The organism is Paenibacillus fonticola DSM 21315 (assembly GCF_000381905.1).
In the GTDB taxonomy this organism is placed as follows: Bacteria; Bacillota; Bacilli; order Paenibacillales; family Paenibacillaceae; genus Fontibacillus; species Fontibacillus fonticola.
In genome coordinates this window covers 57,672-158,701 of sequence record NZ_KB907258.1, presented here as the reverse complement: position 1 = coordinate 158,701, position 101,030 = coordinate 57,672, and the positions used below count along the sequence as shown (strand labels likewise).

General features: G+C 48.8%; 91 protein-coding genes, 1 tRNA gene and 1 pseudogene (1 of these 93 only partly in view). 79 read left to right on the top strand and 14 right to left on the bottom strand.

Annotation, left to right across the window (positions count from 1 at the left end):
• Positions 1 to 777 precede the first annotated feature (777 nt).
• Complete coding sequence (locus tag G358_RS0115550; protein ID WP_019638162.1) at positions 778 to 1,950, top strand: DUF4349 domain-containing protein; 1,173 nt, start codon at positions 778 to 780, stop codon at positions 1,948 to 1,950.
• Between the two features lie 113 nt (positions 1,951 to 2,063).
• Positions 2,064 to 4,259, top strand: a complete 2,196-nt coding sequence (locus tag G358_RS0115545; RefSeq protein WP_019638161.1) for an alpha-galactosidase — start codon at positions 2,064 to 2,066, stop codon at positions 4,257 to 4,259.
• Positions 4,260 to 4,358: 99 nt separating this feature from the next.
• Here the strand turns inward: G358_RS0115545 and G358_RS0115540 are convergent, their stop codons facing one another.
• On the bottom strand, positions 4,359 to 5,609 hold the full coding sequence (locus G358_RS0115540) for a methyl-accepting chemotaxis protein (RefSeq protein WP_019638160.1): 1,251 nt from the start codon (positions 5,607 to 5,609) through the stop codon (positions 4,359 to 4,361).
• A gap of 237 nt (positions 5,610 to 5,846) precedes the next feature.
• Between G358_RS0115540 and G358_RS0115535 the strand changes: the two genes are divergently transcribed.
• The 4 genes from G358_RS0115535 (at position 5,847) to G358_RS0115520 (ending at position 9,761) form a co-directional block, all read left to right on the top strand.
• Positions 5,847 to 6,521, top strand: a complete 675-nt coding sequence (locus G358_RS0115535) for a helix-turn-helix transcriptional regulator (RefSeq protein WP_019638159.1) — start codon at positions 5,847 to 5,849, stop codon at positions 6,519 to 6,521.
• Positions 6,522 to 6,592: 71 nt separating this feature from the next.
• On the top strand, positions 6,593 to 7,768 hold the full coding sequence (locus tag G358_RS33690; protein ID WP_019638158.1) for a MalY/PatB family protein: 1,176 nt from the start codon (positions 6,593 to 6,595) through the stop codon (positions 7,766 to 7,768).
• Positions 7,769 to 7,816: 48 nt separating this feature from the next.
• Positions 7,817 to 9,295: a Na+/H+ antiporter NhaC gene (nhaC, locus tag G358_RS33685; protein ID WP_019638157.1), complete on the top strand. Its 1,479-nt coding sequence runs from the start codon at positions 7,817 to 7,819 to the stop codon at positions 9,293 to 9,295.
• Positions 9,296 to 9,371: 76 nt separating this feature from the next.
• Complete coding sequence (locus G358_RS0115520) at positions 9,372 to 9,761, top strand: RidA family protein (protein ID WP_019638156.1); 390 nt, start codon at positions 9,372 to 9,374, stop codon at positions 9,759 to 9,761.
• A gap of 301 nt (positions 9,762 to 10,062) precedes the next feature.
• Here G358_RS0115520 and G358_RS0115515 read toward each other — a convergent pair whose 3' ends face one another.
• The 3 genes from G358_RS0115515 to G358_RS0115505 form a co-directional block, all read right to left on the bottom strand.
• Positions 10,063 to 12,498, bottom strand: coding sequence for a glycoside hydrolase family 94 protein (locus G358_RS0115515; protein WP_019638155.1), 2,436 nt, complete (start codon positions 12,496 to 12,498; stop codon positions 10,063 to 10,065).
• 94 nt (positions 12,499 to 12,592) lie between these two features.
• Positions 12,593 to 13,651 (bottom strand): LacI family DNA-binding transcriptional regulator, encoded by a 1,059-nt coding sequence (locus G358_RS0115510; RefSeq protein WP_019638154.1) that lies wholly within the window; start codon positions 13,649 to 13,651, stop codon positions 12,593 to 12,595.
• Positions 13,652 to 13,811: 160 nt separating this feature from the next.
• Complete coding sequence (locus G358_RS0115505) at positions 13,812 to 14,702, bottom strand: YfgM family protein (protein WP_019638153.1); 891 nt, start codon at positions 14,700 to 14,702, stop codon at positions 13,812 to 13,814.
• A gap of 219 nt (positions 14,703 to 14,921) precedes the next feature.
• On the opposite strand from G358_RS0115505, the gene G358_RS0115500 reads away from it, so the two are divergent.
• Both G358_RS0115500 and G358_RS0115495 read left to right on the top strand, forming a co-directional pair.
• On the top strand, positions 14,922 to 16,184 hold the full coding sequence (locus tag G358_RS0115500; protein ID WP_019638152.1) for an MFS transporter: 1,263 nt from the start codon (positions 14,922 to 14,924) through the stop codon (positions 16,182 to 16,184).
• 60 nt (positions 16,185 to 16,244) lie between these two features.
• Entirely contained in the window at positions 16,245 to 17,237 is a 993-nt protein-coding gene (locus tag G358_RS0115495; RefSeq protein ID WP_019638151.1) for an aldose 1-epimerase, read from the top strand.
• A gap of 121 nt (positions 17,238 to 17,358) precedes the next feature.
• Here the strand turns inward: G358_RS0115495 and G358_RS0115490 are convergent, their stop codons facing one another.
• Positions 17,359 to 17,712, bottom strand: a complete 354-nt coding sequence (locus G358_RS0115490; protein ID WP_019638150.1) for a LytTR family transcriptional regulator DNA-binding domain-containing protein — start codon at positions 17,710 to 17,712, stop codon at positions 17,359 to 17,361.
• Between the two features lie 168 nt (positions 17,713 to 17,880).
• Between G358_RS0115490 and G358_RS0115485 the strand changes: the two genes are divergently transcribed.
• Both G358_RS0115485 and G358_RS0115480 read left to right on the top strand, forming a co-directional pair.
• Positions 17,881 to 18,975, top strand: a complete 1,095-nt coding sequence (locus G358_RS0115485; protein WP_019638149.1) for a lactonase family protein — start codon at positions 17,881 to 17,883, stop codon at positions 18,973 to 18,975.
• Positions 18,976 to 19,183: 208 nt separating this feature from the next.
• A complete protein-coding gene (locus G358_RS0115480) occupies positions 19,184 to 20,281 on the top strand; it encodes an AI-2E family transporter (RefSeq protein WP_019638148.1) in 1,098 nt (365 codons plus the stop codon).
• Positions 20,282 to 20,424: 143 nt separating this feature from the next.
• Here the strand turns inward: G358_RS0115480 and G358_RS30265 are convergent, their stop codons facing one another.
• Positions 20,425 to 20,946 carry a hypothetical protein gene (locus tag G358_RS30265; RefSeq protein WP_033404100.1) on the bottom strand — a complete coding sequence of 174 codons (522 nt, stop codon included), beginning with the start codon at positions 20,944 to 20,946 and terminating at the stop codon, positions 20,425 to 20,427.
• A gap of 220 nt (positions 20,947 to 21,166) precedes the next feature.
• Between G358_RS30265 and G358_RS0115470 the strand changes: the two genes are divergently transcribed.
• The 6 genes from G358_RS0115470 (at position 21,167) to G358_RS0115445 (ending at position 28,165) form a co-directional block, all read left to right on the top strand.
• On the top strand, positions 21,167 to 22,216 hold the full coding sequence (locus tag G358_RS0115470; RefSeq protein WP_019638147.1) for an FUSC family protein: 1,050 nt from the start codon (positions 21,167 to 21,169) through the stop codon (positions 22,214 to 22,216).
• Between the two features lie 222 nt (positions 22,217 to 22,438).
• Entirely contained in the window at positions 22,439 to 24,781 is a 2,343-nt protein-coding gene (gene helD / locus G358_RS0115465) for an RNA polymerase recycling motor HelD (RefSeq protein ID WP_019638146.1), read from the top strand.
• Between the two features lie 69 nt (positions 24,782 to 24,850).
• Entirely contained in the window at positions 24,851 to 26,101 is a 1,251-nt protein-coding gene (locus tag G358_RS0115460) for a bacillibactin exporter BcbE (protein WP_019638145.1), read from the top strand.
• A gap of 128 nt (positions 26,102 to 26,229) precedes the next feature.
• On the top strand, positions 26,230 to 26,910 hold the full coding sequence (locus G358_RS30260; protein WP_019638144.1) for a thioredoxin domain-containing protein: 681 nt from the start codon (positions 26,230 to 26,232) through the stop codon (positions 26,908 to 26,910).
• Positions 26,911 to 27,045: 135 nt separating this feature from the next.
• Complete coding sequence (gene rpiA, locus G358_RS0115450; RefSeq protein WP_019638143.1) at positions 27,046 to 27,717, top strand: ribose-5-phosphate isomerase RpiA; 672 nt, start codon at positions 27,046 to 27,048, stop codon at positions 27,715 to 27,717.
• A gap of 16 nt (positions 27,718 to 27,733) precedes the next feature.
• Complete coding sequence (locus G358_RS0115445) at positions 27,734 to 28,165, top strand: GNAT family N-acetyltransferase (protein ID WP_019638142.1); 432 nt, start codon at positions 27,734 to 27,736, stop codon at positions 28,163 to 28,165.
• A 1,012-nt stretch (positions 28,166 to 29,177) separates the two neighbouring features.
• Here the strand turns inward: G358_RS0115445 and G358_RS0115440 are convergent.
• A complete protein-coding gene (locus G358_RS0115440; RefSeq protein WP_019638141.1) occupies positions 29,178 to 29,849 on the bottom strand; it encodes a tetratricopeptide repeat protein in 672 nt (223 codons plus the stop codon).
• A gap of 140 nt (positions 29,850 to 29,989) precedes the next feature.
• A complete protein-coding gene (locus G358_RS34005; RefSeq protein WP_019638140.1) occupies positions 29,990 to 30,496 on the bottom strand; it encodes a hypothetical protein in 507 nt (168 codons plus the stop codon).
• A 167-nt stretch (positions 30,497 to 30,663) separates the two neighbouring features.
• Between G358_RS34005 and G358_RS30250 the strand changes: the two are divergent.
• The 5 genes and pseudogenes from G358_RS30250 to coaD all read left to right on the top strand — a co-directional run.
• Positions 30,664 to 31,122 (top strand): annotated as a pseudogene (locus G358_RS30250) (2,3-bisphosphoglycerate-dependent phosphoglycerate mutase); the annotation flags it as partial.
• A 296-nt stretch (positions 31,123 to 31,418) separates the two neighbouring features.
• Complete coding sequence (locus tag G358_RS0115420) at positions 31,419 to 31,682, top strand: hypothetical protein (RefSeq protein WP_019638137.1); 264 nt, start codon at positions 31,419 to 31,421, stop codon at positions 31,680 to 31,682.
• Between the two features lie 18 nt (positions 31,683 to 31,700).
• Positions 31,701 to 33,365, top strand: a complete 1,665-nt coding sequence (locus tag G358_RS0115415; protein WP_019638136.1) for a hypothetical protein — start codon at positions 31,701 to 31,703, stop codon at positions 33,363 to 33,365.
• 454 nt (positions 33,366 to 33,819) lie between these two features.
• Complete coding sequence (rsmD, locus tag G358_RS0115410; protein WP_019638135.1) at positions 33,820 to 34,443, top strand: 16S rRNA (guanine(966)-N(2))-methyltransferase RsmD; 624 nt, start codon at positions 33,820 to 33,822, stop codon at positions 34,441 to 34,443.
• On the top strand, positions 34,418 to 34,924 hold the full coding sequence (coaD, locus tag G358_RS0115405; protein ID WP_019638134.1) for a pantetheine-phosphate adenylyltransferase: 507 nt from the start codon (positions 34,418 to 34,420) through the stop codon (positions 34,922 to 34,924). The genes rsmD and coaD overlap by 26 nt, the downstream gene beginning before the upstream one ends.
• Before the next feature lie 154 nt (positions 34,925 to 35,078).
• On the opposite strand, the gene G358_RS30245 is transcribed toward coaD, so the two are convergent.
• Complete coding sequence (locus tag G358_RS30245; RefSeq protein WP_240480037.1) at positions 35,079 to 36,332, bottom strand: nucleoside recognition domain-containing protein; 1,254 nt, start codon at positions 36,330 to 36,332, stop codon at positions 35,079 to 35,081.
• A 113-nt stretch (positions 36,333 to 36,445) separates the two neighbouring features.
• On the opposite strand from G358_RS30245, the gene G358_RS0115395 reads away from it, so the two are divergent.
• Positions 36,446 to 37,534: a SepM family pheromone-processing serine protease gene (locus tag G358_RS0115395; RefSeq protein ID WP_019638132.1), complete on the top strand. Its 1,089-nt coding sequence runs from the start codon at positions 36,446 to 36,448 to the stop codon at positions 37,532 to 37,534.
• A 256-nt stretch (positions 37,535 to 37,790) separates the two neighbouring features.
• On the opposite strand, the gene G358_RS0115390 is transcribed toward G358_RS0115395, so the two are convergent.
• On the bottom strand, positions 37,791 to 39,044 hold the full coding sequence (locus tag G358_RS0115390) for a nucleotidyltransferase (protein WP_019638131.1): 1,254 nt from the start codon (positions 39,042 to 39,044) through the stop codon (positions 37,791 to 37,793).
• 246 nt (positions 39,045 to 39,290) lie between these two features.
• On the opposite strand from G358_RS0115390, the gene G358_RS0115385 reads away from it, so the two are divergent.
• From G358_RS0115385 to trhA, 13 genes are all read left to right on the top strand, one after another.
• Positions 39,291 to 39,809 carry a YceD family protein gene (locus tag G358_RS0115385; protein ID WP_019638130.1) on the top strand — a complete coding sequence of 173 codons (519 nt, stop codon included), beginning with the start codon at positions 39,291 to 39,293 and terminating at the stop codon, positions 39,807 to 39,809.
• A 52-nt stretch (positions 39,810 to 39,861) separates the two neighbouring features.
• The gene (rpmF, locus tag G358_RS0115380) at positions 39,862 to 40,035 is read left to right on the top strand and encodes a 50S ribosomal protein L32 (protein ID WP_019638129.1); all 174 of its coding nucleotides are present in this window, start codon (positions 39,862 to 39,864) and stop codon (positions 40,033 to 40,035) included.
• 209 nt (positions 40,036 to 40,244) lie between these two features.
• Positions 40,245 to 40,841, top strand: coding sequence for a transcription factor FapR (gene fapR, locus G358_RS0115375; RefSeq protein WP_019638128.1), 597 nt, complete (start codon positions 40,245 to 40,247; stop codon positions 40,839 to 40,841).
• A complete protein-coding gene (plsX, locus tag G358_RS0115370; RefSeq protein WP_019638127.1) occupies positions 40,825 to 41,829 on the top strand; it encodes a phosphate acyltransferase PlsX in 1,005 nt (334 codons plus the stop codon). The genes fapR and plsX overlap by 17 nt, the downstream gene beginning before the upstream one ends.
• The gene (locus G358_RS0115365; protein ID WP_019638126.1) at positions 41,829 to 42,815 is read left to right on the top strand and encodes a beta-ketoacyl-ACP synthase III; all 987 of its coding nucleotides are present in this window, start codon (positions 41,829 to 41,831) and stop codon (positions 42,813 to 42,815) included. The genes plsX and G358_RS0115365 overlap by 1 nt, the downstream gene beginning before the upstream one ends.
• 100 nt (positions 42,816 to 42,915) lie before the next feature.
• Entirely contained in the window at positions 42,916 to 43,851 is a 936-nt protein-coding gene (fabD, locus tag G358_RS0115360) for an ACP S-malonyltransferase (RefSeq protein WP_019638125.1), read from the top strand.
• A gap of 223 nt (positions 43,852 to 44,074) precedes the next feature.
• A complete protein-coding gene (gene fabG / locus G358_RS0115355) occupies positions 44,075 to 44,824 on the top strand; it encodes a 3-oxoacyl-[acyl-carrier-protein] reductase (protein ID WP_019638124.1) in 750 nt (249 codons plus the stop codon).
• Positions 44,825 to 44,893: 69 nt separating this feature from the next.
• Positions 44,894 to 45,127 carry an acyl carrier protein gene (gene acpP, locus G358_RS0115350; RefSeq protein WP_019638123.1) on the top strand — a complete coding sequence of 78 codons (234 nt, stop codon included), beginning with the start codon at positions 44,894 to 44,896 and terminating at the stop codon, positions 45,125 to 45,127.
• Between the two features lie 120 nt (positions 45,128 to 45,247).
• A complete protein-coding gene (fabF, locus tag G358_RS0115345; protein ID WP_019638122.1) occupies positions 45,248 to 46,486 on the top strand; it encodes a beta-ketoacyl-ACP synthase II in 1,239 nt (412 codons plus the stop codon).
• A gap of 12 nt (positions 46,487 to 46,498) precedes the next feature.
• A complete protein-coding gene (gene rnc, locus G358_RS0115340; RefSeq protein ID WP_019638121.1) occupies positions 46,499 to 47,194 on the top strand; it encodes a ribonuclease III in 696 nt (231 codons plus the stop codon).
• Positions 47,195 to 47,309: 115 nt separating this feature from the next.
• The gene (gene smc, locus G358_RS0115335; protein ID WP_019638120.1) at positions 47,310 to 50,882 is read left to right on the top strand and encodes a chromosome segregation protein SMC; all 3,573 of its coding nucleotides are present in this window, start codon (positions 47,310 to 47,312) and stop codon (positions 50,880 to 50,882) included.
• An 81-nt stretch (positions 50,883 to 50,963) separates the two neighbouring features.
• Positions 50,964 to 51,968, top strand: a complete 1,005-nt coding sequence (gene ftsY / locus G358_RS0115330; protein WP_019638119.1) for a signal recognition particle-docking protein FtsY — start codon at positions 50,964 to 50,966, stop codon at positions 51,966 to 51,968.
• Positions 51,969 to 52,014: 46 nt separating this feature from the next.
• A complete protein-coding gene (gene trhA / locus G358_RS0115325; protein WP_019638118.1) occupies positions 52,015 to 52,653 on the top strand; it encodes a PAQR family membrane homeostasis protein TrhA in 639 nt (212 codons plus the stop codon).
• 215 nt (positions 52,654 to 52,868) lie between these two features.
• On the opposite strand, the gene G358_RS0115320 is transcribed toward trhA, so the two are convergent.
• Positions 52,869 to 53,921, bottom strand: a complete 1,053-nt coding sequence (locus G358_RS0115320; protein WP_019638117.1) for a GntR family transcriptional regulator — start codon at positions 53,919 to 53,921, stop codon at positions 52,869 to 52,871.
• Between the two features lie 341 nt (positions 53,922 to 54,262).
• Between G358_RS0115320 and G358_RS0115315 the strand changes: the two genes are divergently transcribed.
• The 11 genes from G358_RS0115315 to trmD all read left to right on the top strand — a co-directional run bounded on the left by G358_RS0115315 (position 54,263) and on the right by trmD (position 65,189).
• Entirely contained in the window at positions 54,263 to 55,165 is a 903-nt protein-coding gene (locus G358_RS0115315) for a carbohydrate ABC transporter permease (protein WP_019638116.1), read from the top strand.
• Between the two features lie 14 nt (positions 55,166 to 55,179).
• Positions 55,180 to 56,013, top strand: a complete 834-nt coding sequence (locus G358_RS0115310) for a carbohydrate ABC transporter permease (RefSeq protein WP_019638115.1) — start codon at positions 55,180 to 55,182, stop codon at positions 56,011 to 56,013.
• A 56-nt stretch (positions 56,014 to 56,069) separates the two neighbouring features.
• A complete protein-coding gene (locus tag G358_RS0115305; RefSeq protein WP_019638114.1) occupies positions 56,070 to 57,500 on the top strand; it encodes an ABC transporter substrate-binding protein in 1,431 nt (476 codons plus the stop codon).
• A gap of 26 nt (positions 57,501 to 57,526) precedes the next feature.
• Positions 57,527 to 59,302, top strand: a complete 1,776-nt coding sequence (locus G358_RS0115300; RefSeq protein ID WP_019638113.1) for a glycoside hydrolase family 2 protein — start codon at positions 57,527 to 57,529, stop codon at positions 59,300 to 59,302.
• Positions 59,299 to 61,080 carry a glycoside hydrolase family 2 protein gene (locus G358_RS0115295; protein ID WP_019638112.1) on the top strand — a complete coding sequence of 594 codons (1,782 nt, stop codon included), beginning with the start codon at positions 59,299 to 59,301 and terminating at the stop codon, positions 61,078 to 61,080. Before G358_RS0115300 ends, G358_RS0115295 begins: the two co-directional genes overlap by 4 nt.
• Positions 61,081 to 61,405: 325 nt before the next feature.
• Positions 61,406 to 61,759 (top strand): putative DNA-binding protein, encoded by a 354-nt coding sequence (locus G358_RS0115290; RefSeq protein WP_019638111.1) that lies wholly within the window; start codon positions 61,406 to 61,408, stop codon positions 61,757 to 61,759.
• A gap of 80 nt (positions 61,760 to 61,839) precedes the next feature.
• On the top strand, positions 61,840 to 63,219 hold the full coding sequence (ffh, locus tag G358_RS0115285; protein WP_019638110.1) for a signal recognition particle protein: 1,380 nt from the start codon (positions 61,840 to 61,842) through the stop codon (positions 63,217 to 63,219).
• 44 nt (positions 63,220 to 63,263) lie between these two features.
• Positions 63,264 to 63,536: a 30S ribosomal protein S16 gene (gene rpsP, locus G358_RS0115280; protein ID WP_019638109.1), complete on the top strand. Its 273-nt coding sequence runs from the start codon at positions 63,264 to 63,266 to the stop codon at positions 63,534 to 63,536.
• A gap of 22 nt (positions 63,537 to 63,558) precedes the next feature.
• Positions 63,559 to 63,789, top strand: coding sequence for a KH domain-containing protein (locus tag G358_RS0115275; RefSeq protein ID WP_019638108.1), 231 nt, complete (start codon positions 63,559 to 63,561; stop codon positions 63,787 to 63,789).
• 129 nt (positions 63,790 to 63,918) lie between these two features.
• On the top strand, positions 63,919 to 64,437 hold the full coding sequence (gene rimM, locus G358_RS0115270) for a ribosome maturation factor RimM (protein WP_026342282.1): 519 nt from the start codon (positions 63,919 to 63,921) through the stop codon (positions 64,435 to 64,437).
• 2 nt (positions 64,438 to 64,439) lie between these two features.
• On the top strand, positions 64,440 to 65,189 hold the full coding sequence (gene trmD / locus G358_RS0115265) for a tRNA (guanosine(37)-N1)-methyltransferase TrmD (protein ID WP_019638106.1): 750 nt from the start codon (positions 64,440 to 64,442) through the stop codon (positions 65,187 to 65,189).
• A 117-nt stretch (positions 65,190 to 65,306) separates the two neighbouring features.
• Here trmD and G358_RS0115255 read toward each other — a convergent pair whose 3' ends face one another.
• Positions 65,307 to 66,221: a polysaccharide deacetylase family protein gene (locus G358_RS0115255; protein ID WP_019638104.1), complete on the bottom strand. Its 915-nt coding sequence runs from the start codon at positions 66,219 to 66,221 to the stop codon at positions 65,307 to 65,309.
• Positions 66,222 to 66,892: 671 nt separating this feature from the next.
• On the opposite strand from G358_RS0115255, the gene G358_RS0115245 reads away from it, so the two are divergent.
• From G358_RS0115245 to G358_RS0115200, 9 genes are all read left to right on the top strand, one after another.
• A tRNA-Pro gene (locus tag G358_RS0115245) sits at positions 66,893 to 66,971 on the top strand.
• A gap of 877 nt (positions 66,972 to 67,848) precedes the next feature.
• Positions 67,849 to 68,193, top strand: coding sequence for a 50S ribosomal protein L19 (gene rplS / locus G358_RS0115235; protein WP_019638102.1), 345 nt, complete (start codon positions 67,849 to 67,851; stop codon positions 68,191 to 68,193).
• A gap of 109 nt (positions 68,194 to 68,302) precedes the next feature.
• Positions 68,303 to 68,938 (top strand): signal peptidase I, encoded by a 636-nt coding sequence (lepB, locus tag G358_RS0115230; RefSeq protein WP_019638101.1) that lies wholly within the window; start codon positions 68,303 to 68,305, stop codon positions 68,936 to 68,938.
• Between the two features lie 61 nt (positions 68,939 to 68,999).
• Positions 69,000 to 69,863: a ribosome biogenesis GTPase YlqF gene (ylqF, locus tag G358_RS0115225; RefSeq protein WP_026342281.1), complete on the top strand. Its 864-nt coding sequence runs from the start codon at positions 69,000 to 69,002 to the stop codon at positions 69,861 to 69,863.
• Between the two features lie 159 nt (positions 69,864 to 70,022).
• Entirely contained in the window at positions 70,023 to 70,997 is a 975-nt protein-coding gene (locus tag G358_RS0115220; protein ID WP_205621544.1) for a glycosyltransferase family 4 protein, read from the top strand.
• A gap of 177 nt (positions 70,998 to 71,174) precedes the next feature.
• Positions 71,175 to 71,795: a ribonuclease HII gene (locus G358_RS0115215; RefSeq protein WP_019638098.1), complete on the top strand. Its 621-nt coding sequence runs from the start codon at positions 71,175 to 71,177 to the stop codon at positions 71,793 to 71,795.
• A 179-nt stretch (positions 71,796 to 71,974) separates the two neighbouring features.
• Positions 71,975 to 73,990, top strand: a complete 2,016-nt coding sequence (locus tag G358_RS0115210) for a flagellar hook-length control protein FliK (protein WP_019638097.1) — start codon at positions 71,975 to 71,977, stop codon at positions 73,988 to 73,990.
• On the top strand, positions 73,987 to 74,295 hold the full coding sequence (locus G358_RS0115205; RefSeq protein WP_019638096.1) for an EscU/YscU/HrcU family type III secretion system export apparatus switch protein: 309 nt from the start codon (positions 73,987 to 73,989) through the stop codon (positions 74,293 to 74,295). Before G358_RS0115210 ends, G358_RS0115205 begins: the two co-directional genes overlap by 4 nt.
• 296 nt (positions 74,296 to 74,591) lie before the next feature.
• Positions 74,592 to 74,990: a YraN family protein gene (locus G358_RS0115200; RefSeq protein WP_019638095.1), complete on the top strand. Its 399-nt coding sequence runs from the start codon at positions 74,592 to 74,594 to the stop codon at positions 74,988 to 74,990.
• Between the two features lie 324 nt (positions 74,991 to 75,314).
• On the opposite strand, the gene G358_RS0115195 is transcribed toward G358_RS0115200, so the two are convergent.
• Complete coding sequence (locus tag G358_RS0115195) at positions 75,315 to 76,967, bottom strand: YifB family Mg chelatase-like AAA ATPase (protein ID WP_019638094.1); 1,653 nt, start codon at positions 76,965 to 76,967, stop codon at positions 75,315 to 75,317.
• 725 nt (positions 76,968 to 77,692) lie between these two features.
• Entirely contained in the window at positions 77,693 to 77,836 is a 144-nt protein-coding gene (locus tag G358_RS33120) for a hypothetical protein (protein ID WP_019638093.1), read from the bottom strand.
• 436 nt (positions 77,837 to 78,272) lie between these two features.
• Between G358_RS33120 and sucC the strand changes: the two genes are divergently transcribed.
• The 24 genes from sucC to fliY form a co-directional block, all read left to right on the top strand.
• Complete coding sequence (gene sucC, locus G358_RS0115185) at positions 78,273 to 79,433, top strand: ADP-forming succinate--CoA ligase subunit beta (RefSeq protein ID WP_019638092.1); 1,161 nt, start codon at positions 78,273 to 78,275, stop codon at positions 79,431 to 79,433.
• A gap of 37 nt (positions 79,434 to 79,470) precedes the next feature.
• Entirely contained in the window at positions 79,471 to 80,400 is a 930-nt protein-coding gene (gene sucD / locus G358_RS0115180) for a succinate--CoA ligase subunit alpha (RefSeq protein WP_019638091.1), read from the top strand.
• A 114-nt stretch (positions 80,401 to 80,514) separates the two neighbouring features.
• Complete coding sequence (gene dprA, locus G358_RS0115175) at positions 80,515 to 81,603, top strand: DNA-processing protein DprA (protein WP_019638090.1); 1,089 nt, start codon at positions 80,515 to 80,517, stop codon at positions 81,601 to 81,603.
• Positions 81,604 to 81,696: 93 nt separating this feature from the next.
• On the top strand, positions 81,697 to 83,796 hold the full coding sequence (topA, locus tag G358_RS0115170) for a type I DNA topoisomerase (protein ID WP_019638089.1): 2,100 nt from the start codon (positions 81,697 to 81,699) through the stop codon (positions 83,794 to 83,796).
• A gap of 48 nt (positions 83,797 to 83,844) precedes the next feature.
• Positions 83,845 to 85,167, top strand: a complete 1,323-nt coding sequence (trmFO, locus tag G358_RS0115165) for an FADH(2)-oxidizing methylenetetrahydrofolate--tRNA-(uracil(54)-C(5))-methyltransferase TrmFO (protein ID WP_019638088.1) — start codon at positions 83,845 to 83,847, stop codon at positions 85,165 to 85,167.
• Between the two features lie 125 nt (positions 85,168 to 85,292).
• Complete coding sequence (gene hslV, locus G358_RS0115160) at positions 85,293 to 85,835, top strand: ATP-dependent protease subunit HslV (protein ID WP_019638087.1); 543 nt, start codon at positions 85,293 to 85,295, stop codon at positions 85,833 to 85,835.
• Between the two features lie 124 nt (positions 85,836 to 85,959).
• Positions 85,960 to 87,366: an ATP-dependent protease ATPase subunit HslU gene (hslU, locus tag G358_RS0115155; RefSeq protein ID WP_019638086.1), complete on the top strand. Its 1,407-nt coding sequence runs from the start codon at positions 85,960 to 85,962 to the stop codon at positions 87,364 to 87,366.
• 406 nt (positions 87,367 to 87,772) lie between these two features.
• Positions 87,773 to 88,180: a flagellar basal body rod protein FlgB gene (gene flgB, locus G358_RS0115150; protein WP_019638085.1), complete on the top strand. Its 408-nt coding sequence runs from the start codon at positions 87,773 to 87,775 to the stop codon at positions 88,178 to 88,180.
• Between the two features lie 6 nt (positions 88,181 to 88,186).
• Positions 88,187 to 88,636 (top strand): flagellar basal body rod protein FlgC, encoded by a 450-nt coding sequence (gene flgC, locus G358_RS0115145; protein WP_026342278.1) that lies wholly within the window; start codon positions 88,187 to 88,189, stop codon positions 88,634 to 88,636.
• Positions 88,637 to 88,673: 37 nt separating this feature from the next.
• A complete protein-coding gene (gene fliE / locus G358_RS0115140; RefSeq protein ID WP_019638083.1) occupies positions 88,674 to 88,982 on the top strand; it encodes a flagellar hook-basal body complex protein FliE in 309 nt (102 codons plus the stop codon).
• A gap of 33 nt (positions 88,983 to 89,015) precedes the next feature.
• Positions 89,016 to 90,602, top strand: a complete 1,587-nt coding sequence (gene fliF / locus G358_RS0115135) for a flagellar basal-body MS-ring/collar protein FliF (RefSeq protein ID WP_019638082.1) — start codon at positions 89,016 to 89,018, stop codon at positions 90,600 to 90,602.
• Between the two features lie 11 nt (positions 90,603 to 90,613).
• Complete coding sequence (fliG, locus tag G358_RS0115130; protein ID WP_019638081.1) at positions 90,614 to 91,630, top strand: flagellar motor switch protein FliG; 1,017 nt, start codon at positions 90,614 to 90,616, stop codon at positions 91,628 to 91,630.
• Complete coding sequence (locus G358_RS0115125; RefSeq protein WP_019638080.1) at positions 91,623 to 92,483, top strand: FliH/SctL family protein; 861 nt, start codon at positions 91,623 to 91,625, stop codon at positions 92,481 to 92,483. The genes fliG and G358_RS0115125 overlap by 8 nt, the downstream gene beginning before the upstream one ends.
• Entirely contained in the window at positions 92,470 to 93,789 is a 1,320-nt protein-coding gene (fliI, locus tag G358_RS0115120) for a flagellar protein export ATPase FliI (protein WP_019638079.1), read from the top strand. The genes G358_RS0115125 and fliI overlap by 14 nt, the downstream gene beginning before the upstream one ends.
• Positions 93,790 to 93,799: 10 nt before the next feature.
• Positions 93,800 to 94,243 (top strand): flagellar export protein FliJ, encoded by a 444-nt coding sequence (fliJ, locus tag G358_RS0115115; RefSeq protein ID WP_019638078.1) that lies wholly within the window; start codon positions 93,800 to 93,802, stop codon positions 94,241 to 94,243.
• Between the two features lie 46 nt (positions 94,244 to 94,289).
• The gene (locus tag G358_RS0115110) at positions 94,290 to 95,225 is read left to right on the top strand and encodes a MotE family protein (RefSeq protein WP_019638077.1); all 936 of its coding nucleotides are present in this window, start codon (positions 94,290 to 94,292) and stop codon (positions 95,223 to 95,225) included.
• A gap of 27 nt (positions 95,226 to 95,252) precedes the next feature.
• Positions 95,253 to 96,656 (top strand): flagellar hook-length control protein FliK, encoded by a 1,404-nt coding sequence (locus tag G358_RS0115105; protein ID WP_019638076.1) that lies wholly within the window; start codon positions 95,253 to 95,255, stop codon positions 96,654 to 96,656.
• Between the two features lie 17 nt (positions 96,657 to 96,673).
• Complete coding sequence (locus G358_RS30240; protein ID WP_019638075.1) at positions 96,674 to 97,357, top strand: flagellar hook capping FlgD N-terminal domain-containing protein; 684 nt, start codon at positions 96,674 to 96,676, stop codon at positions 97,355 to 97,357.
• A complete protein-coding gene (locus G358_RS0115095; RefSeq protein WP_019638074.1) occupies positions 97,354 to 97,737 on the top strand; it encodes a TIGR02530 family flagellar biosynthesis protein in 384 nt (127 codons plus the stop codon). Before G358_RS30240 ends, G358_RS0115095 begins: the two co-directional genes overlap by 4 nt.
• Before the next feature lie 90 nt (positions 97,738 to 97,827).
• Positions 97,828 to 98,646, top strand: a complete 819-nt coding sequence (gene flgG, locus G358_RS0115090; protein ID WP_019638073.1) for a flagellar basal body rod protein FlgG — start codon at positions 97,828 to 97,830, stop codon at positions 98,644 to 98,646.
• Positions 98,647 to 98,772: 126 nt separating this feature from the next.
• The gene (locus tag G358_RS0115085; protein WP_019638072.1) at positions 98,773 to 98,991 is read left to right on the top strand and encodes a flagellar FlbD family protein; all 219 of its coding nucleotides are present in this window, start codon (positions 98,773 to 98,775) and stop codon (positions 98,989 to 98,991) included.
• A 2-nt stretch (positions 98,992 to 98,993) separates the two neighbouring features.
• Positions 98,994 to 99,467, top strand: a complete 474-nt coding sequence (locus tag G358_RS0115080; RefSeq protein WP_019638071.1) for a flagellar basal body-associated FliL family protein — start codon at positions 98,994 to 98,996, stop codon at positions 99,465 to 99,467.
• Positions 99,468 to 99,505: 38 nt separating this feature from the next.
• Positions 99,506 to 100,504 carry a flagellar motor switch protein FliM gene (fliM, locus tag G358_RS0115075; RefSeq protein WP_019638070.1) on the top strand — a complete coding sequence of 333 codons (999 nt, stop codon included), beginning with the start codon at positions 99,506 to 99,508 and terminating at the stop codon, positions 100,502 to 100,504.
• A protein-coding gene (fliY, locus tag G358_RS0115070) for a flagellar motor switch phosphatase FliY (RefSeq protein ID WP_019638069.1) crosses the window boundary here: on the top strand, positions 100,494 to 101,030 show its 5' end (the start). Its footprint extends 705 nt past the window's final position; 537 of the gene's 1,242 nt are visible here — the first part of the coding sequence; it begins with the start codon at positions 100,494 to 100,496; the stop codon falls past the right edge of the window. The genes fliM and fliY overlap by 11 nt, the downstream gene beginning before the upstream one ends.

Sequence of the window (101,030 nt, the reverse complement as noted above, 5' to 3'; positions counted from 1 at the left end):
AAGGCACTTGACAAGCTCACGCCGGAGCACGAGGCCCGGGAGCAAACGAAGGTTCGGGAGAGAATATGCGTGATTCGTTTGCACTAGGTTTGCCAAGAACTGAACGTGCGTTTCTAGCTTGCAAAAGCTCTCCTTGACGAAGGCATAACATGTGGTACCCAACCCACGGATAGCAGCGTGCCGACCGTCGCTCGCATTTTTGCTCTCGCGCCACGTGCTCAGGCAGAAAAAATAGAGGGTTTGACAAAAACGTTCATAGCAACGAATCTCAGACACTCTATTTGCGGTTTTTCCTCTGTTTGAAGCAGTAAAGACTGAAATAACGTTGCCCAGCTTCGTTACATTTTGAGAAGGGTTATTTTTACACAGATAGCGATCATCAGCTTCGTTATAAAATATCAGGGCTTAAATGAAGCCACTGTAGCGAATTACATTCGTGAACAAGAAGCACGTGATAAAGCCACAGATAAGCTGTGTGTAGAAGAGTATGAGAATCCGTTCAGCAGCAACAAGAGCAACAAGAGCAAGAAAGAAATAAAACAGTTTAACTGGTAAGTGAAAGTGACAAATAACACTGAGCTTGAACAGATTTGTGGTCAGGCTAGCGTCTTTAGGCGCAGTTTGGCAACAGGGGGGGGGGGTACCCCAAATACAAACCACCCGTTGGACGGGTGGTCATGATTATGGGGCGTTTTTAAAAATTTTCCCTTCCCGCGCCCGCTCTTTTTGCAACCTTCCAGACAATGGAAGCGTCCGACATAAAAAGGGGGAGTTACAATGCAAATAAAATGGAAAACAATGCTGCTTGTAGGGGGCATCGCAGGGGCGATTTTACTGGGAGGATGTGGAGCGGCAAGTGATGCCGGCGTATCCAGCAACAAAGCGGATTCCGGCACGGCGGCAGGGGATACCGGTTCGGCCGATTCAAGTTCAAACCTGTCGTTTAGCACCAGTGCTTCGTCAGAACAAAGCCTCGCCGCTGAGTCAGAGGCAGTCGTTGCGCAAAGTGAGAAATTTTCGGCAACTGATGGCCAAAACACATTAGCAGCCGAAGGAGGCGCAGCAGCAGCCGGGATGGGCACAGCCGTAGGGGGAACTGGAGCGGGAAGTACTGGCGCACAAGCTGCAGATGCTCCGGCGGGACTGAATAAAAAATTGATTTACCGGGCCAATGTTGTGCTGGAGGTGAAGGATTACAGCCGTGCACAATCCGAAGTACGTAATTTGGTCACTGTATCGGGCGGATATATCGTGGAATTTACAGAGAACCAGTCCCAGTATGAGCAGGGCGGGACGATCATACTTAAGGTGCCTTCGTCCGGTTTTTCCTCATTTTTAGATCAGCTGGAAAAGCTGGAGCATCAATCTTTGCAGCGCAGTATTCAGGGCCAGGATGTTTCGGAGGAATACGTCGATTTGGAATCCCGGCTTAAAGTGAAGCAGACGATGGAGGCTAGGTACCTGCAATTTTTGAATGAAGCGACGAAGAGCAGTCAAATGGTAGAGTTTGCGAATGAATTGGAACGAATACAGACGGAAGTGGAGCAAATCAGAGGCCGCATGCGGTATATTGATCAAAATGTTGCGTATTCTACCGTAGAAATCCGGCTCTATCAGCCAGAGGTGAACGAGATCAACCTTTCAGCCAAAAACACGGAACCGTTGGGCCAACGGGCTTGGAATGCTCTGGATGGCAGCCTTAAAGCGATATCTGTCTTTTTTCAATGGCTTATTGTGTTTTTGTCAGGGGCTCTTCCTGTACTGCTTCTAATTGCCGTCATCGCTGCACCACTCTGGCTCGTATACCGCAAGCGGCTGGTTCAAACAAGGGGTTATCATCATCATCGCAAAAATGCAGTCCATCCGCCCGCTGAGCCCCATCAGGAGAAAAAGGCTGATGAGCTGATAGATCAGGCTAAAACTCGTAATCCAGAGGGTGATGAATCGTAGTCAATCGTTAAATAGGACACAAAATTCCATATAGAATATCACTTTACTTACGTTACGTAACTTGCTGATCATAGTAGAATACATGGTATCAGTTATTGATTGGAGGATATGGAATGCCTATTTATTTTGAGAAATCTTCAGGTGTTTTTCATTTGCAATCAGCTCAAACGAGCTATATCATTCAACTGGTAAGAGGGTTTCCTGCCCATGTATATTATGGGCCGAAGCTGCGTCAGGGCAGCAATTTGGACGATTTGCTGTATCGGGTAGAACGTTCCTCATTCAGCCCTAACCCTCTTCCCGACGATAAAACGATCTCGCTGGACACTTTGCCGCAGGAGTACCCGCAATATGGTACGAGCGATTTCCGGAATCCGGCCTATCAAGTTAAGCTGGCCGATGGAACCCGCATTACCGAGCTGGTATATAAGTCACATCAAATTTTAGACGGTAAACCTGCATTGGAAGGGCTGCCGGCAACTTATACCGAACTGGATAGCGAGGCGCAGACGTTAGAGCTGGTGCTCCATGATGCTAAGGCAGGGCTCAGCGTAACGCTGTATTATACCGTTTTCGAGCAATTCAGTGCCATTGCAAGATCAGCCAGACTATCGAACGAAGCGGGAGAACCGCTGCAAATAATGAAGGCATTAAGCGCTTCGCTCGATTTGCCGGATGCTAATTATGACGCGCTGTATTTATCCGGCGCATGGGCTAGGGAACGCCATATTCAGCGAAGGTCACTTGCGCCGGGCGTAACCGGAATCAACAGCCGCAGAGGAGCAAGCTCGCATCAGTTCAACCCATTTCTAGCGCTGCTCCGTCCAGAAGCGAACGAGCGCCAGGGCGAGGTATACGGATTTAGCTTGATTTATAGCGGTAATTTTGTGGCGGAAGCCGAGGTCGATCAGTTCGGAACAACGCGCGTCTCGCTAGGCATCAATCCTTTTGATTTCTCCTGGCGGCTGGAGCCGGGGCAATCTTTCCAGACACCAGAGGCGGTGCTCGTTTACTCTTCCGAAGGTCTCGGGGGCATGTCCCGCACATTCCATAAGCTGTATCGTACAAGACTGTGCCGGGGGGAGCACCGGGATCTCGAGCGGCCGATTCTCGTCAACAATTGGGAGGCCACCTACTTTGACTTTAATGCCGACAAAATCGAGGCTATCGCGAAAAAGGGCGGTGAGCTCGGTATCGAGCTATTTGTGCTGGACGACGGCTGGTTCGGCAAAAGGGACTCGGACAACTGCTCGCTTGGCGACTGGATTGAGGACCGCCGCAAGCTGCCGGACGGTTTGAAGGATGTAGCGGAGCGCGTGAAGCAGACCGGGCTGCAGTTCGGCCTGTGGTTCGAGCCGGAGATGATTTCCCCGGACAGCGATTTGTACCGCAGCCATCCGGATTGGTGCTTGCACGTCCCGAATCACCGTAGAACGGAGGCACGCAACCAGCTAATTCTCGATATGTCGCGCGCGGATGTACGGGAATATTTGTACGACCGGCTTAGCGATATTTTTGCCAGCGTGCCGATTTCGTATATTAAATGGGACATGAACCGCAATATGACGGAGATCGGCTCTGCGCTCAGCTCCGCCGAACGGCAGAGCGAGACGGCTCACCGGTATATTCTCGGCTTGTATGAATTGCTGGAGCGATTGACTAGCGGGTTCCCGCATATTTTGTTTGAGAGCTGTTCCGGCGGCGGCGGGCGCTTTGATCCGGGAATGCTCTATTATATGCCGCAAACGTGGACAAGCGATGATACAGACGGCGTGGAGCGTTTGAAAATCCAATACGGTACAAGCATCGTCTACCCCGTTTCCACGATGGGCGCTCACGTATCGGCGGTACCGAACCATCAGGTGGGCCGTAAGACATCCTTGGAATTCCGCGGAGATGTAGCGATGTCCGGAAATTTCGGTTATGAGCTCGATCTGACGACATTTACGCCGGAAGAAGTTGAAATCGCTAAAGATCAAATTGCCCTCTATAAGGAAATTCGCGGGTTGGTGCAGCAGGGCGATCTGTACCGATTGTTAAGTCCATTTGAAGGCAATGAGACGTCCTGGATGTTTGTGAGCGAGGACCGGAGGGAAGCGCTGTTGTTCTACTTCCATGTGCTCGCTGAGCCGAATGCACCGTTGAAGCGCGTAAAGCTGGAAGGCCTCGACCCGATGCTGGATTATCAGCTGGGAGATTCAGATACGATTTACGGCGGCGACCGTTTGATGGCGGCCGGCTTGCCGATCACCTCTATTCAAGGGGATTTCGAAAGTAGAGTCATGCATTTGCGAGCGGTGTCGAAATAATATTTTGCGGCAACAAAGAAGAAGCCATGGTCGGGAGCCATGGCTTCTTTGCATATTCTTTTATTTCTGCTGCACCACGAATTAGAGCTTGAAGAACGACTAGAATTTGAAAATATGTATCGTTTTTTGCAGCTGGAAAACGGCGTTTTTCATTGCTTCCGTTTCTTCCGCCATCTTCTGGATGGACTGGATTTGCTCGTTCATCGATGCCGAAACCTGCTCTGTGCCTGCAGCGGACTGCTGGGTAATGGCCGAAATGTTCTGAATGGATTGAGAAATATGGTGTGCACTTTCCAGCATGTTCTCGCTTTCTTTGGAGAAAGCCTCGATTTGCTCAGAGATGTAGTGCACGCTTTGAACGATTTGTGCAAAAATTTGCTCCGCTTCCCGGATCATCATATTTTGCTGCTGTACGACCTCTTCATTGATTTTGATATTCTGCCCGGCCAGCTTTACATCATTCTCTATGCTGCGTACGAGGTTGAATACCTCTTTCGTGGATGAGGTCGATTCTTCTGCCAGCTTACGAACCTCGTGAGCGACGACCGCAAATCCGGCGCCATGCTCCCCGGCTCTGGCCGCTTCGATTGAGGCGTTGAGCGACAGCAGATTCGTTTGCTCGGCGATTTCGGAAATGGTCGCCGTAATGCGCGTAATGCCCTGAGCATTGATGGAGAGCGCATTGATTGACTCCGCCACCTTCTGTGTAGCTTCAATGTTGCGGCGCATGCCTTCCGCTTGTCTGGAGACGGATTCGCGCCCTCTTTCCACGAGCTCCAGAGTTTCGCTGGAACGGTCATTCATTTCCCTTGTAGAATCCGTGTAGTTGCTAACCTTATCTTCGATTTCTTTGATGGATTCAGTCATTCCGCTGACGTCTTCTGAAATTTCATTCGCTCCGATCGCCAATTCATTGGATGACTGGGCTACCTGCCCCATCACATTAATGAGCTCTTCATTTCTGTCTGAAATCGCCCGGCTGGAATCCATTACTTTACGGGTAATATCGGAAGTCTCCTGCAATATTTTACGCAGTCTATCGATCATGCTGTTGAAGGAGCGGCTTAAACTATCCATACTTCCGGATTCACTGATTTTGCTTGTGAAATCTCCTTTAGCGATTTTGGCAGAAGCATTGGAGATGTCATCAAACGATTCCGTAAGCGCTTTCTGTACATAGCGGGTTAGAGGGATGGTAAGCGCTGTTAGAACAACAACCAAGACGATCCCCGTCAAAAAGTTGCCCTGCAGAATAAAGAGGATCAAGGTTGGAATTCCAAATAGGGCGGCGATAAAATAACAAGCTGCTGAAATTTTACCGCTAAGGGGAAGTCTGTTGAACCATGACATAAGAATGATGCCCTCCTTAAAAAAATAGGATGTTTATCCCATTATATCATCCAAAAGGCCAGGCGGATATATCGACTTTTGAGATAATAGCAAAGAAATGGTGTAAATTGGCACGGTATTGAACCAAAAAAAACCTTGAAACCGCTTAAACCATCTTTTATGATTAAATTAGATAATAAATTATTATCGTGATAAGAATATTATTATTATTTCAAAAAAGCGAGAGTAGGGATACCTATGAAAGCAAATCGGCGGCTGTTAGAATCCTATTTTCCGATAGCCTCATTTATCGCGGCCATTGTCGGGCCGAAATGCGAAGTGGTCGTACACGACATTAGCGATCCGGAGCGATCGATCATTTTCATTGAAAACGGGCATATCAGCGGCCGGAAGATTGGAGACGGCTCTACGGATCTGGTGCTCAAAATATTGAAGGGGGAGGCATACCGGGAGCGGCAATACATCGTTAATTATCAGGCGACAGGCCCTCGGGGACAGAAATACAGATCTTCGACTTATTTCATAAAAGACGCGGAGGGGAAACTGGCCGGCTTGATGTGCCTCAACATCGATATTACACATATGGAGATTGCGGCCGAATGGATTAATCATGTGCTGCAGGGCAGTTCGCTTACCCCGCCGGTGCCTATGGACGCGCTTCCCGAGGATAAACCGCAGGAATCGGAATTTCTACAAGGCAATGTGGATGATTTGCTGCAGCACATTATCGCTAATACGCTAAGCAAAGTGCAACTGCCGATCGATCGCCTGTCCTCAAATGAGAAGATTGAAATCGTGAAAGAGTTGAATGAGCAGGGCGTATTTCTACTCAAGGGAGGCGTCTCCCAGGTCGCCAGCGCACTATCGATCTCTGAACCTACGGTGTATCGTTATTTGCAGAAGCTGAGATAGATGGATAGACACGTACAATTAAAAGGATTTTTAAAGGATATTCAATAGTAGAAAATCAAGGGGAGAGCAGGATGGAATTTCAATTTGACGAAGTCGTTTCACGCATAGGTACGAATAGTGCAAAATGGGATGGTCTTGTCGAATCGATGGGAAAGGACATGATTTCTCTTTCGGTAGCCGATATGGACCTGAAGGCCCCGCCCGCCGTAGTCGAGAAGCTTGAAGCGTTCGCAAAACATGGAATTTACGGCTACACGGACGCGTTTGCTTCCTATTACAAGGCCGTTCAGGCCTGGCTGGATCGTGCCTATCAGTGGCAGGTGCCGCAGGAGTGGATCGTATTTTGCCCGCGGATTATACAAGCGGTATCATTGGTGATTCAGAAATTTACGGCAGAGGGAGACGCCGTTCTTATTCATACGCCTGTTTATCAGCCAGTCGCTAAAGCGGTTACTTTAAACAACCGCATTCTAGTTGAAAGTCCGCTGCAGCTCGTTTCCGGCCGTTATGAAATTGATTTCGAAAATATGGAGCTGCGGATGCAGCAAGGGGTAAAAATCGTTCTGCTCATTTCACCGCACAATCCGGTGGGACGCGTATGGACAAGAGCGGAGCTGGAGCGGATCGCCGCTTTATGCATCAAGTACGACGCGCTTATCGTCTCCGACGACATCCACGCCGATTTTATCCACGAAGGGCATGAACATATCATAATTGCCAAGCTGTCAGAGGAAATTGCCCAGCGCAGCATCGTCTGCACATCCCCGGGAAAGACGTTTAATCTGGCCAGCTTGGAAATAGCGAATATCGTTATTCCTAACGACTCCATCAGAGAGCGATTCAAACAAGCATTGCAGCAATCCGGCATTCATAACCCGACTTTCTTTGCAGTGCCGGCCTTGGAAGCGGCTTATACCGCATGCGATGATTGGCTTGCGTCGCTGCGCGAATATTTGAAAGGCAACATTGTCTATGCCAAGGCATTTATCCAGGAGCATATGCCGGAATTAACGGTGATTGAACCGGAAGGCACTTATTTGCTATGGGTCGATTGCCGGGCCGTGAGCCAGGAGGAGAGCGGCTTGAAGCGCTGGATTGAGCAGACGGCGCGCATGAGCGTAAGCTTCGGCAGCTCCTTCGGGCCAGAAGGCGAAGGCTTTATCCGCATAAATGTAGCTGCGCCGCGCAGTGTACTTCAGGATGCCCTAAAGCGGATTGCGGCAGCGTATCCATTGAAGAAGGCTTAATAAAATTTAATAAAACTTTAGAGACCACTATTAGGAGGAAACTTCATCATGAGCAAGCAGAGCACAAACCCTAATGTGAAACAACCGACTTTATTTCTGGCCCTACTTCCCATTTTGACGATGGTGCTATTTCTCAGCTTGGGCTACGTTATGTTTGAACTGCCGCCAGAGCCGTTAATTATTGCGTCCACGGTCGTGGCCGGCGTGATTGCCGTGAAACTGGGTTACAGGTACGATGATATTTTGGAATCGATCGCGCAGAAAATAGCCAAGACGATGCCGGCGATTCTGATCTTGATTACGGTAGGTTTTATGATCGGGGCATGGATGGTCGGCGGAACGATTCCGATGATGATTTACTATGGCTTGAAAATTATTAACCCGCAATTTCTATTAATTACAGCGTTTCTCGTCACTTCCGTAGTTTCGATTTGTACGGGTACCTCTTGGGGTTCCGCCGGAACGATCGGGGTTGCCTTTATGGGAGTGGGCGCCGGAATGGATGTCAATTTGGCGGCTGTTGCAGGTGCAGTAGTGGCGGGCGCGTATTTCGGCGATAAACTGTCTCCGCTTTCCGATACGACGAATATTGCTGCACTATCCACAGGCGTTAATCTGTACGAACATATCGGCCATTTGCTGTATACGACACTGCCATCGTTTGTTGTTGCGGGGATCGTGTATATCATTACCGGGCTCAATACGAACGCTGCGGGCGCGGTAGTACCTGAAAAGGTTGGTACGATTATGTCGACCCTAGAAACGATTTTCGACTGGAATTTACTGCTTCTCGTTCCTGTACTCATTGTTTTATACGGATCGATCACGAAAAAGCCGACGATTCCTGTTATGCTGTTTTCATCCTTTTTCGCAATGGCCAATGCGATGATCTTCCAAGGATTTACCCTGCATGATGTTGTATCTTCAGTGATCAACGGCTTTGATGTTGCCATGGTGCACGCTGCCGGCTTTAATCCTGATACCGTTATTGCCGATATTCCGCGTCTTCTGAACCGTGGCGGGATGAACTCGATGATGGGAACGCTGCTTATTTGCTTTAGCGCGATTACGTTTGCCGGGACGATCAGCTTGACGAAATCCTTGGAGCTCATCGTCAACAAGCTGCTCAAATTCGTGCATAAGACAGGTTCGCTCATCGTTACGACCATCATCACCGGTTTGACGATGATCGGCGTGACAAGCAACGGTCAAGTATCCATTCTGATGCCGGGCGAAATGCTGCGGGAAGCTTATGTCCGCCGCGGCTTGCACCCGAAAAACTTGGGGCGGACAATTGAGGACTCCGCTACGATCATCGAACCGATTCTGCCGTGGACAGCGGCAGGTGCTTATATGGCAGGAACGCTGGGTGTCGCAACACTAAGCTATTTGCCTTGGGCGGTGCTTTGCTGGACTGGGATTTTTTTCGCTACGATTTTAGGTTTCACTGGCATCGGCATTGCCAAGCTGACGCCTGAACAACAGCAAGAAATGTTGCGGGAGTATGACGAAAAGACAACGAAATAATCAAATAAGTAAATAAACAGATAAACAAATAACAAATAGACAAATAAGTAAATAGAGAAGAGGAGAGAGAATACCGATGGAACAACAAGAAGACAAGCAAGTAGTAGCGGCGACAGAGGCTCCAGGAGCGATCGGGCCGTATTCACAAGCGATTCGTTTCGGTAGCTTACTGTTCACATCAGGACAGCTTGGCATGGATCCGTCCGGCGAATTTCCAGCAACGGTTGAAGAGCAGACGAAACGCTCTTTGCTCAATGTGAAGGCCATTCTGGAAGCGGCGGGATACGGTATGGCGGAAGTCGTGAAGACGACCGTATTTCTAAAGGATATGAATGATTTCGCGGCTGTTAATGCCGTCTATGCCGAATTCTTCACCGAGCCTTATCCGGCACGCAGCGCCGTTGAGGTGGCACGGCTGCCGAAGGACGGTCTGGTTGAGATCGAAGTCGTTGCGGCTAAATCCTAGTCAGCAAGCAGCAAGGTAAACGAGGGAACAAGGTACGGGTAATAGGGAACAAACAAGTAAAAGAGCAATAAGTGAACAAGCAATAAGTGGCTGGATAACAATAAGCAAAAGTAATGCGCAACAGTAACGTGCAACAGTAGCGCACAATAGTAACGCGCAACAGTAGCGTACAATAGTAACAATACAAGTAACAAGTAGCAAACGACAAGCGACAAGCGTGATAACAAGCAACAGCCCTTCGTCCTTTACCAGACGGAGGGCTGTTTACTTTTAACGTATATAAATTGATCAAAGCTGAAGCTTAGCCAAGCACAACCTCGACCTGGTGGGTGCGGCCATCGCCGATTGGAGCAATGACATTGCCATCAATTGCTGTGCCGTCAACCGTGATGCTTTTCACGCCTTTGGAGACGTGGCTTGGGTTTTTAATGGAGATTTCAAACGTATCTCCACGGAAAACGCGCGTCACCTGCAGTCCATTCCAGGAGGAAGGAATGCATGGATCCAGCTTCAGTCCGTCAAAGTCCGGCTGAATGCCCAGGATAGCCTGCGTAATAGCTACATAGTTCCAAGCTGCCGTTCCCGTCAGCCATGAGTTCTTCGCTTCACCGTGACGGACCGCGTCCTTGCCCGCTATCATTTGCGAGTAGACGTAAGGTTCAGTGCGGTGAATGTCGCTGATCTCCTCCAAATACGCCGGAGCGATCTTGGAGTAGACTTCGAAGGCGCGATCCCCATTGCCGAGCACCGTTTCTGCAATCATGATCCAAGGGTTGTTGTGGCAGAAAATACCGGCATTTTCTTTGTAGCCCGGCGGATAAGATGAAATCTCGCCAAGGTTCAAGTAGTACTTCGAATACGGCGGCTGCTGCAGAACGATGCCGTATTTCGTATCCAGGCGTTCCTCTACGGAAGTCAGCGCCTTCTGGGCCTGACCTTCCTCAACGCCGATGCCGGCCATGACGCAAATGCCTTGCGGCTCGATGAAGATTTGGCCTTCCTCATTTTCCTTGCTGCCGATTTTCTCGCCGTAATGGTCGTAGGCCCGCAGGAACCAGTCGCCGTCAAAGCCATGCTCCAGCGTTGTTTTGCGCATCGCTTCCATGTGAGCGGCAGCTTCGCCAGCTTCCTCTTCCAAGCCGCGGAGACGGCACAGCTTCACGAAATCCGGAGCAACGAAGACAAACAGGCCAGCGATAAAGACGGATTCCGCCACGCGTCCTTCAATGTTGGCTGTCGTCTGGAACGATTCGCCCGGCTCCTTGGAGAAGCAGTTCAGGTTGAGGCAGTCGTTCCAGTCAGCGCGGCCGATCAACGGCAGGCCGTGAGGACCAAGGTTGTTGATGACATGGTAGTAGGAGCGTTTCAAATGCTCGAACAAGGTTGCCGTATTGTCCGGATTGCTGTCGAACGGAACCTGCTCATCCAGGATGCTCATGTCCCCGGTTTCTTTAATGTAAGCGGCCGTGCCAAGGATCAGCCACAGCGGATCGTCGTTGAAGCCGCTGCCGACTTCGTTGTTGCCTTTTTTCGTGAGCGGCTGGTACTGGTGATAAGCACTGCCGTCCTCGAATTGGGTAGCTGCGATATCGAGAATCCGCTCGCGGGCTCTTTCCGGAATTTGATGAACGAAGCCGAGCAAATCCTGGTTTGAATCCCGGAAGCCCATGCCGCGTCCGATACCGGATTCGAAATAGGAGGCAGAGCGGGACATGTTGAACGTAACCATGCACTGATACGGATTCCAGATGTTGACCATCCGGTTCAGCTTGTCGTCGTCGCTTTGGATTTGGTACTTGGACAACAAGCCGTCCCAATAGGAAGCAAGCTCCTGCATCGCCCGATCGACGTCTTCGTCGGTTGCGAACTGCTCGATCATCGCCAGCGCACGCTTCTTGTTGATAATGCCTGGTGCTTCCCATTTCTCTTCCTCTTCGTTCTCGACGTAGCCCAGAATGAAGATAAGGCTTTGCTCCTCGCCCGGAGCCAACGTAAGCTTTACTTCGTGGGAGCCGATCGGAGACCAGCCGCTGGCCACAGAGTTCGTCGCTTTGCCGTCCACGACGGCCTGCGGCTCGTGAAGGCCGTTGTACAGGCCGACAAAAGACTCGCGATCCGTATCGAAGCCGTCGATGCGGCGATTGACGGAATAGAAGGCATAATGATTTCTGCGCTCGCGGTATTCGGTTTTATGATAAATGACCGAATCTTTTACTTCCACTTCTCCCGTGCTTAAATTCCGTTGGAAGTTCGTCATATCGTCCTGTGCATTCCATAGACAGAACTCGGCAAAAGAGAAAAGGGAGACCGTTTTGGAATCCTTGCCTGTATTTTTAACGGTTAGACGATGCACCTCGCCTGTATAACCTAGCGGTACGAAGGCGAGCTGTGTAACGGAGATGCCGTTTCGCTCCCCGGTAATCGAAGTATAGCCGAGGCCATGCCGGCATTCATAAAAATCGAGCTCCCGTTTAACCGGCATCCAGCCCGGTGTCCAGAAATCTCCGTTATCGTACAGATAGTAATAGCGTCCCCCTGTATCCAGCGGAATGTTGTTGTAGCGGTAACGGGTAATCCGCCGTAGACGGGCGTCGCGGTAGAACGTATACCCTCCGGCCGTGTTGGAGATCAGGCCGAAAAACTCCTCGTTGCCCAGGTAGTTGATCCAGGGATAAGGGGTCTTGGGGGTGTTGATGACATATTCCTTGCGTTGATCGTCAAATTTTCCGAATTTCATGGATAATGGCTCCTTTCATTTGTGAACGCGCGTTTATTTTGGTGCGAAGGACATCCCTCCCATCAGGAGGGATGAGCTGAGGCATTGATGTCAGCTATTTCGGCAATAACGGTTTACAGGAATCTCTGATCACCAGCCGGGTAGGCAAGCTGAACGTGCTGAAGCCCCTCTGCTCCCCGTTGCACAGCCGGATAATCGTATCTACGGCCGCCTTGGACATCTCTTCCATAGGCAGTCTAACCGAGGTGAGCTTCGGATTCACCCGGGCTGCGAGCTGCACGTCGTCGAAGCCGATGATGGACAGGTCCTCGGGAATCGAGATGCCTCGTTCAGCAAAGGCTTCCATGGCAGAAATCGCCATGTCATCGTTGGAGCAAAATAGGGCGGTAGGCAGCTCCTCCCCGGAATCAAGCAGGCCGAGCACAGATTCATAAGCTTGCTCCTTCAAGAAATCCCCTTGCAGGACGCTGCTCTCGATAATCGGCAAATTATGCTTCCGGAGCGTATCCTCATAGGCCATATAGCGCTCCCGGCCGGAATAGGTGTTCATTCGCCCTTGGATAATTCCGATGTACCGGTGGCCAAGCCCGATAAGATACTCCATCGCTTCGACCGTGCCTTCGTAATCATTTGAATTAATGATCGCCAAATGATTGTTGTCGAGGCGCTCGGCCGTAATTTCCGCGATGTCGTAGTCGATCAGGACGAGCGGAGCGCCTTGCCCGACCATTTCGCGTACGAGCTCGATGTCCTTCTGGGTGCCGACGAGAATTCCGCCATCGATCCGTTTTTGCTGGAACGCTTGCTTCACCTTCTGGAAATCATTGCGGGAATAGACGGTATGAATGAGCACGTAGAACCCTCTGGCGTTTGCCGTATCGACGACGAGATCGACGATGGGAGCGAAGTAGCTGTTTTGATAAATCCGGCTCGCATTCTCCTTCTCATTCATACTGATGGCAAACAGTCCGATCGTGTCCGTTCGTTTGCCGGCGAGCGCTCGGGCAAAGCTGTTCGGCTCATAATGATGCTGTTCAATGACCTTAAGCACCTTGGCCCGGGTCGCCTCCGGGACGTTTGGATAGTTGTTGATGACTCGGGATACGGTGCTGCGTGACACCCCAGCCAGTTTAGCGATATCTTCGCTGCGCATAGTAACCACTCTTTCTGTAAACGCGCGTTTATGACTCTATCATAGTTGAAGCGCATGTATTAATCAATCCTAAATGTAAGTGAAGAAGCTTAAGAAACGAAAATTAAAAAAGCACAAAGCGGCTGCATTATCACTTGCTGCATCGCTTCGTGCCTGGATATCACTGCTGCTGTATTCCTTCCAAGTAACGCCGAATGAACAGGATGGCGTTCTCGCGTCGTTCCTCATTCCATCCTACAGTAGCAATCATCTCCTTCTTGCCAAGGGGGAGCTTGTCCGCCAGCGTACTGTCCGACAGATTAATTCCGTAAACTAGTTCCCTGGGGTCCTCCTCCGACTGAGCCAAAACCTTCGCGCTTTCAGGGAGATAAGGTTTCAACACACCTTCGCTTTCTTCCTGCAGGCTCGGAAAGCCGCCCCCGAGGGAAATCCAGTCAAAAGTCGGCCCGTCGAGGATATACATGTCCGGCTTTTCAGTAGCAATGACAGCCATCGCCTTTTGCCGGTACACCATCTCACCTTGCTCGGGGATATATGTCAAATTAATATCGACTCTATTCCATTCAGGGAACTGCTCCAGCAACGCTTGCTCCAGCGCATTCATTCCATCGCCTTCCGATTCATCAGTCATGAAGTTGCCGATCAGCAATATGGACAGGTCGAGCGGAGGAAGCGCAGCAATTCGCTTCTGTTCTGCACGATAATCGACGAAGGCATTAATTCCGAATATAAGTACAAGCACTGCGATGATTCCGATGATTACCCGTGTTTTATAGATGCGGAAGAAGTCGTCGACCTTCTCCGCTGTTCCGGCAAATTTCCCCCACTTGCCGAATCTTTCCTTGCTCGCTTGTTCAATTTGACGCTGATCCTCGTGTTGCGTAATTCGCTTGTAAGCTTGCAGAGAGAGCTCATATTCGTCGTTGCCCTCGTCAGCAGATTTCCGGGATCGGGACTTGCGCAGCACCATATCAAATGCTTTCTCTACATCTTCTCTGGAAGCGTTCTCGGGAAGTCCGAGCCGTTCGTATGATTTCTTTAAATCGTCCATGCCAAAATCTCCTCTGTTTCTTCTCATTATGTATATAAAGTGTATGGAAAGAAACCCATGTATTTATTATACTGTTAATTTGGAGCGAATGGAAATCCAGCTCTATTAACCTATGAAGGAGTGATTTGCCGGATACTTGACCAGGCGCGAAATACGATTTGACGTATTCAGAATGAAGAGGTCCGCGGGCGAGGATTAGGGAATAGAAGGAGTGTCATCATGAGGGACATCTTTAAATTGAAGTTTTATACGCGGCGCAAAACGTCACTGCAGCGCAGAAACCTGGCCATTGCGACCTGGGAGGGCGTACCGGCAGTCGTCTTTCAAACGCTGCTGGGCGGGCAGTTTTTAACGGGCTATCTGCTGTATCTCGGAGCAACGTCGGGACAAATCGGATTTGTGCTGGCGATTACGACCTTTGTGAATGTTGCCCAAATTGCGGTTGCATTTCTCATTCAACGGCTGACGAGCCGGAAATGGGCGCTCGTATTGTTTATTGCGCTCCACCGGATTTTATGGGCGTTCACCGGGCTTGTGCCTTTTCTATTCCCTCAGCAGTACTGGGTGGCCGCATTTATCGCGTTTTATGTTACGGCATTTCTGTTCAATACGATCGGGGCGATGCTGTGGAACTCGCTGATCAGCGACATTGTTCCCGCTCGGGTTAGAGGCCGGTATTTCGGTATCCGAAATACGTTTCTCAATGCGCTCGGAACGTTGACGATGTTTACCGGCGGAATGATTTTGGATCGTTTTCCAGAAAGCCAGGGCTTTTTGTATTTGTATATCATCGTGTGGGTTTGTGTCATTGCCAACATAGTTATTTTTATGTTCTACCCGGATGTCGCCTTCGAGCGGTCAGCGGAGAGGAAATTCATTCCGATGCTGCGCAAGCCGCTTCGGGACAGCTCGTTTATTAAAGCGACACTGTTTCTGGCCAGCTTTTTGTTCCTGCAAAATCTGGTTGTGCCATTATATTCATATGTAATGCTGGAACTGCTAAAAATCAATTATCAGACCATCTCACTGCTCAATGTCGCCCAGACATTAACAATGATGTCCAGCTTCTACATTTGGGGTAATCTGAATGCGAGGTATAGCAACCGCCGCCTGCTGTTCTGGACACTGCCGATCATTGCCGCCTCGATTTTAACATGGGGCCTGCTATCGGTATCCTCACTTCTGCCGGTTTTGTTAGCGGCTCATATGCTGTTCGGGATTGGCGTTGGGGGATTTAACCAGCTGGCGTTCAATTTTATGATTGGGGACACTCCCAAAAGTGAAAGGCCGATGTACATGGCCATGTATTCGGCTATTACAGGGGTGGCCGCCTTCTTTGGGCCTCTCCTTGGAGGCAAAGTGTATGAATGGATTGCCGGCTGGCCGAAATGGGTTCAGGTTTTTGGCATGCAGCTTGTGGTCGGTTTGGCCATGATCGTCCTGGCGCTTGTGCTTGGCCGGCGTATTTTACGGGACGCTTGATATGGGTTCACATTTGATAGATACTATATTTACTTACGTAAACGAAGGGAGATCAGACGAATGACGCAGAATAAAGCTTATGAAGGCGTTTACCAAGGTGAAAAGGCAATTTGGCTGAAAGCGGGGAAATATGAGGCAGCCCTCGTACCGAACGTCGGCGGCAATATGCTTGCTTTCCGGGATACCGAAAGCGGTTACCGCTTTTTGAGAGAACCGGGAGAGGGCGAAATGGATGCCTTCCGGAGCAACCCGGGCGTGTATGGCATTCCTGTCTTGTTTCCTCCGAACCGGTATGAAGACGGGAAATTTCCTTGGAAGGGGACGACATACCAGTTTCCGGTCAATGAGGAGGCCACAGGCAACCATTTGCACGGCTTCTTACATACGATACCTTGGCAGGTTGAGGACTTCGGTCAAACGGAGCTGGAAAGCTATGTCAACGTTAAGGTAAGCGTGGATGAGCATCATGAAGTATACCGTTACCTGCCATTTAAATTTACGGTAAGGCTCAGATACGCTTTGGGTGATCAGGGCTTAACCCAAAACGTGTTCATCCGGAACGACGGGGAGGGTGAAATGCCCTGCTTGCTCGCATTCCATACTGCGCTTAACGCTCCATTCGCAGCTGGCAGCCAGGCGAGTGACTACCGTATGAAGTGCACGATTGGGCAGCGCTGGGAGCTGAATGAGCGTATGCTGCCGACAGGGGGATACCTGCCGCTGAATGCGAATGAGGAGGCAATGAAGAACGAAGGTGTATACCCGTTTTTTGCTTCACTCGATCATCACTATACAGCCGTCCCGCAAAACGGAAGAAATCGGATGGAGTTGACCGACTCCAAGCTAGGCATTACGCTCGTTTACGATGTGGGTACTTCTTATAAACAGTGGATGATTTGGAACAACGGGGGCGGCGAAGGATTTTTCTGCTCCGAGCCGCAAATCAATTTGGTGAATGCGCCGCACGTTGACTTGCCTGCGGACGAAATCGGCCTGTTCAGTTTGGCGCCGGGCGAAATATGGGAAGAGCGGGCACGGCTTTATTTGAAATAATTGTTGAAATAACGATTTGCTGTCACAAGTGAAACGGAAAAATAACAAAAAGCAGCCGGATTTCACCTCACGGTGACCATCGGGCTGCTTTTTGCATCACATGGATTGCACTTGCAACAACTTAGCCGACTTCAGCAACGCTAGATTCCCTTGCGGGCAGAAGCCGTTTGATCTGTTCCAAATTTCTTCTCGGTACGTGGATCTTCTTGATCCCGTGGATTTGATCTCTGAACAGCAGCACGTTGTCCTGGATCGACGAAACTTTCAGCAGGTTGACGTAACAATTTGTGCTTACGCGGTAAAATGAGGAGTCCGAGATGAGTTTAGAGGTCTGGTCAGCAGATAGTCTCTTTTTTATACTGTAGTTTCTGCCGTGAAAACAAACTAAACCGTGTCCTCCTACTTTGAAGAAATAAGCGTCGTGCGGATTGAGGTCCTCGTAGACGTTCTTCTCCTCGAGTCCGACATGCATCATTCCAAAATCCCCCTTTAGATGATGTTGTGGAAGCGCTTGCAGTATACCATATTTTTGACGCTTTGGGTAGGGTTTAGACTAAAATTTTAATTATTGTCAGGAATGATGGGCTGGACATTTGTTGCAAATTACGGAAGAATAAGAGGAGACAAGACATTATAGAGAGGAATGAGTGGAGTGTCAGAACAGCAACGATTACTGCTATACATAGGCTCTTATGCCGAAGCAGCAGACTCCGGACTATATGTAGTAGAAATGGATCCATCTACGGGTGATTTAACGATATTAAGCGAAGCATCAGGTCTTAAGAACCCGACCTTTCTAAACGTCGATGCGGACAAGCGCAAGCTGTATGCCATTTCAGAAACGAAGACGGCAAGCGGAGACAGAATTGGCGAGGCGGTTTGCTTTGCGATTGACCCGGCCGCTGGCAGCCTATCTGAATTGAACAGGGAATTCACTTTGCAGCCATCGACTTCTCATATTCAAAGAGATGCTAATAGCCGCTTTATTGCGGTATCTGGATACCATGGTGGAAACGTAGGGTTAATAGCGCTCCGCGACGACGGACTGATCGGGGAGAAAGTGGATGAGCAGCAGCATGAAGGCCAAGGAGCCGATCCTGTCCGGCAAGATCGCCCGCATCCACACTCGGCTTTATTCAGCCCGGATGGCCGCTATGTTTTCATTGCGGACTTAGGATTGGATAAAGTAGTTATTTATCGTCTTGACCAAGAAGGCGGCAAGCTGACTTATCATGGCGAGGTGAAGACGGAGCCGGCTTCAGGGCCGAGGCATCTGGCTTTTCATCCGAACGGAAAATGGCTCTATTCGATCAATGAAGTAAATTCCTCGCTGACATCTTTTGCATTCGATGCGGAAGCAGGCGCGCTTAATATTATAGATTCAATTTCCACCTTGCCCGGCAGCTTTTCGGGAGAGAACACGACGGCGGAGGTTGCCATTTCGAAAGACGGCAAATATTTGTACGGTTCCAACCGGGGGCATGACAGCCTCGCCGTATTCGCGATCGATCAGGCGAACGGCAAGCTTTCCTTAATTCAGCACATATCGAGCGAGGGCGGTCATCCGCGTCATTTTGCGCTGACGCCTTCCGGCGATTACTTAGTTGCAGCTAACCGTGACTCCGATAATTTAGCCGTGTTCCGCGTTGATGCGCATACAGGCAAACTTGCATTTACGGGGAAAACAGTACAGATATCGAAACCAGTCTGCGTACAACCTGTTTTGTTTCAACTTTAATTGAAAGGCAGCCCTGTTCACTTAGGTGGGCAGGGCTGTTTGCATATCTTTGAAAAAAACAATTCTCACTTACTTGCTTTTCGCTTGTCCGCTGAATTAAGATTGACACAGAGAGTTGTTGATTTCGTATGCAACGCCTGTTAACCCGGCTGCAGGTTGTCAATGACATCGTTAGATAGTCTAAAATTAAAGGAGCAGGTCGCTTATAATGACTTTTTTTAAAGAACTATTTCAAATCGCGGGCTTCCGCAGATTCCTGGCGTTGTTATTTGTAGTACTGGTTCTCTATTTCTCGCGAAGTATGCTGAACTTAATTCTGATCACATTTATACTGACTTATCTCATTAATCGTCTGCACAACTTTATTACCCGTAATGTAGACAAAGTCATTAAGATTAATCGAAGTATTACCATTTTGTTCATATACGCCATAATAATAAGCTTGCTTGTAACTACGGTGTATTATTATTTACCTGTATTTTTGGAAGAATTCAATGATTTGGTCAATCAGGTCATTTCGTTCTATGACAATCCCCCGACTAATTTACCGGATAACGTCCTGTTGAACTTCCTGGTGGATTCCTTGAAAGAAATCGATTTATCCAAATATGTAGGCAATGGCTTTAATTTCTTGCTGAAGACCGTCTCGGATATCGGCAAATGGAGCCTGAACTTGTTTATTGCCATCATTTTGAGCTTGTTCTTCCTGCTGGAGAAAGAGAAAGTGACGAATTTTACCGCGAAGTTCAAAGAAAGCCGCGCCGCTTTTCTGATCAAAGAACTTGAGTATTTTGGCAAAAAATTCGTTTCCTCTTTCGGAAAAGTGATCGAAGTTCAATTTCTGATTGCTACCGTGAACGCGATATTGTCCACGATCTTTTTATGGATTTTTGGATTTCCGAATTTAATCGCGATCGGCATCATGATCTTCCTGCTCGGATTAATTCCGGTCATGGGGGTAATTATTTCGCTTATACCGCTCTGTGCAATTGCATTTAAAATTGGCGGACTGGTCAAAATCGTTTATGTACTCGTAATGATCGCAGTAGTTCATGCTTTTGAGGCTTATTTCCTCAACCCGAAATTTATGTCGAACAAGACGCACCTGCCTATTTTTTACACGTTTATGATCCTGTTAGTTTCCGAACATTTTTTTGGAGTATGGGGACTGATCGTCGGGGTTCCGATTTTCATCTTCCTATTGGATATTTTGGAGGTGCCCGTCGGCGGGAATACGTCTTCTAAGCGAAAGAAAAAGAAAAAGACAAAGGTGTCGATTAGCAGTACACAGCAGGAGCTTGAATAGCTGCGCCAAAACATAAAGGCCGTCCCAAAGTCATGAAAATGACTTAGGGGCGGCCCTTTTTCTGACTCTGTTTACAATGATCTGCCAGTGAGTTCATTGAATCCTTTGCTAAATTTACTTTGACTTTGCAGGCAACACACTGTTTATTCCGTCATAGGCCACTGAATCGTGTTGTGACGAAATTCGGTAACCGGATTTTCCTTGGCCGGACTATTCCAGGTCCGGTTGACAACTTTTTTGAGCTTGGCAGGCAGTTTCGTTTTTATCTCCCCGGCCTTTTCCTTACTAAGTTTTCCTTCATCGATCGCCTTGTCGATATGCCGGTTTGCCATTACCGTCAGCTTCTGTACATATTCCGCCTCGTTCCAGCCTTTACGGGCTTGAACTACCTGCAGAAGGGATTTGCCCTGCTTCAGCTCCTCCACAAGTGTCTTAGGCTCTATTCCTAACAGTTCAGCTGTATCCGTCACAATGTGCCCGCCGCGAAAATGGCGGTGGCGGTGGTGCGGATGCTTGCCTTCTTCCTTTACTTCCTGCGGCTGCACATTCGCCGCGGCTGCCGGCTCGTTGTCAGCATAAGCGGCATCTGAAGCTATAGCGTAAGTACAGAGCGCAAGTACAACGACAAGTGAACCATTTAGCAGCAGTTTACGAAGTTCACGCATAGACATTTTTCACCTCATCGTTTAGAATAATTGGGTCTTTCTCTACATAGTTTTGACCAAAAGGAGACAGCTTATCTTAAAATTAGCTGAAAATGGGCTAAAAATTGTAAGGAAACGTAATTTGGTTAATGATTTTTATTAAAAATGCCAGCAAGCGGCATGGGTTACGAATTTGGGTAAAAAATAGCAGTGAGGTATGAAGCGGACAGGAGGAATCGTTGTGACGTTCGGTGCCAGGATGCTCAAAACTGGACTTGCAGTAACATTAGCGCTCTATATTGTCTTCTGGTTTAATTTATCTTCACCGGTCATTGCTGCGGTCGCCGCAATCTTCGCGATGCAGCCGTCCATTTACCGTTCGTGGCGATATTTATTGGACCAATTGCAGACGAATACGCTCGGAGCTGTGCTTGCCATGGCTGGGGGGGCGATGTTCTCCAATGAGCCGATTGCAGTGGGCCTCGTATGCATTCTCGTGATCATGATCTGTATCCGGTTAAAAATGGGCGAGACGATCGGAGTTACGCTAGTAACGGTAGTGGCGGTCATGGAGGCATCGGGCCAGTGGGAATTTGCCCTTACCCGCTTTACACTCATTTTAATAGGTATTATGTCTGCTTTCGTGATTAACATTGCTGTGTACCCGCCTAAGCCAAGGGTCCAGTATGAAAATCAGGCGAAGAAGACGTTGGATCAATTGTCCATTTTGCTCCGTACGGCTATTTCCAGTGAAATGAAGGAGAGTGTGTTCCGGACTCAGAAGCGGGAGTTGGAGGAAACGGTCAATTCAATAAGCGACACTTATAAAATGATGGAAGAAGACCAGAAGAAGCGAAAAACAGCTAAATTGAGCAACAGCCGCGAATTAGTCGTGTATAAGCAAATATTGCGGACATTTCGTAAAGGCTATGAGGTGCTGGATACGATCGAGCAGCATTATTTCCAAGCGTCTCGTCAGCCGGAAATGAATGCGGAGTTTGATTTGCATTTAGAAAAGCTTATAAAATTTCACGAACATGTCATGCTTAAATTTGACGGCAAGCTGAAGCCCAACAGCAGGGAGGCCGAGCTGTTCGAGCAAGAGAATGAGATGTTCCAGCGAAGAATGCTGGATCAGCACGCGAAGCAGCGGGAAGGCGCGCTTAGATTATCCATCGTTTCAGCAGAAATTTATGAATACGGTCATCAGTTGCAGCGCTTGAACCGGCTAGCTGATCATGCCGGCATTGCCGCTACGAAACTGCGTCATAAAGCGGGGAGCATAAAATAAACAAAGAAACAGCCCCTTCATCAAATTTGATGAACAGGGGCTGTTGAAATACGATCCGTAAATTGTTACAATAAAAAACAGACTTTAAAAATAAGGAAAACAAAAAATATTCCTCGATTTATTTTATCACATATTAAATTATAAGTCAACACAAAAATCAAGCCATAAGCGTAATTTAGTAAGCGTAAATGCGGAAAAGTAAATGTAGAGGGGCGATCATCATTGAATAGTACGGATAAAGCTTGGCAGGAAGAGCAGCAGCGCGTCGACTATGTGGCTGATCAGATTGAGAAGCGAATCGATACACTGTCCCGGGAAGTTGCTGTCGTTCGGGACGATGTGGTTGGCATGCGCAGGGATTTTTGGGATGAAGTAACCGTCAACTTCAGTGAGGCCGACGATGTAGGGGAAACATCGACCAGCTTGCGGCAGCAGTCTCAGGTGTTATCCGACCGGGAAAGAAGTCACCTGCATGCCTCTAATGCACTCGGCAAGATGAAACGGTTAAAACAATCCCCCTATTTCGGGCGGATTGATTTTGCGGAAACGGGCAGCGCTGCAGAAACGATTTATTTGGGTATTGCCTCTCTGTTGGAAGAAGGCGATGAAAATTTCCTGGTGTACGATTGGCGCGCCCCAATATCCAATCTGTATTATGATGGTGTGCCGGGTCCGGCCTCCTATTTGACGCCTTCGGGAGTAATCGAGGGAACAATGTCGCTTAAGCGCCAGTTTGTTATTCACGGACGCGCCATCAAGCTGATGTTCGATACGGGGGTAACCATCGGGGATGAAATGCTTCAGCAGGTGTTAAGCAGAAGCTCGGATGCTCAGATGAAGAGCATCGTCGCCACGATCCAGAGGGAGCAAAACCGGATCATCCGAAATGATCGAAGCCGGATGCTGATCGTCCAAGGCGCGGCGGGCAGCGGGAAAACATCTGCCGCCCTTCAGCGGGTCGCTTATTTACTATATAAACACCGTGAGCACTTGAACGCCGATCAAATGATATTGTTCTCGCCGAATCCGATGTTCAACAGCTATGTTGCTACCGTGCTGCCAGAGTTAGGTGAGGAAAATATGCAGCAGACGACCTTCCAGGAGTATTTGGAGCATCGTTTAGGGCGTGAGTTCCAGCTTGAAGACCCGTTTGTGCAAATAGAATACGTGTTGTCTGCGGAAGAGGATGAAAATTATGTTCATCGAATTAGCGGCATCCGTTATAAATCATCCCCTGCATATCTCGAAGCGGTGAACCGCTATAAAGTTTGGCTGGAAGGGAAAGGAATGAGATTCCGGCCGGTACGCTTTCAAGGAAAAGTAGTTGTCGATGCAGATGCGATCTCCCGCCAATTTTATGATTATGACTCCGCGATTACGCTGGCAAACCGCTGTGAGCTGTTAAAGGAATGGCTGCTGAAGGAGATCGCTGCCTTCGGCAAAAGCGAGCTGCAAGAGCCATGGGTTGAGGAGCAAATCCAGCTTCTCGACAGTGAGGATTATCAGCGGGCATACCAGCGGATGCGCCGAAACCAGCGCAAGGGCGGAGCTTCCTTCAGTGATTATGAAGAGGAGCGGGAAATTCTGGGCCGCATGGTTGTGAGCGATCGTCTGAAGCCGCTGCGCAGATGGGTAAAGGCGCTGCGGTTTGTCGATATAACGGAGCTCTACATTCAGCTTTTTAACAGACCAGAAGTGATTGCCGGGGTAGGTGTGGAAGAACTGCCAGATGACTGGCATGAGATTAGCCTGCAAACCGTAAACAAAATAAAGGCGGGGGAATTGTTTTATGAAGATGCCACCCCGTTTCTATATTTGAAAGAGCTTGTGTTAGGATTCCATTCCAATACGGATATCCGCCATGTCATCATCGATGAGGCCCAGGATTACTCGCCGTTTCAATTGTTCTTTCTTAAGCGGCTCTTTCCCCGTGCACGCATGACCGCGCTGGGTGATTTGAATCAGGCGATCTACGCTCACGCCTCGGTTTTGCAGCAGTCGGCATCGTTGACCGAATTGTATGGGAACGAGGAGAGCGAGTTAATCGTATTGAAGCAGAGCTATCGTTCGACCCGTGAAATTGTCGAGTTTACAAAAGGAATGATTGCCGGAGGAGAGGAGATCGTTCCGTTTAATCGTAAAGGAGAGAAGCCGCTGGTCAGAGTGTTTTCCGATACCGATACTTTACAACAGGAGATCAGACGGGATTTAGCCTCTCTGCAGTCTGAAGGATATGAGACGATCGCTGTCATTTGCAAGACTGCGGGGCAAAGCGAGCAGGTTTACGCTGCTCTGTCCAGTGATATTCCTGTGAAACTTATTAAGAAAACGACCCTTTCCTTTGAAAAAGGAATTCATATCATCCCAGCGTATTTGGCGAAGGGCGTCGAGTTTGATGCGGTGCTCATTTACGATGGCTCTGACCGTAATTATACCCGGGAGGCCGAACGGAAATTGTTTTATACGGCATGTACGAGAGCTATGCATTTACTGCATATTTATTCAGCTGGAGCACCAAGCCGATTTATTATCGGGACCGATCCATCGACCTATGTCCAAGCCTAGCAGGCGAAGAATATAATTTCACTTTTCAACCACACTAACGATTATGACAGTTGAAAGGTGGACATAAAGATGGACAGCAAAAAAGGCGATTTATTTGCGCTTGCCTCTATCCCGCTAATTATGACCTTAGGGAATTCGATGCTCATTCCTATTCTGCCGCAAATTTCTCGCGTGCTTCATATATCTTCTTTCCAAGTGAGCATGTTAATTACGGTATATGCAGTGGTGGCGATTTTGCTTGTCCCGATTGCGGGCTATTTATCCGACAAATTCGGCAGAAAGAAGATCATAATTCCCAGCTTGATTGTAGCTGGGGCCGGAGGGGCTGTAGCCGGTGTCGCCAGCTGGTTTGCGGAAGGGATGACTGTATACTGGATCATTGTAGCGGGACGTTTACTGCAGGGCATTGGCGCTGCCGGAGCATTTCCGATCGTACTCCCGCTTGTGGGCGACATGTTTGATGACGATGAAGAGGTCAGCCATAGCCTCGGCATTATTGAGACATCCAACACGTTCGGCAAAGTGCTTAGCCCTATACTGGGGGCTCTGCTTGGAGCGTGGATTTGGTATGTGCCTTTTTTGGCGATTCCCGTTTTATGTCTCGTCTCTTTGGTTTTGGTCATCTTTATGGTGAAAGAGCCAGAGCGCAAACAAAAGGCTAAACCGCTTGGTGAATTTTTAGAATCCGTCAAGCAGGTGTTTCAGGAGAAGGGCCGCTGGCTATACGCCATTTTTGCGATTGGCTGCATTTGTATGTTTTTGCTGTTTGGCGTGCTGTTTTACTTGTCTGAACAACTTGAGAGCAGACATGGCCTGGATGGCGTCGTGAAAGGGCTGGTGCTGGCTATTCCCTTGGCAGCCCTTTGCCTGGCCGCTTACTTTACGGGCAAAAAAATCGGGAATAACAAGAACTTGATGAAATGGTGCGGCGTCATTGGATTAGTCATGTCCACCGGAGCGTTATTTGGCATTGGCTTTTTCAATAATATATATTTTGTCATCGCATGTCTTATCGTATGCGGGGCGGGCATCGGAATTGTGCTCCCAAGCTCGGACGCTTTAATTACCGAAGGGATTGAAAAATCACTGCGAGGCACGATCACTTCTATTTACGGGAGTATGCGGTTCATCGGGGTGTCTCTTGGTCCTCCAGTCATTTCTCTGCTTATGAAAGCCGGGCATATGACGCTGTTTTTTGTTATTTCCGGAGTATCTTTGATTGCTGTCGTTTTATTGCTGACGATGGTTAGGCCGGAATCCGGGGAGGACAAGGAAAAAGAAGATGTAAAAAAAGCGCGGAGACCTATTCATCAATTATAAAATGCTTATTTTTCAAAAAATATCCAAAATAAGTTGCTATATCTGTTAAATATGTCCTATTCATACGAAGCTCCTCTACATACAATCGAACAATCAGTGCATAATTCGATTTGTTAGGGGGATTTTTTATGAAACAGAAAAAAATGGGACTGATCACGCTGGCGGCAATAGCCCTGCTTGCCTTGGCCATCGTACTTTTTGTCAGTATAAAGGGGAGCAGGCAGGCGGATGCCGAATTTCCGGATTTCAGCAACGTAACGGTTGAGCATGTACCGGAAGGCTTTAACGAGGCGGAGCAGCCCTCGATCGGGGACAAAGGAGCGCCGGTAACGATTGTTGAATTTTCCGACTATAAATGCCCTGCTTGTAAAAGATGGAACGAAGAAGTGCTTCTGGAGCTGAAGCGGGAATATCTGGATACCGGCAAGGCGGTACTGTACTATGTGGACTATCCTTTTCTCGCACCGGATTCCAACCTGGCCGCATTAGCAGGTGAGACGCTGTACCAGCAAAATGAGGATTTTTTCTGGATTTATCATCATAAAATGTCCGAGCTGCAAGGGAAGAAGGACGAAACCTGGGCGACGAAGAAGTTTATTTTGAATCTGGTGCGCACGCACATTCCGGAAGCGGACATCGTACAGTTTGAGCAGGATTTGGACAGCCGCACTTATATTGAGAACGTAAAAAAAGACCTTATGATCGTCGAGCGGCATGAGGTGATGGGAACCCCTACGGTGTTCGTAAATGGCAAAGAAGTTGAGGACGCTTCTTTTGCGGGGATTCAATTTGCAATTGAAAATCCATAAGGGGGAGGGCAGCAAGTTCATTATGGACTTGCTGTTCTTTTTTGCTGCAGATTTTGATATGATAAATGCGTACTAAATTGTGTAAAAGCGTTATTTTACATAGGGAATCATGCAACAAGACCAGGAGGGGTAAGGATGAATGCAAAACAAGCGGCGGGATACCGTGCGGCACAATTGATTAAAGAAGGAATGACGGTTGGACTCGGAACAGGGTCGACCGCTTTTTATGCGATTGAGAAAATCGGAGAGATGGTGGCAAACGGGCTTTCCATTCGCGCGATTGCAACTTCTAGAGCATCGGAAGAGCTTGCGGAGAAATATAACATTCCGCTTGTCGCTGCGGCTGATGTGGATCGGCTGGATATTGCGATTGACGGGGCGGATGAGTTTGATCCGGAGATGGCCCTCATCAAGGGCGGCGGAGGGGCTTTGCTCCGGGAGAAGCTCGTGGCGGTGCAAAGTGACCGGTTTGTTGTTATAGCGGACAGCGGCAAGAGAGTGGCTCACTTGGGGCAATTCAAGCTGCCGATTGAGATCGTGCCATTTTGCTACGAGTGGACGCTGCGGCTGTTGCGTAGCCGGTATAATGTCGCTATCGAAATGCGCATGAATGGCAATGAACTGTATGTTACGGATAATGGCAACTATATTGCCGACGCCGCTTTTGGCAAGATCGAATCTCCAGGAAAGCTTAGTGATGAGCTGAAAGCAACGACAGGTGTCGTTGAACACGGGCTATTTGTCGATATCGCCCAAATGGTTATTGTCGGATACGACGACGGGCGTACGGAAGTCATCGAAAAGTAGGAAGGAAGTTCATAATATGCTTGTAGATGTGAAGGCAAAAATAGCTGATGAAGAAATTCAGGAGCTCCTTAATTACGCGCTTTGGGATGGGGAGGACAATGATTCGGTCATTGATCTGTATATTGCCGATGAGACCTACAAATTGTACGCCTTTCAGGAGGAAGAACAGTTCGTCGGCCTAATCGGTTACCGGTCTGTGGACCGGCAGGTCATCGAGCTGCTGCATCTCGTTGTACATCCGGAGGCTCGCGGCATGGGCTACGGCCGGGGGATGATTTTGGACGCCTTGGTTCTCGAGCAGCCTTCCGCGATCGTAGCAGAGACCGACGAAGACGGCGCTGATTTTTTTCGCAGCATCGGGTTTCAAGTAACCGGGTTCATTAAATTCGAAGGCGGGCCCGAGTATTTTCGCTGTATCTATGAGAGTGAAGAGCACGGGGAAGGTTAAACGAGAAGTAAAGTGTTTTTAAGGGGCTGTCCAATAAGTCCCAAAATAAAAGTTGGACGGAAAACATCTCGTTGGTAGCTCCCCATAAAATTAGAGTACAAAATCTAACTTTTGGGGTGCAGCACCGTTTTTCCGTCCAACTTTTTTACACAATTTCCATTGCTGGTGTGAGGTAGTTGGTTGTCGCTGGTTGGTTGCCGACTGCGTGGCTTGGGCGGATGGCTGGGAGGAAGGGCGATTGGTTGGGCATATGCGAACCTAGCAGCTATCGGACACAGGGGACGCTATTTGTGAAATAACGAGGAATTTGGAGAGCTAACGGACCTACGTTCCGCTATTGCTCCCAAAAACCTGTTTATTGCAGTCCATTTGGTCGAATAACGGAACCAGTGTCCGCAAGCATAGCGAAAGAGGGCCTATTTCAATAATAGTGAATCTCCTGTCCGTAAGCGGGTGAACAGCCCCTTGTTTAGGTGGCGATTTATTTTTCCTTTAAGAGAAAAAATTATATTGGCCTTAGTGAGGTCGAAAATAATGCTAGCCTGTTTCATTACATCGATAGACGTTTTTGTTAAGATATCAGAAAGAATAAACTTGGGAGTTAAGGCTTCCTGATATCGCAAGAAAAACTACAATTAACCGCGGTCTGTCTTCTGTGAATTTCTATCGATAGACGTTTTTGTTAAGATATCAGAAAGAATAAACTGGGAGTTAAGGCTTCCTGATATCGCAAGAAAAACTACAATTAACCGCGGTCTGTCTTCTGTGTATTTCCATCGATAGATGTTTTTGTTAAGATATCAGAAAGAATAAACTGGGAGTTAAGGCTTCCTGATATCGCAAGAAAAACTACAATTAACCGCGGTCTGTCTTCTGTGTATTTCCATCGATAGATGTTTTTGTTAAGATATCAGAAAGAATAAACTGGGAGTTAAGGCTTCCTGATATCGCAAGAAAAACTACAATTAACCGCGGTCTGTCTTCTGTGTATTTCCATCGATAGATGTTTTTCTTATAGGGTAAATTTCTTAAAATAGCTTCTCCATGCCCAACTCCGTTCTTTGCGCTTCTTGTATCTGGGCAGAGAGCGGTAAATCGCGATCGCTTCTTCCCAAGACCGCTTGGCCTCCTCCGCCCGGTTCAAAGAGTGGTACAGGCTGCCAAGCAGATAATAGGCTTCGCTAGAAGAGGAATAATGCTTGCCGAATTGCTTAGCATAATGCAGCGCTTTTTCCGGGTTCTTCTCACGGAAGGCGAAAGCCAGGTTGAGATAGGGCTGCCCGTACTTGACGCGTTCATTGATGTTAAGCGCCTGAAGAACATGCTGCTCCCCTTCTTCTAGTTGACCCATACCCAATAGGGCTTCGCCCAAATCGCTCCAGAATTCTGCTGAAGATTCGGATGAGGATTTGGCTTCTTGAAGAAGGGTATAAGCTTCTTTGAACTTTCTTTGATCCAGCAGGAGTCGGGCCAACTCCCGTTTTGAGGAGACATCAAAGGAGTTGACGGCCAGTTGCTGCTTCAAGCGGGCAATTTGGCGCGATCTGCGAAAAGGCTTAGTTATACTGGGGAAAATGCCGACGAAACGCCTGTCCAGAAAATACAGGATGCCCAGAAAAATAATCAAAGAAAGGAATACATTTCCTGTCAACCAGGAAAGAATGATGAGAATTAGAAATTTCATGTTCTCCTCCGTTGGTAAGATTATTTTCCAATTATACCACGAAAGAAGTCAACTGTAGTTGATGAGGCAGCAGGCGTAATTGGAAAACTAAAAAAGGCAGATCAAGATTTCTTGATCCGCCTTTTTTAGTTTACTTATTGTTATTGGTAGCTGCGCATTTGAGAGCCTTGCCCTTGTCCCATTTGTCCCATGTGGCCCATTGAAGAAACGGATTGGGGCGTATTGTAGTTTCCTTGACCGAAGCTGCTCTGCTGCCCTTGGCTCTGCTGTCCAAAACTATGCTGTTGCCCAAAGCTAGGCTGGCCGAAGCTCTGTCCGCCCATGGAGCGTTGGCCGATTCCGGATTGCCCAAAGCTGGAAGGACTACTGAAATGGGACACGCCTGAACTTACGATGTTCTCGATTTGCCCTGCCAACTGCGAAATTTGCTGGTATTGATGCATTGCCGTTTGATGACCTTGCAGTGCAGACTGAATCGTTTGTGCAGCCTTACGTTCGCGCTGGGCGATTTCTTCAAGCTGCATCGCGTTTTGCTGCTCCTGCTCGAGAAGCTGTTGATACATGGCCGAGGCTTGGCGGGTTTGCTGCTCCAATTGCTGAATCGTTTGTTCGATTTGGCGAATTTGATGGCTTACGTTTTGATTCATGCTGATAAATCCTCCTCATAGGTTATCGTAATCAGAAACCAGGGTTAGCTTTCCCAGGGCGGGTAAAGATATTCATAGAAAACTTTGGTTTTGGCGAAAGCCGGAATGAAGACGAGCACGAGGACATATATCGGTTCAGGATTGGATCAGGAAAGGAGAATTGAAGCATGTATAAGCTTGTGCTTGTCCGCCATGGCGAAAGCGAGTGGAATAAATCGAATTTATTTACCGGCTGGACGGACGTGGACTTGTCCAGCAAAGGGATTGATGAAGCTAAAGAGGCCGGGAAAATGCTGAAGGAGCATAAATTTGAATTCGATATCGCCTATACTTCTTTTTTGCGAAGGGCGATCAAGACGTTGTATTTTATTCAGGACGAGATGAATTTGCTGTGGATTCCTACTTATAAAACGTGGCAGCTGAATGAACGGCATTATGGAGCGTTACAAGGACTGAGCAAGCTGACGACCGCTCAGGAGTACGGGGAGCAGCAAGTGCAGCTATGGCGCAGAAGCTATGATGTGCTGCCTCCGGGATTAACCAAAGAAGACGAGAGGTATCCACGGAACGACCCGAAATATAACGATGTGCCTGACCAGTCCATTCCGGTAACAGAGAACCTGAAGGCAAAAAGGACTGAGTATGGTACAATATTCCATAAAGGGAGCTTAAAAGGAGTGAAGATATGATCCGAATGGAATTGATGGACATAATCAACAGCCTTTTCAGCCTTATACGGATCCTTACGCCGTTAAAGCTAGGTTCGTTGCGGATCAGCCAAAAGCTTCGTTCCACGATTCCCGGGATGTGGAGGCAAATTAGCAATTAGCTGACAATGGCGGCCATTATTGCGGGCGTCGTTCATTTGGTGAGATTGCTTTTAAGAAGATTAAGAAAATAAAATAACTGAGTGGTGAGAAATTTGTTCAGCAAAAACAATAAGATCGCTGTTGTACTTCTATGGACAGGCCTTTCTATTATTGCAGCTGGAATAATAGGGGGTATTATATTAGGTTACGACGATTATGAACGGCTATGGTTAGTTACGTTTGTTTATTGGGTTTCAGGGTTTCTATCCGGAGTATTTTTCATCGCCTTATCGGAAATTATCGAACAATTGCACAAATTAAATATGAAATCCAATAAAGAACCTGAAGATGATGAGCTTATTTTGTTAAATGATTAATTTGGAGGGTAATCCAATATGTTAGTAAATTTAGATTGTCCAGTTGAGTTAATCGATTATAAATTGTTTGAAAGTAAAGCGAATTCTCAGATTTATTGTTCAATGACGTTTTATAACTTATCTCCAAAAACAGTTAAAGGTTTAAAAGTAATTATTCACTGCTATGATCAGTTCGGTGATCCGGTAGGCGGAGAGACAAATAAATTTGAATGCAAAGTCGAATATAAAGAGGGCCTGCGCCCAAGCCGGAAACGAGCGACGGATAAAAAGATCTTACTATCCGGCTTCCAAAACACCAGAAAAATTGAAGTTGACGTCGTGAAAATTTTATATGATGACGATACATTATGGTCCAAAGGTGCCTCTGAATCCATAAAGATCGAATTGGCAAAAATAGAAAATAATAATTTGTTGGAATTTGTTCAGAGTCGCGAAGGGAAAGATGTAAAGAACTACGCTAAAGAAGTCAACGGTCACTGGCTTTGCATCTGTGGAAGATTAAATTTTTATGCCCAATCCAAATGTAAGAGGTGCGATAGATTAAAACAATACGTACTAACGGAATATAGGGATGAAGAAGCAATTATTAGCCGTCTGAACGCTTTTAACGAAGAGCGGATCGAGGAAGACAGAAGGTCACAAGAGAAGAGAGAACTGGAAGCAGCGTTAAGAAAACAAAAATTAGTGAAAAAAGTAAAACGTTCACTACCATTCATTGCAGGCGGTTTGCTGGTGATAGGAATTCTGGGATGGGGGTATGCAACCAATTTTACTTTCTCAATGAAAGCCCAGCAGGAATTGACGGATGTTGCAAATCTAATTCCTAAACCTGAGGTGGTCAAGGAAGGGATTATTGACACTTCATTTGCCGCATATGACGACAATAATGGGCAAGGTGATTTCGCCATTACTTACGGGAAAGTAGGCAACGTCAATAATATAGTCGTAAGCAATATCACAAAGCCTCAAGCCATAGACATAGATCATAATGGTACGTATGAATTTATCATTACATATATTATGGATTTTCCAGAGAATAGCCATGCGCTAACGTTAGGCTGGGATGATGTATATGAGTTCGACGTGAATAAGGAGGAATTGGTGCTTGCTAGCGCCAAATACCCCGATTATTATAAGTACACTTACATACCTGCCTTAGATCAACGCATATCCGCAAGCAATGATCCCGTTGAACAACAACTACTTTCTGTACCTATGAAGGCTGCAGAGGATTTGTTGAACGGTAATTTTGTTCCGGATGCTTCGCATGCAGAAATTACCAAATTAATTGAAGCAAAGGTGTTAAACAATCCTCTACAGATCGTTAGAAAAGATAATTTATTTTATATTTACGGCATAACGCGTGGCATGAATATAAGCGAGGCTATTTCCGTTTTGGGTGAACCGGACGAAAGTTTTGAGGTCGACTCAAAAGTGTGTATATGGTATCTAGATAACAATTTGGAGTTAGTAGCCGAGTATAGTATCGATACGATTCATTATATTGCTTTGGGGGAATTTAAAAAGGATGTACTGGATCAGAGCATGAGCGTCTTAGGAGATCCTACGGAAGCAGGTTCGAACGAGTATAGTTATTTTTCTGGGGATCAGCGTTTGAGATTTCACGTTATGCCAGGTTCTGGAGATTTTAGAGTGCAGTTATTTGACTCAGAAGCACCTTGACCGGTGTCCGAAAAGAGTCCGAAAAATATTTCGGGCTTTTTTTTGTAGAGTGATTAAGAATCTCGCCGTCCCCGATAAGGTTCCAGCGCAAAAAAAAGGACAAAAGCCCTCGTAGAATTCTACGCTACAAAGGCTTTTGTCCGGGCGCCCCTCGCGGGACGCCCATCATGGGAGAGGAGAAACCGGACGAAGAGCTTATGGGGAAACGTAAGTCTTCTCCGCGGTTGTCTACGACATTTGTGATGTCGATATCTCAAGTTTGTCCCGGTTCGTTCGATTTATACCTGAGGGATGGAAAAATGTTAAGAAAAGCGTTTAACATCATATTTCCAAAAAGCAGGCTGGCATAACGTTAGTTTTTTTGTAAATTTCAATCCGCTAATGATTGTGGTACGATATCGACATACCATGTAAACATGGTCAAACAGGTATCTAAAGTAAGGTGTGAATAACGATGAGGGTAATTTCGGGAAGCGCGCGGGGCAGACCGTTGAAATCCGTTCCCGGCACAGGCACAAGACCGACTACAGATAAGGTGAAGGAAGCTTTATTCAGCATGATCGGCCCCTATTTTGAAGGCGGCAATGTACTTGACCTATTTGCGGGCACAGGAGGCCTCGGGATCGAAGCGTTAAGCCGCGGCATGGATAAGGCGATCTTTGTAGATCTGGATTACAAAAGTGTTGAAACGGTAAAAGCAAATTTAAAAGCAACAGGGTTTCTTGGGCAGGCAGAGGTATATAAAAATGACGCAGAGAGAGCACTTAAGACGCTGGCTAAACGAGGGGCGTCTTTTGATCTTGTTTTTTTAGACCCGCCGTACCGTTATAAAAATAGCAACAAACTGATGGAACGGATGGACGAGCTAAACCTGCTGCAAAATCAAGCTGTTCTTGTATTGGAGTACGACTCTTCCTTCGAATATCAGGATCAGATCGGCCCATTCAAAATGATGCGTAAAACAGAGTATGGAGAGATAGGAATTACGATTTATGTCTACGAGCAACACTACGAAATAGCGTCGGACTCGATGGAGAAGAAGAGGGAGGAGCATGATCGGCATGGAGCAACAACATGAGCTTCGAATCGCGGTGTACCCCGGCAGCTTTGATCCGGTAACAAAAGGGCATATGGATATTATTCAGCGTGCCTCCCGGCAATTTGACCGGCTTATTGTGGCTGTATTGAACAATTCAAGCAAAAACCCCCTATTCACGGTGGAGGAGCGAAAGGAATTGATAAGGGGAGCGACGCAGCATTTGCCGAATGTGGAAATCGACAGCTACCGGGATTTGCTCGTCAATTATATGGATTACAGGCAAGCCCACGTGATCGTTCGGGGAATTCGCACGGTTACGGATTTTGAATATGAGCTCCAGCTCGCTTCTACGAATCATAAGCTGAACAGTGAAGTCGAGACGATTTTCATGATGACCAATCCGAAATATTCCTATTTGAGCTCCAGCATCGTTAAGGAAATTGCCAGCTTCCAAGGCGATGTATCGGATCTCGTCCCACGGATAGTAGAGGCTGCGTTAAAGAACAAATACTCAAAATAGACAGCTAGCTCTTAACAAGGAATAAGAAGTAGGTCTTGTAAAAAATAACAACCAGCTCTTTGCGGGAGTTAACAATCAGCCTTTGTGTAAAAGGCAGCAAGCTCATAGCAGAAAAAAACAACAATGTCCTAACAACAGAAGCCAATTGCTTAAATTAAAGCGCGCTGTTGTATTTCATGTACCGTTTCCAGAGCAAAGCAGCGAATAGGGTCAGCGTCGTAAGCAGGATAAGTATACACAACTGCCAGGATACGACATTCAAGAAAACCTCCCATTGGGGCAATTGAAGTTTTCCTTGCGCCACCCAGATGGCCGCATCGTTCGTATCCCGGTAGGCAGAATTCGCCGGGAGCATTGAGGCAGACAGCGGATTCCAGAGCAGTAAGGTAAATACATAGGCATAGATGCCGTGGACAAGCCGGTTCACAAAGAAGAAAGCTCCGCTGCGCCCGGTTGGCTTTAATAAGGCGCGAACTTGCAAATACCCGCATAGACCGCTCCATCCGAGAGCTGCCCCAGTCAGGGCAAGCGGCAGGGGCGCTGCCACATTGAGTTTAGAGAGCGAATGAGAACCAAGGTGGACTTCCAGCAGGGCGGCGATCGGCGCTGCGGACATGGCTGGCGGTATGATTAGAGTAAGCAGGGAAGAGACCGTGTGAATGATGACGGCAAAGATAAGCATATATCCGCCTGTAGACATCAACACTTGTACTCCTCGGTTCACGGAATCGCCCAGCAGCTTTCCAAAGCTCCGCCCATCCTCACGCCGTGCTTCTTCCATGTTCCGGAATGCGCGCCTCCAGCGGAAGCCATTCTCCATATCGGAGCGCTCAGCGGTTAATTTTCGTTTGCCGGAGCGGGCAGGGGATGGCCGTGCGGATGATAACCAATTCATGGTCAACGCTGCGCTTAAACCGGAAGCCCAATGGACACCTAACAATAGAAGCCCTATTTCTGGCTGTCCCATAAATGCGGTGCCGATTACGATCACAATGAGCACCGGACTGCAATAATGGGCGAAGCTGGCCATTTTTTCTGCTTCCTGGGCAGTAATGCGGCCTTGCATATATAAAGTTGCTGCAGCTTCGGCGGCCGCGGGAAACCCGGCGGTCATTCCCAAGGGAAGAATCCAGCCGAGCGATCCGGGCAGGCCGAGAATCCGGCGGGTAAACGGTTCGATCAGCGTGCCGAGCCCGTGAGCAAAGCCAGTGGCCATTAAAATTTGGGACAGCACGATAAAAGGCAGGAGCGAAGGGAATACAATTCTCCACCATAAAGCCAGTCCTTGACTTGAAGCTTCAAAAGCCTGGCTAGGTGCATAAATAACACAAACCACTAACAGGACGGCGGCAGTACCCATCAGAATGGTTGAAAATACGCCGCTCGTTCCCGGTCGTTCGTAGTTCATCGGCATGTTCACCTCTTTGAGGACATATGGAAGGCTAGTACATGTCTATGCTCATTTAGAAGTTGTCAGACCAAACAGTTAAACCGCTTCGGTGAAAAGAGAGGGAGCAATCTATGCGTCAATCCAGGACAGGAGTCATAAAAACGGGGTTGTATATACTCACGCTCGCTATAATGGTGTACGTGGTAGTTTATATGCCGACTCCATATATGATCAATCAGCCGGGTACGGCGGAAGAGATCAAGCCGATGGTGACGATACCTGCTGGGGACCCGGAGGAAGCAGGCACGTTTATGCTGACAACGGTGTCCGTAAGCTATGCCAACCTGGCCATGCTGGCTACGTCCCGGTTCCAGTCCCATACCGAAGTCGTGCGCAAGGAGCCCGACCGGAACGAGAAGGAATACGCGACCCAGCAGCTTTATTATATGAGCAGTTCCCAGTCGAATGCGGTTTTGGCAGCGTATCGTTTGGCGGGGGTTGAGTACGAGGTCGTTCCTGAGCATGTTTTTGTCGTGGGATTGGCCAAGACGAAAGCCACAAAAGGAGATTTTCAGCCTGGGGATATTTTATCCAAGGTGGATGGTCATCCGGTGAAACGATTTGAGGATCTGCCAGAGCTTCTGCAAGGAAAAAAAGCAGGAGATCGCGTGGATGTGGAGTTAATACGGAATGGCAAGGAAATCAGCCAGCAAGTGGATCTTGTGGAAATCGGACAGGAAGATGTGCACCGCAAGGCAGGCTTAGGCGTTTCGGTTGGCGAGGTGCGGAAGGTGAAGCCTGCCGATGCGGACATGGAAGTCCATTTTGCCGATACACGCATCGGCGGGCCGTCGGCCGGGCTGATGTTTACGCTTGAAATTTATAATCAGTTAACTCCCGGCGACCTGAGCAAAGGCTACCGGATCGCCGGGACTGGAACGATAGCGGAAGATGGAACCATCGGCTCGATCGGCGGCGTACAGTTCAAAATTGTCGCTTCCGACCGGGAGCAGGCCGAAATATTTTTTGTGCCTGAGGCGAACTATAAGGATGCCAAAGCTAAAGCAGATGAAATCGGCACATCGATGAAGCTGGTTCCGGTGAAGCATGTGGAAGAGGCGCTGCACTATTTGCAGGAACTGCCTGCAAAGCCGTCTAAGTCATCTAAGTCATCTAAATCATCTAAATCATCGAAGCCATCAACTGAAGAAGCTGCCTAAACGACTGAAGCTGTCAATCGCAAAAATTTTTTGCTGTACCACGAAAAAAATTGTCAGCCGCAAAGTCGTAGATACAACGAAACTGCTACCAAGAAAAGTCATCAGAAAACGTCAAATCGTCGAAAAGTTAACTGTAAAAGTCGTTTATACCATCGAATTTACCAACTGAAAAATCGCCTAAACATCCGAAGCCGTCCCCTTTGCAAAAGCCCCTAAACATCTCCAAGACCGGTCTTCAAAAGGCTCTCTAGGCGGCTCAAATTGTAATTGGCGGCTGCCGGTATTCTCTAAACACTTCAGAGCTGTTCCGGATAGGCATAGCGTTCGCATAAGCCGCAGCAGCCCGTATATCCAGATCGAGGCGGGGATGGGTCAAGCTTGCTGCTCTAGTGACGATGGGCAGGGGACAGCGGGTTTTCATTTGCCGCAGCATTGCTCTGCCTTTGCTGCTAAATCCGAGCACCCTTATGTAGCCTGGACCTATGGCCAATTCCTGCGGGGACAGAGCGGAGCGCTGGTGCTGCAGTAAAATGTGCAGCAGCATGCGCTGTAATTTCGTGTAGGTGTAGCGTTTGGTTTTCAGCTTCATCAGCAGCTCGTTTACGGTGAGCTGTTGCAGCCCGGGGAGCATTTTTTTGATGCGATGCTCTAAACCTTCGGTAACCTCATGATGCTCGGCAAGCTTGGCCGGAGAGCTTGTCAACAGCTGGTGGAAGAGCGGTGCCGCGAAGCTCTCCCAAGTGACAGGACCTCGCCCGGCCCTAAATTCCCGGGCGAGGATTTCCGCCGTAAAGGGCGGAATGTAGGGGGCGGCGGCCTTCAGACCGCCTTCGCCCGCGATCAGCCCGCGTATGGCGGTGGCGCTGGCGATGTCCGCGTCGCCGGGCTTGGCGTCGTGGTAGCCGGCGCCTTCACGCCGCACGGTGAGCGGCGTGATCCGGCTGCCAAGCCGCTGCAGCGCGATGAGGTAGTGCAGCCCAAGGCTGTTGTTGGGCTGCTCCAGCAGCGCTTTCGCGGCAGCGGCCGCGGCGCCCGGGTCGCCGCCCGCAGGGGCGGCCCCGCATCTCGCGGCAGCGGCGGCGTAGGCCGCGGGATAGCTCGCCCCGGTGGCGAGCTCCTCCGCGATGGCCGCCTTGAGCGCGCCGCTCTCGCCCGCGAGCTGCCGGGCGAGCGGCTGCAGCTCGGCGAGCGTGCCCGCCTCGCTGCCGAAGCAGAGATGCGACACGATGCCCGTCGCATCGAGCAGCGCCGCGGCGCCGTACGCAAACCACTCGGCGGGCTGGGCCGCGTATGCGACCGGCAGCTCCAGCACGAGATCGGCGCCGGCATGCAGCGCCATTTCGGCCCGCGCCCATTTGCTGACGAGCGCAGGTTCGCCGCGCTGCAGGAAATCGCCGCTCATGACGGCGATGACGCCTTCAGCCGCAGCGAGCCGTTTGGCTTCCGCAAGATGGAGGGCATGTCCGTTGTGAAAGGGGTTATATTCAACGATTACTCCGACAACGCTCAACTTATCGTGACCACCTTTTCAGGTATATTATTTATGACTATAACATGACGGTGATTTTTTTCGAAGCTGCCTCCTATTGAAAACATGTGGATAGACGTATTTTATACTGCGTGTAATATTCATGCGGATGGACGTATTTCATAATATGTGTAATATTAGTGAGAAAGAGAAGCAGTTCCCGCTTTGCTGTTGACAAAACTTACTTAAAATCGGTATAATAATTTTTGTTTGTTTGGAGTGATACTCATGAATTTTAGATTTCGCCAGATGGCGGCTCACGACGGGCCGAAGCAGCTGCAGGAAGCTCTCGATATGAATCATGTCGTCAAAGGACGCAATGACATTCACGGCATCAGTCCGCTTGTATGCGACTTGACCGCTGTGTACGTGGAAGGGAATGTAGTCGAGGTGACAGGTATGCTGTCCGCGGAAATGGACATGTCCTGCTCCCGCTGCCTTAAGCCTTTGAAACGTAAAGTCGATATCGAATTTGAGGAAACTTTCAAACGCATTGACACCCCCGAAGAAGAAGGGCAGAATGAAGAAGAGGATGACATTCGGCTGATTGCCGAAGATCAAGTGGACTTGAATCCATATATTGAAGAAGCTTTGCTTCTCAATCTTCCATATGCTGCCGTTTGCAAGGAAGACTGCAAGGGACTTTGTCCCAGCTGCGGGACGGACTTGAACGAACGGGATTGCGACTGCGAGAAGGAACGGATAGATCCACGGCTGGCAGCGCTCGGTGACTTTTTTAAAAAATGAAATTACAATGTGACACCGTAATAAGGTTGACTTCATTAAGGAGGTGGGAACCATGGCAGTACCTCAACGGAGAACGTCCAAAACGCGCCGCGACAAACGCCGCACGCATTTCAAATTGGCTGTGCCGGGCATGGTAAAATGTGAACAATGCGGAGAATTGAAGCTTGCTCACCACGTATGTAAAGTTTGCGGAACATACAAATCGAGAGAAGTTATCAAAGGTTAATCCTGATATTGATCTCAAAATTTAAACAGCACTTCCTTATCTGGAGTGCTGTTTTTATTGTTTCTTTATCGAAAGAGGGGGCTGTTAATTTCTTTCTCTTTATTTTTGCAAAGAGATGTTTTATACTCTATCCTAGTACCTGGTTCTAAATTGATGCGGGAAGTTTTACATATAAATAGAATCATTTGGGGGTGAGTCCCATCGAACGTTTGCCCAAAAGGGCTAGGCAGCAGCGGCTCGTCAAGCTGATCGAGGAAAATCCATTCGTGACAGATCAGGAGTTGACCCGTCAGCTGAAAGTTAGCATCCAGACGATACGGCTGGATCGGATGGAGCTCGGCATTCCCGAGCTTAGGGAGCGGATGAAGCTGATGGCGGAACGCTCCTATGATCAGGTGCGCTCATTGCCGCTTCACGAAGTTATTGGCGAAATCGTCGATTTGCAGCTGGATAAGAGCGGCATTTCTATTTTTGAAATAAGCAAGGAGCATGTCTTTTCCCGGACGGGGATCGCGCGGGGGCATCATGTATTTGCCCAGGCCAATTCACTAGCTGTGGCAGTGATCAATGATGAGATTGCGCTTACCTTCTCAGCGGATATCCGTTTTATCCGATCGGTTCATTTGGGCGAGAAGTGTATTGCCAAAGCTTATGTCCGTCCAGTGTCCGGCAACAAGGGCAAGGCCAAAGTAGAGGTGTTCACCTATGTCGGCGAAGAGATGGTGTTTCAGGGGAATTTCGTCATTTACCGCTCTGCAGTAGATGATAGTCACGAAGGAGGAAGTCAGCATGAGAGTCGCCATTGATGCCATGGGCGGTGACCACGCGCCGCAGAGCAACGTTGAAGGCGCTCTGGCCGCGGCCAAAGAATGGAGCGATACCGAAATTATTCTGGTTGGCGACCGTGAGCAGCTGGACCCACTGTTAAAGGGCTCGGAAGTACCGTCCAATTTGCGGCTGCATCACGCCGCTGAAATCATTGAGGCGGACGATGAACCGGTAAGGGCTGTACGCCGCAAGAAAGATGCTTCTATGGTTGTCGCAGGGAGGCTTGTACGCGAAGGTGAAGCGGAGGCGATGATCTCCGCAGGCAACACCGGCGCGTTAATGACGACGGGACTGCTCGTAGTCGGGCGGATGAGCGGCATTGAGCGTCCGGCGCTGGCGCCGATGATTCCGACGATGGACGGGCAAGGGGTGCTGGCGCTGGATCTTGGCGCCAATATGGATGCGAAGCCGGAGCACCTGGCTCAGTATGCGTTGATGGGCAGCATTTATCGTGAGAAAGTACATGGCATCCGAACACCGCGCGTCGGCCTCCTCAATGTGGGGACGGAAGAAACGAAGGGGAATGAACTGACGAAGGCAGCATACCCGCTGATTCAGCAGCTTCCAATTCATTTTGTGGGCAATGTCGAAGCAAGAGATGTTTTGACTGGTGCTTGTGACGTGCTTGTTTGCGACGGATTTGCCGGCAATATTTTACTGAAGGCGCTGGAAGGAACCGCCGAGGCCATATTTTCGATTCTGAAGCAGGAGTTCACCAAATCATTAAAAAATAAGCTGGCCGCCGGTCTACTGATGCCATCCTTCCGGGGATTGAAGGAGATGCTGGACTACAAGGAGCATGGCGGCGCTCCGCTGCTGGGTCTTAGCGGGCTCGTTGTAAAGGGCCACGGCTCCTCTGACGGCGAGGCGATCAAGAATGCGGTAAGGCAGGCAAGAACAGCGATTCAGAGCAGTTTGACAGAGAGTATTTCACTGGAAATCAGCGGGAAGCGAGTGGTAGAGTGATGAAAGCACGTTCAGTAGGCATCATCGGAACAGGGAAGTACGTTCCTGAGCGAGTATTAACGAATGCTGAATTAGAGACGATGGTAGAAACAAATGATGAATGGATCGTATCGCGTACGGGAATTCGGGAGCGGCATATTGCAGCTCCAGAGCAGGCGACCTCGGATTTGGCTTATGAAGCCGCTGTGCGCGCGCTGAAATCTGCGGGAATTACAGCTGAAAATTTGGAATTGATCATTGTGGCCACAGTGACGCCGGATATGACGTTTCCTTCCACCGCTTGCATACTGCAGGAGAAGCTTGGAGCCAAGAAAGCGGCGGCGTTTGATTTGTCTGCGGCCTGTTCCGGGTTTGTATACAGTCTTGCCGTGGCGAATGGTTTTATTCAAACGGGAATGTACAGTAATGCGCTCGTTATCGGGGCGGATACTTTGTCCCGTATTACGGATTATACGGATCGCAACACCTGCGTCCTGTTCGGTGATGGTGCAGGAGCCGTCGTGCTCGGGGAAGTACCGGAAGGCAGAGGCTTCCTCTCCTTCGATCTTGGGGCAGAAGGCGCTGGAGGCGAGCTGCTGAAGCTGGAGGGAGGCGGTTCGCGCTATCCCGCTTCGGCCGAGACGATCCAAAGCGGCAAGCACTTCATTTACATGAATGGACGTGAAGTATTCAAATTTGCGGTCCGTGTCATGGGAACGGCTACGGAGGAAGTGCTGCGTAAAGCCGGTAAGGATAAGAGCGAAATAGATCTGTTTGTTCCTCACCAGGCGAACATCCGCATTATCCAATCCGCTATGCAGCGGCTGGATTTGCCCGAGGAGAAATGCGTCATCAACGTGGATAAGTACGCAAACACATCGGCGGCTTCGATTCCGCTTGCTTTGGTCGAGGCGGCGGAGGAGGGACGCGTTCAGGCGGGCGATACGGTGCTATTGGTTGGCTTTGGCGGAGGATTGACCTGGGGAGCTTCCGTACTCGTTTGGTAATTTTGAAATGATTATAATTTATACAACTTCATGCGGCTAGACGGCATGTCTGGACTCGAACATATGTGATGGAGTGGCTAAGAAAGGGTGCTGACGATTTATGGGGAAGCTGGCATTTGTATTTCCGGGACAGGGTTCTCAAAGCGTGGGAATGGGCAAAGATATTTATGACGCGATGCCGGATTCCCGGCAGCTGTTCGATCAGGCGGATGAAGTGCTGGGCTTTCCGCTGACCAAGCTAATTTTTGAAGGGCCCGAAAAAGAACTCAAGCAAACGGCCAATACACAGCCTGCGCTGCTGACTACAAGCATGGTGCTTTATGAAGCTTTTGCCGCGAAAGGAATATCCCCAGACTTTGTGGCCGGCCACAGTTTGGGCGAATACAGCGCGTTGACGGCCGCCGGAGCACTTAGCTTTGCGGATGCGGTCGCTACGGTAAGGGCGCGCGGTGAATTTATGGAGCAGGCCGTGCCGAGCGGGCAAGGGGCCATGGCTGCAGTGTTGGGCGGGGAACGAGAAGCGCTGGCTGGATTGTGCGCTGAAATTACGTCTGGCGGGAATCTGGTAGAGCTGGCGAACATCAACTGTCCGGGGCAGATCGTTGTTTCGGGGAGCAGTGAAGGCGTAGCAGCGGTGGTGGCGCGTGTAAAAGAGATTGGCGCCAAACGGGCAATTCCGCTGGAAGTAAGCGGACCGTTCCATTCCTCTTTGATGAAGCCAGCGGCAGAGCGTCTTGGCGGGAAGCTGGCCGAGTTGGAGATCGGGGATGCATCGATCCCGGTTGTTGCTAATGTCACGGCAAGTTCGGTCCGGCAGGCCGAGGACATCGCCAGGCTGCTGGTCGAACAAGTATATTCCCCCGTGCTGTGGGAGGACAGCGTTTCTTGGCTGTTATCGCAAGGCGTCGATACTTTTGTGGAAATTGGCCCTGGCAGTGTGCTGACCGGATTGATTAAGAAAATAAGCCGCGACGTCAAGACATATAACGTAAATAGTTTTGAGAGCTTGGAACAAACGGCTGCGGCACTGCTGTAGCTATTAGTATTCTGCAGCTAATAGTATTCTGCAGCTTCTAGGGTGAAATGGCTGTTAAGGTCTGAAGCTTCTGGGATATTGCAGCTCAGCTCCTAGGTTTCTGTTGCTAGGGTGCAGCTTTAGAATACAGCTCAGTGTTAAAACGGTGTGTCTGCTGTTCGCTTTAGGGCTCGCAACGCAGCAGCCTTACGCTACGTTATACTCTAGGAAAGGAGAGAATGCAATGACAAAACAGCTAAGTGGCCAGGCTGCCCTGGTGACGGGGGCTTCCCGCGGGATCGGGCGTGCCATCGCGCTTGCGCTTGCCGAGGGTGGTGCAAATGTTGCCGTTAATTACGCTGGTAACGAAGAAGCTGCTGCTTCTGTCGTCCGTGAAATTGAAGCGCTTGGCGTAGAGGCATTTGCGGTGAAAGGCCATGTGGGTGACAGCGCGCAATTCGATGCCATTGTCAAACAGACCCTGGATGCGTGGGGGCGGATTGATATTTTGGTGAATAACGCGGGGATTACTAGAGATAATCTAATAATGCGTATGAAAGAAGAAGAGTTCGACGCTGTCATTGAGACGAATCTGAAGGGTGTATTCAACGGGATTAAAGCGGTAACCCGCCCGATGATGAAGCAGCGCTCAGGACGTATTATTAATATTTCATCCGTCGTCGGTGTGCTTGGCAATGCGGGCCAGGCCAACTATGTCGCGGCCAAGGCCGGCGTAATCGGTCTTACCAAATCGTCTGCGCGCGAACTGGCGAGCCGGAACATTACGGTGAACTGTATTGCACCGGGGTTTATCGCGACGGATATGACCGATCAGCTGCCTGAGGAATTGCGGCAAGGACTGCTTGGCGACATTCCGCTTGCCCGTCTGGGACAGCCGGAAGAAATCGCCAAAGTCGCTGTTTTCCTCGCTTCGGATGCCGCATCTTATATGACGGGGCAAACGCTGCATGTAGATGGCGGAATGTATATGTGATTTTGAGTTTCGCTTCTATGGCATTTTGATTTTAATTTTCGTATAATACGAAAGAGGAGGTGAACCGGAATGTCTGATGTATTGGAACGCGTAAAACGCATCGTTGTGGATCGCCTCGGCGCAGATGAAGCTGAAGTGACGCTTGAAGCGTCTTTCAAAGATGACCTTGGTGCTGATTCGCTCGATGTTGTTGAATTGGTTATGGAGCTCGAAGATGAATTTGATCTGGAAATTTCAGATGAAGATGCAGAGAAGATTACGACTGTAGGTGAAGTTGTAAACTACATACAATCTCATACCTAATGTCATTCAAAGTCCCGTACCTCCTTTTGAAGGCGGGACTTCTCCTCATCTTAACGATTATTTTCGGGAGTTTTAGTAAATTACAATATTGCACATGAGATCTATACGAGGTGAGTGTGTTTGAAGCATAGAGTGGTTATAACAGGCATGGGAGTCGTTACGTCTCTTGGACAAGACCTGGATAAATTCTGGAGCAATCTGACCGCAGGGAAATCAGGGGTGTCTGCTATCGAATCATTTGATGTCAGTGACTATCCGACACGGATTGCGGCATCGATAAAGGATTTCAATCCAGAGGATTATGTGGACCGCAAAGAAGCGCGCAAGATGGACCGTTTCGTTCAATTTGCAGCAGCAGCGGCTACGAACGCCATGAAAGACAGCGGCCTGATGATCGGAGAACAGGTTGAACCCGAGCGGGTGGGGGTCATTATCGGTTCAGGCATCGGCGGACTTGGAACGTGGGAAGATCAACACAATGTTTTGCTGCAGAAGGGCCCGAAACGAGTAAGCCCCTTCTTTATTCCGATGATGATCGCCAATATGGCTTCCGGGCACGTCTCGATACTTTTCGGAGCGAAAGGCCCTAACAGTACAGCGGTAACGGCGTGCGCGACCGGAACTCATTCCATTGGCGATTCTTATAAATTGATTCAGCGCGGGGATGCCGATGTCATGATTTGCGGCGGCGCAGAAGCGACAATCAGACCGACGGGTCTCGCCGGATTTTGCTCGATGCGGGCGATGTCGACTAGAAATGAAGAGCCGGAGAAGGCGAGTCGGCCATTTGATACAGGACGTGACGGATTTGTGATGGGGGAAGGGGCAGGGATTCTCGTGCTTGAATCGCTGGAGCATGCCCAGAAGCGCGGTGCGAAAATTTATGCCGAAGTTATCGGCTACGGACTGAGCGCTGATGCCCATCATATGACGGATCCGGATCCGAATGGCGCACGGCGCTGCATGGAAATGGCTATTCGCGACGCGGACATTCAGCCTAATCAAATTGATTATATTAATGCGCACGGTACTTCAACTCCGGTTGGGGACCGCTCTGAAACGAAGGCTATCAAAGAAGCGCTTGGAGAGCACGCGCGCAAGGTGGCCGTCAGCTCGACGAAATCGATGACGGGGCATTTGCTCGGTGCAGCAGGCGGCGTGGAGGCCGTTATTTGCGGCCTGACCATTCAGAATAGCATGATCGCACCGACGATTAACCTTGAAAATCAGGATCCGGAATGCGATTTGGATTATGTCCCAAATCAAGCAAGACAAGCAGACGTTACAGTAGCGATGTCCAATTCCTTCGGATTTGGCGGACACAATGCCACCATTATTCTGAAAAAATTTGAAGCATAAGGGGTCAGTCTGTTGAGTGGAGATCTGAAGCAGTTACAGCACAAACTTCAAATAGTATTCCAAAACCGACAGCTGTTGAAACAGGCCTTTACCCATGCATCCTATGTGAATGAGCATCGGTTCAGTCAGCATCAGGATAACGAGCGTCTGGAGTTTCTGGGCGACGCCGTTCTTGAGCTGACTGTATCCGAGCATTTGTACCGAATGTTTCCGGATCGTCCAGAGGGAGAATTGACCAAGCTTCGCGCTGCGATCGTCTGTGAACCATCCTTGGTCAAATTCGCTGAGAGTCTGGAGTTTGGTAAATATGTTCTGCTTGGTAAGGGTGAGGAATTGACCGGGGGACGCACTCGTCCCGCATTGCTTGCGGATGTCTTCGAATCATTCATTGGTGCGCTTTATCTGGATCAGGGTTTGAAGGAAGTTAATGCATTTTTGCATAAGTTCATATTCTCGCAATTTATGATTGACGGCAAGCTGCAGACGACGGATTTCAAAACGGAGCTGCAGGAGCTGACCCAGCATCATAATTTGGGGGTGCTTGAATACCGGATTATCGAAGAACGGGGACCTGCCCACGAACGTGAATTCGTCTCAGAGGTTTCGATGGATGGACGGGCGCTGGGCAAAGGAACGGGACGCTCCAAGAAGGAAGCGGAACAGCAGGCTGCCGCTGTAGCATTAGAACGATTAAAAGCTTCGTACTGACTACAATTAAATGGTGTGATGGATAGTCCCCGTGCAGCAAGCAGCGGGGACTTCTTGCTTGTCCCATTAAGCTTTTTTGTATGTTACAATAGTTGGTAGAGGTGATCGTGAAGGTATGTTTTTGAAACGGATCGAGTTAGCAGGTTTTAAATCATTTGCCGACAAAACGGAAATGGAATTTGTCCGTGGTATTACGGCCGTTGTTGGCCCCAATGGCAGCGGTAAAAGCAATATTTCCGATGGTATTCGCTGGGTGCTTGGCGAACAGAGTGCCAAGTCGCTGCGCGGCGGCAAAATGGAAGATATTATTTTTGCGGGCAGCGATGCGCGTAAGGCAGTTAATTACGGAGAAGTCTCCTTGACACTCGACAATACGGATCATGCCCTCCCGCTCGATTTTAGTGAAGTGACGGTAACGCGGCGGGTTCATCGCAGCGGGGACAGTGAATACCTGATCAATAAGCAATCCTGCCGGCTTAAAGATATTACCGAGCTGTTTATGGATACAGGGATCGGGAAGGAAGCTTATTCTATAATCGGTCAAGGGCGCATTGAGGAAATTTTAAGTACCCGGTCCGAGGATCGCAGAGGAATTTTTGAGGAAGCCTCAGGGATTGTGAAGTATAAAAGCCGCAAACGGGATGCCCGGCGAAAACTCGATGACACAGAACAAAACTTGCTGCGTATTCACGATCTGGTCAGTGAGCTGGAAGATCAAATTGGGCCGTTGAAAGAGCAATCGGAGAAGGCGCTTCGCTATAAAGTGCTTCGCGAGGAATTGAAGCATAAGGAAATATCGCTTTATGTCCATCAAATCGAGAGCATCCATGAAACATGGAGCGAGGCGAACAGCAAGCTATCGAAGCTGCAGGAGGAACAGCTTGCTTTGTCGACTGTCGTATCGGCTCATGATGCCAAGCTGGAGAGCGACCGGCTGGCTCTCCGCCAATTGGAGGAGCATATCGATATTTTGCAGGGGCAGCTGCTGGAATACAGTGAGAGCTTCGAGAAGAGTGAAGGATTCGGCGAGGTATTGAAGGAGCGGGAGAAGAACCTGCTCCAGAACCGGGAGCAATTGCTTCAATCGCTGACTATAAATGAAGAGCGGTATGCCGCGCGTTCCGCAGAGATGGAAATTTTAGCGGAGAAGTTCGCGGAAGCAGAGAAACAGCTTCATGCGCTAAGGACTGAGCTTTCGGCGGAAGAGATTAAGCTTGTGGGCGTTACCGGCGGGATCAGCCAGGCCCAGGAGGAAGCGCTGAAAGGGCAATTACTGGATACGATGAACCAAATGGCGGAAGCCCGGAACGAAATCCGCTATGCCGACCAGCAGAAGGAAGGCGTCCAGCGCCGGATGGACCGTTCGGAAGAAGAGGGTGCGAAATGGCGGGATGAGCTCGAGCGGCTGAAGGGCAGAAAGACAGAGCTCGAGCAGGTGCTGGAGCGTCTAGCCAAAGAAATTGCCGATCTTCGCAGCCGCTATATTACGGAGAGCGAGCGTCATCAGTCGCAGCAAAAGCTGGCCGAGGAAAGCTCGGCTAACATCCGTAAATGGGAGCAGCGGCGAGAAGCGCTTATCTCCCGTCGTGACACTATGAAGGAGATGGAGGAGGACTTTGACGGCTTTGCTCTTGGCGTAAAGGAAGTGCTGAAAGCTTCCCGCAAATCGCTGCTTGGCGGCGTTCACGGCGCTGTTGCCGAACTGATCCGGGTACCGGAGAAGCTGGAGCTCGCTGTTGAGACCGCACTTGGAGCTGCGATGCAGCATATCGTCATGGAAAATGAAGCCGTCTCCCGCCAGGCGATCGCGTTCTTGAAGCAGCGCCAGCTTGGGCGGGCGACCTTCCTTCCACTCGATGTCATTCGTCCGCGGCAAATGTCCGCGGCGGATAAGCGGACGATGGAGGAAGCAGAGGGCTTCATCGGCATTGGCGCCGAGCTTGTCGGCCACGATCCGCGTTATGCGAATATCGTAGGCAGCCTGCTTGGCAATGTCGTATTCGCTAGCGACCTGGAAAGAGCCAACAAAATGGCGGCACGCTGCCAGTACCGTTTCCGGATCGTCACGCTTGAGGGCGATGTCGTAAATGCCGGCGGTTCGATGACCGGGGGAAGCCAGCATCGCAAAAACAGCAATTTGTTAGGGCGGAAGCGCCAGTTGGATCAGTTGGCCACAGACATTCGCGAAAGCGAGGATATGCTGGGCAAGCTTAGAGGCGGACTCAATGATGTCCGCGCTCAAATGATGCAATGCGAGCAAGAGCTGGAGAAGCTGCGCGAAGCCGGGGATGCCAAACGGACAGAGGAGCAGTCCTACACCGGTGAGCTGAAGCAAGTGGAGCACGAATGGAGACATGTCTCCGAGCAATTCGAGCTGTATGGGCAAGAGAAGGGGCATTATACGCGGGAGATTGAGGAACTGGATAGGAGCAAAGCCTCGGCAGAAGCGAGGCTCAAGGAACTGGAGCAGGAAGAACAGACGATCCGCCAGTCGATTCAAGCCGCAGAATTTGCCCGTAAGGCGAATGAGTCGGTGAAGGAAGAACTGCAAGAGCAGTTGACCGGACTTAAAGTGCGTGAAGGCAAGCTGGATCAGGAATGTCTTTCTTTGCGCGAGCAGCTGCAGCGTTCACAGGAAGAATGCGATATACAGAAAAAAGAGCTGGAACAAAATCGCAGTATTCTGCAATCATTTGAAGTAGATTTGAAGCAAAATGAAATGCAGAGCGTCAATCAGCGGGAGGAACTGAATGACTTCAAATTGAAGAAGGAGCGTACGAGCGAGCAGCTTGACATGGAACGTGCCTCCCGCAGTGTGCTGGTCAAGAAGCTGGAGGAAGGCGAGAACGAGACGAAAGAGCAGAGGATTGGCCTTAAGGCTGTCGAGGAACAGCTGCGACAAACGGAGATACAAGCGAATCGTCTCGATGTGGAGCTGGACAACATTTTACATAAGCTAAGCGATGAATATGAGCTTAGCTTCGAGCTGGCGAAGCAGCGCTACGCTGTTCCAGAGGACGTGCCGCAGACGCAAGCGCAGGTTAAGGAGCTGAAGCGGCAAATTACGCTGCTCGGTGAAGTTAACCTGGGAGCGATCGATGAATATGAGCGCGTATCCGAACGTTATCAGTTCCTTAGTGAGCAGAAGGATGATTTGGTGGAGGCCAAGACGACGCTGTACCAGGTCATTAAGGAAATGGATGAGGAAATGTCCAAGCGCTTTAAAGTTACTTTCGATGCGATCCGCCGTGAGTTTGGAACGGTATTTACCAAGCTGTTCGGTGGGGGCCGCGCAGATCTGGTGCTGATCGACCCGGACAATCTGCTTGAGACGGGGATCGATGTTGTAGCCCAGCCGCCGGGCAAAAAGCTGCAAAACTTACAGCTTCTCTCGGGCGGTGAACGCGCATTGACAGCGATGGCGCTGCTGTTCGCTATCCTTCATGTTAAACCGGTGCCGTTCTGCGTGCTTGATGAGGTCGAAGCGGCGCTGGATGAAGCGAACGTGGCCAGGTTCGCCCAATATTTGCGCGAATTCTCCGAGCAAACCCAGTTCATCGTCGTAACGCACCGCAAAGGGACGATGGAAGAGGCGGACGTTCTCTATGGGGTGACGATGGAGGAAGGCGGGGTATCCAAGCTCGTCTCCGTCAAGCTGGAGGATGAGGAAACGGTGGAAATTGCTTGAGCGACCCAGCCGTGGCATAATGAGAACAATAGAGGTATTTTTGCGATCGATCTCGATAGGATGATCTAAGGGAGGAACCACATGAGTTTCTTTAAGAAATTGAAAGACAGCATCGCCTCCAAAACGGAGACGGTAACAAAGCAATTTAAAGACGGGCTTGAGAAAAGCCGCAAAGGCTTCGTAGAGAAAGTGACTGAGCTGGTCACTCGCCGTAAGAAAATAGATGAAGATTTTTTCGAGGAATTGGAAGAGATATTAATCGGTGCTGATGTCGGTGTGAATACAGTCATGTCATTGATCGACGATCTGCGCAGTGAAGTGAAGAAGCGGCGAATCGAAGAGGCTTCCGAGCTGCAGCCAATCCTGTCGGAGAAGCTGATCGAACTGCTTCGCGGTGACGAAGATAACGAATTGAAACTGAATCCTAATGGCATCAGTGTCTTCCTGTTTGTTGGGGTGAATGGCGTCGGAAAGACGACGACGATCGGCAAGCTGGCGCATCATTATAAGCAGCAGGGCAAGAAAGTGCTTCTTGCGGCCGGAGATACGTTCCGCGCGGGAGCGATTGAGCAGCTTGAAGTATGGGGCGAGCGTGTCGGCGTAGACGTGGTCAAGCAGCAAGCGGGTTCCGATCCGGCTGCGGTTATGTTTGATGCTGTACAAGCTGCGAAGCAGCGCGGAGTTGATATTTTGCTATGTGATACGGCTGGCCGCTTGCAGAACAAGTCAAATTTGATGGAAGAACTGAATAAAATCTATCGGGTCATTCAGCGTGAAATTCCGGATGCCCCCCATGAAGTGCTGATGGTGCTTGATGCAACGACCGGGCAGAATGCGCTCAGCCAGGCAAAACTGTTCGGTGAGAAGAGCGGTGTTACCGGCCTAGTGTTAACAAAGCTTGATGGTACAGCCAAAGGCGGCATCGTAGTCGCGATTCGTCAAGAGCTGAGTCTGCCGGTGAAGTTCGTTGGTCTTGGAGAGAAGATGGAGGATTTACAGCGTTTTGATTCCGAGCAATTCGTGCACGGCCTGTTTGCTGGCCTGATTCAGGAAGAGGAAGAAGCTGGCGGAGCCAGCGGCGAGTAGCGGAGGATTAGAGAGAAGATACCAAAATGATAGGAGGCGATACAGTATGGCCAATACGCATACTTATCCGCGCAGGGAGGAAATCGCCAATGCCATCACTCACGGGATTGGAGCTCTTCTTAGTGTGGCGGCGCTTGTACTGTTGATCGTTTTTTCCAGTATAAAAGGCACTGCTTGGCATATTGTCAGTTTCACCATATATGGTGTCAGCATGCTGCTGCTCTATATGAGCTCAACGTTAGTGCACAGTTTCAAGGAAGGCAAAGTAAAGGACTTGTTCGAGTTTTTCGATCATTCCTCCATCTATATTTACATCGCCGGTACGTACACTCCGTTTTTGCTCGTAGCTATTCGCGGCCCGCTCGGCTGGAGCTTATTCGGGACAATATGGGGGATTGCCCTGCTTGGCGTTGTATTTAAAGCCTTTTTTGTGAAACGGTTCTTGTTCCTGTCCACGTTTTTCTATCTCATTATGGGTTGGCTGATCGTCATTGCTTGGGGACCGTTAACCGCTGCTGTACCGTTTGGGGGAATGGCGCTGCTTGTAGCCGGTGGGATTCTCTATTCATTAGGTACGATATTTTATGTGTGGCGGGCATTTCCTTACCATCACGCCATCTGGCATCTGTTCGTTCTGGCGGGAAGTGTGACGCATTTCTTTGCAATTTTATTGTACCTGCTGTAGTGATAACCGATAATTAGCGTAGATAGTGAAGAGCAATTTGGTTTTAGAGCCTTGCTTTCAAGTTTGGCGACTTCATTCCGTTCGTTAAATTTCAGCAGCTAATCGTTAACGAAGCCATACCCAATCCTTTCTTTAGAATGATGTTTAGTTAGCACATTCTGTAGGTGAAAGGGGGTATGGCTTTTTTGAGCGTTAATAGGTGAGGAGCCTCAGGGTTATGATTCGTTTTTCAGGCGGAGCGTTGCGGGTTCAAGATGCTGTAGCGGCGCTTCCGTTCCCTGGAGCTGGATTTTTAGAAACTCAATGCTTTTTTGACTGATTTCCTCAATGTTTTGTGCTACATAAGAAACGTCCGGCAACTCGGGATCGTCGAAGGTAATAAGCTCAATGCGGTCCAAAAGATCATAATCCCTTAAATAGTTGTAAACAAAATGGGCCAGCTGGACATTTACAGTGAAAATAGCCGTAACATGCTCTCTTTCTTTTAAAAACTCAGCGATTTCATCCTTTGCCCGGCCTTGCTGAATCGTTTGCAAGCTCAGTAAGCACCAAAGCGTCTTGTCGATGGGGAATTGCTGTTCCAAATAGGCATTCTCATAACCGGCAGCCCGGTCTTCGGTGACCGAGTTCGTGATTTCAGGCGAAATGTAGGCGATATGCCGGTGCCCTTTATTCAACAAATAGGTGATGGCGTCAAAGGTTCCCTGGATGTTATCCGTGGTTACACGGGAGACACGAATGTTTTTAAAGAATCGGTCAATCAACACGACGGGAAATTTGTCGAATGACAGCTGAATGATGGTTTCGTTGTAAATCTCCGCTTCGGTCGGGAAAATAATCAGGCCCTTGATCCCCATATCCATGAGTTGCCGAACGGATTGCGTTTCTCCCTCCGCCGATTCCCTAGTTATCCGCAGTAAAATCTGAAATCCTTCCTCATAGGCATATTGTTCGATAAAGTTAAGTAATTGCTGATCCACCCGTGTTTTCATGCTTGGAAAGATAACTCCGATCAAGGTCGGACTGGCGGGTGCGGGACGCATTTGCGCGGATTGAGGCGAGACGAAGGTCCCTTTTCCCTGGATCCGGTTAACCCAACCCTCCTCAGCGAGGCCGATCAGGGCGTTTTTGGTCGTAATTTGACTGACGCGATACAATTGGGACAATTCCTTCTCTGAGCCTACCCGATCTCCCGGCCGAAGAATGCCCAGCCTAACCTGTTCCTTAATTTTCTCCTGAATCTGTTTGTATAGAGGTTGTTCTTTCATATTGAATGATCACACCTAAATTTAATTTATATACTAAGTTGATTATATAGATAGCATACAACAAAGTCTACCTATCCAAAAACTGAGGTGAATATACTGTTTGAATCGTCGAATTATGTTCTAAAACAGGGGAAAATGTCGAAAAAACAAAACTTTATACTATATTTAGTATATATAATTATATTAAAGTATATTAGTATATATTGTGTGAACAGGCAATATAAAATTTTTCAGTTAGGTGGTGAACGGGGAAAATAAAATTCTTAGAAGAAGGAGTTTAGCTGTAAGCTATCTTTTGAAAAGTGAGAGCGTATCCAAAGGGGAATGAAGGTGAACATTTCATGAAGCAAGAAACGGGGGCTGTTAAAAAAATATCCGAGCGAGCACTACCCTATGTCTTTATCGGACCAGCTGTTATACTCATCACTTTATTGGCCATCGTTCCATTGTTTTACTCCATTTACATCAGCTTATTGAACTATAACTTATCTTTGCCTAATACGATGATTCGGATGACTGGGTTAGACAATTACAAATATATGTTGACTAACGGTCCTTTTATGAAGTCCATCGGTTGGACGATGGTTTTTACCTTCTTTACCGTATTGCTGAATGTGACGTTGGGGATGATACTGGCGCTAACTCTAAACAATGAGAAGGTAAGCAGGCAGACAAAAATCTTCAAGAGTCTGTTTATTCTGCCCATGATGCTGGCGCCTGTTGTATCAACCACCATGTGGAAAATTATGTTCGGCGCCATATATGGCCCTATTAATTACCTCATTGAAGCTTTGGGTCTGAAAGCAGTTGCTTGGACGGGGGAGACACTCCCTGCGAAAATCGCAGTCATCATTATTGATGTCTGGGGAGCGACGCCCTTTTGTATGTTGATTCTGATCGCCGCTTTACAAACAGTGCCGCGGGATATTTATGAAAGTGCATTTATAGACGGGGCCAATCGCGTGAAAGTCTTTTTTAAGATAACGCTTCCTCTGATCCGGAATTTCATTGCCCTAGTCGTTTCCTTGCGTGTAATGGATGCTTTGAAAATTTTCGACTCCATCATGATTTTGACTGATGGCGGCCCCGGAGACACGACAGAGACAATGGGAACGATGATATACAAAACCGCTTTCCGGTATATGAATGTGGGGGCGGGTTCTGCAGGAGCCATAATTTTCTTTGTCATTATCATTGTAGTTACGCTTATATTCCTGAAACTAATTCGAAAAGATCGGCAGTAGCAAGGGGGATAACTGTGCGAAAACAAAATGTCGAAAAAGTCATACTCTACCTGCTGCTTGCTCTGTTTGTAATTGTATTTTTATTTCCCATCTATTGGGCTGTTACGACCTCGTTTAAATCGGCCGGACAAATTATGAAGGTACCCCCTGAATTTTTTCCTTCCAGCTGGAGTTTGCAAAATTATGCCGAGGTTTTTACAAAGCATCAAATCGGTACGTATTTTATCAACAGCCTGATCGTATCCGTCACCACCACATTGTGTGCCATTATCGTCGCTACCTTTGCCGGATATGGATTTTCACGCTTTAAGTTCAAGGGACGTGCTTTTTGGCAGTATGCCATTATTGTGATGCGTATGGTTCCTGGACTGGTGTTTATTATTCCGTATTATATTATCTTTCAAAGGCTGGGGATACTCGACACATTGTTCGGGCTCATTATCGTGTATATCACTGCCGCGCTTCCGCTGGCCATTTGGTTGTTTATGGGATTCTTTGACGAACTGCCAACCGAGATGTTTGAAGCGGCCAAGATCGATGGCTGCAGTGAGTTTGGCACCTACTGGAGAATCGCGCTGCCCCTTATCGTTCCAGGGATTGTTGTGGCTGCTATTCTGGTATTTCTGGCCGCGTACAATGAGTTTAGCCTTTCGCTTGTATTGATTTTTACTGATCAGAACAAAACACTTCCGCTCGGAATTAGCGGAATGATTCAATTGCAAAAAGATACGCCATTTGGAACCCTGGCTGCAGCCGGAACGATCGCTTTCATCCCAGCGCTTATTCTCGCACTAACGACGCAAAAATATGTGCAGGCTGGAATTACGGCAGGCGCGGTAAAGGGATAAAAAATCGGTGCCAGTTCGGCCCAGGCTCATTTAACTATTACGGGAGGAATGTTTTCATGAAGAAAAAATTCAATGTCATCCTTTTATGTTTTTTGACATTAACCATTGTACTTAGTGCATGCAGCCCCAAAACTACTGAATCCGGCAAGTCTCCCCAGCCGGAAGGCGAGTTCAAGGAAGTGACGGTGGAGGCTCCAGATGTGCTCGGCATTAAATTAACCGACTTGAACGGAGGCGGAACACTCGGCGGTCAGTATGCAGGCCAGAAGATTGTGGTTGCCACACGTACAGGAGACTTTGCCGATGCACTGAAGAATGCCGCGAAGTATTTTGAAGAGGCCTCCGGGGCTACGGTTGAAATACAGAGTTTTCCTGCCGGAAACGACGTTGAAAAAATTCAATTGGATTTGAATACCGGCCATCATTTCGATGCGGTGCTGATGCCGGTGGCGAATGTTCACGGCTATGCGGAGGGCGGTCTTATTCAGGATCTGCAACCGTACATTAATACTATTGCCAGTCCAAATCTGGATATTGACGATTTCATTCCAAGCTTATGGGAGAGTTACGGCCTCTATAAAGGTAGAATGGTAGCGTTCCCTTACAAACCGGATTCACAGTTGTTTTTCTATCGCAAAGATTTGTTCGAGGACCCGGAAATTCAAAAGCAGTATAAGGAAAAAACGGGCATGGACCTGGCGGTACCGACCACTGTTGAGGATTTCCTGACGGTAGCCGAGTTTTTCACACAGAAGTCCAATCCCGATTCTCCGACCAAATACGGATACAGCTCCATGGCCTCCAAAACCAATAGCCGTTTGATATGGCAGAACCGGTTGGCCGCTTTCGGCGGTAATGATGTTGATGAGAAATTCAAACCTGAGTTCAATAATGAAGCGGGCTTGAAAGCGATGGAAACTATGCTGGAGCTGAAAAAGTACGCACCAGCCGAGTGGCTTCAATTAGGATGGGATGAAGCAAATGCCTTATTCGCTAGCGGCGAGGTCGCCATGATGGAACAGTGGCCGGGACTTTACAGCACGATTGAAAGCGATAACTCGAAGGTCAAAGGCAAGGTGGGCTACGGCGTAACGCCAGGAGGCTCCCCTACGATGGGCGGCTGGGCTATAGCTATGACCAATACGGCGAAGTATCCGGAAGCCACCTACAAATTTCTGGAGTACGTAACATCGAAGGATGGAGAGTTGCTGAAAATCAACAATACAATGGATCCTACCCGGACCTCGAATTACAATCGGTCGGAGGTGCTGGCCTCCAATCCGATGTATCCAGCATTGCTGGACTCCTTGTCGGGAGCCAAAATCCTGGTCGATCCGGACGTGCCGTTTGTCTCCGCTAAGCTGTGTGACATTATGGAGAATGCGATTCAGGCCGTGTTAAGGGAAGAGATGACCCCCCAAGCAGCGCTTGATGAAATGGAGCAAAATTTTATAAAAGAAATCAAAGCCGTTGGTTTGGGCCTTTGAATGAGTGAGTGAGGAGAGATAACATCATGAACAGCATGTATCCGCGGGAGGACTATCCACGCCCGCAATTTGAACGATCCGCATGGATGAGCCTCAATGGAGAATGGCAATTTCAATTTGATGATGAGCAGGTAGGACTTGCTGAACAATGGTATGGGGACAGGATTCTCGAGCAGCGGATTCAGGTTCCGTTCTGTTATCAGAGCGAGCTGAGCGGAATTGGAACTCCGGAATTTCACGACACTGTCTGGTATAAAAGAAAAGTCGAGATTCCACGGGAGATGAACGGTAAGCGCATTATTTTGCATTTTGGAGCCGTTGATTATGAGGCCCGGGTCTGGGTGAACGGGCAACTGGCTGCTGTCCATGGGGGGGGACACACCCCCTTCTCAGCGGATATTACGGACCTGCTGCGCCGGGACGGTTCTGACGATATCACGCTGCAGGCGCGTGATTACAGCAAAGACGTCACTTTGCCTCGCGGCAAACAATTCTGGAAGGAAAAATCCGAACTGATCTTTTACACTTCGACGACGGGCATCTGGCAGTCGGTCTGGATTGAAGCGGTGGATCAAATTCATTTAAGCCGCGTTTTTTATTATCCAGACATTGACCGCAATGAGATCGGCATTCAATTTGTCGTCGCAGGCTGGTCGGACGAAACGGACATCAAGGTCAGAACTCGTATCTCCTTTGAAGGTGAAGTCATAGCGGATGATGAATGCAAAATGATCACCGCCAAGCAAAAACGCCGAATAGAGCTGCATGATTTTAACGATCACGGCATGGGACGATGGTGGAGCCCGGAGCATCCCAATTTGTATGACGTAGAATATCGGATTTATGTCAACGGAACCGAGACCGATGTCGTACACAGCTATTTTGGAATGCGTAAAGTATCGGTCGATAGCGGTAAGCTGTGCCTGAACAACCGGCCGTTCTATATGAAGGCCGTTCTGGACCAGGGATATTTTCCGGGAGGCATTCTCACCGCGCCTTCGGACGATGTATTGAAAAGGGATGTAGAGCTGACCAAGCTGATGGGGTTTAACGGCGTCCGAAAGCATCAGAAAATTGAAGATCCACGTTTCCTATACTGGTGCGACAAATTGGGACTTGTGGTCTGGGGAGAGGCGGCGAACGCGTTTGCCTTCAGTGAGGAGTACGTACAGAAATTTACTTCAGAATGGATTGAAGCAGTGAACCGTGATTTTAACAGCCCGTCCATTATCGTTTGGGTTCCTTTAAATGAAAGCTGGGGTATTCCGAACATCAAGGTGGATGATCAACAGCGCCAGCATGCGATAGCTATGTACCACCTGACGAAATCGCTAGATACAACCCGGCTTGTGATTTCGAATGACGGTTGGGAGCATGTTCAGTCGGATTTATGCACTATTCACGATTATCAATGGGACTACGGCAAGCTGGTGGCAAAGTACAGTCAAATCGATTCAGCGCTGGATGCACCTCAAAATCGGGATGTCTATGTGAAAGGCTATCAATATGAGGGTCAGCCGATCCTGATGACAGAGTTTGGGGGGATTTCCTTTCAGAAAGGCGAAACGAGCGGCTGGGGCTACTCGGGCGCCAGTGATGAGGCGGATTTCAAAAAGCGGGTGTATGCCGTCATCAAAGCCATGCACGATTCGCCGCTGATTCAGGGATATTGCTATACTCAGTTAACCGATGTGGAACAGGAGATTAACGGATTGCTGGACTTTAACCGTGAGCCTAAGATTCCGCTGGAAACGATTCGGAAGATGAACGAAGGCAAATTTGATTTGGAGGAGCGATTATGACAACCGTTAGACCGGAATATCCCCGTCCCCAATTTGTAAGGGATTGTTGGCAGAGCCTGAACGGAGCGTGGTCGTTTGCCTTCGATGACCATAACCTAGGCTTGAGGGAGAAGTGGTATCAAGGAACCGGAACTGGGAAGTTCCCGCTTGAGATTACGGTTCCCTTTAGCTATCAGAGTGAGCTAAGCGGGATTGAAGATAAACAAAACCATGAACGTGTCTGGTATCAAAAGCTGTTCACCATTCCTGATAAATATGCCGGAAAACGCGTGATATTGCATTTTGGTGCGGTCGATTACGAATGCCGGGTTTGGGTGAACGGCCAGCGCGCCGGAAACCATCGCGGCGGATTTTCCTCCTTTTCATTGGATATCACCGAACTGATCGGTCCGGATCAAAATGTGATTACTGTGATGGCGCAGGATTACTTGAAAGATTTGACGATTCCAAGAGGCAAGCAATACTGGAAAGAAAAGGGCGAAGTAATGTGGTTCACGAACATGACGGGCATCTGGCAATCCGTCTGGGTTGAATTTGTAGAAGAAACCCATCTGGAGAAGGTCCGTTTCACTCCGCACCTGGATACCAACGAAATTGAGATACAGTCTTTTGTGGAAGGCTGGAACGAGTGTTCTCAGGTTGAACTGATGACACGGATCGAATTCAAGGGTGAAGTTATCTCGGAAGAGTGCAGAAAAATATTAGCGGGCGTGGAAGCTTGGCGCGTAAATCTGCGGGATTTTAACGATCATGGAATGGGCCGCTGGTGGTCGCCCGAGAAGCCCAATCTGTATGATGTGACCTTTGAACTAAAGGCAGATGGAATTGTCGTCGACCGCATCGAAAGCTATTTCGGAATGCGAAAGATATCCGCCGATAACGGAAAACTTTGTCTTAATAATCGCCCTTATCAGATGAAGCTTGTTCTGGATCAGGGATATTTTCCACAGAGCTTGTTGACCGGGCCGACGGACGAAGCTATTCGCCGGGATGTAGAATTATGCAAAGCGATGGGTTTTAACGGTCTGCGCAAACATATGATGGTCGCTGACCCGCGTTATTTGTACTGGTGCGATAAGCTGGGGGCTTTAGTATGGGGTGAAATGGCAGCGGCTTATGTATATAGCGAACAGTATGCTCATCGGATGATGGATGAATGGAAGGAAGTCATCGAGCGGGATTATAATCATCCCTCCATTGTCGTCTGGGTTCCATTGAACGAGAGCTGGGGCGTTGCCGATATTTATTATAACGAGAAGCAGCAGCACCACGCCCAATCCCTGTACCATTTCACCAAATCGGTGGATTCAACGAGACTGGTGATTTCAAATGACGGCTGGGAGCACTGCAAGTCGGATTTATGCACAGTGCATGACTACGGCAAAGATCCTGAAGTTCTCCATAAGCGCTACTCGAGTATTGAACATGTCCTTGCGGATATGCCGGGACTGGAAGGCAGGAAGTTTATATACAACCCCGGATTTTCTTACCAGGGGGAACCGGTGCTTTGTACCGAATTCGGCGGCGTAAATTATCACTGTGAACCCGATGCCCCCGTCGTGGAGCCGAAGGCGGAGAATGAAGCACAGTTTGTGCAGCAGCTGGTGGATGTCATTCATCCATTCCTCGTATCCAAACTGGTTCAAGGCTACTGCTACACACAGCTGACCGACACAGAAACGGAAATCTGCGGCCTGCTGACCTGGAACCGGGAACCGAAGGTTCCGCTTGATATCATAAAGCGGATTAATGAAGGCTGGACTGATTTTTCGCAATAAGGGAACAGCAAACAGCTAACCATAGCTGTCATAGCTGGAACAATAGTTGGGGGCAACAGTGAACATACTTCAGAATCAACACTGCTGCCGCTATAAAAAACTCAAAACCCCGGCGGGCCGCAAAGCCCGATCGGGGTTTTCCGTCGTATTTATGCTACTACTCTATAAGCAGCAAAAGTGCAGCAAATAGCAGTTATTTCAATGATGTTAAATGAGCTGATCATATGTTAAGGGAAAGTACTTGACATCCTACTTTTGATTATGTATCATAAAGAACGTTGATACGCGCTGTAAAGTGTTTTTCCTTGACGGAGGGAGTGCCCATATGAGTCAGGAGAATAGGCTTGAGAAGACGAATCGGATCAACCTTTTGTTTGATTTCTATGAGAAGCTGCTGACTGAGAAACAGCAGACGTTCCTTAAATATTATTTCCATGATGATTTCTCGCTGGGTGAAATCGCTGCCGAGTTTGGCATTAGCAGGCAGGCCGTTTATGAGCACATTAAGCGGGCTGAAGGCATGCTGGAGGCTTATGAGGAGAAGCTGGGGCTGCTCCATAAGCATGAGGAGCGAAGCGCCGTGCTTGTCCGGTTGGGGGAACTTATCGCAGGTAGCGAGCTGCCCGCCGTACATAAAGAGAAAGCAAGGAACCTGCTCGACCAGGTAAAGCAATTATGATAGGATAAGCAGACTTCCGTCGGTTTGCCGGAAGTATTCGATTTTGAAGTATTCAATCCTTGAAGCGGAGGTGACCGAAGATGGCTTTTGAAGGTTTAACGAACCGATTGCAGAGCGTATTCAGCAAGCTGCGCGGCAAAGGCAAAGTATCGGAAGACGATGTTAATGAAGCGATGAGGGAAGTACGGCTCGCATTGCTCGAAGCGGACGTCAACTTCAAAGTGGTCAAGGAATTTATCTCCAAGGTGAAGGAGAAGGCCGTCGGCAAGGAAGTGATGGACAGCTTCACGCCAGGTATGGTCATTATTGATATTGTTAACAAAGAGCTGACTGACCTCATGGGCGGCAGCCAGGCCAAGCTGGCCAAGAGCAATCGTCCGCCGACCGTCGTCATGATGGCGGGTCTGCAAGGCGCAGGGAAGACGACAACCTCAGCCAAGCTGGCTAAGCTGTTGTTGAAGGGCAACCATCGTCCGCTGCTCGTGGCCGGGGATATTTACCGCCCGGCGGCCATTAAGCAGCTGCAGGTGCTTGGCGAACAGATCAAAGTACCCGTATTTACGCTTCCGGAAGGCAACAGTCCGGTAGAGATTGCCCGTCAGGCGCTGCAGCATGCGAAGGACAACGGCAACGATTACCTGCTTATCGATACAGCGGGGCGCCTGCATGTCGATGAGGAATTGATGGAGGAGCTTCGCCAGATTCACGAAGTGACACAGCCGGATGAAGTGCTGCTTGTTGTTGATGCAATGACCGGTCAGGATGCCGTTAACGTTGCGGATAGCTTCAATCAGCAGCTCGAGCTGACAGGCGTCGTGCTAACCAAGCTGGACGGCGATACCCGCGGCGGTGCGGCATTGTCTGTCAAAGCGGTGACCGGATGCCCGATCAAGTTCGCGGCGCTTGGCGAGAAGATCGACGCGCTTGAGCCGTTTCATCCCGAGCGGATGGCTTCGCGGATTCTCGGCATGGGCGATATGCTCTCGCTGATTGAGAAGGCCCAGTCAAATATCGACGCCGAGAAAGCGAAGGAAATGGAACGCAAAATGCGTAATGCAGAGTTTACGTTCGACGATTTCCTAGAGCAGATGGAACAGGTCAAGAAGCTGGGTCCTCTGGATCAGATCATGGACATGATTCCCGGCATGGGCAAGATGAAGCAGATGAAGGATATTAAGGTCGATGAGAAGCAGATGGGACGCGTTGAGGCGATCGTTCATTCCATGACCAAGGAAGAGAAGCAGAATCCGGACATGATCAACCACAGCAGACGCAAGCGTATCGCCACGGGCAGCGGCACAACGCTCGCGGACGTGAACCGGCTGATCAAGCAGTTCGATGAAATGCGCCGGATGATGAAGCAGTTCTCTGACATGATGGGGCCGAAAGGCAAAGGCAACAAAATGATGAAGCAAATGCAGGCTAAAGCGGGCAAAGGAATGAGATTTCCTTTCCGGTAAGCTGACATTATATTAACGTTGATTCTTTGAAGGAGGTGAATTTCGTGGCAGCTCGTATTCGTTTGAAACGCATGGGTGCTCATAAAGCTCCTTTTTACCGTATCGTGGTTTCGGATTCCCGTTCCCCGCGTGACGGCCGTTTTATCGAGGAAATTGGTTACTACAACCCGGTCGCTGAGCCGGCAGCAGTAAACATTGACGAAGAAAAAGCGCTGAAATGGCTTCAGAACGGTGCGCAAGCATCTGATACCGTTCGTAATCTGCTTAGCAAAGCAGGCGTAATGAAGAAGTTTCATGAGCTTAAGCAGCAGAAATAATTGCTGATTCGGAGGGTCCCCTATGGAACAATTAGTCGGCGTTATTGCGAAGGCTCTTGTTGATCATCCGGACGATGTTCGTGTGGAGGTCGTGGAGAAGGAACACCTGATTGTGTATGAACTGTCTGTGCATCCCGATGATGTGGGGAAAGTGATTGGCAAGCAGGGAAGAATCGCCAAGGCGCTCCGCACGGTTGTAGCATCGGCAGCCGTTAAGATGGATAAACGGGTCACCGTAGATATCATATCTTAAATATATACGAAAGAGGGTTAGGATGACTGTCCTAGCCCTTTTTCGTACATGCTGAAGCTAGAGGCGGGAGACTCAAAATTATAGATGCAATTCATCAATAATACCAAGGAGGATATTATGTCGGAGTCATTGTCGGAATCATTGCTCTCTGTCGGGAAAATCGTAAACACACACGGCATCCGCGGTGAATTAAAAATTGTATCCCATACGGATTTTCCAGATGTGCGCTTCGCGCCCAAGGCTCGTCTGATCCTGGTTCATCCGGAGAGCGGGGAGCAGGTCGAGGTCACCGTCAGCGCCGCGCGTCCCAACAAAGGGATGTTCATCGTTCGTTTTGCAGGCTATGACAACATTAACGATGTGGAGAAATACAAAGGCTTTGAGCTCAAAGTGCCTAAGGATAATGCCGTTGAGTTGCCGGACAATGAATATTATTTCCATGAAATTATCGGCTGCCGGGTCGTTGACGAAGAAGGACAGGAACTGGGGGTCATCAAGGAGATATTGCGTCCGGGCGCCAACGATGTTTGGGTCGTCCAGCTGTCTTCCCGCAAAGAATTGCTTCTTCCGGTGATAGATGATGTCGTGCTTGATGTTGATGTACAGGCCAAGCTTGTTAAAGTTCACCTTATGGAAGGGCTGTTGTAACGATGAGAGTTGATGTGCTGACTCTGTTCCCGGAAATGTTTCCCGGGGTGTTCGGGACGAGTATTCTGGGCAAAGCGCAGGAAAAAGGCATCGTCTCTTTGAGGCCGGTTAATTTCCGGGATTATGCAGGAAATAAACATGGTACGGTGGACGATACACCTTACGGTGGTGGCGGAGGAATGGTGCTGAAGCCAGATCCGATTTTTCGAGCGGTCGAAGATTTGTTATCCGCCAAGCCAGCGGATGCGCCGGCTCCTCGGATTATCCTGATGTGTCCGCAGGGCGAGAGCTTCACGCAGCGTAAAGCGGAGGAATTTGCCGAGGAGGAGCATCTCATTTTTATATGCGGCCATTATGAAGGGTATGACGAGCGGATTAGGGAGCACCTCGTTACGGATGAGTTGTCGGTCGGGGACTATGTACTGACCGGCGGTGAGCTGCCGGCAATGGTTGTCATCGACAGCATCGTTCGTTTGCTGCCCGGTGTGCTTGGAAACGAGACCAGCGCCATCACGGACTCCTTCAGCACCGGATTGCTGGAATATCCGCATTATACCCGGCCGGTAGAGTTCAGGGGCTGGAAGGTGCCGGATATTCTGCTTAGCGGACATCATGCGAATGTAGCGGACTGGCGCCGGAAAGAGGCGCTGCGCAGAACGTGGCTGCGCCGTCCTGATTTGCTGGAGCATGTGGAGCTTACTCCAAAGGATCAAAAATGGCTGGAGGAAATTCGAGCGGAGCATGATGAATAGTATTTTAAAGGAAAAACAGAGAAAACCCTCGCCAGCGGCGAGGGTCATTTTTTGTGTTGGGCTAACGGTTGATTGCGGTTTTGGATTCTTTGAAAGTACGCTGATCAACATAGTTTCTTAATGTCCGCCTTGCAACAGCTCCGCAAAATCGGTTGCCGTGGTTACCGTAAGGCGATTGAGCCTCATGAGAGAGTCTCCGGGTTTAACGAAGCCCTGGAGGACGGTAAAGGCCATCCGGTAATTGTTTTCTTGCAGCGAATAAACCATTTGCGTGCTTTTCTCGCCGAAAGGGTAGGCAAAATACGGACTGTCGATGCCAAGTTCCTTCATTTTGGCGATATCGGCCGTCAGGCTTTTTGTATCGAATCCCGTGGCATAATCCAGCCCGCATTTCTTAAACCCTTTTTGATGCAGATCATACGTGTGGCTGTGGTATTCAAATACGTCAGAAGAGGACTTGATTTCCTCAAAGGAGAGGAAGCTCTTTTTGGCTGGATCAAATGGCGATGTCTCTTGCTGTATTCTGCTGCCAATGACGAAGATGGTCGCCTGCAAGCCGTATTTTTTCAAAATAGGATAAGCATAAATATAGTTGTTCTGATAGCCGTCGTCGAACGTAATTACTACGGTTTTGGCAGGCAGGGGCGCATTGCCGAGCACATACTGCTCCAACTCCTCCATAGTAGCTGTGTAGTACCCTTGCTCGTGTAAGTAATTCATATTCTCCTCGAAGGCTTCCAGGGTGATAATTGAATTATTGTTCGGCTGATCGTTGTTGGCCTGTGGCGTTATGTAATGATACATAAGAACAGGAACCTGCTCGGCGGTACCAGGCTGGATCGAGAAATTGGCGTGAAGCTTCTGGCTGCCGTCCTGACGAGGATGAGTCATTACAAAAGCTTGATCCTTGATCAAGTTCCAAGAGCTGCAGGCTTTGCGCGAGAGGACGGTACCGGGATTGGCTACAGCCACAGAGTAAAGGATGATGATGAAAGCTAGCGAAATCAAAGCATATTTCTTAAACCGATGCATAATGATTCTCCTTTTTCAATAACTTGCCACTCTATTGTATATGAAACCAGGTATGGAAAAGGTTTAGAAAAAGTAAACAATTCATTAATTTTTTATGCAGGACTGACACTTGTTTGCCGAATGCTGAATATGATGAATATGCACGTATATTTCTTGCTGGAAAACAAATCATATGATGGGGCAGTACTGTTTCAGGGTTGAAGCTTCTGGTTAAATAACTAGAGGCACCTAATCACGTTTATTCGTTTGGGAGGCAGAGCTTCATGGAACTGACAGAGCAGAATGACCAACAGCAGTCTCAAGATCATGGAAGAAGAGAAGACGATCGTATGCTGACGGTAGACGATATCCTTGAATTTTACGCCGGCCGCCGGAATTAGCTTTTGCAGCGAAGGAGGTATTCTGAATGTTGAATGAATACTTAATTGACCCGATAGACGCGGAAATTGAATTGCTGAGCGAGATTTTGCCGAATGAGTGAGGACAGGGCGATAAGTCGATAAAAATAAGAGCGTTTACAGTGAGGAGGGCGCTGTAAACGCTCTTTGCCTTTAGGCTGTAGCATACTGGACATTGACCTGTGAAGTATGCTAATATTTCTCATATACAAAGGGATTTTGCTAGGCTTAGGTCTTATTTACTAACCCTGTCATATACATATATTAATCAAATCGGGGTATGGCGCAGTCAGGTAGCGCGCACCCTTGGGGTGGGTGAGGCCGTGGGTTCGAATCCCGCTACTCCGATCCAGTAAAGTTATGCAAAGAGATGCACATTCTCTTGCATAACTTTTTTTATTTAAGGGTTTATTGATTATTATATTGATTTCCTTATCCTAAAATAATGTCTGTAGTTGTGCTAAGTGATAAAGTTTTATTTAAATCTTTATTTTACATTAATTCCCTATCTATGTGGTTGATGGTGTTAGAATGATGGAAATATTAGGGGCTGGGGGAATAGAAATGAAGCCAAAAATTTAAATTATTCACTGCTTTTTTATGTGGGGCCGTACTCATCTGTGGTGTTTCTTAAGAAGCTTCCACTAACTCTTGAACATGATAATGTAATAATTCATTAAACTTAATAGATAAAGTTGACGGGGATTACCACCTTAGCATTACTGTCAATAATGCAAGAAAATGAAGAGTCAAAGTTGAATTAAGGGGTATTCATGCTGATAAAAATATTAAAGATAGGAAACCATACAATACAAGTGCTTCATATTTCTATGTGCCGATCAATGATAACTGGGGATATGATATAAAAAGATTTTTGGATGATCCTATCGAAGTTGATAGTGAAGTTACTGGTACTTTGAAGATAGCAACAGTTTCACCAGGGACCCAAACTATGGTTTTTGGTTTTGCATTGAACGGTAGTCCTTTAACATCGCAGTTTGTTTTTTATGTAGATACCAAAGACTTATTTTAAACTCTGTTATTAGTATTTATTGGCTTGTACCGACAGGTGTACAGGGCTTACACTTCTTTTTATTACTTGCTAACGCTGGTTAAATGTGATAAAATTTTTCTTGTTGTGAATTCGGTGGTCCGCTGCGGATGATGAGGGAGAACAAGGGGTTCTCCGGAAGAGGCAAGAACACCTGAGTGGAAGGAGGGAGTCATAGATGAATATCGTACAAGCGATTACGCAAGAACAACTTCGCAAAGATATTCCGAGCTTTCGCGCTGGTGACACTTTGAAAGTGCACGTTAAGGTTATCGAGGGAACTCGTGAACGTATCCAGTTGTTTGAAGGTGTTGTAATTAAGCGTCGTGGCGGCGGAATTAGTGAGACTTTTACAGTTCGTAAAATTTCTAACGGTGTTGGCGTGGAAAGAACTTTCCCGCTTCATTCCCCGAAACTCGATAGAATCGAAGTGGCTCGCCGTGGTAAAGTGCGTCGTGCGAAGCTGTACTATCTTCGTGAACTGCGCGGTAAAGCAGCTAGAATTAAAGAAGCGCGTCGTTAATTTGTTAACGATCCAGGGGGGCTTGTATTTTCAAGCCCCTTTACTATTTGTTCTAAAGTACTAACAGCCGTTTCGGTACATATTTTATGACAAAGTGAGGTTGCAACTTATGGAACAGCAGTTTCAATCGGATACAGGGCAATCTGGCAGCCAATCCGGCATGCCGCAAGATCCGCCAAGCAAAGAAAAGAACGAGGCTATGGAATGGCTGAAAGCCATAGTAATTGCTGTCGTGTTGGTTCTTCTCATCCGTTGGCTGTTCTTTGCTCCATTCATTGTAGATGGGGAGTCGATGCAGCCGAACTTCCATACAAGTGAAAGAATTATCGTAAACAAGATTCTTTATGATATCCGTGCGCCGAAGCACGGCGAAGTCGTTGTATTCCATGTGCCTTCACAGGGCCGTGACTTCATTAAACGCGTAATCGGCGTCCCTGGCGATACAGTGCAGGTGGAAGGCGACACCGTCATGGTGAACGGGGAAGTCGTGGACGAGACGTACATTAAAGATGTCGTAAATGAGAAGCATAACAACAATGAGCTTTATAACACAGAAGGAAACTTTCCGAATGAATTCGTTCATGAAGGCACGGTTCCGGAAGGGCATATTTTTGTACTTGGGGACAACCGCTCGAACAGTACAGATAGCCGGCGAATCGGTTTTGTTTCGTATAAGGAAATTGTAGGAAGAGCGGATCTTGTGTTCTGGCCATTGAAGGATATTAAATTGATTAAGCATAAATAGAAGCATAAAATAGGCAAAAATAATACACCCGATCGGGATTAACGGGAACTGAGGTGATGACTTGACAATACAGTGGTTTCCCGGACATATGACAAGAGCGCGCCGTCAGATTCAAGAGAAGCTGAAGCTGATTGACGTCACAATAGAACTGTTGGATGCAAGGCTTCCCTTGTCCAGCCGTAATCCAATGGTGGATGAAATTTTGCAAGGAAAACCGCGGCTGATTTTGCTGAACAAAGCGGATTTGGCAGATCCGGCGGTCACGCGGGAGTGGATTGATTATTTCAAGGGAGAGGGCTTTGCCGCTATTGCAGTGGATGCCTCCAGCGGTCAAGGCGTAAGGGAGATTCCGGCGCTAGCTAGGGAGCTGCTGAAGGATAAGATCGAGAAACAGCAGGCTAAGGGCATGAACCCTAGAGCGATCCGTGCGTTGATTGTCGGTATTCCCAATGTAGGCAAGTCGACGTTAATTAACTGGTTAGCTGGGCGGAATATCGCTGCGACTGGGGATCGGCCGGGCATTACGAAGGGACAGCAGTGGATTAAAGTAGGCACGGAAATGGAGCTGTTGGATACGCCGGGCATATTATGGCCTAGATTTGAAGATCAGAATGTCGGATATCGTTTAGCGGTCACAGGCGCCATCCGTGAGGAAATATTGAACGTTGAGGATATCGCTTTTTTCGCGGTCAAATATTTAGCGAAGTATTATTGGGAGCCGCTTGCCGAGCGCTTTGGCCTCGAGGAGGCTCCGCAGGATTTTGAAAACCCGGATGAAATTGTGGCTGTGATGGAAGCTGTCGGCCGTAAACGCGGTTGTCTCGCCAGCGGGGGACGTGTGGATTTGGAAAAAGCATCAAGCGTGCTTCTGCGAGAGCTTCGGGCTGGCAAACTCGGAAAGTACTCTCTAGAAGCCCCCTATTGAAGTACTCCCTGGAAGCCTCTTTATTAAGAATATTGACCGTTCTCTGCCAAGGGAACGGTTCTTTATATTTGGCAGAATATGTAGCGGCGGCGACCGGCTAGCTGCCGACCATATCGACAATTGTTCGAGAAAATTGTATAATCTTGTTGATTATAAATGATGGTGGTGTTGGTCATTATATATTTTATCTCATTCGTAATGTCATTTCTTATAGTATATTTACTCATACCTCCATTTGGCAGACTAGCATTCCGAATTGATTTTGTAGATAAGCCGCGGAAGAACGTAGAGCGCAAGCTGCATCGCGAGCCGATCCCGCTTACTGCGAGCTATGTCATATTTATTGGATTCTTTGTTACATATTTGGTTGTTGGCAGGGAATTTAACATGGAGACAGTAGCTATATTTATCGGCGGAATATTACTGCTGGTCATCGGCACACTGGATGACTGGTATAAGACGAAAGGTAAAGATTTCCCCGCTCTGCCAAAACTGATCGTGCAAGTATCGGCGGCCGTGATCGTTTTTGCCTCAGGCATTGCATTTACCGGTTTTTTTAACCCTATTTCAGGGGAATACGTCGTGTTACCTGGAATATTGCAGTTTATATTAACGATATTGTGGATTTTCGGTGTGACTACGGTTATTAATTTTTCAGATGGTCTGGATGGGCTGGCTGGAGGACTATCCGCAATATCCGCGATTACGTTGTTTATCGTAGCTGTTGCCAAGACGCAATCGAATTCAGCGATCATGGCTATGATTCTCGTTGGTGTAACTTTAGCTTATTTGCGTTACAACAAGCCACCAGCCAAAATTTTTATGGGTGATGCAGGAGCTACGTTTCTCGGTTTTATTCTAGCGGTAATTGCTCTGGATGGTGCTTTCAAACAAGCTACGGTGCTGTCGTTGTTTATTCCTGTTTTGGCACTTGGCGTACCGATATTCGATAATTTGTTTGTAGTTATTAAGCGTTTTTTACAAGGGAAATCCATTTATGAAGCTGATGCGAGTCAAGTGCATTACCGGCTGTTGCGGGCAGGGCTGACTCATCGCCAAACGGTGATGTTTTTGTGGCTGATTAGCACATGTCTTTGCTTGTCATCGATTATTTTGCTCCTTATACAAACTTAAAGTACGTCTGACCGGGAGAACCCGGTCTTTTTTGTTCCAAGGACTATATAAATAGCCCTAACTATCCGATATTACAGTTATAACCGTAGCGCGGGCTTGTGTTTTAGGTCTATTGAACAATAAATGAACGAATATATAAAGCAATCGACAGCGGGCTTGCAGTAATAAGGAGGCACAATGAGTGATTTACTGATTTATGAAAAAGAATATTGGCAGCGTTCGTTCCAGTATATCGCCGGGATTGATGAAGTAGGACGGGGTTGTTTGTTCGGTGATGTTGTGGCTGCAGCGGTCATCCTGCCGCATGGCTTAATATTGGAGGAGGTAAATGATTCCAAGAAGCTGACGGCAAAGAAGCGTGATAAATTATACGATATCATTATGGAACAGGCGATAGCGGTAAGTACTGGGCTTGTCGATGCGGAGACAATTGATCGGCTAAATATTAAACAGGCGACGCGTCTTGCCATGAAGCAGGCTGTAGAACGTCTGCCGGTAAAACCGGATTTTCTGCTGGTGGATGCGGAGAAGGTAGAGACGGATATACCGCAGATGGCCGTCATTAAAGGGGATGCAGTAAGTCAGTCCATCGCCGCGGCTTCGATTATTGCCAAGGTGACCCGGGACCGTTTATGTCAAGGGGAATGGGATCTGCTATATCCCGAATACGGCATAGCTTCACATAAAGGATATGCCACTAAATTACATCGGGAGCGTATTCTCGAACTAGGACCGACACCGATGCATCGCAAAAGTTTTATGCGTAATTTGTTTGTGGAGGAACAGACGCTGTTTTAAAGTATAGAAAATAAAAAAATGAGCGTTTGAATCCCCTTATTTAGCAAGAAAAACTACTGCGAATCGCGGTCTGTCTCTGTAAGAAAGAACGTCGGACGACGTTTTCTATGCTTCGTTAATGACCCGTCTTGCGTAAGGCGGGTTTTCCATATCATAGATGTGAACACAGGAGGATGCTCATGAATATAGGACCGCTGCTGCGCAGTCTAATGGGGGATACCCGGCCAGGAGAACCACGGGCGCTGGAGCTTAAAACAGGGCAAATCGTGAGAGGGACTGTGCTTAGTGTCTCGGAAGATGGTCAAGAAGCGGTCATACAGGTACAAGGCGTGAAGCTTCATGCCGCCCTGGAGACTCCGCTTCGCCAAGGAGAAACGACGCTGCTGCAGGTACAGCAGCCGTCAGCTGAAGGGCTGGCCGTGTTAAAGCCGGTCGGCTCAAACAATGCTGCACCGATGTCCGCTGCTTCGCTGGCAAGCGCTTTGGCAGCTATGGGGCTGGAGGATACGGCTGCAAATCGCGAGCTTGTGCAGATGATGCAGGCTAGCGGGCTTCCATTAACGAAAGAGGGTCTGCAAACTTTACAGCAGTTAGCCTTGCATAAGCCTGCAGTTGTACCGATGTCGGAATGGATACAAGCTGCGGGAATTGCGCTGGGAAGGGGGCTTCCGCTTACGGGAGAGACCGTTGCCGGATTGCATCAGGCCGTATTTGGCCCGCCTCTGCACGAGCTGCTTTCTTCGCTGGGTGAATTGCTGGAGAATATGCTGCGCTCAGCCGAAGGAAACGGGGCAAAAGATGCTGCCGGAAATCGCACCACACCAGCGCAGGCACAAGGCCAGGCGGCGGGCGGCCAGCCGTTATCCCAATCGGGGAGCGCTGGCTCCGTTCCGGCTCCTGCTACCGGCGCCTCGGCCCCAGCGGCAGCTGCGGGTGGTACGGCAGGCGGGCAGGCAGCGGCGCAAACAGCGCAGGGCGGGCAGGCAGCGATGCAAAGCGCAGGGCCAACAGCCGAGGCGCTGATCGGCAAGCTGCAGCAGGTGCTGCACGAGCTGCGCGCGGCGTTGTCGCCGCCAGGCGGGGCGGCGGCCGCGGAGCGCGGCGCGGGAAGCCCGCCGCCGCAGAGCCCGGCCGCCGCGCCAACCGCCGCAGCCGGCGCCGCTGCCGCCACGCCTGCGGCAGCGCCCACTGCGCCCGCTGCGCAGGCGCAGGCGCAAGGCGAAGGCCCTTTGGGCCCTTCGCCCGCGCTGCTGACGCGTCCCGCCCCTGAGGCAGAGCCGTGGGTGGGACGCGTGCTCAAGCTGCTCGGTGCAGAGCACGAGCAGCAGGTGCTGCGCGCTGCGCCAAGCGGCGCGCAGGAGGCGCCGCCAGCCGCAGGAGCGGCGCAGCGGGCTGCCGCCGGTGGCGCGGAGGCGCCGGGCGGCAGCGGGCAGGCCGGCAGCGCGCCTGCGGCCGCGCCGGAGACTGCGCCTGCGGCGGCGCTGCGCGGCGAGGCGGCCAGCGCTGCACAGCCGCCAAGCGCAGGCGCAGCAACGGGCAGCGCCGACAGGGCTGCCACGCCTGCGGCAGCGCCAGGGGCGCAGGCGCATAGCGCAGCAGCTGCGAGCGCTGCGGCACAGCAAGCCAGCACCACGCCGGAGGCGGCGGCCCGCGAGACGCTGAAGGGCGTGCTGCTGCAGCTGCTGGCCGCGGATGACTTGCCGGCAACGCTGCAGGAGGCCGCCCGCCAGCTTGTCCATCAACTGACAGGACAGCAGCTTCTGCTGAATACAGATCGCACCGCCCCCTTTGCGCAGGTGACGCTGTTTCTGCCCTTCGTCGGGGCGGACGGCGAGCAGACGGCGGCCGTTCATATCGAGTCTCGCCGGGGCCGCAAGGGGGAACTGGACCCTGCCAATTGCCGGCTGTGGTTCGATTTGCAAATGAAATCGCTTGGCCTGATTATGCTTGACGTCCAGATATTTGACAAGAAGGTCATGCTCAAAATATATACCGAAGCGGAGATGACGGGCCAGTTCCTTGAAGCAAGGCAGGAGGATATCCAGGAGGCGTTAAATACGGCCGGATACGAGCTAGTTTCCTTGAAAAGCGGCCTATTGCCATCCGTAGAGCCTGAAGCGATGGGAGGAGACGAGCCGGGCTCGCCGTTTTCTTACACGCCGACAACCTATAAAGGGGTGGATTTTAGAGTATGAGTGACAACAACGAACCGCTTCGCCCCTATCAAATTAGAAAAGCCGTTGCCCTCAAATACGATCCCACCCAAGGAGACGCCCCGGTCGTCGCTGCCAAAGGCAGCGGCCTTTTGGCCGACAAAATACTGGAAAAAGCGAAAGAGCACGGTGTTCCTGTACAAGAGGATGCTGCCTTAGTCGAAGTGCTTTCTAAGTTGGATCTGGATCAGCAAATCCCCCCGGAGCTGTATACGCTAGTTGCAGAAATACTTAGCTTTATATACCGCACGGATAAGCTGGCGGAAAAAGGGATGTATTATGAATAGCAGCACAGTATCATATAAAATAACCGGAGCAGCGTTAAAATGTGCTCTGGTTATTTTTTTAACATGCATTCAGCAAGGAATTCCGGTAATTGCTAATTAATGTGAATTGATATACATTTAAAATGATCTAATGGGATCTCATCATAGAGCTGCATTTTCCACCAAACTGCTACTAACTAAAACTGAAGCAACATGAATGTCCGAAGGTAATATAATAAGCTTGCAGCTAAGTACGCTGACAGCCGGGATGCGACTTCATATCACCTGCAGAAAAGCTGTAAAAAAGGAGACCCTTCATGAGTATAAATTCTAAAACCAGACGAACAGGCTCTATGGACATGCGGAAAGCAAGGGGACGGCTGGCGGAGGAAGCGGGAGCTCGTTATTTGCAGGAACAAGGCTACGTCCTGGTCGAACGAAACTGGCGCTGCCGTTCAGGGGAAATAGACATCATTGCGAAGAAAGACGGCGTTGTCGTCATCCTAGAAGTGCGAAGCCGGAGCAAACAACATGAACAGTTTGGGACGCCCGCGGAATCTGTGACGCCCCGCAAAGTCAAGCAAATCAGAGAGACTGCCGCCGTTTATTTACAGCAAACGAATCAATTTAACGAGGCTATTCGCTTCGATGTCCTGGCCGTGAATATGGAAAAAGACAAGATAATTGCCATAGAACATATATTTGCTGCATTTTAAAGGCTTAGAAACGGATTAATATGCCATTGATACCGCTTAATATCATAATGGTCTTGGTGCAATTCAGGGAAAATGGAAGGCTCAAATACTATGCCCACAACAAACTTGCAAAGGCTAATATTGTACTGTCAACTCAGCCGCTTTAATAATATCTGATCATAGCAGCTCCATCTGTTTTGCTGCTGTATCAATGTTTAGCAAACAAATGAACAAAACACAAATGCAGCGCGCGCCGATCGGCGCGCGCTATTATGTATTTCAGCAGTGTTAGGGGCAAGTAGTATAGAGCAGACGAGGAAAGGGGCAAATATAAATCAAAAATAGCTATGGCAAATCCGTAACCCGGCGGTCCAACTGGCGATATTGGATCGCTTCAGCGATATGTCCGGCAGTAATCCAACCCGATCCTTCGAGATCCGCTATAGTTCTGGACAGCTTAATAATCCGGTCATAGGCACGCATGCTGAGTCCTAAAGATTGAAAAGTGGTCTCCAGCAGCTGTTCCGCTTCCCGGCTTATGCCGGCGTATTTGCGCAGCGTTCTGCCTTTCAGTTCGCTGTTGTAACATATTTCCAGCTTCGCATAACGCTGTTGCTGTATATGCCGCGCATGCAGCACCGCATCTCTCATTTCTTTAGAACTAAGCGGTTGTTGGTCTGCTTGCCAGCCAATAGGCAAAGGAACCTCGACATGCATATCAATACGATCGAGCAATGGGCCCGAAATACGTTCCCGGTATTGAGCGACGCGGAACGGGCTGCAGGTGCAGCGCGGCAGCGGCGGCTTAGCGCCAAGGTAACCGCACGGACACGGATTTAAAGCGGCGGCGAGCAAAAAATTCGCCGGAAAAGTAAATGCAGCCCGCGTTCTACTTATCGTCACCACCCGCTCCTCCAGCGGTTGGCGCAGTACTTCCAGCGCACCCCGGGCAAACTCGGGAAGCTCATCGAGAAACAGCAGGCCATGATGAGCCAGGCTGACCTCTCCAGCTTTCGGAATGCTGCCTCCTCCGACTAGTCCAGCAGGAGATATCGTATGATGAGGAGAACGAAAAGGTCTGCTGCGTATTAATTCAGGGTCTGTCTCTTTGAATTTTCCGGCGGAACTGTAAATTTTCGTTACTTCCAGTGCTTCCTCCTCGGTTAAGGCAGGTAAAATAGATGGGAGGCGGCGGATTAGCATCGTTTTACCTGTACCTGGCGGCCCAATTAGCATAATATTGTGCCAGCCTGCGGCGGCAATCGTTAAGGCTCGTTTTACATGTTTTTGTCCAAGCACATCGCTGTAGTCTTCCGTGGAGGGAAGTGCTGGGGAGGACAGGCCGGAGGATTCTCCTCTCGAGGATTGCAGATGGTCAAGGGACGTAATGATGAGAGGCCCGTCTTTTGGGGAAGCTGAGGTCTTTCTTGATTTTGCATGCTTCCGCTGGCGAGTTTGACCGCGAGCAGGCTTTCCATCCTCAATAGGCGGTGTTTCCTCAACGGCTGATAAGTCGTTTAAATGCTTCAAGCCGTATACCGCAATGCCGCTGATAAGCATCGCTTCACGGGCATTATCTGCCGGTAGAAGAACGGAGCTGAAGCCTTGCCGTTTAGCTAGATCGACCATAGAAATGACACCGGGCACCGGGCGGAGCAGGCCGTCGAGGGACAATTCGCCGATGATGAGAATCCGTTCATATTGCGGCAATACAATTTGCTTGCTGGCGGCAAGTATGCCGAGCGCTATCGCCAGATCAAATGCGGCTCCTTCTTTGCGCAAATCCGCCGGAGCTAAATTGATCGTTACCCGCTGCAGCGGAAAGGTAAAGCCGCAGTTTTTGATCGAGGCTCTTACCCGCTCAACGGCTTCGCGGACAGCCGAGTCGGGCAAGCCAACTACGATGGTCTGGGGAATGCCGTTGGATAGATCCACCTCAACCTCGATCAGTACACCATCAATGCCATACAGGCATGCGCTAAACAATTTTCCGTACATAACAAAAAACACCCCTCAATCTGATTTCCGCGGGCCGGTAATCGTACCGAAGCCAGCTAGCAGGGAAAAGGGTGCTTCCTCTATCTCCGATTGTCTTTGAACGTATTTTAGAAGGCTTTTTATAAAAAGTCAAGCAATGGAGCTCAGGCAAAATACTGATTTTATTCATATTTCGAATTTTAACTTTATATTTGTTCTATATAAAGTCGAACTCGTGTAAATTGGATGTGTCTTAGTACGTCAAACATTCAAATGGTCCCTTTGCGCAACAAGCTGTCGTATATTACGATGTTGTACCCTAAGCTGTTGTTCTCTAAAGCTGCGTAGACCAAGTTATCGTACCTTAAGCTGAACTTTAAGCTGCCTAGACCAAGTTATCGTACCTTAAGCTGTTGTACCTTAAGCTGTTGTAACCTAAGCTGCCTAGACCAAACTGTCGCACCTTAAGCTGTTGTAACCTAAGCTGCCTAGACCCAATTGCCACACACTAAATGGAGCTCATGTATCTAATTATGCTCTAAACGAATGTTTCAGGGGATTAATTGGATTCTATGCACCTAAAAGCAATGATCCAGCCGATGATAGGAATTTTCCCACTTCTAACGACATCAGATCCATTTAAATTTACATTCCCCTCTTTGCCGCAGAGATTAATTACTATAAATCCATTTATATAAGTTGAACTAGTGAAAGTGGATGGGGGGCGAATGCGCAACAAAATGTTCCTACGACCGCTGTCGCTCCCGCTTTCCTGCATGATAAAGGTTCATAAGAGATAGAAATTCGGTCATAAAGGCGTCTACAAGCTTAGCTCCTCCGAAGCAGCTTGCTTTCAGAAAGCTCTCCATTTCCTCGGAATCCTTTTTCATCCATACCTGCTTCCTATTCTTTAGTTCATCTTATATATTTTTCAAAGCTAAATACAAATAAATAAGAAACTTGTCATCATTCCTATGGTTAGCTATTAAAAATATTACATTGGCACTCACTGTATTATAACGTGGGAAGTGTTAGAATCCATCTCAATATGATATATTTTATTGGAATAAAGCAGCAGCGGCTAAATGTCTTAAAATGACGAAAACGCACGATTAACGAGGGATACACAAAACAAGTCAATTGTAGGTTATTTCTGAATTTAACGAAGGCCGACGATGAACCTATATCAAAATTAGATCGAATCGATATAAAAAAGTTGTGTATAAAGAATGAATTTTTAAGGAAAGCGTTTTAAAAACATGGTACAATGATCTGGGTTTCATATGTTCACCTTAATAACCGCCTGTTGATAGGAGGATTCAACGAATGAATATCCATGAATATCAAGGAAAAGAAGTCCTGAAGCAATACGGTGTAGCCGTTCCAAAAGGACAAGTTGCCTTTACGGTGGATGAAGCCGTGAAAGCAGCGGAAACGCTGGGCAGCCAGGTAGTTGTAGTAAAAGCCCAAATTCACGCGGGAGGCCGCGGGAAAGCCGGCGGCGTCAAGGTCGCTAAAAACCTGGATGAAGTACGGGCCTACGCTGAAGAAATTCTCGGCAAAGTGCTTGTTACGCACCAGACTGGCCCAGAGGGCAAGGAAGTAAAACGCTTGTTGATCGAACAGGGCTGCGACATTAAGAAAGAATACTATGTCGGTGTCGTCGTTGACCGGGCAACCGGGCGAGTTGTACTGATGGCTTCGGAAGAAGGCGGTACAGAAATTGAGGAAGTGGCAGCGGCTACTCCAGAGAAGATTTTCAAGGAAATTGTGGACCCCGCGATCGGACTGCAGCCGTTTCAGGCCCGCAGACTGGCGTATGCCATCAATATTCCGAACGAGCTGGTAAATAAAACGGCTCAGTTCATGCTGGCGTTGTATGAAGCATTCGTGGACAAGGATTGCTCTATCGCTGAAATTAACCCGCTCGTTGTTACGGGTGATGGCGAAGTGATGGCGCTTGACGCCAAACTGAACTTTGATTCCAACGCATTGTACCGGCAGAAGGATATTTTGGCTCTTCGCGATTTGGAAGAAGAAGATGAGAAGGAAATCGAAGCCTCGAAATACGATCTGAGCTACATTGCTCTTGATGGCAATATCGGCTGCATGGTCAACGGCGCTGGCCTGGCGATGGCGACGATGGATATTATTAAATATTATGGCGGCGATCCTGCAAACTTCCTGGATGTAGGGGGCGGCGCAACAGCGGAGAAAGTAACGGAAGCGTTCAAAATTATTTTGTCCGATGCCAAAGTAAAAGGTATTTTCGTCAATATTTTTGGCGGTATCATGAAGTGTGATGTCATCGCATCGGGTATCGTTGAGGCTGCGAAGCAGGTAGGTTTGGACCGTCCGCTGGTCGTACGCCTGGAAGGAACGAACGTCGAGCTCGGGAAGGAAATTTTGGCGAATTCGGGCCTTGCGATCGTCTCTGCGGATTCCATGGCGGATGGCGCTCAGAAGATCGTCGAACTAGTATCATAATGTAAACTTCCAATCCATATCAGAGGAGGCTCGAACGATGAGTATTTTGGTCGATAAAAATACGAAAGTGATTACACAGGGCATTACCGGAAAAACGGCTCTGTTCCACGCGAAAGGCGCCCTGGATTACGGTACGCAAATGGTAGGCGGCACCTCGCCGGGCAAAGGCGGCACGAAAGTAGAAATTACGCTGGAAAACGGCGAAGCGGTCAGCCTGCCGGTATTCAATACCGTAAAGGAAGCGAAAGAGGCCACCGGGGCAACGGCAAGCGTTATTTATGTCCCGCCAGCATTTGCCGCAGATTCTATTCTCGAAGCGGTAGAAGCCGAAATGGAGCTTGTGATCTGCATTACGGAAGGTATTCCGGTGCTCGATATGGTCAAGGTTTCCCGTTATATGGAAGGGAAGAAGACGGTATTGATCGGACCGAACTGCCCTGGCGTCATTACGCCTGGAGAGTGCAAAATCGGTATTATGCCGGGCTACATCCATATGCCGGGTCATGTCGGCGTAGTATCCAGAAGCGGAACGCTCACTTACGAGGCGGTTCACCAGCTGACTACCCGCGGCATCGGCCAGTCTTCGGCGGTAGGCATCGGAGGCGACCCTGTTAAAGGATCGGAATTTATCGATATTTTGCGCCGCTTCAATGAAGATGATAACACCCATGCCGTCATCATGATCGGAGAGATTGGCGGAACGGCCGAGGAAGAGGCAGCCGAATGGATTCGTGACAATATGACTAAGCCAGTTGTCGGATTTATCGGCGGGGTTACAGCTCCTCCAGGGAAAAGAATGGGCCATGCTGGCGCCATCATTTCCGGCGGCAAAGGTACAGCTAAAGAGAAGATTTCCAAGCTGGAAGAATGCGGCATCAAAGTGGCCCCTACACCTTCAGAAATGGGCTCCACGCTCGTTAGCGTACTCGAAGAGCGCGGTATTTTGAATCTTTGCACGACACATTAATGTGACTCTGTTATAATAGAAGCAAGGTAAGCAACCTTCTTGGCCGAAATGGCAGGAGGGTTGCTTATTTTTCTTTTTTTTGGTTAACACATAAATGACGGGAGGGCGCTGTAATTGGACAAGCGGTCGTTATTAATTGGCTTGCACGCGAGCCAGGGGCTCGGCTGGAAGCGAATCGAACAAATTGTAACTCGGGACGATAATTGGGTGCACGCGCTTGATTTTTCCGCAGCGGATTGGATGGAGCGCGGGCTTGGTGCGGAGCTGGCGCTGAGCCTGTCGAAGACGTTTACGCACAATTGGCTCGAAGCGAGAATGGAGCGGCTGAGGCAACTGGACATTTTCCCCCTGACGATTTTCGATCCCGAGTATCCTCTATTAATGAAGGAAGCCAATCGGCCGCCCTGGGTATTATATGGGAAAGGGCATATGAAGCTGCTTGCAGCTCCTTCCGTCGCGATGGTCGGTACCCGGATTCCTACAGCTTATGGCCGTAAAGTATGCATGATGCTAACGGAAGCGCTTTGTGAACGGGGCTTTGCCATCGTAAGCGGCCTAGCCCGGGGAATCGATGGATTATGTCATGAAGCTGCGCTGCAAAGCGGCGGGATGACCGTGGCTGTGCTGGGAACGGCCATCGATGTCGTATATCCGCCAGAGAATACTTCTCTTTATGAAATGATTGCTGAACAGGGGCTAATATTGTCGGAATATCCTCCAGGCACTCCGGGGCATCCCGGGCTGTTTCCGCAGCGTAATCGAATTATTGCCGGTTTAGCGCATGGTACGGTCGTCGTGGAAGCGGATGCCCGCAGCGGCTCTTTAATTACGGCAGATGCTGCTCTCGAAGCTGGACGGGATGTATTTGCCGTACCTGGGCCAATCACATCCCCAAAAAGCAGAGGTACGCTTAATCTTATTAAGCAGGGTGCCAAATTGGTCACAGAGCCTAAAGATATTTTGGAAGAATATGAACACCTGCTGCCAGCTCGGCCGGGAATGAAGGAAGGAAACAGTTTAAGTATTAAGTTGACAGATGAGGAGCGCCGCATATACCATATGTTGGAGCAGGATAATTGTACATTAGATGAACTGCTCAACAAGACGGATTGGGATTTTGGACATTTACATTCAGTTCTGTTATCTTTAATCATGAAAAAAGAGGTAGTCCAGCTACCCGGTTCCGTGTATAAGGTAATATAGTCCATTCCTAACCGAGAGTGGCTCATAAAATATGACTATATAACTTGTCAAAATGTGATTTAGTTTTGAGATGTTTGAGAGGAGGATGACCCTGTGGCGGATTCACTCGTCATCGTGGAATCGCCTGCCAAGGCGAAAACGATTGGCAAATACTTAGGCAGCAAATACATCGTGAAGGCTTCAATGGGGCACGTTCGCGATTTGCCCAAGAGTCAGTTTGGGGTTGAGGTAGAGAATGACTTCAGTCCGAAGTATATAACAATCCGTGGTAAGGGTTCTGTATTGAAGGAATTGAAGGATGCCAGCAAAAAGGTAAAGAAAATTTACCTCGCGGCTGACCCTGATCGTGAGGGTGAGGCGATTGCCTGGCATTTGGCCCATGCGCTTGATATGGATGAAACGGAAACTTGTCGCGTCGTATTCAACGAGATTACGAAGCAAGCGGTCAAGGATGCGTTCAAGACACCGCGCAAAATCAATATGGATCTGGTTAACGCGCAGCAGGCCCGGCGGATTCTCGACCGGCTTGTTGGTTATAAGATTAGTCCCTTACTATGGAAAAAGGTTAAAAAAGGCTTGTCCGCAGGCAGAGTTCAATCGGTTGCAGTAAAAATCATTATGGACCGCGAGAACGAAATTTCCGCTTTTGTGCCTGAGGAATATTGGAGCATAACAGCGAAGCTGAAAACGGGAAATTCTTTATTTGAAGCGAAGTTTCATCAGCTCAAGGGAGAAAAGCTGGAGCTGACGAATGAAGAGCAGGTCAACGGAATTTTAAAATCGATCGAGGGCGCTCGATTTACCGTGGCCGAAGTGAAGGAGAGAGAACGCCTTCGCCATCCGGCGGCTCCGTTCACGACGAGCTCATTGCAGCAGGAAGCTGCGCGCAAATTGAATTTCCGTGCGGCCAAGACGATGTCGGTCGCCCAGCAGTTGTATGAAGGCGTAGACCTGGGGAAAGAAGGAACCGTAGGTCTGATTACTTATATGCGTACGGACTCGACGCGTATCGCCGAGTCTGCCCAAGAAGAAGCAAAGGAATATATCAAAGACAAATATGGGGAGTCCTTTGTGCCCGAATCACCTCGCCAATATTCCAAGAAGGCGGCGGGCGCCCAGGATGCCCATGAGGCGATTCGCCCTACTTCAGCTCTTCGCGATCCGGAATCTGTGAAATCATTTACGAGCCGGGATCAATATCGTTTGTACAAACTCGTTTGGGAACGCTTTATGGCGAGCCAGATGGCTTCCGCCGTGCTTGATACGCTTTCTGCTGATATTACGGCTGGCGAGACTACGTTCCGTGCGGTCGGCTCCAAAATTCGCTTTCACGGCTTTATGAAAGTATACGTGGAAGGCAATGACGATGGTACGACGGAAGATGATAAATATTTGCCTCCGCTTCAAGCCGGAGATCAACTGGAGACCGAGACAATCGAGCCGAAGCAGCACTTTACCCAGCCGCCGCCAAGATATACGGAAGCGCGACTCGTGAAGACGCTAGAGGAACTGGGGATCGGACGACCGAGTACGTATGCTCCTACACTCGAGACGATTCAGAAACGCGGCTATGTAGCGATTGAAGATAAGAAGTTTATGCCGACCGAACTGGGCGAGCTTGTCATCGAGCAAATGGAGCAGTTTTTTCCAGAAATATTGGATGTGGAATTTACAGCTCATATGGAAGACGACCTCGACAATGTGGAAGAAGGGTCGGAGGATTGGGTTCGAGTGCTCAGCGATTTCTATGAGTCGTTTGAGAAACGGCTTGAAGTAGCGGAAGAGGAAATGAAGGAAATTGAAATTGAAGATGAAGTGTCTGATGAGATTTGCGAAAAATGCGGGAGACCCCTCGTTTATAAATTAGGACGATTCGGGAAGTTTCTCGCTTGCTCCGGGTTCCCGGACTGCCGCAATACGAAACCGATCGTCAAGGATATCGGTGTGACTTGCCCGAAATGTAAAGAGGGACATGTCGTTGAACGGCGCAGTAAAAAAGGCAGAGTGTTTTTTGGATGCGACCGTTATCCGGAATGCGATTTTGTATCATGGGATAAACCGTCTCCGAAGCCTTGTCCAAAATGCGCAGGCCTGCTTGTAGAGAAGCGCAACAGGCAGGGCGGCAGATTGCAGTGTACAGCCTGCGACCATGTAGAGGAAATTGAGGAGAATGAGGATACCTCCGATGAATAAGCGACAGCCAGAGCTGACTTTTTGAACTAGCATTAGGGGGTAAAGAGAATGGAGCAAACGATACAAGTTACAGTCATAGGGGCGGGGCTTGCCGGGAGTGAAGCGGCCTGGCAAATAGCAAAACGCGGCGTCCCTGTAAAATTATATGAAATGCGGCCTGTCGTGCAAACGCCAGCCCACCATACGGATAAATTTGCCGAGCTTGTCTGCAGCAATTCCTTGCGCGCCAATAGTTTAAGTAATGCGGTAGGCGTATTGAAGGAAGAAATGCGCATGCTGGACTCGCTGGTCATTGGCGCAGCTGACCGAAACGCCGTCCCCGCCGGGGGCGCTCTGGCGGTCGACCGTGACGGCTTCTCGGGGGAAATCACTCGCATGCTGCGCGAGCATCCGCTGGTTGAAGTTGTTAATGAAGAAATAAGGGAAATTCCCACGGACGGAATCGTCGTCATCGCTACCGGACCGCTGACCTCCCCAGCTTTGTCAGAGCAAATTCAGCGTTTGACCGGCGAGGATTATTTTTACTTCTATGACGCTGCAGCTCCGATTGTGGAGAAGGACTCCATCGATATGAACAAAGTGTATCTCGCTTCGAGATACGACAAAGGTGAAGCGGCATATCTCAACTGTCCGATGACCGAGGAGGAATTCGAGGCTTTTTACGAGGCTCTTATTCATGCAGAAGTAGCGGAATTGAAGGAGTTCGAGAAAGAAATCTATTTCGATGGCTGCATGCCGATCGAAGTTATGATGCAAAGAGGCAAGCAGACGGCACTGTTCGGCCCGATGAAGCCGGTTGGGCTCGTCAATCCCCACAATGGTAAACTACCCCATGCTGTCGTTCAGCTGCGTCAGGACAATGCGGCGGGCACATTGTATAATCTCGTAGGATTTCAGACTCATCTCAAGTGGGGAGAACAGAAACGGGTATTTTCAATGATTCCCGGTCTGGAAAATGCGGAATTTGTCCGGTACGGTGTAATGCATCGCAATACGTTTATCAACTCGCCTAAATTGCTTGATGCGACATATCAGCTGAAGCAGCGTCCTGCGTTGTTTTTTGCTGGTCAGATGACTGGGGTCGAAGGATATGTGGAATCTGCTGCATCTGGGCTAATTGCCGGGATCAATGCGGCCAGAGCCGTTCACAGCCACGACGGGATTGTATTCCCGGAAGATACTACGCTCGGCAGTATGGCAAGATATATTACTACGGCGGATTTCAAGCACTTTCAGCCGATGAACGCCAATTTTGGACTTTTTCCTAAGCTGGAAACCCGCTACCGGAAGAAGGCCGAGAAAAATGAGGCGCTCGCCCACAGAGCCCTGGACAGCCTGCAGTCGTTTATTGGGAATGCCCATGTAGATTGATCTGCCAGCGATGGCAGGCAGGACGTTCTGGTAATGGATTAGGATGACGCCGTCCAAGTATTGACCGTGCAAGTTCAACATACAATGTAATACAGGTAATCCATATGCAGAGGAGATGGATTGTAATGATGCCTACTTTTCACGCCACAACGATATGTGCCGTTCGCCATAACGGCACGGGAGCGATTGCCGGGGACGGGCAAGTGACATTTGGCGAAAACGTTGTGATGAAACAGACGGCAAAGAAAGTCCGCCGTTTGTACCGGGGGCAGGTTTTGGCTGGGTTTGCCGGCTCCGTAGCCGACGCGATCACCCTTTTTGAGAAGTTCGAGGGTAAGCTGGAAGAGCACCATGGCAACCTGCAGCGCGCTGCTGTCGAGCTCGCCAAAGATTGGCGGCAGGATCGGGTACTGCGCAAGCTTGAGGCGCTTATGATTGTTATGGATAAAACGGGCATGCTGCTAATTTCCGGTGGAGGGGAAATTATCGAACCTGATGATGATGTGCTGGCGATCGGCTCTGGCGGCAATTTTGCGCTATCCGCTGCCCGCGCCCTGAAGCGCCATGCCGTTCATTTGGAGGCGAAGGAAGTCGCTAGAGAAGCCTTGCTGGTCGCCTCCGAAATTTGTGTCTACACGAACAACAACATTATTGTCGAAGAATTATGATGCGACACTGTATCTCATGCTATCTGTATGCTGGGACTGTCTGTCCATCGGATGAAATGTCCGGCGAACCGGACTTTTTTTCGTGGTTGGCGGCCTATATTTAACCATCAGAGGGGGACGTTTCATGACGAATCTTACATTTACGCCAAGACAAATTGTTGCCGAACTGGATAAGTACATTGTCGGACAAAAGCAAGCAAAGAAATCGGTGGCCGTCGCTTTGCGCAATCGTTACCGCCGCAGTCTCCTTAGCGAGGAGGTACAGGATGAAATCGTGCCGAAAAACATCTTGATGATTGGGCCGACAGGGGTCGGGAAGACTGAAATTGCCCGGCGCCTTGCCAAGCTGGTTGGCGCCCCATTTATCAAAGTGGAGGCCACGAAATTTACGGAAGTCGGGTATGTCGGCAGGGATGTTGAATCGATGGTGCGCGATCTGATTGAGACTGCGATTCGTACAGTCAAGCTGGAGCGTACAGAGAAGGTAAAGGACCGGGCCGAGGAACTGGCCAATGAGCGTCTCGTGCAAATTTTGGTACCTTCGGACAACAAAGCGAAGGGGAGCCGCAATCCGTTTGAAATGCTGTTTGGCAATCAACAGGCCAATCAGGATCCTTCTGCCGAAGAGAAGCAGGAAGATAGCGCCCTCCAGGAACGCAGAAGCCAGGTCCGGAGCAAGCTTCTGTCCGGGCAAATGGAAGAGGACACCTTGGAAATTGAGGTGGAGGATACTTCCCCAACGATGCTGGATATGTTTGCAGGGCAAGGGAATGACCAAATGGGGATGAACATGCAGGAAATGTTCGGCAATTTGCTGCCCAAGCGTACAAAGAAGCGGAAGCTGACGGTGAAGGAAGCGCGCAAAGTACTCACTCAAGAAGAGGCGGGCAAACTGATTGATCATGATGATCTTGTGCAGGAAGCAGTAAGTCGTGCCGAGCAGTCGGGCATTATTTTTATCGATGAGATTGATAAGGTAGCCAGCCGGGGCGGGGGCGGATCTGGGCCTGACGTGTCTCGGGAAGGCGTGCAAAGGGACATTTTGCCTATTGTCGAAGGATCTACCGTCATGACGAAGTATGGGCCTGTGAAAACGGACTATATTCTGTTCATAGCTGCTGGCGCCTTCCACGTGGCAAAACCGTCGGACCTCATTCCTGAGCTGCAGGGAAGATTCCCAATTCGCGTCGAGCTGAACAGCCTGTCCGAGGAAGACTTTATTTCCATCCTTACCGAGCCGCAAAATGCTTTGACCAAGCAGTATACGCAATTGCTGCGTACGGAAAATATTGAAGTAGATTTTTCGGAAGAGGCCATTATCGAAATTGCCAAAATAGCCGCTTCGGTGAACGCCAATACCGAGAACATTGGGGCTAGAAGGCTGCATACGATTCTCGAGAAGCTGCTGGAGGATTTATCGTTTGAAGCTCCCGAGCTGACGCTTGAAAAAATGACGATTACCCCGCAATACGTACGCGAAAAACTAGGCGATATAGCTCAAGATCGCGATCTTAGTCAATTCATACTGTAACATTACTTATTCAGATACCGAGAGTCATTACAAAGAACTGCAATTCAAGGCCGTTAGTCCCACGAAAATGGGAGACGGTCTTTTTCCTTTTTCCGACAAGGTTGATCGGTATATAGTCATAACTAAAAATGTCGAATTTTCATAAAAATATTGAAAAATATTCAAAAAGTGGTTAAAAAAACGTTAATATATGTAAAGATAGGGCTTTTTTCTTATTGTAATAATGTCGAGTCTGCTTGAAACTTAGGATATATGACATTAAGCTATATTTTGACTTAATAGGACAATAGAAAGACTATTAAAATTGTTTATTGTCGAAAAAAGAGGAATTTGCCAAGGTATGTTGAATAAGTTGTGTTGTCGAAGTCAAAAGTTATAAATTTTAATCAACTAAGGGGGATAGGAAATGCAGCTACTTAATGGTGTGGGGTTTAATAGACTCGAAAATGCAATCGAAGCTGCCAGTACTAGGCAGCAAGTGATTGTAGATAACATAGCTAACGGAGATACCCCTTATTTTAAGCGTTCGAACGTATCTTTTGAGAGTTTGCTGCAGAATGAGCTGAACGGCGGAATGCCCGCGCTTAAGGGATATCGTACGGATATTAGGCATTTTGTCATAGGTTCCTCAGGGGGCGTGCCGGAGCCCAAAATTACCGTCGATGACAGGACCGCTATGAATAACAACTTGAATAATGTCGATATCGATAGCGAAATGAGCCTGCTTGCCGAAAATAAACTGAGGTACGATGCGTACATAGAACAAATGAATTATCAAATAAAAATGAAACGTGTGGCGACAGAAGGGAGATAATAGACGTTGAAAATCAGCAATAGCTTCAATATTAGTTCTTCAGCACTAACTGCACAGCGCCTTCGTATGGACGTCATCTCATCAAACATAGCCAACGCAAGGACGACGCGAGCTAGCATGGAGGACGGACAGCCAATTCCTTACAGACGTAAGACAGTCATTATGGCCCCCAATAAGGTGGACTTCAAAAATTCACTCAGCTCAGCAATGGGCAAAGAACCCGCCAGCCAAGGAGTGAAAATTACGCAAATCAAAGATGACCCTACACCTTTTAAGCCGGTATACGATCCGACGCATCCCGATGCTAACAGTGAAGGATATGTCTATATGCCAAACGTGGATTTGATGAAGGAGATGGTCGATATGATATCGGCGACACGCTCCTATGAGGCTAACGTAACCGCCCTGAATGCCAGTAAGGCGATGATCTCCAAAGCGTTGCAGATCGGAAAATAAGCAGCTAAATAAAGCAGTTAGGAGTTGGTAAAAGTTGATGCACAACAATATTAGTCTAAATACAGTTCAAAATTTGGGAGCCATAGCAGAACCGATTAAACCTGCTGTTACCTCTCCATCGGAAGCAATCAAAAACTTCAGTTCATATTTGACAGATGCTTTAAATGGAGTAGCAGCGCAAGAGAGCAATGTACAACGACTCAATGAGCAGTTTCTGTTAGGACAAGCGAATGTCGATCAAGTTATGATCGCCTCAGAACAGGCATTGTTAAGTTTGCAGCTCACTACGCAAGTTCGTAATAAAGTGATAGAAGCTTATCAAGAGATTATGCGTACGCAAATTTAATGAAATTAGCAAGCTGTAGGATGAGGTGACATAGTGAATGAGAGAATCGCCCAGTACCGGGACCGATTGACCGGCTACTGGAACAACTATAGCAATAAACAAAAAACGCTTTTAATTTCTACGGTAGCTTTTATACTTCTTGCCATCATATTACTGACGATTCAATTTTCCAAAACAGAGTATGAAGTAGCCTTTACGAACTTGGACACCACGGATGCTGCAGCTATATATAATCATTTGGAATCCAGTGGAATTCCCTATAAGTTAAGCCCGGATGGAAGCAGTATTTCGGTGCCTAGCAAAGATGCAGCGCGTGTAAAAGTGGATGTCGGCTCACAGGGAATTGTCAAGAATGGCTCGATCGGCTGGGAGGCCTTCAACGAGAGCTCCTCATTGATCGGGATGACAGATAATGAATTCGGCGTGAAGTATCGCAGTGCACTCAGCGGAGAAGTCGAACAGCTTCTCAAACGTATGAAAGGCATTGAGAATGCAAAGGTATTGATCAATCTTCCGGAAGAGAACGTGTTTGCCAGTCCTGAAGAGCAGCAGAAGGCCTCGGCTTCCATCGTAGTAACCTTCAATCCGGGATATCGTCCGAATCAGGAAGCGGTGGATGGGTACTTCAATCTAGTCAAAACTTCTATTCCGAATTTGCCTATTGAGAACATTTCTATCTCATCGAGTGATGACACGGTGCTCCTGCCGACAGGGCAAGGCGGAAATATGGGCTCGCTGACGACTGCCGTTCAAGAAAATATGGCTTTGCAGAAAAAGTTCGAAAGTGATGTCAGCCGCAGCGTTAAGCAATTTTTGTCTCGATTTACTGGACCTGACAAAATTGAGGTTATCGTAGCCTCTACACTCAATTTCGATCAAGTGATCGAGAAGAACAATCTCGTTACCCCAGTCGATATGGAAAATATGAGGGGCATTGAGATCAGTGCTCAAAGAATTCAGAAAAGCTACACCGGGGAAGGTGATCCAGACAGCGGAATCCCTGGTACTGGGACCGAAGACGTACCTGGCTATCCTACTGCAGGGAGCAGCTCAGGTGTAAGCTCCGAAGAATCCTCCTCGACGATCAATTATGAAGTAAACAGAATTACTAAAGACATTGTAGCTAGTCCTTATGTCATTAAGGATTTAACCATTAATGTGTTAGTTGAACCACCTGCCGGAGAAGAAAGTTTAGATCAAACGATCCAGGACGCTATAGAGAACATATTGGCGAATGTCGTCGGTTCATATTTGGCTGATTCTGGTACTACCTATACAGACGCAGATTTGCTGCGAAAAGTTTCTGTTTTCTCGCAAACTTTTCATGGCTCGGAACAAAAAGGTTCAAGTTTGACGTTATCAAACCCATGGGTATGGGGTGGCGCTATCGCAGTACTGTTGGTTGGAGCTGGAATCGGAGCACTCGTGTTCCGTCGCCGGAAACAGGTGGAAGAAGAAGAGGAAGAGGAGCTGCCGCTGCCGCTGCCTCCAGAATTTCCATCGATCAACTTGGATACTATTACGAACGAAAGTCAAGTGCGTAAACAACTGGAGACGCTGGCGAAGAAGAAGCCGGATGAATTCGTCAACTTGCTCCGCACCTGGCTGGCAGACGAGTAGAGGTGAACGTATTGTCAAAAACGACGAGTTCTGGTTTAACCGGAAAACAAAAAGCGGCGATTTTACTAATTACGCTTGGACCTGAGGTATCAGCTCAAATATTCAAGCACTTGCGCGACGAGGAAATTGAACAGCTAACACTTGAAATAGCTAACGTCCGCAAAGTGGACAGCAGCGAAAAAGATATGATCATGGCGGAGTTCCATCAAATTTGCCTTGCACAAGAATACATCACGCAAGGGGGAATTAATTACGCTAAGGAAATTTTGGAGAAAGCTCTTGGTTCCACAAAAGCGTTCGAAATTATTAACCGTCTGACGGCAACCCTTCAAGTCAGACCGTTTGATTTCGCCCGCAAGGCTGATCCAAATCAAATTTTGAACTTCATTCAAAATGAAAATGCCCAGACGATTGCCCTAGTCTTATCCTATTTGCAGTTTGAGCAATCCGCGGCTATACTGTCGTCGCTACCGCAGGAGAAGCAAGCGGAAGTGGCGCGCAGAATCGCTATGATGGACAGTACTTCTCCGGAAGTCATCTCACAAGTTGAGCGCGTGCTGGAACAGAAGCTGTCCGCTACGGTAACCCAGGATTATACAAGCGCAGGCGGTATTGAATCGATCGTTCAAATCTTGAACGGGGTTGACCGGGGAACAGAGCGCACGATCTTGGATTCGCTTGAAATTCAAGATCCAGAGCTCGCCGAAGAAATCAAAAAGCGGATGTTCGTGTTTGAGGATATCGTTAATATCGATAACCGTTCCATTCAGCGGATTATCCGCGACATTGAAAATGCGGACCTGCAGCTTGCCCTTAAAGTGGCAAGTGAGGAGGTTCGGGAAGCTGTATTCCGCAATATGTCCAAACGGATGTCGGATACATTTAAAGAAGAAATGGAGTTTATGGGACCTGTGCGGCTTCGTGATGTGGAGGAAGCACAAACTCGCATTGTAGCAACAATCCGCAGATTAGAAGAAGCCGGTGAAATAATAATTGCCCGCGGCGGAGGAGATGACATCATTGTCTAATTTGATTAAGGTGTCCCAATATGTTCCGGTTGACATACTCAAGCAATTGAATCTGGGAAAGACGTATAACCCTCCCCAGGATCAACAATTAGATGATGAGATTATAGAGGTAGAGGCTCCGGAGGAGAAAATTTCCGCCGAGGATATCGCGGCTGAAGAGGCAAGGCGGCAAATGCTTAGCGATGCTAAGGAATTTGCCGAGCGCCAAATCCGGGAGGCTTCCGAGCAGGCGGAAAGTATGCTTGCTGAAGCGAAGCTGCAAATCGAATCCTGGTGGAAAGAGCAAAGAGAGCAGGATGAGCATTTGATTGAAGCTCTCAAATCGGAAGGATATAGCCAGGGTTATGAGGAAGGAAAAGTCCAGGCCGAACAATCACTTCAAGCCAAAATTGAACAAATGATGGGTGAGGCAAGTGCTGTTCTCGAGCAAGCTTATGTCGAGAAGGAACGGATCATCCAGGAAGCGGAGCCGTTCGTTGTAGAACTGAGCTGCTCCATTGCAGAGAAAGTAATTGATAAGCAGTTGGGCATTGAGCCTGATTATGTACTGGATCTGGTCAAGAAAAGCTTGGCAAGGAAGCGGGAGCAGGGGGTTATTACGCTTTGCGTAGCACCTTCTCAGTTTGCCTTCGTTCAGGCTGCAAGAGAAGAGCTGGGCCTGGTCATCGATTCGCAAGCCGAATTGCAAATTTTACCTGATGCGACGGTTCAGGATCGCGGCTGTGTTATCCGCTCGGCATTCGGCAGCGTAGATGCCCGAATTGATACACAGCTCGCGGAAATTAAGAAGGAATTGCAGCGCATCTCACTCGACAACGAGGATGATCGGGGACGAGCTCATGACGAAACTTGATACAGCCAAATATATTGAGCACTTACGGCATATGGATCCGGTGCGAATCAACGGAAAAGTGACGCAAGTCATCGGGCTGATGGTCGAATCAGAGGGGCCTGACGCAAGCATTGGTGATCTTTGCTACATTTACCCGAGCAAATCTTCCGAGCCGTTGCGAGCCGAGGTTGTTGGCTTCCGGGATAACAAGGTACTGCTGATGCCCTTGGGTGAACTGCAATCGATTGGTCCGGGCTGTGATGTCGTAGGCACGGGCAAGCCGTTAACCGTACAGGTCGGCTCGGAGCTGCTTGGCAAAGTTCTGGACGGGCTAGGGGAGCCGCTGGACGGTTCGGTTCTCCCAGCGCGGATGGGGCATTATTCCACTTATAATAAACCGATGAATCCGCTGAACAGGCCGCGCGTCGCCCAGCCGATCGATATCGGGGTGCGGGCAATCGATGGCCTGCTGACGATAGGCAAAGGACAGCGCGTAGGGATATTTGCCGGCTCCGGTGTCGGGAAGAGTACGCTGATGGGAATGATAGCCCGCAATACTGCGGCGGATGTGAATGTGATTGCTCTCATCGGCGAACGCGGCCGGGAGGTGCTCGATTTTATCGAGCGGGATCTTGGACCGGAAGGTCTGGAGCGTTCGGTCGTCATCGTGGCTACTTCAGATCAGCCCGCACTCATTCGGATGAAAGGGGCGCTGATCGCTACGACGATTGCGGAATATTTCCGCGACCGCGGGTTGAACGTCATGCTGATGATGGACTCCGTAACGAGGTATGCGATGGCGCTGCGTGAAGTGGGGCTTGCCATTGGAGAGCCACCGGCGATGAGGGGATATACCCCTTCTGTATTCGCCGCGCTTCCCAAGCTGATGGAACGGGCAGGGACGGGGCCGACAGGCTCAATCACGGCTTTTTATACCGTACTCGTTGATGGTGACGATATGAACGAACCGATCGCGGATGCGGTAAGGGGGATTCTGGACGGCCATATTGTGCTGAACCGGAACATCGCCAATAAAGGCCATTTCCCGGCTATCGACATTTTGGCAAGCATTAGCCGGGTCATGAAGGACATCGTGCCGGAGGAGCAAAGCGAGGCGGCGGAAAATTTAAAAAGGCTGCTAGCTGTATTCAGGGATTCCGAAGACCTCATTAATATCGGCGCTTATCAGAAGGGCTCCAACGATGAAATTGATGAAGCTCTTGACTATATTGAGAGCATTTGGGGCTTTACTCGACAGAAAGTGAATGAAAAAACGACATTGTCAGAAGTCCAGGAACGATTAATTGCCGAATTTGCGAGGAGATGACGGGTAGAAGATGAAATTTCATTACGTCTATCAGAAAGTTGTCGATTTGAAATCCAATCAAAAAACGCAAGCGGAGTGGATGCTGTCTGCTGCCGTCGGCCAGCTTCAGGCGGAGCAGCGCACTCTGGAGTTGCTGCAGGAAGATAAACTCCAGACAATTTCGGCCATCCAGTCTGAAATGGAAAATAAAGCCTCGATGATCAAGCTCCATGAACTTCAGCGGTATATGGATTACTTGGAGGACCGCATCGCGATGAAAATCGGTGATGTGCATCAGGCAGAGGTAAATGTCGATAAGAAAAAAGCGGTCTTGAGCGGCAAAATGCTTGATGAAAAAGTCTGGCTCAAGGCTAAGGAGAAGGCGAAGGACAAGCACCAGCACGAAATGCTTCTTCGGGAACAAAACGAACTGGATGAAATCGCTACGGTCCGGTTTGCCATGAAAGCCCGGTAAGGAGTGACGGGCACGGGTCAACGGGTTTTCGAAGGAGGGAATGAGAATGGCGCAAGCTGATTTAGAAGAGGATTTGGAATCGGGTGGCGGTTTTTCGAGGTTTTTGTTTTTTGTTACCCCAATATTGTTCACTGTGGTGCTGTTAGGCGTTCTTTTGACGCTGTTTAATATAAACTTTCGGACCATGTTAATGGACTTAGGAAAACAAATACCAATTGTCAGAGATTACATCCCGGATTCCGATGGAGCGGCTGCGGAGGATGACAAGTCCGAGGAACAAAAGGCAAAAAAGCAGGCGGAAAGCAATGAGGCAGCCTTGAAGGAATTGAAAGATCAGGTGGCCAAACAGGAAGCTGAGCTGGAAGCGGCCAACCGCGAGGCAATTGAGCAGGATGATAAGGTGAAACAGCTTCAGGCACAATTAGATGCAGCCTTGACAGAGGCAATAGAGATGGAAGAGGCGGCCAAAGATGAGGCGTACCAGAAAGAGGTTAAAAAGCTTTCGCAGTTGTACGCGCAGATGAGTCCGAGTAAAGCGGCCGCCATTTTGGAAAAGCTGACGCTCGAGGAAACATTGCAAATGCTTAGCCTGATGAATAATGAGAGTAAAGTAGCGATTTTGGAGAAGATGGATCCTCAGAAGGCAGCGGACATTTCCATTCTGCTGAAAGATGTCACACCTGCTGACGATATGGCGATCGCCGCTTTGCAGTCCAGGCTGAAGAAAGAGGCAGAAGCTCCAGAGCAAGCCGCCAATGCAGCGGTCGGGCTGGATGATAAGCAGCTGGGCCAGACATTCTCCGGCATGTCTGCAGAATCGGCTGCAAAGCTGGTCATTCAAACTCATAAAATAAGCCCGGACAAGGCGCTCAAAATACTTAACTCCGTTGACGATGGGGCCCGGTCGAAAATACTGGCCGCCATGATGAAAGAAAACGAAGAGCTGACTGCTAAAATTGTGAACAAGCTGGTCAGCAAATAATGATAATGAAAGGAGGTGAACAAACAAATGAACCAATTAATCGCTAATTTGTCAGGCGGGAGCAGTATCAATGGGCTTTGGACTACAGGCAGCGGAAAAGTAGAAGCGATTCAGGGTAATGCACAAACATTCGAACAAACCTTGGTAAGCATGATGTTAGGCGGAACAAGTTTTGCAAATGGAGGAAGTGCTCTGCAGTCGCTGGTTATCGCGGGATTGGCAGATTTAGGTCAGCAGAATACGGGCGAGCCGGAACAGCAGGAACTGGTACCGATGATTGAAAATGTGCTTGGCCAGTTGAACGATCTTGATCAAGCGATCGCAGATAACCCATCCCTTTTGTTGGTCCTTCAAGCATGGCTGCAAGGATTTCAGGAGCTTGCATTGCCCCAGCACAATGAAGCGGCGGCAATGGTTGAAACGGATGAAACTCCCGCACCTGTACTTTCCCAGCATCCGGAGACGATGCGCTTTGCAATACAGGATGCATTAGTCCAGCTTATGCAAGCATCCCAGCAGCAGACCGGGCAATTCCCTTCCGCAATGCAGTCCGGACAACTGGTTGCAGCACTGCAGCAAGTCCTTCATATGGCTCAAGGGAACAATCAGACGGCCGAACACGTTGTGACGGGAAGCACAGGGAACAGCAACTGGATTGCTGCGCTGGAGCAAAATGTACAAGCGATTTTAAATGGCGGTACGAGTCAAGAAACCAGGAATGGCGAACATAGGCAAAATAATCAAGCATCACAAGCTCAAGCTTTGACGATTATTGATTCGACTTCAGCTAAAACCCAGGCGACATTTACCAACCTGAGCAGTCCGGCTGAAGGTGCCGAGCCCGTCGTTGATGTGGAGAGTGGACTTCATACGGGCAGTGTAGTGACCGTAGGCCAGCTCGCGATGCGAGACGGCATTGCCGCCCCTGTGAAACCGGCAGCGCCAAGCGTACCGGTGGAGCATTTTGGCAAGGAAATGGGCGGTTTTTTAGTCAGCAAGCTTGAAATCGTTAAGCTCCAAGGCATGTCGCAGGCCAGAATCTCACTCTATCCTGAGCATCTTGGTCAGGTAGACGTAAAGATTACGATGCAAAATGGACAATTGATTGCCCAGTTCGTCACGGAACATGCATTTGCGAGAGAATCATTGGAAGGGCAAATGGCTCAGTTAAGATCGGCCCTCCAAGCTCAAGGGCTGCAAGTGAACAAGCTGGAAGTTACGCAAAACACTTCGCTATCGTCCCATATGTATCAGGATGGCCGTCAACCGGGCAGTGGCACGCAACAACAGCAGAGTGGCAGTAAACGCCGCGAAGTTCGCGAGGAAGACGTAATGGCTTTGGGAGATTTGAACGAAGAATGGAACGAATGGATCTCTGAAGTGAGAGCCAGGGAAGAGAACTATGGCAGCTCCTTTGTTGCTAGAGTTTAACGGAAGGGAGGAAGCCTATGTCTAATTTCACGAATTCGGTTATGTGGCCAGGTTATGCAAAATCTAATGTCCCAAAGAAAAGCACAGAGGACAATCAAGCGCTGGGCAAAGACCAGTTTTTGAAAATTTTGATTACCCAGCTGCAGAATCAAGATCCGATGCAGCCGCTTCAGGACAAGGAATTTATTGCACAGATGGCTACATTCACATCGGTTGAGCAGCTGATGAATATTTCCAAGCAGCTGGATGTGATGAACCAGTCCCTAGGATCGGTATCGGGCCTAATTGGTAAAAAGGTGTCCTGGATATCGACGGAATATACTGGCGAGTACAACATAAAGACAGGCAAAAGCACGGTCACATCAACCGGAAGCGGAATCGTCGAAGCGATCGTCATTCGGGAAAATGTGCAGTACGCTAAAGTTGGCGATAAAGAAATTAAGCTGACGGACATTTTGCAAATTGATGATGTGCCGAAAAATGGTGAAGTACCGAAAGATGACGATGTACCGAAGGAAGAAATGCCTCCGGAAAATTCAACAGTTCCGGAAGCGGGGGAAACACCTGCTGGTTCGACTGCGGGAGCCGCGTCAGTTCATTCGAATTCATCCGCGGAATCACCTGATGATTCGCCCTCATTAGATGCAGAGCAGCAGTCTGAAACAGATGGCAATGCTGCTGGTGAGGTGGATACGCCATGAATGAGCCTATTCGCATAGGTAGCTTGTATCCCGGGCGAATCCAACCGAACGCCTTGCAGCAGGTCAGAAATTCGGGTCTTCATAAATCGCAGGATGTTACGTTTGAGGAAATGCTGCAAGATCGGCTGGTGCATTTTAGCAGCCATGCTGTAAAGCGCCTCGAACAACGGGGAATTCAACTGCAGCCAGAGCAGCTGCACCAGATTGAATCCGCAATAGACAACGCTGCGGCAAAAGGCGCTAAAGACTCGCTCATATTAATGAAGGATATGGCCTTGATCGTAAATGTCAAAAACCGGACAGTAGTCACGGCGATGGACGGCAGCAGTATGAAGCATAATGTGTTTACACAAATTGATAGTGCCGTCGTTATTTCTTAAATTGGCTGGCCCGGAAACGGAGAGCCAACAAAGTCACGGATCGACTGAAGTGGCTTGGATAATCAGCTATTCCAAGGAGGAATGTAATTAATGCTAAGGTCAATGTATTCGGGTGTATCTGGTATGCGTGGTTTTCAAACGAAACTGGACGTTATCGGCAATAACATCGCTAACGTAAATACAGTTGGGTTCAAAGCAGGCCGAGTAATGTTTAAGGATATTATGAGCCAAACAGTATCCGGGGTTACGGCTCCTTCTGACGAGGGAGCGGGCGGAATTAACGCGAGGCAGATTGGTTTGGGCGTATCTATCGGCTCGATCGATACACTTCATACCCAAGGTAGTGCAATGACCACAAATAACCCGCTCGATTTGCGGATTGATGGAGATGGGTTTTTTATGGTAAGGCTGTCCGAGGATCAGGAAGTGCCTTTCTTGACGAGAGCCGGCGACTTTCATCTGGATGCTGCTCGTCAACTGGTTACTTCTGACGGGCTGCGTGTCTGCGGATCCGATGGAGAAATGCTTCCGCCACTGGATGATACAGTAGTTGCCTTTACGATCTCCGCAGATGGTACGATCTTGACGCAGCTGGATACCGGCGAGATTGAGGAAGGCGGAATTATCGGGGTTGCCAGAGTCGTTAACCCGGAAGGCCTAGAGAAGATCGGCGGCAATTTATACCGGTTGACTCCGAACGCCAACGTGGATGAGCTGGAGCCGACGACAGGGAATGATGCTGCTGCCGGAACGGGAGCAATCATTGCGGGCCAGCTGGAAATGTCCAACGTGGACCTGACAGGCGAATTTACGGAAATGATCGTCGCACAGCGCGGATTCCAAGCCAACTCCCGTATCATAACAACATCCGATGAAGTGTTGCAGGAAGTTGTAAATCTGAAGCGCTAAGCATTTTCTGAAGCATTAAACATTTAAACAGCGGAGGGAGGGTCAGCCCTCCCGCCGCGAAAAGTCTTTCTGCTTTTTTGACAGGACAAACATAATGAAGTAAGACACCCGTATGGGAGGGTTAACATGATTTCTGTAACTCGATTAAATGGTACACAGATGTGGCTCAATGCCATAATGATTGAAACCGTGGAAGAAACCCCTGATACATATGTAACCCTCGTTACGGGTAAACGTATGATCGTGCTGGAAAAGGCAACCGACATTATCGCGAAGGTGAATGATTACTACAGTGAGATCGGTATCCATGCAGCAACCATTAAAGTGCAACAAACGGAGGAATAGTCATGAAAAAAATGGCGCCTTGGCTCATTACGATGTTATTGGCCATTACCCTGATCGTAATGGCAGCCTTTCTGCTGGTACATCAAATAACGAAACCTGCTCCGGGCAACGAAATAAATGCGGCGGTGCAAAATATTGGACAGCCTGCACACTTATCAGCGGATGAACTTGTGAAAGTAACTTCGACAATCGATGGCATCAAAACGAATTTGTCGGATCCGAATTATGTAGTAATCATTAACTTCGCATTCCAGCTCGATCGAGACGTCTCCAAAGAGGCTTTTGACAAAATTAAAGATTTCAAAATTAAGCCGATCATTGTTAAAACGCTGGCAGATACCAAGCCGGAGGATTTGAACGGAGCAAAAGGGAAAGACAACTTAAGCACGAAGCTGTTGAATCTGATCAACAATTCACTGCCGGAAGGAAAAGTGATTCAAATCGATATTACAGATTATATTATTTCTCCAATTTAAAAATATCGATGAATTAATCCTTGAAGGGGGTGAGATGATTGGTAGATGTATTATCGCAGAACGAAATCGATGCTCTGCTTGCCGCGTTGTCTTCCGGTGAGATGGATGCCGAGGAATTAAAAAAGGAAGAAACGCAGAAAAAAATCCGGGCTTATGATTTTAAAAGAGCGGTTAGATTTTCTAAAGATCATATCCGCAGCTTAACTCGAATTCACGAAAACTTTGCCAGGTTTCTTACCACTTATTTCTCGGCACAGCTTCGGACCTTTGTACAAATCAACGTTGTGCAGGTTGAACAACTGCCTTATGACGAATTTATAAGATCTATACCGAAGATGACGATTCTGAATATTTTTGAGGCTGAGCCGCTGGAAGGCAGAATGGTGCTGGAGGTTCACCCGAACGTAGCATTTGCCATGTTGGACAGGCTGCTTGGCGGTATAGGGATCGCTCCATCCAAAATCGGGTCTCTTACTGAAATCGAGACGATTATTATGGAACGCATTTTTAGCCGGGCTTTTGAAAGTTTGCAGGAGGCCTGGAAGACCGTCATGGACATTAGTCCGCGAATGGAAGCATTAGAGACGAATCCTCAGTTTATGCAGATCGTGTCACCCAATGAGACGATCGCGCTCATCTCGCTGAGTACTAAAATCGGTGATACTACGGGGATGATCAACTTGTGTATCCCGCATGTTGTTATCGAGCCCATTATGCCGAAGCTTTCGGTTCATCACTGGTTCGTATCCCAGAAGAAATCACGTGTACCCGAAGAGGTCGATGCGCTTCGAAATCGCGTGAATAAAGCCAAACTGCCGATCGTTGCTGAACTTGGTGAGTCACAAATTACAATTCAGGAGTTTTTAGGATTGTCTGTCGGGGATGTAATTTCCCTGAACAAGCCAGTCCATGATGGGCTCGGCATTAGAATCGGCGATAGATTGAAGTTTATCGGTAGTCCGGGTACGCTCAAAGACCGTGTCGCCGTTCAAATTGACGAAATTGTCAGCGAAGGAGTTGAGGAACTTGACGAGTAAAGATTACTTATCCCAAGAGGAAATTGACGCCCTGCTGAAGCAGGCGAATAGTGATACACCTTCTGAGCCGACGGTAGATGACTTCTTAACGCCGCTGGAGCAGGATGCCTTAGGGGAAATTGGAAATATCACTTTTGGTAGTGCGGCTACCGCGCTGTCGACTCTTTTAAGCAAAAAAGTGGATATTACTACTCCGAAGGTATCGATTATTACAAGATCTCAGTTCGAGACAGAGTTCCCCAAACCGCATGTAGCAATTCATGTTCAATATGTGGATGGGTTTGAAGGGATCAACTCATTAATTATTAAGACAAAAGATGCTCAGGTCATTGCTGATCTTATGCTTGGCGGAGAAGGCAATCCGGCGGAAGAGGAATTAAACGATATCCACATTAGTGCCGTACAAGAAGCGATGAATCAAATGATGGGCTCCTCCGCGACATCGATGTCGACCATTTTTAACCGGTTTGTTAATATTTCGCCTCCGGGGATCGATATTCTGAATATGTCGAATGGAACCGGGGTG

Bases quoted from the DNA above. Each gene is read 5' to 3' on its own strand.
- G358_RS0115550 (WP_019638162.1), top strand. From the start codon at position 778: ATGCAAATAAAATGGAAAACAATGCTGCTTGTAGGGGGCATCGCAGGG.
- G358_RS30260 (WP_019638144.1), top strand. From the start codon at position 26,230: ATGAAACAGAAAAAAATGGGACTGATCACGCTGGCGGCAATAGCCCTG.
- rpiA (WP_019638143.1), top strand. From the start codon at position 27,046: ATGAATGCAAAACAAGCGGCGGGATACCGTGCGGCACAATTGATTAAA.
- coaD (WP_019638134.1), top strand. From the start codon at position 34,418: ATGATCGGCATGGAGCAACAACATGAGCTTCGAATCGCGGTGTACCCC.
- rplS (WP_019638102.1), top strand. From the start codon at position 67,849: ATGAATATCGTACAAGCGATTACGCAAGAACAACTTCGCAAAGATATT.
- G358_RS0115095 (WP_019638074.1), top strand. From the start codon at position 97,354: ATGAATGAGCCTATTCGCATAGGTAGCTTGTATCCCGGGCGAATCCAA.
- plsX (WP_019638127.1), top strand. From the start codon at position 40,825: ATGAGAGTCGCCATTGATGCCATGGGCGGTGACCACGCGCCGCAGAGC.
- sucD (WP_019638091.1), top strand. From the start codon at position 79,471: ATGAGTATTTTGGTCGATAAAAATACGAAAGTGATTACACAGGGCATT.
- G358_RS0115480 (WP_019638148.1), top strand. From the start codon at position 19,184: ATGACTTTTTTTAAAGAACTATTTCAAATCGCGGGCTTCCGCAGATTC.
- G358_RS0115290 (WP_019638111.1), top strand. From the start codon at position 61,406: ATGAGTCAGGAGAATAGGCTTGAGAAGACGAATCGGATCAACCTTTTG.
- nhaC (WP_019638157.1), top strand. From the start codon at position 7,817: ATGAGCAAGCAGAGCACAAACCCTAATGTGAAACAACCGACTTTATTT.
- fabD (WP_019638125.1), top strand. From the start codon at position 42,916: ATGGGGAAGCTGGCATTTGTATTTCCGGGACAGGGTTCTCAAAGCGTG.
- trmFO (WP_019638088.1), top strand. From the start codon at position 83,845: ATGGAGCAAACGATACAAGTTACAGTCATAGGGGCGGGGCTTGCCGGG.
- G358_RS30245 (WP_240480037.1), bottom strand. From the start codon at position 36,332: ATGAACTACGAACGACCGGGAACGAGCGGCGTATTTTCAACCATTCTG.
- fabG (WP_019638124.1), top strand. From the start codon at position 44,075: ATGACAAAACAGCTAAGTGGCCAGGCTGCCCTGGTGACGGGGGCTTCC.
- G358_RS0115255 (WP_019638104.1), bottom strand. From the start codon at position 66,221: ATGCATCGGTTTAAGAAATATGCTTTGATTTCGCTAGCTTTCATCATC.
- G358_RS0115085 (WP_019638072.1), top strand. From the start codon at position 98,773: ATGATTTCTGTAACTCGATTAAATGGTACACAGATGTGGCTCAATGCC.
- G358_RS0115490 (WP_019638150.1), bottom strand. From the start codon at position 17,712: ATGATGCATGTCGGACTCGAGGAGAAGAACGTCTACGAGGACCTCAAT.
- smc (WP_019638120.1), top strand. From the start codon at position 47,310: ATGTTTTTGAAACGGATCGAGTTAGCAGGTTTTAAATCATTTGCCGAC.
- G358_RS0115500 (WP_019638152.1), top strand. From the start codon at position 14,922: ATGAGGGACATCTTTAAATTGAAGTTTTATACGCGGCGCAAAACGTCA.
- G358_RS0115515 (WP_019638155.1), bottom strand. From the start codon at position 12,498: ATGAAATTCGGAAAATTTGACGATCAACGCAAGGAATATGTCATCAAC.
- G358_RS0115545 (WP_019638161.1), top strand. From the start codon at position 2,064: ATGCCTATTTATTTTGAGAAATCTTCAGGTGTTTTTCATTTGCAATCA.
- sucC (WP_019638092.1), top strand. From the start codon at position 78,273: ATGAATATCCATGAATATCAAGGAAAAGAAGTCCTGAAGCAATACGGT.
- G358_RS33120 (WP_019638093.1), bottom strand. From the start codon at position 77,836: ATGAAAAAGGATTCCGAGGAAATGGAGAGCTTTCTGAAAGCAAGCTGC.
- G358_RS0115315 (WP_019638116.1), top strand. From the start codon at position 54,263: ATGAAGCAAGAAACGGGGGCTGTTAAAAAAATATCCGAGCGAGCACTA.
- ftsY (WP_019638119.1), top strand. From the start codon at position 50,964: ATGAGTTTCTTTAAGAAATTGAAAGACAGCATCGCCTCCAAAACGGAG.
- G358_RS0115105 (WP_019638076.1), top strand. From the start codon at position 95,253: ATGAACCAATTAATCGCTAATTTGTCAGGCGGGAGCAGTATCAATGGG.
- acpP (WP_019638123.1), top strand. From the start codon at position 44,894: ATGTCTGATGTATTGGAACGCGTAAAACGCATCGTTGTGGATCGCCTC.
- trhA (WP_019638118.1), top strand. From the start codon at position 52,015: ATGGCCAATACGCATACTTATCCGCGCAGGGAGGAAATCGCCAATGCC.
- fliE (WP_019638083.1), top strand. From the start codon at position 88,674: ATGCACAACAATATTAGTCTAAATACAGTTCAAAATTTGGGAGCCATA.
- fliI (WP_019638079.1), top strand. From the start codon at position 92,470: ATGACGAAACTTGATACAGCCAAATATATTGAGCACTTACGGCATATG.
- hslV (WP_019638087.1), top strand. From the start codon at position 85,293: ATGATGCCTACTTTTCACGCCACAACGATATGTGCCGTTCGCCATAAC.
- G358_RS30265 (WP_033404100.1), bottom strand. From the start codon at position 20,946: ATGCGTGAACTTCGTAAACTGCTGCTAAATGGTTCACTTGTCGTTGTA.
- G358_RS0115300 (WP_019638113.1), top strand. From the start codon at position 57,527: ATGAACAGCATGTATCCGCGGGAGGACTATCCACGCCCGCAATTTGAA.
- G358_RS0115205 (WP_019638096.1), top strand. From the start codon at position 73,987: ATGAGTGACAACAACGAACCGCTTCGCCCCTATCAAATTAGAAAAGCC.
- G358_RS33690 (WP_019638158.1), top strand. From the start codon at position 6,593: ATGGAATTTCAATTTGACGAAGTCGTTTCACGCATAGGTACGAATAGT.
- G358_RS0115215 (WP_019638098.1), top strand. From the start codon at position 71,175: ATGAGTGATTTACTGATTTATGAAAAAGAATATTGGCAGCGTTCGTTC.
- G358_RS0115520 (WP_019638156.1), top strand. From the start codon at position 9,372: ATGGAACAACAAGAAGACAAGCAAGTAGTAGCGGCGACAGAGGCTCCA.
- G358_RS0115445 (WP_019638142.1), top strand. From the start codon at position 27,734: ATGCTTGTAGATGTGAAGGCAAAAATAGCTGATGAAGAAATTCAGGAG.
- fliJ (WP_019638078.1), top strand. From the start codon at position 93,800: ATGAAATTTCATTACGTCTATCAGAAAGTTGTCGATTTGAAATCCAAT.
- G358_RS0115510 (WP_019638154.1), bottom strand. From the start codon at position 13,651: ATGCGCAGCGAAGATATCGCTAAACTGGCTGGGGTGTCACGCAGCACC.
- lepB (WP_019638101.1), top strand. From the start codon at position 68,303: ATGGAACAGCAGTTTCAATCGGATACAGGGCAATCTGGCAGCCAATCC.
- flgB (WP_019638085.1), top strand. From the start codon at position 87,773: ATGCAGCTACTTAATGGTGTGGGGTTTAATAGACTCGAAAATGCAATC.
- G358_RS0115440 (WP_019638141.1), bottom strand. From the start codon at position 29,849: ATGAAATTTCTAATTCTCATCATTCTTTCCTGGTTGACAGGAAATGTA.
- rsmD (WP_019638135.1), top strand. From the start codon at position 33,820: ATGAGGGTAATTTCGGGAAGCGCGCGGGGCAGACCGTTGAAATCCGTT.
- G358_RS0115535 (WP_019638159.1), top strand. From the start codon at position 5,847: ATGAAAGCAAATCGGCGGCTGTTAGAATCCTATTTTCCGATAGCCTCA.
- G358_RS0115200 (WP_019638095.1), top strand. From the start codon at position 74,592: ATGAGTATAAATTCTAAAACCAGACGAACAGGCTCTATGGACATGCGG.
- G358_RS0115195 (WP_019638094.1), bottom strand. From the start codon at position 76,967: ATGTACGGAAAATTGTTTAGCGCATGCCTGTATGGCATTGATGGTGTA.
- G358_RS0115295 (WP_019638112.1), top strand. From the start codon at position 59,299: ATGACAACCGTTAGACCGGAATATCCCCGTCCCCAATTTGTAAGGGAT.
- G358_RS0115110 (WP_019638077.1), top strand. From the start codon at position 94,290: ATGGCGCAAGCTGATTTAGAAGAGGATTTGGAATCGGGTGGCGGTTTT.
- G358_RS0115365 (WP_019638126.1), top strand. From the start codon at position 41,829: ATGAAAGCACGTTCAGTAGGCATCATCGGAACAGGGAAGTACGTTCCT.
- G358_RS0115080 (WP_019638071.1), top strand. From the start codon at position 98,994: ATGAAAAAAATGGCGCCTTGGCTCATTACGATGTTATTGGCCATTACC.
- G358_RS0115415 (WP_019638136.1), top strand. From the start codon at position 31,701: ATGTTAGTAAATTTAGATTGTCCAGTTGAGTTAATCGATTATAAATTG.
- G358_RS0115385 (WP_019638130.1), top strand. From the start codon at position 39,291: ATGAATTTTAGATTTCGCCAGATGGCGGCTCACGACGGGCCGAAGCAG.
- G358_RS0115485 (WP_019638149.1), top strand. From the start codon at position 17,881: ATGAGTGGAGTGTCAGAACAGCAACGATTACTGCTATACATAGGCTCT.
- G358_RS0115210 (WP_019638097.1), top strand. From the start codon at position 71,975: ATGAATATAGGACCGCTGCTGCGCAGTCTAATGGGGGATACCCGGCCA.
- trmD (WP_019638106.1), top strand. From the start codon at position 64,440: ATGAGAGTTGATGTGCTGACTCTGTTCCCGGAAATGTTTCCCGGGGTG.
- G358_RS0115305 (WP_019638114.1), top strand. From the start codon at position 56,070: ATGAAGAAAAAATTCAATGTCATCCTTTTATGTTTTTTGACATTAACC.
- G358_RS0115220 (WP_205621544.1), top strand. From the start codon at position 70,023: ATGGTGGTGTTGGTCATTATATATTTTATCTCATTCGTAATGTCATTT.
- G358_RS0115320 (WP_019638117.1), bottom strand. From the start codon at position 53,921: ATGAAAGAACAACCTCTATACAAACAGATTCAGGAGAAAATTAAGGAA.
- G358_RS0115275 (WP_019638108.1), top strand. From the start codon at position 63,559: ATGGAACAATTAGTCGGCGTTATTGCGAAGGCTCTTGTTGATCATCCG.
- rpmF (WP_019638129.1), top strand. From the start codon at position 39,862: ATGGCAGTACCTCAACGGAGAACGTCCAAAACGCGCCGCGACAAACGC.
- ffh (WP_019638110.1), top strand. From the start codon at position 61,840: ATGGCTTTTGAAGGTTTAACGAACCGATTGCAGAGCGTATTCAGCAAG.
- G358_RS30240 (WP_019638075.1), top strand. From the start codon at position 96,674: ATGTCTAATTTCACGAATTCGGTTATGTGGCCAGGTTATGCAAAATCT.
- G358_RS0115540 (WP_019638160.1), bottom strand. From the start codon at position 5,609: ATGTCATGGTTCAACAGACTTCCCCTTAGCGGTAAAATTTCAGCAGCT.
- flgG (WP_019638073.1), top strand. From the start codon at position 97,828: ATGCTAAGGTCAATGTATTCGGGTGTATCTGGTATGCGTGGTTTTCAA.
- hslU (WP_019638086.1), top strand. From the start codon at position 85,960: ATGACGAATCTTACATTTACGCCAAGACAAATTGTTGCCGAACTGGAT.
- G358_RS0115395 (WP_019638132.1), top strand. From the start codon at position 36,446: ATGCGTCAATCCAGGACAGGAGTCATAAAAACGGGGTTGTATATACTC.
- G358_RS0115460 (WP_019638145.1), top strand. From the start codon at position 24,851: ATGGACAGCAAAAAAGGCGATTTATTTGCGCTTGCCTCTATCCCGCTA.
- G358_RS0115505 (WP_019638153.1), bottom strand. From the start codon at position 14,702: ATGGACGATTTAAAGAAATCATACGAACGGCTCGGACTTCCCGAGAAC.
- G358_RS0115495 (WP_019638151.1), top strand. From the start codon at position 16,245: ATGACGCAGAATAAAGCTTATGAAGGCGTTTACCAAGGTGAAAAGGCA.
- G358_RS34005 (WP_019638140.1), bottom strand. From the start codon at position 30,496: ATGAATCAAAACGTAAGCCATCAAATTCGCCAAATCGAACAAACGATT.